General features: G+C 55.7%; 107 protein-coding genes (2 of these 107 cut by a window edge). 70 read left to right on the top strand and 37 right to left on the bottom strand.

Annotated features, from left to right (window positions below; translation table 11 throughout):
* The 12 genes from DFR30_RS08495 to tilS form a co-directional block, all read left to right on the top strand.
* Positions 1 to 450 carry the 3' portion of an OmpH/Skp family outer membrane protein gene (locus DFR30_RS08495; RefSeq protein WP_132972278.1) on the top strand. 75 nt of this gene lie to the left of the window's left edge, so the window shows 450 of its 525 coding nt (coding positions 76-525); its start codon lies off the left edge, out of view; the stop codon is at positions 448 to 450.
* Positions 451 to 469: 19 nt separating this feature from the next.
* Positions 470 to 1,486, top strand: coding sequence for a UDP-3-O-(3-hydroxymyristoyl)glucosamine N-acyltransferase (lpxD, locus tag DFR30_RS08490; protein ID WP_132972276.1), 1,017 nt, complete (start codon positions 470 to 472; stop codon positions 1,484 to 1,486).
* A gap of 45 nt (positions 1,487 to 1,531) precedes the next feature.
* Complete coding sequence (gene fabZ / locus DFR30_RS08485; RefSeq protein WP_132972274.1) at positions 1,532 to 1,972, top strand: 3-hydroxyacyl-ACP dehydratase FabZ; 441 nt, start codon at positions 1,532 to 1,534, stop codon at positions 1,970 to 1,972.
* Between the two features lie 26 nt (positions 1,973 to 1,998).
* Positions 1,999 to 2,793 carry an acyl-ACP--UDP-N-acetylglucosamine O-acyltransferase gene (gene lpxA / locus DFR30_RS08480; RefSeq protein ID WP_243640707.1) on the top strand — a complete coding sequence of 265 codons (795 nt, stop codon included), beginning with the start codon at positions 1,999 to 2,001 and terminating at the stop codon, positions 2,791 to 2,793.
* Positions 2,794 to 2,801: 8 nt separating this feature from the next.
* Positions 2,802 to 3,953 carry a lipid-A-disaccharide synthase gene (gene lpxB / locus DFR30_RS08475; protein ID WP_132972272.1) on the top strand — a complete coding sequence of 384 codons (1,152 nt, stop codon included), beginning with the start codon at positions 2,802 to 2,804 and terminating at the stop codon, positions 3,951 to 3,953.
* Positions 3,946 to 4,554: a ribonuclease HII gene (gene rnhB / locus DFR30_RS08470; protein ID WP_243640706.1), complete on the top strand. Its 609-nt coding sequence runs from the start codon at positions 3,946 to 3,948 to the stop codon at positions 4,552 to 4,554. The genes lpxB and rnhB overlap by 8 nt, the downstream gene beginning before the upstream one ends.
* A gap of 12 nt (positions 4,555 to 4,566) precedes the next feature.
* Positions 4,567 to 5,781: an alpha/beta hydrolase gene (locus tag DFR30_RS08465; protein ID WP_132972270.1), complete on the top strand. Its 1,215-nt coding sequence runs from the start codon at positions 4,567 to 4,569 to the stop codon at positions 5,779 to 5,781.
* On the top strand, positions 5,778 to 8,105 hold the full coding sequence (locus tag DFR30_RS08460; RefSeq protein WP_132972267.1) for a mechanosensitive ion channel family protein: 2,328 nt from the start codon (positions 5,778 to 5,780) through the stop codon (positions 8,103 to 8,105). The genes DFR30_RS08465 and DFR30_RS08460 overlap by 4 nt, the downstream gene beginning before the upstream one ends.
* Before the next feature lie 98 nt (positions 8,106 to 8,203).
* On the top strand, positions 8,204 to 11,713 hold the full coding sequence (gene dnaE, locus DFR30_RS08455; protein ID WP_132974428.1) for a DNA polymerase III subunit alpha: 3,510 nt from the start codon (positions 8,204 to 8,206) through the stop codon (positions 11,711 to 11,713).
* Positions 11,714 to 12,188: 475 nt separating this feature from the next.
* Entirely contained in the window at positions 12,189 to 12,455 is a 267-nt protein-coding gene (locus DFR30_RS14310) for a PilZ domain-containing protein (protein WP_165869148.1), read from the top strand.
* 158 nt (positions 12,456 to 12,613) lie between these two features.
* On the top strand, positions 12,614 to 13,573 hold the full coding sequence (gene accA / locus DFR30_RS08445; RefSeq protein WP_132972263.1) for an acetyl-CoA carboxylase carboxyl transferase subunit alpha: 960 nt from the start codon (positions 12,614 to 12,616) through the stop codon (positions 13,571 to 13,573).
* Entirely contained in the window at positions 13,554 to 14,900 is a 1,347-nt protein-coding gene (gene tilS / locus DFR30_RS08440; RefSeq protein ID WP_132972261.1) for a tRNA lysidine(34) synthetase TilS, read from the top strand. The genes accA and tilS overlap by 20 nt, the downstream gene beginning before the upstream one ends.
* Here the strand turns inward: tilS and DFR30_RS08435 are convergent.
* A complete protein-coding gene (locus DFR30_RS08435; protein ID WP_132972259.1) occupies positions 14,897 to 15,505 on the bottom strand; it encodes a DUF4202 domain-containing protein in 609 nt (202 codons plus the stop codon). The two genes, tilS and DFR30_RS08435, sit on opposite strands and share 4 nt — an antisense overlap.
* Before the next feature lie 206 nt (positions 15,506 to 15,711).
* Here DFR30_RS08435 and DFR30_RS08430 point away from each other — a divergent pair, with 206 nt between their 5' ends.
* The 8 genes from DFR30_RS08430 (at position 15,712) to DFR30_RS08395 (ending at position 22,938) form a co-directional block, all read left to right on the top strand.
* Positions 15,712 to 17,382, top strand: a complete 1,671-nt coding sequence (locus DFR30_RS08430) for a CTP synthase (protein ID WP_132972257.1) — start codon at positions 15,712 to 15,714, stop codon at positions 17,380 to 17,382.
* Between the two features lie 28 nt (positions 17,383 to 17,410).
* Positions 17,411 to 18,247: a 3-deoxy-8-phosphooctulonate synthase gene (kdsA, locus tag DFR30_RS08425; RefSeq protein ID WP_132972256.1), complete on the top strand. Its 837-nt coding sequence runs from the start codon at positions 17,411 to 17,413 to the stop codon at positions 18,245 to 18,247.
* A 153-nt stretch (positions 18,248 to 18,400) separates the two neighbouring features.
* Positions 18,401 to 19,687 (top strand): phosphopyruvate hydratase, encoded by a 1,287-nt coding sequence (eno, locus tag DFR30_RS08420; protein ID WP_132972254.1) that lies wholly within the window; start codon positions 18,401 to 18,403, stop codon positions 19,685 to 19,687.
* Positions 19,688 to 19,708: 21 nt separating this feature from the next.
* Complete coding sequence (gene ftsB, locus DFR30_RS08415) at positions 19,709 to 19,999, top strand: cell division protein FtsB (protein ID WP_132972252.1); 291 nt, start codon at positions 19,709 to 19,711, stop codon at positions 19,997 to 19,999.
* Positions 19,992 to 20,702 (top strand): 2-C-methyl-D-erythritol 4-phosphate cytidylyltransferase, encoded by a 711-nt coding sequence (gene ispD / locus DFR30_RS08410; RefSeq protein WP_132972250.1) that lies wholly within the window; start codon positions 19,992 to 19,994, stop codon positions 20,700 to 20,702. The genes ftsB and ispD overlap by 8 nt, the downstream gene beginning before the upstream one ends.
* Positions 20,699 to 21,169, top strand: coding sequence for a 2-C-methyl-D-erythritol 2,4-cyclodiphosphate synthase (gene ispF / locus DFR30_RS08405; RefSeq protein WP_132972248.1), 471 nt, complete (start codon positions 20,699 to 20,701; stop codon positions 21,167 to 21,169). The genes ispD and ispF overlap by 4 nt, the downstream gene beginning before the upstream one ends.
* The gene (gene truD, locus DFR30_RS08400; protein ID WP_132972247.1) at positions 21,162 to 22,250 is read left to right on the top strand and encodes a tRNA pseudouridine(13) synthase TruD; all 1,089 of its coding nucleotides are present in this window, start codon (positions 21,162 to 21,164) and stop codon (positions 22,248 to 22,250) included. The genes ispF and truD overlap by 8 nt, the downstream gene beginning before the upstream one ends.
* A complete protein-coding gene (locus DFR30_RS08395; protein ID WP_132972245.1) occupies positions 22,237 to 22,938 on the top strand; it encodes a YggS family pyridoxal phosphate-dependent enzyme in 702 nt (233 codons plus the stop codon). The genes truD and DFR30_RS08395 overlap by 14 nt, the downstream gene beginning before the upstream one ends.
* A gap of 12 nt (positions 22,939 to 22,950) precedes the next feature.
* Here DFR30_RS08395 and DFR30_RS08390 read toward each other — a convergent pair whose 3' ends face one another.
* Complete coding sequence (locus DFR30_RS08390) at positions 22,951 to 23,484, bottom strand: Smr/MutS family protein (RefSeq protein WP_132972243.1); 534 nt, start codon at positions 23,482 to 23,484, stop codon at positions 22,951 to 22,953.
* Positions 23,485 to 23,558: 74 nt separating this feature from the next.
* Between DFR30_RS08390 and surE the strand changes: the two genes are divergently transcribed.
* The 5 genes from surE to rpoS all read left to right on the top strand — a co-directional run bounded on the left by surE (position 23,559) and on the right by rpoS (position 27,408).
* A complete protein-coding gene (gene surE / locus DFR30_RS08385; RefSeq protein WP_132972241.1) occupies positions 23,559 to 24,317 on the top strand; it encodes a 5'/3'-nucleotidase SurE in 759 nt (252 codons plus the stop codon).
* Entirely contained in the window at positions 24,314 to 24,970 is a 657-nt protein-coding gene (locus DFR30_RS08380; protein ID WP_207891854.1) for a protein-L-isoaspartate(D-aspartate) O-methyltransferase, read from the top strand. The genes surE and DFR30_RS08380 overlap by 4 nt, the downstream gene beginning before the upstream one ends.
* A complete protein-coding gene (locus DFR30_RS08375; RefSeq protein ID WP_132972239.1) occupies positions 24,970 to 25,554 on the top strand; it encodes a YqaA family protein in 585 nt (194 codons plus the stop codon). Before DFR30_RS08380 ends, DFR30_RS08375 begins: the two co-directional genes overlap by 1 nt.
* On the top strand, positions 25,554 to 26,363 hold the full coding sequence (locus tag DFR30_RS08370) for a peptidoglycan DD-metalloendopeptidase family protein (RefSeq protein ID WP_132972237.1): 810 nt from the start codon (positions 25,554 to 25,556) through the stop codon (positions 26,361 to 26,363). The genes DFR30_RS08375 and DFR30_RS08370 overlap by 1 nt, the downstream gene beginning before the upstream one ends.
* A gap of 73 nt (positions 26,364 to 26,436) precedes the next feature.
* A complete protein-coding gene (gene rpoS / locus DFR30_RS08365; protein WP_132972235.1) occupies positions 26,437 to 27,408 on the top strand; it encodes an RNA polymerase sigma factor RpoS in 972 nt (323 codons plus the stop codon).
* Between the two features lie 7 nt (positions 27,409 to 27,415).
* Here the strand turns inward: rpoS and DFR30_RS08360 are convergent, their stop codons facing one another.
* Complete coding sequence (locus DFR30_RS08360; RefSeq protein ID WP_132972233.1) at positions 27,416 to 29,092, bottom strand: hypothetical protein; 1,677 nt, start codon at positions 29,090 to 29,092, stop codon at positions 27,416 to 27,418.
* Positions 29,093 to 29,141: 49 nt separating this feature from the next.
* Positions 29,142 to 29,789 (bottom strand): hypothetical protein, encoded by a 648-nt coding sequence (locus DFR30_RS08355; RefSeq protein ID WP_132972231.1) that lies wholly within the window; start codon positions 29,787 to 29,789, stop codon positions 29,142 to 29,144.
* A gap of 100 nt (positions 29,790 to 29,889) precedes the next feature.
* On the opposite strand from DFR30_RS08355, the gene DFR30_RS08350 reads away from it, so the two are divergent.
* Entirely contained in the window at positions 29,890 to 31,134 is a 1,245-nt protein-coding gene (locus DFR30_RS08350; RefSeq protein ID WP_132972229.1) for an HDOD domain-containing protein, read from the top strand.
* Position 31,135: 1 nt separating this feature from the next.
* Here DFR30_RS08350 and DFR30_RS08345 read toward each other — a convergent pair whose 3' ends face one another.
* Complete coding sequence (locus DFR30_RS08345; RefSeq protein ID WP_132972227.1) at positions 31,136 to 31,684, bottom strand: hypothetical protein; 549 nt, start codon at positions 31,682 to 31,684, stop codon at positions 31,136 to 31,138.
* 242 nt (positions 31,685 to 31,926) lie between these two features.
* Here DFR30_RS08345 and DFR30_RS08340 point away from each other — a divergent pair, with 242 nt between their 5' ends.
* Entirely contained in the window at positions 31,927 to 32,409 is a 483-nt protein-coding gene (locus DFR30_RS08340; RefSeq protein WP_132972225.1) for a GNAT family N-acetyltransferase, read from the top strand.
* A gap of 257 nt (positions 32,410 to 32,666) precedes the next feature.
* Here the strand turns inward: DFR30_RS08340 and DFR30_RS08335 are convergent, their stop codons facing one another.
* From DFR30_RS08335 to DFR30_RS08325, 3 genes are all read right to left on the bottom strand, one after another.
* Positions 32,667 to 33,032 carry a hypothetical protein gene (locus tag DFR30_RS08335; protein WP_132972223.1) on the bottom strand — a complete coding sequence of 122 codons (366 nt, stop codon included), beginning with the start codon at positions 33,030 to 33,032 and terminating at the stop codon, positions 32,667 to 32,669.
* Positions 33,029 to 37,588: an RHS repeat-associated core domain-containing protein gene (locus tag DFR30_RS08330; RefSeq protein WP_243640704.1), complete on the bottom strand. Its 4,560-nt coding sequence runs from the start codon at positions 37,586 to 37,588 to the stop codon at positions 33,029 to 33,031. Before DFR30_RS08330 ends, DFR30_RS08335 begins: the two co-directional genes overlap by 4 nt.
* A gap of 464 nt (positions 37,589 to 38,052) precedes the next feature.
* Positions 38,053 to 38,460 carry an Mth938-like domain-containing protein gene (locus DFR30_RS08325; protein ID WP_207891853.1) on the bottom strand — a complete coding sequence of 136 codons (408 nt, stop codon included), beginning with the start codon at positions 38,458 to 38,460 and terminating at the stop codon, positions 38,053 to 38,055.
* Between the two features lie 61 nt (positions 38,461 to 38,521).
* Between DFR30_RS08325 and alaC the strand changes: the two genes are divergently transcribed.
* The 8 genes from alaC (at position 38,522) to lysS (ending at position 47,855) form a co-directional block, all read left to right on the top strand.
* Positions 38,522 to 39,736, top strand: coding sequence for an alanine transaminase (gene alaC, locus DFR30_RS08320; protein WP_132974425.1), 1,215 nt, complete (start codon positions 38,522 to 38,524; stop codon positions 39,734 to 39,736).
* Positions 39,733 to 41,049: a homoserine dehydrogenase gene (locus tag DFR30_RS08315; RefSeq protein ID WP_132972219.1), complete on the top strand. Its 1,317-nt coding sequence runs from the start codon at positions 39,733 to 39,735 to the stop codon at positions 41,047 to 41,049. The genes alaC and DFR30_RS08315 overlap by 4 nt, the downstream gene beginning before the upstream one ends.
* Before the next feature lie 41 nt (positions 41,050 to 41,090).
* On the top strand, positions 41,091 to 42,170 hold the full coding sequence (thrC, locus tag DFR30_RS08310) for a threonine synthase (RefSeq protein WP_132972217.1): 1,080 nt from the start codon (positions 41,091 to 41,093) through the stop codon (positions 42,168 to 42,170).
* Between the two features lie 20 nt (positions 42,171 to 42,190).
* Positions 42,191 to 43,183 carry a hypothetical protein gene (locus DFR30_RS08305; protein ID WP_132972215.1) on the top strand — a complete coding sequence of 331 codons (993 nt, stop codon included), beginning with the start codon at positions 42,191 to 42,193 and terminating at the stop codon, positions 43,181 to 43,183.
* Positions 43,176 to 44,909, top strand: coding sequence for a single-stranded-DNA-specific exonuclease RecJ (recJ, locus tag DFR30_RS08300; RefSeq protein ID WP_132972213.1), 1,734 nt, complete (start codon positions 43,176 to 43,178; stop codon positions 44,907 to 44,909). Before DFR30_RS08305 ends, recJ begins: the two co-directional genes overlap by 8 nt.
* Before the next feature lie 60 nt (positions 44,910 to 44,969).
* Positions 44,970 to 45,197 carry a DUF2835 family protein gene (locus DFR30_RS08295; protein WP_132972211.1) on the top strand — a complete coding sequence of 76 codons (228 nt, stop codon included), beginning with the start codon at positions 44,970 to 44,972 and terminating at the stop codon, positions 45,195 to 45,197.
* Positions 45,198 to 45,253: 56 nt separating this feature from the next.
* A protein-coding gene (prfB, locus tag DFR30_RS08290; RefSeq protein WP_132972210.1) for a peptide chain release factor 2 occupies positions 45,254 to 46,349 on the top strand; the annotation gives its coding sequence in 2 pieces (ribosomal slippage) (positions 45,254 to 45,325 and positions 45,327 to 46,349; 1,095 coding nt in all).
* 24 nt (positions 46,350 to 46,373) lie between these two features.
* On the top strand, positions 46,374 to 47,855 hold the full coding sequence (gene lysS, locus DFR30_RS08285) for a lysine--tRNA ligase (protein WP_132972209.1): 1,482 nt from the start codon (positions 46,374 to 46,376) through the stop codon (positions 47,853 to 47,855).
* 9 nt (positions 47,856 to 47,864) lie between these two features.
* On the opposite strand, the gene DFR30_RS08280 is transcribed toward lysS, so the two are convergent.
* The 3 genes from DFR30_RS08280 to ygfZ form a co-directional block, all read right to left on the bottom strand.
* Positions 47,865 to 49,832 (bottom strand): putative bifunctional diguanylate cyclase/phosphodiesterase, encoded by a 1,968-nt coding sequence (locus DFR30_RS08280; RefSeq protein ID WP_132972208.1) that lies wholly within the window; start codon positions 49,830 to 49,832, stop codon positions 47,865 to 47,867.
* 185 nt (positions 49,833 to 50,017) lie between these two features.
* A complete protein-coding gene (locus tag DFR30_RS08275) occupies positions 50,018 to 50,854 on the bottom strand; it encodes an HDOD domain-containing protein (RefSeq protein WP_132972207.1) in 837 nt (278 codons plus the stop codon).
* Positions 50,855 to 50,933: 79 nt separating this feature from the next.
* Entirely contained in the window at positions 50,934 to 52,049 is a 1,116-nt protein-coding gene (gene ygfZ / locus DFR30_RS08270) for a CAF17-like 4Fe-4S cluster assembly/insertion protein YgfZ (protein ID WP_243640702.1), read from the bottom strand.
* A 64-nt stretch (positions 52,050 to 52,113) separates the two neighbouring features.
* Between ygfZ and sdhC the strand changes: the two genes are divergently transcribed.
* The 16 genes from sdhC (at position 52,114) to DFR30_RS08190 (ending at position 64,967) form a co-directional block, all read left to right on the top strand.
* Positions 52,114 to 52,494: a succinate dehydrogenase, cytochrome b556 subunit gene (gene sdhC, locus DFR30_RS08265; protein ID WP_132972206.1), complete on the top strand. Its 381-nt coding sequence runs from the start codon at positions 52,114 to 52,116 to the stop codon at positions 52,492 to 52,494.
* Positions 52,491 to 52,841 (top strand): succinate dehydrogenase, hydrophobic membrane anchor protein, encoded by a 351-nt coding sequence (gene sdhD, locus DFR30_RS08260; protein WP_165869146.1) that lies wholly within the window; start codon positions 52,491 to 52,493, stop codon positions 52,839 to 52,841. The genes sdhC and sdhD overlap by 4 nt, the downstream gene beginning before the upstream one ends.
* A 3-nt stretch (positions 52,842 to 52,844) precedes the next feature.
* Entirely contained in the window at positions 52,845 to 54,611 is a 1,767-nt protein-coding gene (gene sdhA, locus DFR30_RS08255; RefSeq protein WP_132972204.1) for a succinate dehydrogenase flavoprotein subunit, read from the top strand.
* 1 nt (position 54,612) lies between these two features.
* Positions 54,613 to 55,314: a succinate dehydrogenase iron-sulfur subunit gene (locus tag DFR30_RS08250; protein ID WP_132972203.1), complete on the top strand. Its 702-nt coding sequence runs from the start codon at positions 54,613 to 54,615 to the stop codon at positions 55,312 to 55,314.
* Between the two features lie 38 nt (positions 55,315 to 55,352).
* A complete protein-coding gene (locus DFR30_RS08245; RefSeq protein ID WP_424565407.1) occupies positions 55,353 to 55,553 on the top strand; it encodes a succinate dehydrogenase assembly factor 2 in 201 nt (66 codons plus the stop codon).
* Positions 55,519 to 55,989 (top strand): protein YgfX, encoded by a 471-nt coding sequence (locus DFR30_RS08240; protein ID WP_132972201.1) that lies wholly within the window; start codon positions 55,519 to 55,521, stop codon positions 55,987 to 55,989. The genes DFR30_RS08245 and DFR30_RS08240 overlap by 35 nt, the downstream gene beginning before the upstream one ends.
* A complete protein-coding gene (locus tag DFR30_RS08235; protein ID WP_132972200.1) occupies positions 55,949 to 56,416 on the top strand; it encodes a CYTH domain-containing protein in 468 nt (155 codons plus the stop codon). The genes DFR30_RS08240 and DFR30_RS08235 overlap by 41 nt, the downstream gene beginning before the upstream one ends.
* On the top strand, positions 56,410 to 57,888 hold the full coding sequence (locus DFR30_RS08230) for an ABC transporter substrate-binding protein (protein ID WP_132972199.1): 1,479 nt from the start codon (positions 56,410 to 56,412) through the stop codon (positions 57,886 to 57,888). The genes DFR30_RS08235 and DFR30_RS08230 overlap by 7 nt, the downstream gene beginning before the upstream one ends.
* A 64-nt stretch (positions 57,889 to 57,952) precedes the next feature.
* Positions 57,953 to 58,474, top strand: coding sequence for a L,D-transpeptidase (locus DFR30_RS08225; RefSeq protein ID WP_132972198.1), 522 nt, complete (start codon positions 57,953 to 57,955; stop codon positions 58,472 to 58,474).
* An 88-nt stretch (positions 58,475 to 58,562) separates the two neighbouring features.
* Complete coding sequence (locus tag DFR30_RS08220) at positions 58,563 to 59,741, top strand: AAA family ATPase (protein ID WP_132972197.1); 1,179 nt, start codon at positions 58,563 to 58,565, stop codon at positions 59,739 to 59,741.
* Positions 59,742 to 59,753: 12 nt separating this feature from the next.
* Entirely contained in the window at positions 59,754 to 60,683 is a 930-nt protein-coding gene (gene nikB, locus DFR30_RS08215; protein ID WP_132972196.1) for a nickel ABC transporter permease, read from the top strand.
* Positions 60,680 to 61,492: an ABC transporter permease gene (locus DFR30_RS08210; RefSeq protein ID WP_132972195.1), complete on the top strand. Its 813-nt coding sequence runs from the start codon at positions 60,680 to 60,682 to the stop codon at positions 61,490 to 61,492. The genes nikB and DFR30_RS08210 overlap by 4 nt, the downstream gene beginning before the upstream one ends.
* Positions 61,493 to 62,542, top strand: a complete 1,050-nt coding sequence (gene nagZ / locus DFR30_RS08205) for a beta-N-acetylhexosaminidase (RefSeq protein ID WP_132972194.1) — start codon at positions 61,493 to 61,495, stop codon at positions 62,540 to 62,542. It begins immediately after the preceding gene.
* 9 nt (positions 62,543 to 62,551) lie between these two features.
* Positions 62,552 to 63,667, top strand: a complete 1,116-nt coding sequence (locus DFR30_RS08200) for a mechanosensitive ion channel family protein (RefSeq protein WP_132972193.1) — start codon at positions 62,552 to 62,554, stop codon at positions 63,665 to 63,667.
* On the top strand, positions 63,664 to 64,215 hold the full coding sequence (locus DFR30_RS08195; protein WP_132972192.1) for a hypoxanthine-guanine phosphoribosyltransferase: 552 nt from the start codon (positions 63,664 to 63,666) through the stop codon (positions 64,213 to 64,215). Before DFR30_RS08200 ends, DFR30_RS08195 begins: the two co-directional genes overlap by 4 nt.
* A gap of 5 nt (positions 64,216 to 64,220) precedes the next feature.
* A complete protein-coding gene (locus tag DFR30_RS08190) occupies positions 64,221 to 64,967 on the top strand; it encodes an S-methyl-5'-thioinosine phosphorylase (RefSeq protein WP_132972191.1) in 747 nt (248 codons plus the stop codon).
* Between the two features lie 47 nt (positions 64,968 to 65,014).
* Here DFR30_RS08190 and DFR30_RS08185 read toward each other — a convergent pair whose 3' ends face one another.
* The 4 genes from DFR30_RS08185 to DFR30_RS08170 form a co-directional block, all read right to left on the bottom strand.
* Positions 65,015 to 65,716, bottom strand: coding sequence for a CsiV family protein (locus DFR30_RS08185; RefSeq protein ID WP_165869145.1), 702 nt, complete (start codon positions 65,714 to 65,716; stop codon positions 65,015 to 65,017).
* Between the two features lie 15 nt (positions 65,717 to 65,731).
* Complete coding sequence (gene mfd / locus DFR30_RS08180; RefSeq protein WP_132974423.1) at positions 65,732 to 69,262, bottom strand: transcription-repair coupling factor; 3,531 nt, start codon at positions 69,260 to 69,262, stop codon at positions 65,732 to 65,734.
* Between the two features lie 96 nt (positions 69,263 to 69,358).
* Positions 69,359 to 69,856, bottom strand: coding sequence for a sulfur carrier protein DsrE2 (dsrE2, locus tag DFR30_RS08175; RefSeq protein ID WP_165869229.1), 498 nt, complete (start codon positions 69,854 to 69,856; stop codon positions 69,359 to 69,361).
* A gap of 135 nt (positions 69,857 to 69,991) precedes the next feature.
* On the bottom strand, positions 69,992 to 70,444 hold the full coding sequence (locus DFR30_RS08170) for a hypothetical protein (RefSeq protein WP_132972188.1): 453 nt from the start codon (positions 70,442 to 70,444) through the stop codon (positions 69,992 to 69,994).
* Between the two features lie 150 nt (positions 70,445 to 70,594).
* Between DFR30_RS08170 and DFR30_RS08165 the strand changes: the two genes are divergently transcribed.
* The 3 genes from DFR30_RS08165 to DFR30_RS08155 all read left to right on the top strand — a co-directional run bounded on the left by DFR30_RS08165 (position 70,595) and on the right by DFR30_RS08155 (position 74,305).
* Entirely contained in the window at positions 70,595 to 71,221 is a 627-nt protein-coding gene (locus tag DFR30_RS08165) for a TetR/AcrR family transcriptional regulator (protein WP_132972187.1), read from the top strand.
* Between the two features lie 71 nt (positions 71,222 to 71,292).
* Complete coding sequence (locus DFR30_RS08160; RefSeq protein ID WP_207891851.1) at positions 71,293 to 73,572, top strand: efflux RND transporter permease subunit; 2,280 nt, start codon at positions 71,293 to 71,295, stop codon at positions 73,570 to 73,572.
* Positions 73,529 to 74,305, top strand: coding sequence for an outer membrane lipoprotein-sorting protein (locus tag DFR30_RS08155; protein ID WP_132972185.1), 777 nt, complete (start codon positions 73,529 to 73,531; stop codon positions 74,303 to 74,305). The genes DFR30_RS08160 and DFR30_RS08155 overlap by 44 nt, the downstream gene beginning before the upstream one ends.
* Before the next feature lie 13 nt (positions 74,306 to 74,318).
* Here the strand turns inward: DFR30_RS08155 and DFR30_RS08150 are convergent, their stop codons facing one another.
* The 4 genes from DFR30_RS08150 to DFR30_RS08135 are packed head-to-tail and all read right to left on the bottom strand — an operon-like array spanning position 74,319 to position 77,742.
* Positions 74,319 to 75,449, bottom strand: a complete 1,131-nt coding sequence (locus DFR30_RS08150) for a 3-deoxy-7-phosphoheptulonate synthase (RefSeq protein WP_132972184.1) — start codon at positions 75,447 to 75,449, stop codon at positions 74,319 to 74,321.
* A 19-nt stretch (positions 75,450 to 75,468) separates the two neighbouring features.
* Positions 75,469 to 76,359 carry a carbon-nitrogen hydrolase gene (locus DFR30_RS08145; RefSeq protein ID WP_132972183.1) on the bottom strand — a complete coding sequence of 297 codons (891 nt, stop codon included), beginning with the start codon at positions 76,357 to 76,359 and terminating at the stop codon, positions 75,469 to 75,471.
* Between the two features lie 9 nt (positions 76,360 to 76,368).
* Positions 76,369 to 77,430 (bottom strand): agmatine deiminase family protein, encoded by a 1,062-nt coding sequence (locus DFR30_RS08140; protein ID WP_132972182.1) that lies wholly within the window; start codon positions 77,428 to 77,430, stop codon positions 76,369 to 76,371.
* Positions 77,431 to 77,457: 27 nt separating this feature from the next.
* Complete coding sequence (locus DFR30_RS08135) at positions 77,458 to 77,742, bottom strand: hypothetical protein (protein ID WP_132972181.1); 285 nt, start codon at positions 77,740 to 77,742, stop codon at positions 77,458 to 77,460.
* Between the two features lie 78 nt (positions 77,743 to 77,820).
* On the opposite strand from DFR30_RS08135, the gene DFR30_RS08130 reads away from it, so the two are divergent.
* Together DFR30_RS08130 and lolD are read left to right on the top strand one after the other, a co-directional pair.
* Positions 77,821 to 79,068, top strand: coding sequence for a lipoprotein-releasing ABC transporter permease subunit (locus DFR30_RS08130; protein ID WP_132974422.1), 1,248 nt, complete (start codon positions 77,821 to 77,823; stop codon positions 79,066 to 79,068).
* A complete protein-coding gene (gene lolD, locus DFR30_RS08125) occupies positions 79,061 to 79,741 on the top strand; it encodes a lipoprotein-releasing ABC transporter ATP-binding protein LolD (protein WP_132972180.1) in 681 nt (226 codons plus the stop codon). The genes DFR30_RS08130 and lolD overlap by 8 nt, the downstream gene beginning before the upstream one ends.
* Before the next feature lie 12 nt (positions 79,742 to 79,753).
* Here the strand turns inward: lolD and DFR30_RS08120 are convergent, their stop codons facing one another.
* Positions 79,754 to 80,371, bottom strand: a complete 618-nt coding sequence (locus DFR30_RS08120) for a transglycosylase SLT domain-containing protein (RefSeq protein WP_207891850.1) — start codon at positions 80,369 to 80,371, stop codon at positions 79,754 to 79,756.
* An 8-nt stretch (positions 80,372 to 80,379) separates the two neighbouring features.
* Positions 80,380 to 81,135 carry a TIGR04219 family outer membrane beta-barrel protein gene (locus DFR30_RS08115; protein ID WP_165869144.1) on the bottom strand — a complete coding sequence of 252 codons (756 nt, stop codon included), beginning with the start codon at positions 81,133 to 81,135 and terminating at the stop codon, positions 80,380 to 80,382.
* A 164-nt stretch (positions 81,136 to 81,299) separates the two neighbouring features.
* On the opposite strand from DFR30_RS08115, the gene DFR30_RS08110 reads away from it, so the two are divergent.
* The 7 genes from DFR30_RS08110 to kdsB all read left to right on the top strand — a co-directional run bounded on the left by DFR30_RS08110 (position 81,300) and on the right by kdsB (position 88,486).
* Complete coding sequence (locus DFR30_RS08110) at positions 81,300 to 83,597, top strand: DNA internalization-related competence protein ComEC/Rec2 (protein ID WP_165869143.1); 2,298 nt, start codon at positions 81,300 to 81,302, stop codon at positions 83,595 to 83,597.
* 100 nt (positions 83,598 to 83,697) lie between these two features.
* A complete protein-coding gene (locus tag DFR30_RS08105; RefSeq protein ID WP_207891849.1) occupies positions 83,698 to 84,333 on the top strand; it encodes a MotA/TolQ/ExbB proton channel family protein in 636 nt (211 codons plus the stop codon).
* A complete protein-coding gene (locus tag DFR30_RS08100; RefSeq protein WP_132972177.1) occupies positions 84,330 to 84,755 on the top strand; it encodes an ExbD/TolR family protein in 426 nt (141 codons plus the stop codon). The genes DFR30_RS08105 and DFR30_RS08100 overlap by 4 nt, the downstream gene beginning before the upstream one ends.
* A complete protein-coding gene (msbA, locus tag DFR30_RS08095) occupies positions 84,742 to 86,508 on the top strand; it encodes a lipid A export permease/ATP-binding protein MsbA (RefSeq protein WP_132972176.1) in 1,767 nt (588 codons plus the stop codon). Before DFR30_RS08100 ends, msbA begins: the two co-directional genes overlap by 14 nt.
* Complete coding sequence (gene lpxK, locus DFR30_RS08090) at positions 86,505 to 87,509, top strand: tetraacyldisaccharide 4'-kinase (protein ID WP_132972175.1); 1,005 nt, start codon at positions 86,505 to 86,507, stop codon at positions 87,507 to 87,509. Before msbA ends, lpxK begins: the two co-directional genes overlap by 4 nt.
* Positions 87,502 to 87,690 (top strand): Trm112 family protein, encoded by a 189-nt coding sequence (locus DFR30_RS08085; protein ID WP_132972174.1) that lies wholly within the window; start codon positions 87,502 to 87,504, stop codon positions 87,688 to 87,690. Before lpxK ends, DFR30_RS08085 begins: the two co-directional genes overlap by 8 nt.
* Before the next feature lie 16 nt (positions 87,691 to 87,706).
* Complete coding sequence (kdsB, locus tag DFR30_RS08080) at positions 87,707 to 88,486, top strand: 3-deoxy-manno-octulosonate cytidylyltransferase (protein WP_132972173.1); 780 nt, start codon at positions 87,707 to 87,709, stop codon at positions 88,484 to 88,486.
* On the opposite strand, the gene DFR30_RS08075 is transcribed toward kdsB, so the two are convergent.
* Complete coding sequence (locus tag DFR30_RS08075; protein ID WP_132972172.1) at positions 88,471 to 88,743, bottom strand: hypothetical protein; 273 nt, start codon at positions 88,741 to 88,743, stop codon at positions 88,471 to 88,473. The genes kdsB and DFR30_RS08075 overlap by 16 nt on opposite strands.
* Before the next feature lie 80 nt (positions 88,744 to 88,823).
* Here DFR30_RS08075 and DFR30_RS08070 point away from each other — a divergent pair, with 80 nt between their 5' ends.
* A complete protein-coding gene (locus tag DFR30_RS08070) occupies positions 88,824 to 89,309 on the top strand; it encodes a low molecular weight protein-tyrosine-phosphatase (RefSeq protein WP_132972171.1) in 486 nt (161 codons plus the stop codon).
* A gap of 51 nt (positions 89,310 to 89,360) precedes the next feature.
* Here DFR30_RS08070 and rne read toward each other — a convergent pair whose 3' ends face one another.
* Complete coding sequence (gene rne / locus DFR30_RS08065) at positions 89,361 to 91,838, bottom strand: ribonuclease E (protein WP_132972170.1); 2,478 nt, start codon at positions 91,836 to 91,838, stop codon at positions 89,361 to 89,363.
* Positions 91,839 to 92,290: 452 nt separating this feature from the next.
* On the opposite strand from rne, the gene rluC reads away from it, so the two are divergent.
* From rluC to DFR30_RS08050, 3 genes are read left to right on the top strand one after another with little or no spacing between them, the layout of a single operon-like run.
* Positions 92,291 to 93,232 (top strand): 23S rRNA pseudouridine(955/2504/2580) synthase RluC, encoded by a 942-nt coding sequence (rluC, locus tag DFR30_RS08060; protein ID WP_132972169.1) that lies wholly within the window; start codon positions 92,291 to 92,293, stop codon positions 93,230 to 93,232.
* Positions 93,233 to 93,274: 42 nt separating this feature from the next.
* Positions 93,275 to 93,982 carry an HAD-IA family hydrolase gene (locus DFR30_RS08055; RefSeq protein WP_243640701.1) on the top strand — a complete coding sequence of 236 codons (708 nt, stop codon included), beginning with the start codon at positions 93,275 to 93,277 and terminating at the stop codon, positions 93,980 to 93,982.
* 15 nt (positions 93,983 to 93,997) lie between these two features.
* Complete coding sequence (locus DFR30_RS08050) at positions 93,998 to 94,969, top strand: S49 family peptidase (protein WP_132972167.1); 972 nt, start codon at positions 93,998 to 94,000, stop codon at positions 94,967 to 94,969.
* A gap of 35 nt (positions 94,970 to 95,004) precedes the next feature.
* Here DFR30_RS08050 and DFR30_RS08045 read toward each other — a convergent pair whose 3' ends face one another.
* The 8 genes from DFR30_RS08045 to DFR30_RS08010 all read right to left on the bottom strand — a co-directional run bounded on the left by DFR30_RS08045 (position 95,005) and on the right by DFR30_RS08010 (position 103,931).
* Positions 95,005 to 95,592 (bottom strand): Maf family protein, encoded by a 588-nt coding sequence (locus DFR30_RS08045; protein ID WP_132972166.1) that lies wholly within the window; start codon positions 95,590 to 95,592, stop codon positions 95,005 to 95,007.
* A gap of 6 nt (positions 95,593 to 95,598) precedes the next feature.
* A complete protein-coding gene (gene gshA / locus DFR30_RS08040; protein WP_132972165.1) occupies positions 95,599 to 97,173 on the bottom strand; it encodes a glutamate--cysteine ligase in 1,575 nt (524 codons plus the stop codon).
* Between the two features lie 2 nt (positions 97,174 to 97,175).
* Positions 97,176 to 98,579: a dihydrolipoyl dehydrogenase gene (locus tag DFR30_RS08035; protein ID WP_132972164.1), complete on the bottom strand. Its 1,404-nt coding sequence runs from the start codon at positions 98,577 to 98,579 to the stop codon at positions 97,176 to 97,178.
* Between the two features lie 22 nt (positions 98,580 to 98,601).
* Positions 98,602 to 99,693: a GGDEF domain-containing protein gene (locus DFR30_RS08030; protein WP_132972163.1), complete on the bottom strand. Its 1,092-nt coding sequence runs from the start codon at positions 99,691 to 99,693 to the stop codon at positions 98,602 to 98,604.
* Between the two features lie 154 nt (positions 99,694 to 99,847).
* Entirely contained in the window at positions 99,848 to 100,609 is a 762-nt protein-coding gene (locus DFR30_RS08025; RefSeq protein WP_132972162.1) for a ferredoxin--NADP reductase, read from the bottom strand.
* Positions 100,610 to 101,302, bottom strand: a complete 693-nt coding sequence (locus tag DFR30_RS08020; protein ID WP_132972161.1) for a hypothetical protein — start codon at positions 101,300 to 101,302, stop codon at positions 100,610 to 100,612.
* Between the two features lie 81 nt (positions 101,303 to 101,383).
* Complete coding sequence (locus tag DFR30_RS08015) at positions 101,384 to 103,111, bottom strand: acetolactate synthase large subunit (RefSeq protein ID WP_132972160.1); 1,728 nt, start codon at positions 103,109 to 103,111, stop codon at positions 101,384 to 101,386.
* Positions 103,112 to 103,148: 37 nt separating this feature from the next.
* Positions 103,149 to 103,931: a hypothetical protein gene (locus DFR30_RS08010; protein ID WP_132972159.1), complete on the bottom strand. Its 783-nt coding sequence runs from the start codon at positions 103,929 to 103,931 to the stop codon at positions 103,149 to 103,151.
* An 84-nt stretch (positions 103,932 to 104,015) separates the two neighbouring features.
* Here DFR30_RS08010 and DFR30_RS08005 point away from each other — a divergent pair, with 84 nt between their 5' ends.
* On the top strand, positions 104,016 to 104,390 hold the full coding sequence (locus DFR30_RS08005; RefSeq protein ID WP_207891848.1) for a hypothetical protein: 375 nt from the start codon (positions 104,016 to 104,018) through the stop codon (positions 104,388 to 104,390).
* 104 nt (positions 104,391 to 104,494) lie between these two features.
* On the opposite strand, the gene DFR30_RS08000 is transcribed toward DFR30_RS08005, so the two are convergent.
* The 4 genes from DFR30_RS08000 to DFR30_RS07985 all read right to left on the bottom strand — a co-directional run bounded on the left by DFR30_RS08000 (position 104,495) and on the right by DFR30_RS07985 (position 110,233).
* A complete protein-coding gene (locus tag DFR30_RS08000) occupies positions 104,495 to 106,708 on the bottom strand; it encodes a bifunctional metallophosphatase/5'-nucleotidase (RefSeq protein ID WP_132972158.1) in 2,214 nt (737 codons plus the stop codon).
* 290 nt (positions 106,709 to 106,998) lie between these two features.
* A complete protein-coding gene (locus DFR30_RS07995) occupies positions 106,999 to 107,637 on the bottom strand; it encodes a response regulator (RefSeq protein WP_165869142.1) in 639 nt (212 codons plus the stop codon).
* A gap of 2 nt (positions 107,638 to 107,639) precedes the next feature.
* On the bottom strand, positions 107,640 to 109,367 hold the full coding sequence (locus DFR30_RS07990; protein ID WP_132972156.1) for a PAS domain S-box protein: 1,728 nt from the start codon (positions 109,365 to 109,367) through the stop codon (positions 107,640 to 107,642).
* 2 nt (positions 109,368 to 109,369) lie between these two features.
* Positions 109,370 to 110,233 carry a phosphate/phosphite/phosphonate ABC transporter substrate-binding protein gene (locus tag DFR30_RS07985; RefSeq protein ID WP_165869141.1) on the bottom strand — a complete coding sequence of 288 codons (864 nt, stop codon included), beginning with the start codon at positions 110,231 to 110,233 and terminating at the stop codon, positions 109,370 to 109,372.
* 173 nt (positions 110,234 to 110,406) lie between these two features.
* On the opposite strand from DFR30_RS07985, the gene merC reads away from it, so the two are divergent.
* Positions 110,407 to 110,829 carry an organomercurial transporter MerC gene (gene merC, locus DFR30_RS07980; RefSeq protein WP_132972154.1) on the top strand — a complete coding sequence of 141 codons (423 nt, stop codon included), beginning with the start codon at positions 110,407 to 110,409 and terminating at the stop codon, positions 110,827 to 110,829.
* Positions 110,822 to 112,279, top strand: coding sequence for a mercury(II) reductase (merA, locus tag DFR30_RS07975; RefSeq protein WP_132972153.1), 1,458 nt, complete (start codon positions 110,822 to 110,824; stop codon positions 112,277 to 112,279). Before merC ends, merA begins: the two co-directional genes overlap by 8 nt.
* Here the strand turns inward: merA and nhaD are convergent.
* Together nhaD and DFR30_RS07965 are read right to left on the bottom strand one after the other, a co-directional pair.
* Positions 112,276 to 113,715 (bottom strand): sodium:proton antiporter NhaD, encoded by a 1,440-nt coding sequence (gene nhaD, locus DFR30_RS07970; protein WP_132972152.1) that lies wholly within the window; start codon positions 113,713 to 113,715, stop codon positions 112,276 to 112,278. The genes merA and nhaD overlap by 4 nt on opposite strands.
* A gap of 19 nt (positions 113,716 to 113,734) precedes the next feature.
* A protein-coding gene (locus DFR30_RS07965; protein WP_132972151.1) for an SLC13 family permease crosses the window boundary here: on the bottom strand, positions 113,735 to 115,343 show its 3' portion. It continues 350 nt past the right edge of the window; only the last 1,609 of its 1,959 coding nucleotides appear in the window; the start codon falls outside the window, past its right edge; it ends in the stop codon at positions 113,735 to 113,737.

Below are 115,343 nucleotides of genomic sequence, written 5' to 3'. Positions count from 1 at the left end.
ACCGTGGGCGTGGTGAATTTCCTGCGCATGATGGAAGAGGCACCGCAGGCCAAGGCTGCGCAGACCAAGATAGAATCGGAGTTTGCCCCGCGTGAACAGGAGCTTGTCGCTCTGCAGAAAGAAATTCGCAAGCTTGAAGACAAGCTGGCGAAAGATGGAGCAGTGATGAGCGAATCCCAGAGCAATAAACTGGAGCGCCAGATACTGTCGAAAGGGCGCGACCTGAAGCGTTCACGGGAAGAGTTCCGTGATGACCTGAATATACGAAAGAATGAGGTCACTTCACAATTACAGCGTCAGATGCTGGAAGCAACACGCGCACTGGCCAAGGAAAAGGGTTTCGACATCATTCTTGGTCAGGGTGTTGTCTATGCCGACAAGAGTGCTGATATCACCGACATGGTGCTTGAGCGACTCACGAGCAACTTCAAGTCGGGTGGCGGCAAGTAACCGGTAAGCATTCGAATATATGTCGATTACCCTGCTGGAACTGGCAGAGCAGCTTGGTGTGGACTTGCTTGGAGATGGCGACACACTGATCTCTGCGGTATCCACCTTGCAGCATGGATCTGAAGGTGAGCTGGGTTTTCTGGCCAACTCGAGCTACCGGAAATATCTGGCGGAGACGAAGTTATCAGCTGTTATCCTGTCGGAGAACGATGCAGGCGACAGTCCGGTAGCGGTTCTGGTCTCGACGAATCCGTATGCGGACTACGCGCGTGCTGTGCAGTTACTGTATCCACCGAAACCTGTTATTGCGGGTGTACACGAAAGTGCAATCATCCAGGCTGGTGCAGAAGTTGATCCTGGTGCCAGTATTGGACCGAACGTGGTAATTGCGGCAGATGCGCGTATTGGCAAGCGGGTACAGCTTGGCCCGGGTTGCGTGATTGACGAGGGTGTATCGATCGGCGATGACAGCTACCTGGTGGCGAATGTCACTGTGCTGGCGAAAGCCCGTATTGGCTGCCGGGTCACTATTCAGCCCGGCGCAGTGATAGGCAGTGAAGGTTTTGGTATAGCGGCGATTGATAACGGCTGGCTGAAGGTGCCGCAGCTGGGGAGTGTGCAGATTGGCAATGATGTTGATATTGGTGCCAATACTACCATTGATCGTGGTGCGCTCGAGGACACGGTAATCGAGGAAGGCGTGCGCATCGATAATCAGGTGCAAGTGGCGCACAATGTCTTCATTGGTGCGCATACTGCCATTGCCGGTTGTGTCGGTATTTCAGGTAGTGCGCGGATTGGCAGGCATTGCCGTCTTGCAGGTGGTGTAGGCATTGTAGGGCATCTGGAAATTGCCGACCACGTGACGGTTACCGGTATGTCAATGGTGACACGCTCCATAACCCGTGAGGGCACGACCTGGTCGGCGGGTACACCGCTTATGCAAAATGCAGAATGGCGGCGCAATGCAGTGCGAATGAAACAACTGGAAAATTTATCGAAACGCCTTTCTGGTCTTGAAAAAAAGATTAAATAATAAGGCGTTAACGAATTAAACTAGAATCAGGTTTAATAATTGATTATGGATATCAACGAGATTAAAAATACACTTCCGCATCGCTACCCGTTTTTACTGGTAGATCGCGTGCTGGAATTTGAATCGGGCAAGTCTCTGGTTGCGATCAAGAATGTGACGGTTAATGAACCTTTCTTCCAGGGTCATTTCCCCGAGAAGCCGGTCATGCCGGGCGTGCTGATTCTCGAGGCATTGGCGCAGGCAACAGGCTTGCTGGCGTTTCGTACCGAGGGAAGGGATGCTGCGCGAGATTCACTCTATTATTTTGTCGGCATCGACAAGGCGCGCTTCAAACGACCGGTTGAGCCGGGCGACCAACTGCGACTGTCGGTCGAGGTGATCAAGGTCAAGCGGGGTATCTGGGTGTTTAATACTGAAGCGACTGTTGATGGCAAGATTGCCGCAACGGCTGTCATTATGTGTACCGAACGCAAAATCGACGAATAGCCGACACCACTTGAAGACGACTACTCTTGCCGGATAACGATAAAGTCTCACTGGTGCATCCCACTGCGGTTATTGACCCGCAGGCGCGTATAGCATCCGATGTTATTGTTGGCCCATACAGTGTGATCGGTGCCGGCGTGGAAATCGAATCGGGCAACTGGATTGGTCCGCACGTTGTTATCGTCGGCGAAACGCTTGTTGGTCGCAACAATCGTATCTTCTCATTTGCTTCACTCGGTGATATGCCGCAGGACAAGAAGTACGACGGTGAGCGTACCCGCCTGGAAATAGGTGACAGCAATACAATACGCGAATATGTCACTATCAATCGTGGCACTGTGCAGGACAGTGGCGTGACGCAGGTAGGCAATGACAACTGGATCATGGCCTACGTGCACATTGCCCACGATTGTCGCATCGGTGATCATACCGTGCTTGCAAACAACGCAACACTGGCCGGGCACGTGCATGTCGGTGACTATGTGACACTGGGTGGTGCCACACTGGTGCACCAGTATTGCCACATTGGTGAGTATGCGTTTTCAGCCTACGGTGCGCGCATCAACAAGGATGTGCCTCCGTTCATTACAGTGAGTGAAGGCAAGGCAAGGCCACGTGGACTGAATAGCGAGGGGCTAAAGCGAAACGGTTTCGACGAGGCCCGTATACGGACGCTCAAGGAAGCTTACCGTGCGCTATACCGTGAGGATCTGCCGCTGGACCAGGCCATCGAACAACTGGCATCACTCGATGATGCGTACGGCGACGTCGCCCGGCTACGGGTATTTGTGACCGGCCGTCAGCGAAGTATTGTACGTTAGCAGCAGTGATGACGCGGCAACTGCGTATCGGGCTGGTAGCCGGTGAGGTGTCGGGTGATCAGCTCGGCGCATCACTGATACATGCAATTCGCGAACGTTACCCGAAAACTGTTTTCGAAGGTGTAGCAGGTCCAGAAATGCGTGAGGCAGGCTGTACTGCGCTCGCAGATATCGATGCCTTGTCGGTCATGGGGCTTGCTGAAGTCCTGGGCCGTTTACCATCGCTTGTTAGCTTGCGTCGCCGCTTGCGCCGGCATTTTATGGCCAGTCCGCCAGACGTATTTGTCGGTATTGATGCGCCGGATTTTAACCTGGGTCTTGAAGCCGGTCTGAAGCGTGCAGGCATTCCTGTCGTCCACTGGGTCAGCCCTTCAGTCTGGGCCTGGCGGCAATACCGTGTCAGGAAGATCGGGCGTAGTGTTGACCTTATGCTGACGCTGTTCCCGTTTGAAGAACAGTTCTACCGACAGCACGACATTGCATCGTTTTGTACCGGGCATCCGCTGGCTGACGATATACCCGAACGCAGTGACCCGGTGCATGCACAGGCGAAGCTTGGTCTGCAAGGCGGGAAGCGCTACGTTGGACTGCTACCGGGAAGTCGGCGCAGTGAAGTAGCAAGATTGTTGCCCGTATTCCTTGAAGCAGCGCAGCGTTGCCGTCAGTTGGCCGGTGATATTGAGTTCCTGATTCCCGCCGCCAACAAAAATATTTACCGCCAGTGCCAGCAAGTGATGGCCGCCACGGCAGGCTGTGCAGACTTGTCCGTTACGCTGTTTGAGGGTCAGGCGCGTGAGGTCATACAGTCGGCAGATGCCATACTATTGGCATCCGGAACCGCCGCTCTGGAGTGTCTGCTGGTTGGCCGGCCGATGCTGGTGGCGTACCGTTTACATCCATTGAGTGCACCGCTGGCGAAGCGACTGCTGGAAACCCCCTATGTTTCGTTACCGAATCATTTGCTGGGGCGTATGCAGGTACCGGAGTACCTGCAACAGGATGTCACGCCATCACGCCTGGCCGAGGGTCTGCTCGCATTGCTGCAGGATCCTGAGCGTGCAGCGGCCCAGGTTGCACCTTTTTCCGCGGTTCACCGCGATCTGAAACGTGGTGCCGCAGCGCGCGCCGCACAGTATATTGTGGAGATAGCAAGTGGCTGAGCAAACCGAAGTGTATTTCGTGGATCCCGGCATCTGTCATGCCGGTGTGGATGAAGTCGGACGTGGCCCGCTGGCCGGCCCGGTGGTGGCGGCTGCAGTGATTCTTGACCCACAACGCCCCGTGTCGGGCCTGCGGGATTCCAAGAAACTCACCGAGAAGCGGCGTGATGTGCTATTCGATGAAATTTGCGAATGCGCACTGGCCTGGTCACTGGGTCGTGCCGAAGTCGAAGAGATCGATCGTATCAATATTCTGCAGGCCAGCCTGCTGGCCATGCGTCGTGCCGTGGATGGCCTGTCGATCGAACCTGAGCAGGTACTGGTCGACGGCAACCGCTGCCCCGAGTTGCGACACCCTTGTGAAGCTATTGTTAAAGGTGATGACAGGGTGCCGGCGATCAGTGCCGCATCCATTATTGCCAAGGTCAGCCGTGACCGGGAAATGATCGCGCTGGATGCTCAATACCCCGGCTACGGCCTTTCCCGTCACAAGGGTTACCCCAGCAAGGCACACCTTGAGGCACTGCGCACCCTCGGTGTGACGCCCATGCACAGACGTTCCTACGCACCTGTACGGCGTCTACTCGACGGAGAGAGCTGAGAGACGCCTGACGTGACGTATTTACGCAGTATTGCCGGTCTGTTTGGTTCAACATCTGAATTGTCAGAACGCCATCGTGTGAAAACGCCGGGATACGAATGGATGCAGGGTGTCGAAACCCTCGACGACTACTTTCGGATATGCCGAGAGCGTGTCGTTTTTTCTCGCACCGACCTGAAAACGGAACGCCGTGAGCACATCATCGACGGTAACAGTCCATTTCAGTTATCGCCGGCAAACAGTCAGGGGGCAAGTCGTACAATCCTGATGACACACGGCCTTACCGATTCCCCCTTTTTAATGCGTGATATCGGCGCCTGGTTTCAATCACAGGGGTTTCGCGTGTTGTCCATGCAACTGCCCGGTCACGGTACACGGCCCGGAGATCTGCTCGATGTGCGCTGGCAGGACTGGGCCAGGGCGCAGCGCCGGTTAATCGATATGCTTGCGGAAGAAAGTGACGAGCTTTACCTGCTGGGGTTTTCGCTTGGAGCTGTACTAAGCCTCTACCAGGCACTGCATACACCTCGTTTCAGTGCACTTTTTCTGTTTTCACCGGCCATCCGGATAACGTCGCTGGTGCGTGCGGCCTGCCCGCTCGCGGTGGCCGGGCGCTGGTGGCAGCGGGCCGCCTGGTTCGATGTGCAGCCGGATACGGACAGTTTCAAATACGAGTCACTGACAAACCGTGCCATTTGCGAAGTGTATCGGCTGACCGAGGCACAAAGACGTCTGGCCGCAATTACCGGGCTGAAAACTCCCCTGTTTGTTGCTGCAAGTGAAAATGATGCCACCATAGACAGCCCGGCAGTTATCGACTGGTTTGCGCGTCAACAAAGTGCGCACAAGCGTATGCTCTACTACAGTACCGGCCAACCTGGCGTGCCGGATGGCGTGCGGGTCATCAATGCACGGCACCCCGAGCAGCGGATTCGCAGTTATTCACACACGGCGTTGCTCCAGTCGCCGGAAAACCCGCACTACGGGGAGGAGGGTACACTGCGATTCTGTACGCACTACTATCGGCTGGACCCGGAAAAATACCGGCGTTGCAAGGCCGGTGAAGAAGACTGTATCGGTGAAATGTTTGATGAGTCGGAAGACTGCAAGGTGATTCGTCGCCTTACATGGAATCCCGGGTACACTGAGATGCTGGAGGAGATCCGGCAGTTTCTCGATCAACTGAAGCAGGATGATCTGATTTCGCATAACGGACGAAACACATGAATTACCAATCGCAATTTCTGGCTGGCATGTTACGGGTAGTTTCACTGCTGCTGTTATGCGCCGCTTTTTCACCGGCGATTGCACAAGATACTGACCTGGACGCATTCGGGAAGATGCTGAAAACAATTGAGTCGGATCTTGCAAAACCACAGATCAGGCAGGAGACGCTCGAGAAGTGGGCGCGAAAAATTGCTGCAGGTCGACCAATGGCTCTGGACTGTGTAGAAAAGGGTGAAAAGAAACAGCAAAAGCTGGAAGAGGACCTGGTCAGCCTGGGTGAATATGTTAGTGGTGAACCCGCTGATGTCACACGTAAACGCAACCAGGTAAAACGCGAGATAAAGGATATCGAACGCGACCTGGCAGGTTGTCGCCTGCTGGTGCTTCGTAGCGAAGAACTGCAAAAAAGCATCAGCCAGGAAACAAAGGCGTTACTCGCACGTCAACTGTCAGCGAAGGGTACAAACATTGGCGTACTGCTGATGGATAACTGGCAGGAGCCGGCGCTTTGGCTTTCTGCGAGCAAGGATTTTATACGTCGTCATAGTGGTATTTCGCGCCTTGAACCAGAAGACTGGGCGCTGCTGGCGATGCTTGCCGTTATCAGCTTCATTGCCGGTCTGTGGCTGCGCTTGCGGTTGTTGCAACGCGCCAGGTCAGGTGCGTGGGCCGATGACCTGGCCGGACACTTTTCCTGTGCGCTGGTCAGTACCGTGTCACACCATCTGCCCTGGCTGGCAACCAGCAGTGTGCTGGCCATTAGTCTGTACACTATGACAGGGGATGTCTCGCCGGTACCGTTCATTAATATTGCACTGTATACATTACCGTTCTACCTGCTTGCCGTTATGGTCATACAGTTGTTCCTGGCACCGCACCAACCCGGCGTATTGTTTGTTAATGTGCCGCCGTTGCTGGCAAAGCAGCTATCCAGGCGTTTGACAGTACTCGTTTTGCTGGCCTACGTGGGTGTTTTACTGTTTTACACCTTGCTTGCGCAGAGTTTGCCAGAGTCCGCATTCCTGCTGGCACGGGGTGTGTTTGCTGCGATCCTGGCGCTGAACCTGATCTGGGCCTTGTGGTTGATCATGCGGTTGCCGCATTTGTCCGGCGTACGCGCTGTTAACTGGCTGCTGATGCTGGTCCTGCTGGGTGCGCTGGCGGCAGAGTGGGCCGGTTACCGTAACCTGTCCGTCACCCTGTTACGCATACTGCTCGGTACGTCGCTGGTCATAGCCGTAACCGTTTTTCTCAGTCGATTGCTGCGGGAATTCTACGACTCACTGGATGAAGGCACCCGTCGCCAGACGCGCTCGATCCGGAGACTGCTCGGTGTAAGGACGGGTGAACATTTCCCTGGCCTGATATGGATCCGGATTACCACGGCCCTGATGCTCTGGGGTATGGCTGCGCTGGCTGTTTTGCGTGTGTGGGGTGCATCCGACGCTACACTGAAACAGATCAGCGAGTGGTTCATGAGCGGCTTCGAGCTGGGCTCGCTCAAGATCGTGCCGGTACGAATTCTTCTTGCCATTGTCAGTTTTGCAGTACTTGTCGCGTTGGCAGGCTGGGTGCGGGCAAAGCTCGAAAGCAGCTGGTTGAGTCGCGCGCGCATGGAACGAGGCGCCCGTGAAGCGCTGGTCACCATCAGCGGGTACCTGTTGATCATGCTGGCAATCCTGGTCGGGCTGGGTATTTCCGGCGTTGATTTTTCCAACCTTGCCATTATTGCCGGCGCACTTTCTGTTGGTATTGGTTTCGGGCTGCAGAATATCGTCAATAATTTTGTATCAGGCCTGATACTGTTGTTCGAGCGCCCGATCAAGACAGGAGACTGGGTAGTCGTGGGGGGAACGGAAGGTTACGTCAAACGCATCCGAATACGTTCCACGCAGATACAGACCTTCGACCGTGCCGATGTCATTGTGCCCAACTCCGAACTTATTTCGAACCAGGTGACCAACTGGATGCTTTACGACATGCGCGGTCGTGTCCGGGTTCCGGTTGGAGTCGCTTACGGTAGTGATACAGAAAAGGTGAAGGACATCCTGTTGCAGGTTGCTGCGGAAAACCCGAAAGTGATTAACGATGGCACTACGGGTAAGCCGCGTGTGCTGTTCCGGGAATTCGGCGACAGCGCCCTGGCATTCGAGTTGCGCTGTTATATCCACAATATCGACGAGCGGGTGAGGGTGATCAGCGACCTCAACTTTGCGATCGACAAGGCCTTCCGCGAGGCGGGCATCGAGATTCCGTTCCCGCAGCGTGACCTGCACATGCGCAGCTGGGATGCTGATAAAGGGCCTCCGGCTGATGCTGGCTAGGCGTCCTGTACAGCGGGCAGGTCGATGGTTCCGCAGCATTCCGGCGTTGCCGCTTGTCAAGTCTTGAAACCCTGTCCGCAAAGCCCGACACTGCGTCCATGAACCCGGCTTTCGTCCACCTTCATCTGCATACAGAATACTCGCTGGTCGACGGCACGGTGCGCATCAAGCCGTTGGTGGAAGCTGTGGCTGACGCCGGCATGCCGGCCGTGGCGGTGACCGACCAGTGCAACCTGTTTGCCATGGTGAAGTTTTACCGTGCGGCCCTGGCGGCCGGGGTTAAACCCATCATCGGCGTGGATATCCGCGTACGAGACCCGGAGCAGCCCGCGCAACCGTTCCGGCTGGTACTGTTGTGCAAGAACAAGACCGGCTACCGGCACCTGACCGAGCTGGTGTCGCGCAGTTACCTCGAGGGTCAACACCAGTCAGTGCCCATGATCGACAGGGACTGGCTGCCCGGTTCCACCGAAGGCCTGATTGCCCTTTCGGGGGGGCGCGAGGGTGATATCGGCAGTGCCATCCTGGCCGGTAATCCCGGGTTGGCCGAACAGCGCCTGCAACACTGGCTGAAACTGTTTCCCGATCACTTCTACCTCGAACTGCAACGCACCGGTCGTGAGGGTGAGGAGGATTACCTGCACGCCGCCGTGCAACTGGCGGCGCGCCACAATGCACCGGTGGTGGCCACCAACGACGTGCATTTCCTCAAGCCCGACGAGTTCGATGCACATGAAGTGCGCGTGTGCATTAACGACGGCCGCACTCTGGACGACCAGCGCCGTATCAAACGTCATTCCGAGCAGCAATACCTGCGTAGTCCCGAAGAAATGCAGGCGCTGTTTTCAGATATTCCCGAGGCCTTGCAGAATACGGTTGAAATCGCCCGTCGCTGCACCCTGGAGCTGACGCTCGGCAAGAACTACCTGCCAGACTTCCCGGTGCCGGACGGGTTGAGCATGGACGAGTACTTCCGTGCCGAGGCGCGAGCCGGGCTGGAAAAACGCCTGGCATTTTTATTCGACACTGATGCAGAAGATTTCGCAGAAAAGCGCAAGCCCTACGATGAGCGCCTGGAGATCGAGCTGGGCGTTATTATCTCCATGGGCTTTCCCGGCTACTTTCTCATCGTTGCCGATTTTATCCGCTGGGCCAAACAAAACGGTGTGCCGGTAGGGCCGGGGCGTGGTTCCGGCGCGGGTTCACTGGTGGCCTATGCCCTGACCATTACCGACCTCGACCCGCTTAAATATGAATTGCTGTTCGAACGCTTCCTGAACCCGGAACGTGTTTCCATGCCCGACTTCGACGTGGACTTCTGCATGGAAGGTCGCGACCGGGTTATCGATTACGTGGCACAGCACTACGGCCGTGAAAAGGTCTCGCAGATCATCACCTATGGTTCCATGGCCGCCAAGGCCGTGGTGCGTGACGTGGGGCGTGTGCTGGGGCATCCCTACGGGTTTGTTGACCGCATCGCCAAGCTGATTCCATTTGAGATCGGCATAACGCTGGAAAAAGCGCTGCAACAGGAGCAGGCACTGGCAGAGTTGTACAAAGAAGATGAAGAGGTGAGCGACCTGATCGATATGGCGCGCTCGCTGGAAGGACTGAAGCGCAACGCCGGCAAGCATGCCGGGGGGGTGGTCATTTCACCGACCAAGCTCACTGACTTTACGCCGGTCTACTGCGAGCAGGGCGGTATCAATGTCGTCAGCCAGTTCGACAAGGATGATGTCGAGGCTGTCGGGCTGGTGAAGTTCGATTTCCTGGGCTTGCGCACCCTGACCATCATCGACTGGGCGTTGCAGACCGTGAACAAGCAACGCGCCGAACAGGGCGAAGGCCCGCTGGATATCGAGTCTGTCCCGCTCGATGACCAGAAGTCTTTCAGGCTACTCAAGGCCTACCAGACGACCGCCGTGTTCCAGCTCGAATCGCGCGGCATGAAGGACCTCATCAAGCGCCTGCAGCCGGATACGTTTGAAGACATCATTGCCCTGGTGGCACTGTTCCGGCCCGGCCCGTTGCAGTCCGGCATGGTGGATGACTTCATTGCTCGTAAACACGGCGCCAAAATCGAATACCCGCACCCGGACCTCCAGCCGATCCTGGAGCCGACCTACGGCATCATCCTTTACCAGGAACAGGTCATGCAGATTGCCCAGGTACTGGCCGGTTACAGCCTCGGCGCCGCCGACCTGCTGCGTCGTGCCATGGGCAAGAAAAAACCCGAGGAAATGGCCAAACAGCGCGATATCTTCACCAAAGGTGCGCTGGAGCGTGGCGTCGAGGAAAAAACGGCCACCTACATCTTCGACCTGATGGAGAAGTTTGCCGGTTACGGTTTTAACAAATCACACTCCGCCGCCTATGCGCTGGTGTCGTACCAGACCGCGTGGCTCAAGGCGCATTACCCGGCACCGTTCATGGCCGCCGTACTGTCGGCGGATATGGATAATACCGACAAGGTCGTCACACTCATCAACGAGTGTCGGCATATGCAACTTGAAGTGGTAGCACCGGACATCAACCGCTCCGGGTTTGCCTTCACCGTGGAAGCCGCCAGTGATGAGGCGCCGAACGGTACCGTGATTTATGGTCTCGGTGCGATCAAGGGTGTGGGTGAGGGTGCGATTGAAGTCATCGTCAATGAACGAACGGCGAACGGTCCCTATGCCTCGCTGCACGATCTTTGCCGGCGCGTGGACTCACGCAAGGTGACCCGACGTGTCTACGAAGCCCTGATCCGTTGCGGTGCGATGGACAAGCTGGGTGAAAATCGCGCCACGCTGAGTGCCTGCCTGCCGGACGCCATCAAACTTGCCGAACAACATTCGCGTGATTCAGCTGCTGGCCAGACCGATATGTTCGGTAACGTCGTTGCACCCACCGAAGCTCCCCCGGTCAATGTGCCGGTACAGCCGGAGTGGGATGATGAACAACGTCTCGCCGGGGAAAAAGAAACACTGGGTCTTTATCTTACCGGTCATCCCATCGATCGTTACCGTGACGAACTTTACAGCATGGTGACCGGCCCGCTCAGTGATCTGGTTGACGACAGCGCCGAAACCGCCTCGCGTCAACGCAACCGGGACCGCAGTGTGGTGATTGCAGGACTGGTGGTCGAGTTCCGAACCCGTCCCACGCAAAGCGGTGGCCGCATGGCCTTTCTTACTCTTGACGATGGCACCGGTCGCATGGAAATGCGCCTGTTTACCCGTGTATTCGAACAACACCAGGCCATACTTTCCAACGACAAGGTGCTGGTTGTGCAGGGTACGCTGGCCCACGATGACTACACCGACAGCATGCGCCTCAATGCCGAAAAGATTTTTGAAATGGACCAGGCACGTGAAGTCTTTGCGCGTCGACTGGTGCTGGAAGTCGGTGCACGCAAGGCCGGTAACGGTTTTATGAAGTCCCTCGCCGGTGTGTTGTCGCCGTTTCGCGAAGGCAACTGCCCGGTGGGTATTCAGTACCAGGGCGACGGCGCGCAGGCGCACCTGACGCTGGGCGACGACTGGCGTGTGCACCCGACTGATGAGCTGTTGCATCGTCTTCGTGAGCTGGCGGGGGATGAGCGGGTGAGGGTGGTATACAAGTGACACTCAACACTCCCGTCATTCCGGCGCAGGCCGGAATCCATGTTCCAGAGTCTGGGTAGTTTCAATCGTCCCGGGCGGGGTGGTTTTTCGCCGGCAACGGTTTGCCCGCTACGCGGGTCCCCTGCGCTTCTCGACATGTTGCGCGCTCGCGAAACTCACGGTCTGCGCTGACGCGCAAACCGCTCAGACAGTCGCTCGCTTGATCGCAAAATGTCTGCGATGCTCGGCTGCACCGACGCCGGCGAAAAACCACCCCGCCCGGGACTTGTTCTGTGCAAATCTATCAATGACCGGTTTTGTTAAGGGTTGTAAGACGCCTGCCCGACAAGCCAATGCCCTCCACCCGGTTTCCACGCAATCTGATTTTCCCTGCAAACCAGCCATCAAGAATCAAATGAGGGTGATGTATAAAGCAAGCCCCCATTACGTTAAACTGAGCGGCAAAAATTTAATCAGCATAAAGAAGGGGGAAGTTGTGGACAATGACAAGCGCCGCTTCGTACGTACCGAACTTGATTCAGAAGTGAAGTTGATGCATTCCGAAATGGGGTCGATCAGCGTCAGGACACGAGACATATCCGGGGGTGGCGTCTATCTGCTGACGGGTGACAAGGTCAACTACCCGGTGGGTACCGAGTTCACTTTGCAGGCCATGGACATGGCGGGAGAGGCACCCCTGGTCAAGGCTGTAATTGTTCGTCTCGAACCCGATGGGATCGCCCTGCAGTTTTACGAGGACTAGCGTTAACCGGCTCGACGGCTTCCGGTTCTTGCCGGGAACGCACCAATCTGCGCAGGTATACGCAGATTTACGGGTTACCCGGCCGTCATGGATGCACCTTCCGGCTATTTTCAGTAGAATCCGCCCCACTGCCTGCAGATGGATGAAGCGCAACTCCCATGAATATGAATTTCCTTGATTTTGAACAGCCTATCGCCGAACTTGAAGCGAAAATCGAAGAGTTGCGCTATGTCGGCGATGACGCCGAGGTCAATATCAACGAGGAAATCAGCCGCTTGCAGGAAAAGAGCCGCTCGTTGACGGAATCCATTTTCAAGGACCTCAATGCCTGGCAGGTCTCGCAATTGGCGCGTCACCCGCAGCGCCCCTACACGCTGGATTACATTCAGCGCATCTTTACCGATTTCGAAGAGTTGCACGGTGACCGCGCCTATGCCGATGACAAGGTGATTGTCGGTGGCGTGGCACGGCTAAACGGCATGCCAGTGATGGTGATTGGCCACCAGAAGGGCCGTGACACCAACGAGAAGATCCGTCGCAACTTCGGCATGCCACGCCCTGAAGGTTACCGCAAGGCAAAGCGCCTGATGGAAATGGCAGAGCGTTTCAAGATGCCTGTGCTGACGCTTATTGACACGCCCGGTGCCTACCCGGGCATTGGTGCCGAGGAGCGCGGTCAGAGTGAAGCCATTGCACGCAACCTGTATGTAATGGCCGATCTCAAGACGCCGATCATTTGCACGGTTATCGGTGAAGGCGGTTCCGGTGGTGCGCTGGCGATTGGTGTTGGCGACCGCATGCTGATGTTGCAATACAGCATCTATTCAGTCATTTCTCCGGAAGGGTGCGCGTCTATTTTATGGAAGAGCGCTGAAAAGGCTTCCGATGCAGCCGAGGCAATGGGTGTCACATCCGGTCGCCTGAAAGAACTGAATCTCATCGATGAAGTCATTGACGAGCCACTGGGTGGTGCCCACCGTGATCCGGATGCCATGGCGGAAACCATCCGTGCGCGGCTGGCAGAAAATATAGAAGAGCTTCAGCGTTTGCCACCAGATCAACTGGTAGCGGCGCGATACCAGCGCCTGATGTCTTACGGTGAGTACCTCGAAAAATAACGCCTTTGATACGGTTATCCCGGCATTGCCGGATGCAACGAGTTACATCGTGGCATACAGCGGCGGCGTCGATTCCCACGTTTTGTTACACCTGCTGGCCGGTCAACGGGAAAAATTATGCGCGCCGCTTATGGCCGTGCATGTCGATCATGGCATCCAGTCCCAATCAGGTGAATGGCGGGCACATTGCGAGTCTGTCTGCGATCAGCTGAAGATCCCGTTTCACGCCTTGCAAACCGATGGTGTCGCCACACCTGGCGAAAGTCCGGAAGCCGCAGCGCGGCATGCCCGATACCGCGTACTGGCGGACTGGTTGCCTGAAGGTGCGGCGTTGCTGACCGCACAGCATCGCGACGACCAGGCGGAAACCCTGTTGTTGCAACTGTTCCGCGGAGCAGGGCCGCGCGGTTTGTCAGCCATGCCACCCGTTACGTCGCTGGGACAAGGCCTGTTGCTGCGGCCCTTCCTGGATGTGAGCCGCGCTGACGTTCTGGACCTGGCGCAAACCTGTGAACTGGACTGGATCGAAGACCCGTCGAACACCGATACGCGCTACGACCGTAACCTGTTACGCCACGAGGTGTTGCCGCAGTTGCGGCAGCGTTGGCCTGGCTTGCACACTGTGCTGGCGCGGGCCGCAGCGCATCAGTCTGAACAGGCCGGTCTGGCAGATGCGCTGGCCGGTGTGGATTTATCTGCGTCTTGCAGTACTGATGGCGAGCGGCTGTTGCAGTCCGGCGTGAAGGTGCTGGCGCCTGCGCGACAGAGAAATCTGTTGCGTTACTGGATTCACCGGCGCGGCTTCGCCATGCCATCACAAGCCGTGCTGGAACGTATTCGCGAAGAAATGCTGTACAGCCGGGATGACGCGCAGCCAGTGGTGCATTGGGGCCGTGCCGAATTACGTCGCTATCGTGGGGAGCTTTACCTTATGCAAGCCTTGCCGGCACAGGACACGTCGCAGTGCATGCACTGGGATCTGCGTAACAACCCGGAGTTGGGTACGGCCAGCGGCGTGCTGTATGCAAAACCGGTGACGGGAGAGGGCCTGTATCTGCCGGACGAAACTTCAGGCGTTGATGTTCGCTTCCGGCGCGGAGGTGAGTCGCTGCTACTGCCGGGTGCGAGCCACCACCGGACGCTGAAAAACCTGTTACAGGAACATAGTGTGCCGGGCTGGGAGCGTGAGCGCCTGCCGCTGCTGTATTCTGGCGAAACACTGGTTGCAGTACCCGGAATTGCCATTTGTGAGGGCTTTCAGGCGCAGGCCGGTCAGGCCGGTTTTGCACTGGACTGGTCACGGCATCGCAATGACGAAGTGCACTAACGGGAGGACACGGCTTTCTGGATAAGCGGGATCAACGGCTCCGGCAGCCGGATGTTGCCCGATAACGCAAATTCGTTGGCCCGCGGTGACATTTTCTTCCAGGTCTTGCGAATGATATCCAGCCATTTGGCCTCGTCGTAGTCCGGGTGCCGGGCGGCGAAATCTTCCATATAGTGCTCGATGAACACCAGCCCGATAACATCTTCAAGCAGCTGGGTGTCCGGATTGGACTTGAGGCCACGTTTGCTCACGGCCTGCCTGACCCGATCGATCGTTTCTTCACTGCAGCCGGCCTGCGCCAGTAATCCCGCAGCGGTTTCGGCGTGAAATTTATACAGATCCTTGCGCCAGTGCAGGTATCCCTTGCGGCCGGCCGGGTAGGCGTCGCGAGGCGACTTCCAGCGCTCGATGTGCTGGGCGCGGACGGCAAGTTGCATCGCCTCATCGGCATCGGGCGCGTAGCGCTGCAGCATGTCGGACATGCGCTGCGAGTAGAGGAGTTCCTTCGGGCAGGGTTTGCCATCCACCGTTTCCTGGTTGGGATCTTCGCGATTGGCCGCATCGATGAGTGTGGCGGCTTTTTCGAATGCAGTGCTCTGCGGCATACGTCTTCTCCGTGGTCTGAGGCGCCATGGTACAGGTGAATTTGTTAATTTGAACAGTACGCTTAGCAAGGGAGGCGGGATCCCGGGGAATGGCGGCCCTGTCTGCGGGATGGCGTTACCGTTTGTGTGGATTGTTTCGCGCGGCCGATTCTGGTAGTCTGATTTCCCGTCCAGACACTATTTTCTCCAGCATTTTCCGGAGCTTCATGACCCGATTTATATTCATAACTGGCGGTGTGGTTTCCTCATTGGGGAAAGGCATCGCTGCCGCTTCCCTTGGCGCATTGCTCGAAGCCCGGGGCCTCAAAGTCACCATGATGAAGCTGGATCCCTATATCAATGTGGATCCGGGTACCATGAGCCCGTTCCAGCACGGTGAGGTGTTCGTAACCAACGACGGGGCGGAGACTGACCTCGACCTGGGCCACTACGAGCGCTTTATCCGCACCACCATGGGCAAGCGCAATAACTTCACCACCGGCCAGATCTACGAAACGGTTATCCGCAAGGAACGCCGCGGTGAGTATCTTGGCGGTACGGTGCAGGTCATCCCGCACATTACCGACGAGATCAAGCGCTGTATTCGCGCCGGCGCCGATGGTGCTGATATCGCCATGGTGGAAATCGGCGGTACGGTCGGTGATATCGAATCCCTGCCGTTCCTGGAAGCCATTCGCCAGATGGGTGTCGAGCTGGGCCACCAGAAGGCGCTGTTCATGCACCTGACGCTGGTGCCGTATATCGCTGCGTCGGGCGAGATCAAGACCAAGCCGACCCAGCACTCGGTAAAGGAATTACGCTCCATCGGTATCCAGCCGGATATTCTGCTGTGCCGGTCGGATCGTCCGCTACCCGTCGACGAACGCCGCAAGATTGCGCTGTTTACCAATGTGCCGGACCGCGCGGTTATTTCCGCCGTCGATGTGGACAGCATTTACAAAATCCCCTTGTTGCTCAACCAGCAGCACCTCGATGACACCGTGGTCGACCTGATGGGGCTTGATCTGCCGGAAGCCGATCTGACCGACTGGAAGGACGTCGTCGAACGACTGGAGCACCCCGAGCACGAAGTGACGGTTGCGATGGTCGGCAAGTACGTCAACCTGACAGAATCCTACAAATCCCTGTCCGAAGCGCTGATCCACGCCGGTATAAAAACCCGTACCAAGGTAAAGATCCGCTATGTGGATTCCGAGGTGATCGAGCAGAAGGGTCTGGAAGTGCTCAGCAAGGTCGATGCTGTGCTGGTGCCGGGCGGTTTTGGTGAGCGCGGTGTGGAAGGCAAGATTATGGCGGTGCGTTACGCCCGCGAACACGGCATACCTTACCTGGGTATCTGCCTGGGCATGCAGGTGGCAGTAATAGAATTTGCACGTAACGTGGCCGGTCTGGCAGAAGCGCAGAGCACCGAGTTTCGCAAGGATACCAGGCACCCGGTCATCGGCCTGATTACCGAATGGCAGGACGAAGAAGGTAACATCGAGCGCCGTGACGAAGACAGTGATCTTGGCGGCACCATGCGTCTCGGAGGGCAGACCTGCAAGCTGATACCGGGAACCCTGGCACACAAGGTATACGGCAAGGACGAGATAGTAGAACGCCATCGCCACCGTTACGAGTTCAATAATCACTACCGGGAAACACTGGAGAAAGCCGGTCTGACCATTGGCGGGACTTCTGCTGATGGTAGTCTGGTGGAAATGGTCGAAATCGCTGACCATCCCTGGTTCCTGGCCTGCCAGTTTCACCCCGAGTTTACTTCTACACCGCGCGATGGCCACCCGCTGTTCAGCAGCTTCATTGAAGCGGCAAACGCGCATCACAGTAACGTGGCAAAACCCGCTGACCAGCCCGGTCTGGTGCGGGCGGATGCCTGACACTCAACCACGACAAGGTTTCTGATCAATGAATTTATGTGGATTTGAAGTGGGGCTGAACGCCCCCTTTTTTCTTATCGCAGGCCCCTGCGTGATCGAAAGCGAGGAGCTGGCCCTGTCCACTTCCGCCGAGCTGAAGAAGATCACCGCCGAACTGGGCATACCCTTTATTTACAAGTCTTCCTATGACAAGGCCAACCGTTCTTCAGCTGACAGTTTCCGCGGCCCCGGCATCGAGGAAGGGTTGCGTATCCTGCAGAAGGTCAAGGATGAAATCGGCGTGCCGGTGTTGACCGATGTACACGAAGATACGCCGCTGGATGAAGTCGCCAGTGTGGTGGATGTACTGCAGACACCGGCGTTCCTGTGTCGCCAGACCAACTTCATCCAGAATGTGGCGCGCACCGGCAAACCGGTCAATATCAAGAAGGGTCAGTTCCTCGCGCCCTGGGACATGAAAAACGTGGTCGACAAGGCACGCGCCGTCGGCAATGAGCAAATCATGGTGTGTGAGCGTGGCGTGTCCTTTGGATACAACAACCTGGTATCGGATATGCGTTCACTGGCCGTGATGCGCAATACCGGTGCACCGGTAGTGTTCGACGCTACACACTCTGTGCAGTTACCAGGCGGACAGGGCAATGTATCCGGCGGGCAGCGCGAGTTTGTGCCGGTACTGGCGCGTGCCGCCATGGCGGCCGGTGTATCGGGTGTATTCATGGAAACACACCCGGATCCCTCAAAGGCGCTGAGTGACGGACCGAATGCCTGGCCACTGGGGCAAATGAAGGATTTGCTTGAAACATTGAAGATACTCGATGACACGGTAAAATCGCGGCCGTTTGCCGAGACGGAGTTACTGTAGCCCGCCCTGTCATTGCGAGCGCAGCGTGGCAATCTTCTCCAGTCTGGCACCAGGTCGAAGAGATTGCCGCGCTGCGCTCGCAATGACGGGGGGTGACGGCATGTCAGGAAGCGCATTAAATATTTTATATAACCTTTTGTATCTGGAGTAGAAATGGCAAAGATTATCGATGTCCGCGGCAGGGAGATCCTGGACTCGCGCGGCAATCCCACCGTGGAAGCGGATGTGTTGCTGGACGACGGCTCGATGGGGCGTGCGGCAGTGCCGTCAGGCGCATCGACAGGTACGCGCGAAGCCGTTGAGTTGCGCGACGGAGATGCCGCACGTTATTCAGGCAAGGGTGTACTGAAGGCCGTTGCCAATGTGAATGGTGAACTGCGTGATGCTGTCACCGGGATGGATACTGCCGATCAGGCCGCGCTGGATCAGAAAATGATCGAGCTGGATGGCTCAGAAAACAAGGGCCGGCTGGGCGCCAATGCACTGCTGGCGGTGTCGTTGGCGGCGGCACAGGCCGAAGCGCGCGCGAATAACCTGCCGCTGTACCGCCACCTGAACGGTGACGGGCCTTACCAGTTGCCGGTACCGATGATGAATATCATCAATGGTGGTGCGCACGCGGACAACAGCGTGGACTTGCAGGAATTCATGATTCTGCCAGTGGGTGCCGGCAGTATTCGCGAAGCCGTGCGCTACGGGGCCGAGGTGTTTCACGCACTTAAAGCGGTACTCGGTGGTCGTGGCCTGAGTACAACTGTTGGTGACGAGGGTGGCTTTGCACCCAACCTGTCATCCAACGAAGCCGCTATCGAAGTCATTCTCGAGGCTATCGAGAAAGCCGGGTTCAGGGCCGGTGAGGATATTTTCCTGGGTATCGATGCCGCCAGTTCCGAGTTTTATCGTGACGGTCGTTACCAGCTGGACTCGGAAGGCAAATCGTTCGATGCCGAAGGTTTTACCGACTTCCTGGCCAACTGGGTCGACCAGTACCCCATACTGTCTGTTGAGGACGGGATGGACGAGAGTGACTGGGATGGCTGGAAACTGCATACCGAAAAACTCGGCGACAAGGTGCAACTGGTGGGTGACGACTTGTTTGTCACCAATACGGCTATCCTGCAGCGTGGTATAGACGAGCACATCGGAAATTCCATTCTGATCAAGCCCAACCAGATTGGCACACTGACAGAAACCCTTGCAGCCATTGATATGGCCACCAAAGCCGGTTACACCGCTGTGGTTTCACATCGTTCAGGTGAGACCGAGGATGTGGTGATCGCCGACATCGCCGTCGGCAGTAGCGCGACCCAGATCAAGACCGGATCGCTGTCGCGTTCGGATCGCGTTGCAAAGTACAACCGTCTGATGCGTATCGAGGAACAGCTGGGCTCCGACGCCAGTTACGCCGGTCGCGGTGGTTTCCACCCGTTTGACGCCTGATAGCGCCTTGCGCGGCCCGATATGCGTTGGCTGATCTGGCTGCTGGTAATTTTGCTGGTGCTGTTGCAGTACCGCCTTTGGGTGGGGGATGGCAGCCTGGCAGAAGTCTGGGGGCTGTATCAGCAGGTTGAGGCGCAAAAGGCCGAGAACCGCGAGCTGCACGAACGTAACCAGGCACTGGAGGCCGAGGTTCAGGACCTCAAGCAGGGCCTGGACGCTATTGAGGAACGTGCGCGAGAAGAACTGGGCATGACCCGCGACGATGAGACTTTCTACCAGATCATCGAGGAGCCGGAAGTGGGCGATGAATGAATCAGTTGCCTACTGGGCCGTAGTCCCGGCGGCTGGCAGTGGTCGTCGCATGGGCGCCAGAACGCCCAAGCAGTTACTCGGCCTGGGGCCGCAGACGGTACTTGAACACAGCCTTGATGCGCTGTGCGCCATCCCTTCGCTTGCCGGTCTGGTGCTTGTCAGCCAGGATGACCCTGATGTGGATGCCATTGCATTGCGTTACAGCAATCACGGACTGTTGCGTGCAGCCGGCGGTGAGGAGCGCTGCCATTCTGTGCTGAACGGTCTAAAGGCACTGGATGGCAACAAGGCGTCAGGGGATGACTGGGTACTGGTTCACGATGCCGCCCGTCCCTGCGTACGCACATCCGATCTGCACAAGTTGATCGAAACGCTGTCCGGACACCCGGTCGGTGGTCTGCTTGGCGTACCGGTGCAGGATACGATAAAACGCACTGATGCAGATCATGTGATTCAGTCCACTGTGGCCAGGGACAATCTCTGGCATGCGCAAACGCCACAAATGTTCCGCCTTGCGCGTCTTCGGGAGGTACTGGAAGCTGCCTTGCGCGATGGCTTTGAAGTGACTGATGAAGCTTCAGCGATGGAGCACGCCGGTGAACACCCGTTGATGGTGGAAGGGCACGCCGATAATCTTAAAATCACCCGTCCGGAAGATCTGCCCCTGGCGGAAATGTACTTGCGACAACAGGGGCGCTTATGAAAATCGGTCAGGGCATTGATGTCCATGCCTTTGAGGCAGGCGGTCGCCTGGTGCTGGGTGGTGTTGAAATTCCGCACTCACACGGCTTGAAAGCGCACTCGGACGGTGATGTGCTGCTGCATGCGTTGTGTGATGCGTTGCTGGGCGCCGCCGGTCTGGGCGACATCGGTCGTCACTTCCCGGACAGTGATGCAGCATTCCTGGATATCGACAGTCGCGAACTGTTACGTCGTGTTGTCACACAGCTGGATGAGCGTGGCCTGGGTGTCAGCAATGCGGATCTCACGCTGGTTGCGCAGGCACCGAAACTTGCGCCTTATGTCGATACCATGCGTGACAACATCGCCGATGACCTGCATGTTGATGCCACTCGTATCAATGTCAAAGCCACAACCACGGAACACCTTGGCTTTACCGGCCGCAAGGAAGGCATAGCGGTATTCGCCGTGGTTTTGCTGGATGAATGAGTCGATACCGCTGATACTGCCGCGGGCTTGTGGCGGCGCGGTGGGGTCGGGCACCATCCGTACGCTGCCTGAAGATTTCCAGGTGACAGAAATACCACTGGTCACGCCGGATGGCGACGGCGAGCATTGCTGGCTTCGCATTCTCAAACGCAATACCAATACTGCATGGGTGGCCAAACAGCTGGCGGACTTTGCCGGTGTGTCACAAAAAAATGTCAGTTACGCCGGGATGAAAGACCGCTACGCCGTTACCGAGCAATGGTTTTCAGTACAGCTCCCGGGCCGCGCAGACCCGGACTGGCAAGCCATCGACAATGAAGACTTTCAGGTACTGGAGGCCAGGCGTCACAGCCGTAAACTGAAGACCGGTGCGTTGCGTGGCAATCGTTTCCGGATTCGTGTTCGCGATGTCGATGCTGATGCCGGGGCGATCGAAACACGTCTTGCCCAATTGAGGCAGGGAATACCCAACAGTTTTGGCGCGCAACGTTTCGGCCATGAGGGTGACAACCTTGTCCAGGCAGCGCGTTTGCTTGCCAGGCCAAAGGCGCGTGTTTCCCGCAATAAACGCAGCATCTGGTTGTCTTCGGTTCGCTCGGCACTGTTCAACCAGGTACTCGCCGCGCGAATAGAAGCAGGCAACTGGAACCGGCCAATGCAGGGAGATGCGTTTCAGCTGGAAGGGAAGTCCGCCGTGTTCACACCGGATGATACAGATACCGATATCGAAGCACGCTGTTGTGCCGGTGAGATTCATCCTACCGGACCCTTGTGCGGGAGCGGTGATGTGATGGTAAGCGGTGAGGCTGCCATGCTTGAACACAAGGTGCTGTCGCCGTACCGTGACTGGATCGTCGGCCTTGATGCGTTTCGCATGAAACACGCACGCCGCGCACTGCGTGTGATGCCGGGCGAGCTGTCCGGTGTACAGGATGCAGAACAGCAATGGCTATTATCCTTCAGCCTGCCCGCAGGCAGCTATGCCACAAGCCTGCTATACGAAGTCTTCGAGGTGAAGGCGTACAACGCCCGAGAGGGTGCTGTGGGCCACGAGGTAAAGACGGCGGATGAATCTGTGTGACGCGATAGCCGTGGTCAGGCAGCGTATTGCCGAGACCGCAGAGCGGGCAGGCCGCAGCGCCGATGAAGTGCGGCTCATCGCCGTATCAAAACAGCAACCGCCTGAGGCCATTGAAGCACTGATCGCCTGTGGCCAGAAAGACTTCGGCGAAAACCAGGTGCAGGAAGCACTCGCCAAGATCGAGCGGCTCAACAATCCACCGGTCGAATGGCATTTTATCGGGCACCTTCAATCCAACAAAACCCGGCACATCGGTGGCAATTTTAATTGGGTGCATACAATTGACAGTGCAAAGCTCGCACGGCGTATTTCACAGTCCGCCTGTGAGGCCGGACAGTGCGTCAACCTGCTCTTGCAGGTCAATGTCAGCGGTGACCCGGCAAAGCACGGTCTTGCAGAAGACGAACTGGCTCCGTTGATCGAGACTGTGCTTGAAGCGGGGTTGCAGGGAATACGCCTGCGCGGACTGATGACCATCGGTTACCGAGAAATTCCGGAATCCGAAACGCGCCGAAGTTTCGCTCGCCTGCGCGAATTACTTGAATCCTGTCGTATGCTCTACGGTGAAGCATTTTCCGAATTATCCATGGGTATGAGTGGCGACTATCTTCTGGCTATTGAAGAAGGCGCAACCATGGTCAGAGTAGGAAGTGCCCTGTTCGGTGCACGAAACGCCTGGCATACCTGACGTCTCAATCGTCTACTTGCGTTTAAGCAGCACGTAAAGCGCCCCTGTTCCGCCGTCGCAGTGTCGCGCGGAACAGTAGGCCAGTACTTCATCGCGCTGCCGCAGCCAGCCGCCGATCTTGAGCTTCAGCACCGGTGCCCGGTGTCGTGACCCTAGCCCCTTGCCGTGAATAATACGTGCGCACTGGACGTGACGGCGCTGGCACTCACGCAGGAACCCCGCGACTGCACTGCGGGCGACCGGGACCGTCATGCCGTGTAAATCCAGCTCGGCATCGACCGACAACTTGCCGCGGCGCAGTTGGCGGATAGTCCGCTGCTGCAGACCGGGGCGGATATAGAGCAGTTCATCACCGGTTTCCATATCGGCCGGATCGAACAGATCGGACAACATGTCGCGTAAAACCTCGGTCTCATCACGTTCCCGAAACACCGGGCGGGGCGATACCGGGCGACGGTGCGGAACGACCCGGTCGTGGTTGACCGGTTTTACCGCACCGACACTGTCCCGAAACAGTTTGACATCTTCAGAATCCGGCTTATCCATGTGTCCGGATTGTAACCGTTTTTATGGCGTGGGTAATGGGCGTATGCGGCGGACTCGGGTATCATTGGCAACAAATGCGAATTCTGATTTCCAATGATGATGGTTACCGCGCGCCGGGCATCCGTTACCTGGCCGATGCCCTGCAGACAGTGGCCGAAGTGACCGTCGTGGCCCCTGAGCGCGACCGCAGCGGGGCCAGTAACTCTCTGACCCTGGACAGCCCGTTACGCGCCCGGAAGGGTGAGAATGGCTATACCTATGTGGAGGGTACGCCCACGGACTGTGTCCATCTCGCCATTACCGGGTTGCTCGAGCATGAGCCGGATATGGTGGTATCGGGGATCAATGCCGGCGCCAACCTGGGTGATGACGTGATCTATTCGGGTACTGTGGCGGCTGCCATGGAGGGCCGCTTCCTCGGTCTGCCCGCAATTGCCGTGTCCTGTGTCTCCTTCCAGCCGAAGCATTTCGAGACGGCGGCACAGGTGGTACTGGCGTTGCTCAGGCGGCTTGAGTGTGAGCCTGTGCCACCGGAGACCATTCTCAATGTCAATGTCCCGGATATCCCGTTTGACCAGCTCAAGGGCTGGCAGAGCACGCGTCTCGGTAACCGGCATCGCTCCGAACCGGTCATTCGTGAAACAGATCCGCGCGGACGGCCAATCTACTGGGTCGGGCCGCCCGGCAGTGAGCAGGACGCCGGGCCGGGTACAGATTTTCACGCGGTGCGTAATGGCTATGTATCTGTCACGCCAATCCACGTCGACCTGACGCAGCATGCCGTACTCGAACAGGTGGGTCGCTGTCTTGGCGACACACTGGAGCCATCTTGAAAACATCCAGTCAGGGTATCGGCATGACCTCCCAGCGCACCCGCGACCGGCTGGTTGCGCGGTTACGCGAGGAGGGTATACACAACAACCGGGTGCTGGAGACGATGGCCTCGACACCACGCCACCTGTTCCTGGACGAGGCACTGGCAACGCGCGCCTACGAGGACACTTCGCTGCCGATCGGACATGGCCAGACTATCTCCCAGCCTTACATTGTGGCGCGCATGACGGAGTTACTGCTCGAAGTGGAGCCGAAGGTCGTACTGGAAGTCGGTACCGGTTCCGGTTACCAGGCCGCGATTCTGGCGGGCCTGGTCGACAAGGTATACAGTACCGAACGCATCGAACCCCTGGCGACGCAGGCGCGGCAGCGTTTTCGGCAACTGGGTTTGCGAAATATCCGCGTCCAGCACAGTGACGGCAGTTGGGGCTGGCCGCAGTTCGGGCCGTTCGACGCGATTATGGTGACTGCCGGCGCTGCGGATATTCCCGAGGCCTTGCTGGAACAACTCAAGACAGGCGGCCGCCTGGTTATGCCACTGGGTGGACGGGACCAGCAGACACTGATTACAGTGACCCGTACCCCGACGGTTTATGAACGTGAAGACTTTGAACCGGTCGTCTTTGTCCCCCTGCTGGGGGGCGAGGGTTAGTGAAACTGTTTACACGCCTGTACGACATGACACTGGGCTGGTCCCGGCACCCTCGCGCCCCACAGTACCTCGGCGCGCTCAGTTTTGCCGAGTCTTCTTTCTTTCCGGTTCCCCCGGATGTCATGTTGATGCCCATGACACTGGCGAAACCGCAGCGAGCCATGTACTACGCCGCATTGACGACACTGATGTCAGTGATCGGTGGTATGGCAGGTTACGCCATTGGCCATTTTGCACTGGAGTGGGTGCAACCGTTAATCGGCGAAGGCGGGCGTTATGCGCATGCGTATGAAAAGGCCTCAGGCTGGTTTAATGACTGGGGCTTCTGGGCGGTACTGATTGCCGGCTTTTCTCCTATTCCCTACAAGGTGTTCACCATTTCCGCGGGTGCCCTGTCGATGAGTTTCTTCCCGTTTGTGCTTGCCTCGGCCGTCGGTCGTGGCGGACGCTTTTTCCTGGTGGCCGGATTGCTCGCCTGGGGTGGTGAAGCCATGGAAGGGCGTATACGACGTTATGTCGAGTGGATCGGCTGGTCGCTGGTGGTGCTCGCTGTCGTGGCCTGGTGGATGATCAGGAAACAGTGATGCGCTGGCGGGTATGGCTGTTGTTATGTTGCCTGCTTCCGGCCTGCTCGACAGGTCCGGTCAATGCCCCGGTCGGTGACCGCAGCCGCCAGCCGGCGCGCATCCCCTCCACCCACATCGTGGGGCAGGGTGACACGCTGTACTCGGTGGCCTTTCTGTATGGCAAAACGGTCGAGGAACTGGCTGCCTGGAACGGTATACGTCAGCCCTATACCATTTTTCGCGGACAGAAAATCCGCCTGGCACCGCCGAAAACAACTGCTCTCGTGCGGCGTAAAATTTCACCCAGCAAGCCAAAGCCACGTGTGTCCCGGGCTCCAAAGCCGGCCACGACTTCAACCGTGCGTCCGTCTCAACCCAAAGTAACCCGGCCCAGTGCCACAAAGCCGGCAGCCGCAAGGCCGGCGACCAGAACCGGTTTGGTTGCCGGCAAAGGCCCGCCCAGCTGGACCTGGCCGGCCAGCGGCAAGCTTATTCGACGCTTTGACCCGCGCTCGACCGGCAAGAAAGGCATTGATATCGCAGGTAAAGCGGGTAGCCCGGTGCGTGCCGCGGCGGCCGGCAAGGTTGTTTATGCAGGGAGTGGACTTAGTGGTTACGGTAGGCTTATCATCATTAAACATAATAAAGACTTTCTCAGTGCTTACGCGCACAACCGAAAGTTGGTTGCCAAGGAAGGTCAGTGGGTAAAGAAGGGCGAATTGATTGCCCGCATGGGTAGCAGTGCGACCGACCGGACCGAATTGCATTTTGAAATACGCAAAAAAGGTCAGCCTGTCGATCCACTACGCTACTTGCCCAAACGATAGAATAATACTGCCGGGGTTGTGCCATGTCGCATCACCCGGTAACGGATGGGTACAAGAAGCCGCCGAGGTATGAATGGCCACAAATCGCCAGAAACCGATCAGCAACAAGGCATCAACGGGTAACGCGGTAGCCAGCGCGCTGGATTTTGCCGAACCGGTTGCTGAACCTGTAAAACCCCGTCTCAAGGAACCGCCGGAAACCGATGCGCATTTCGACGCTACCCGGATGTACCTCAATGAAATCGGTTTCTCTCCGTTACTGACCGCCGAAGAAGAAGTCTACTATTCGAGGCTGGCGCAAAAAGGCGATGATAGCGGCCGGCGGCGGATGATCGAAAGTAACCTGCGGCTGGTGGTGAAAATTGCCCGCCGCTACATCAACCGCGGGCTGGCCTTCCTGGACCTGATCGAGGAAGGTAATCTCGGCCTGATCCGCGCCGTTGAAAAATTCGACCCGGAACGTGGATTTCGTTTCTCGACCTATGCCACCTGGTGGATACGCCAGACCATCGAACGCGGCATCATGAACCAGACGCGTACCATTCGTCTGCCGATCCACGTGGTCAAGGAACTCAACAGCTACCTGCATGCCGCGCGTCGCCTGGCGCAATCACTGGACCACGAACCCAACGCCGAAGAAATCGCAGAACTGCTCGACAAGCCGATGAAAGACGTCAAGCGGCTGCTCAAGCTCAACGAGCGCGTAACCTCTGTCGATGTGCCTATCAGCAAGGACTCCGACTCGGGCAAGACACTGATTGATTCTATCCCGGATGAAAGCAATACCGATCCTTCCGAGCTGTTGCAGGATGAAGACGTACTCGCCAACCTCGAAACCTGGATTGCACAGTTGTCAGATAAACAGCGTGAGGTGGTGGAACGTCGTTTCGGTCTGCATGGCTACAAAATTTCCACCCTCGAAGAAGTCGGTAACGAAATTGGCGTTACCCGTGAAAGAGTCCGACAGATCCAGATGGACGCCCTGAAACGCTTGCGTGAGATACTGGAGAGCGAAGGCTTTTCGTCAGATGCCCTGTTCGGCTGATGCCGTATTATTGTTCATCGAGGCTGCCGTAAACAAGCTCGCGGTAGTGGCGCTCGTTTTCTGCATCGCCTATCAGAAAATACAGGTCGGACAGTTTGAGATAGACGCTGCCTGAACCGGCCCGGTCGGTGCTGTTCTGTTCCAGCGCCGATTCATAGCGTTGTTCGGCCAGCCCGTAGTCGCCCATCAGAAACGCAGCATTACCCTGGAATTCAAGCCATACACCGGCAGACCGGCCGTGCCCGGCGAGGCCATCAGCCATGCGCTGTGCAAAGTTGAAGGCCTCGGTATAGGCCTCGCGCCATAACAACACGAAAAAGTATTGTTCCGCGACCAGCCGTTGTTTCAGGTAACGCGGCCAGTCGTCAGGGTGCCCGGCCTGCAGTGCCTGAATGAGCTGCGTCGACGGGGCATCACTCCACAGGTCGGCCAGTGATTCACTGTCAAAATTATCGGGAAAGGCCTCGGCAGGTTCGCGCAGCACATTCTCACTGGCCCACAGATCGCCGCGAGCCATGCCAATCATCGCTTCTGCAGCCGCAAAACGTGTGTCGCCGTACCAGAGCCCGTAAACCGAGGCGATCCGGGAATCCACTTCGTCAAAGCGGTTCAATGCGGCGAGTGCCAGCGTCTGTGACAGATTATAGATTTTACCGCCGGGTGTCGCCTGTTCCGCACCACGGAAATACACCAGCGCCTGTTGCGGATCCCGGTTATCCATGGCGCCGCACCCGAGTCGCCACAGCGCCACCGCAACCAGCTCGGGGCTGGCCGATAATGCATCGATACTTTCCGTGGTGATATGACTCAGGGGCGCATGCAAAAGCTGTTGTAACGTCTGTAACTGTCCCTGGGTGCGCAGAACAGACAGGGTATAGTTATCAATTCCGAAATCCGCAAAGGTGGTGTACGGCACACACTGTACCTTGTTGCGGGATGCTTTCTGCAGGTCCTGCCAGTAATCGATAAACAGTTTTCGGCGCCCCGGGGCAATCAGTTCGCTGCGATGGATACCCAGGCTGCTTTCGATATCGATATCATCTACATAGATAACGGCATTGTCCCTGTCGGGCAGATCACCGATAAAGGAAAAGACATACACTTTTGAATCGGCTGTGCCGGCGGCGTTCATCGCGCCGGTGATATCAACCAGCGGCTTGTCGGTGTGTGCTTCGCGTATCTGCAAGTCATAGCGGCCTTCGCTGACGTGGTAACTCAGGTCGACCAGGTACCATTCAAAGGGCGTAATCCGGTTGAGCCGCTTCCAGCTATTGTCTGACATGTGCTGGAAGTACCCGTGCTTGTTGTTCAGCCAGAAGCCGATACCGTCTTTTTTCATACTGAACCATTTCGGGCCTGCCAGTGCGATGTTAAAGGGCTCGTCAGGTTCGGGGGTCATAAAGGCGAAGTGGACATGCAGCGTGCCCGATGCCTGCATCGGAAAAAACCCCTGCAACTCGGGAAAGCCGCCATCGTGGTCGGCGTCACGGATCTCGACCGAGTAATAACCGCTGAACGGGAACCGGGAACTGAGGTTCACTGTGCCCCTGGAATACTCGAAAATACGGAAGGTATCCGGGCCGGTATCGAGCTGATCGTCATCGAAGCTGTAGCGCACCAGTGAGCCGGCGTCAGCGCTCATTTGCAGTAGTAACAGCGAGATAGCCAATAACAGTCGCGGCATGAGGTGTATCCGGTGCGGGTATTGGCGGTTTATCGGCCTATCCCGCGGATCACTTGATCAGGCGTTCAAAATCTCCCGGTGCCACATACTGCAGGACGTCTTTACCCTTGTTGTTGATAATGATTTCCAGTCCCTTGGCGGGGTAGAGCAGGCGTGTAATATGCTCGTCGACATGGACCGTTTTATCGGCAGGCCCGAAGCGTTTGATGGCGGAGGTTTCATCGAGGTTGACGACAGGAATGAAGGCCATGCTGGCGACGGGTGTGCGTAACGCACGGGGCAGGTCATCCGGGCCGAGCGTGAACTTGCGTGCACCACTGTCCATGTAGTCTGACTTGATGGCATGCTCCACCAGTTGTGCCACATCCGCGGGTGCCAGGTCTGCTGCGATGACCAGCTTGCCCGAAAAAACACCGGCCTTGTAATGGCCATAAAACATTTCCAGTCCGCCGGTATCCTTGCCGGGCGCGACCACAATGGCGAGTTCCATGTCATCACCAAGCTGTTTGCGCGCGTCCTCCAGCGTGCTGTGCCCCAGCGTCACGCCGAACACCCTCGACCGGCCATCCGGCAGCGCCTCGATCTGCCAGGGCAGCCCCTCGATGGTTTCAGTGGAATGCTCACTGTCCGGTTTCAGCGAAAACAGTGCGACGAGGATAATCGTCAGGAAAATCAGTATTGAAAATAGTCGTCTCATGCTGACAATATTAAACGTTGGTCAGCTTCTATTCTACATCCGGCGTTGATAGCATGATCTATGGGCAGGATTTCCCTGTGATGTTCAGGTGAGGTAAGGAATGGACGCATCTACAGATGTGATGGATGTATTGCGGTTACTGCTGGATTTGCGTGACCTGGATGAAATGGGAGATGTAGCCCTGCTGGATCTGGCGCGTGACGCGCGCGTTGAGACACTGGGCGGTGGACAATTACTGCACGCTGACGAGCACCTCGATCGGCACGTTTACCTGCTCGAAGGCGAAGTAGATCTGATCGCGGATGGCAAAACCATGCAGACGGTCACGGCAGGGAACGAACGGGCCCTGTTGCCGGTGTTTCGTATCCATACCCGTGGACTTGTTGCCCGCTGCACCCGCCCGGCACGCCTGATGGTGTTGAACCAGGCCACTTTTGATCACTATGCCGCAACCCTGCGACCGGATCGGGGTGCGTGCACCGGCATTACCGTTGAGGAGTACACGTCTTCCGATGCATTGCCCGGTTTGATCGATGAAATCCGGCAGGCCTTCTACCACCAGGAAGTTGACCTGCCCAGCATGCCGGACATGGCCCTGAAAATCAGCCGGGCAGTCCAGAGTCCGGATGCAGACTTCCGGCAGATTGCGACCACCGTGCAGGCTGACCCCGTCATCGCTGCGCGTATCGTTCAGGTTGCCAACAGCGCCATGTACGCCGGCGTGAGCCGGGTCGAATCGGTACAAAACGCCATAACCCGTATTGGTCTTCAGACAACCCGCGTTATCGTCATGACTGTTGTATTGAAAAACCTGTACACGCCGCAGACAAGACTAATTCACGACCGTATGAAGGCCTACTACCTGCACAGTATTCGCATTGGCGCGATTTGCCACGCACTGGCCGCACACCTGCCGGGTTTTGATCCTGAGCAGGCATTCCTTGCCGGACTGATGCACAACATCGGTGTTTTACCTTTGCTCATACAGGCAGACCGTCGATCCGACCTCAATCATGACCCGGACGTGCTTGAGCAGGTGATCCAGGAACTGGCCTGGCCGGTGGGTGCATTACTGCTGGAACAATGGGCGTTTGAACCCCCGTTTATAACAGCCGCCAGAGAAGCTACAAACTGGGACCGCGACGTGGAGGAGGCCGACTACTGCGATATCGTGCAGGTAGCGCAGCTACATGCTGTCCTGGTGGGTGGGAAAAGAGTCGATGCACCGCCGCTTGTTGAATTGCCGGCATTCAACCGGCTGCCCATGGGTGAAGTCGACCCGGTCAAGCTGGTAGAAGCTGCTCGCGAAGAGATCGGGGAGATAACAGGAATGCTGGCAGGTTGAGTCAGATAGACAACCCGCGCTCCAGCAATTCATCGATTAACTCGCGACGTTCCAGACCCGTGCTGTCACCTCCCCGGAAAATCAACGCCCCCGAACTGTAACTTTTCCCGTATGTGATCGTCAGATTAACCGCCTGCCCCAGACCGGAAATAAACTCATGGTCGGTCAGACTCGACAGGGGATGAATAAACGCACTCCAGAGAATCCCCTTGGCAATGGCATAGCGCGCATCCAGCGCCGAATCAAAATTCGATTGCATCAGGCGTACCAGCTCGCCGTCAGCCAGGGATTCAACCCGAACAACAGGCACGATAATCCGCATCCGGTCCGCCTTCTCGTCGGTAATGACAGAGACCTCATGACCTTCGATCCGAAGCTGCCAGAAACCCGGCCTGCCTTCGGCCTTGTCATCCAGTCGCTTGATAATACCGGCCAGCCGTTCATTGTTCATGGAATTGGCCGGTAGCTCCGTTGGTGGATCGTCCTCAGCGGACGCAGTGAACACCGGAAAACTCATCAGCAGGATTAAACACAGGTTGGAAAATTTCATTGCACTCTCTATTCTCTAATGGGGACAGATTTATTTTTCCTAAAAGCATTGTGTGGGGCTGTAAATAGATCTGTCCCCTTATATTCGTTGCCGTTGAACAGCACGCTATGATAAATCGGCCAACGGGTGATGAGCTTGATAGAGGAATGGAAGTTTCTCACCATGTCGGTTTATATTGAAATCCTGCGATATCATGCAGTTAGGCAGGCGAACTGGTACCGAAGCGGCAACAAGGTGGGTAAATGACAATCATCCGGAGTTTCGATAGTAATGAGGCGCGGCTACTGCGTGACCTGGCTGTACAAAACTATGCAGAACAGTACGGGGATGTCGATGCGGCTGACGGAGAGAATCCTGCGCGACAGGCCTACGTGTCACATATCCTGCAGATCCAGGAAAGCGGCAAGGGTGTTGTGCTGGTTGCCGTACAGGACGACAGCCTGATCGGCTTTGTTTGCCTGTTGAAGCCTGAAACCACTGCTGCAGAAAATGGTAGCGAAGACGCATATGCCTATATGTCTGACCTGTATGTCGTTCCTGAACACCGCAAGAAGGGGGCAGGTTCATTGCTGATTCGGGAGGGAGAGGCCAGGGCCAGTGAAATGGGCGCGACCCGTATTGCGCTGCGTGTCACTGCTGATAATGAAGAGGCGCGGCGGTTTTATAGCAAGGCGGAGTATCAGGAGAAGTTTGTGGTGATGTCGAAGGTGGTTGGGGAAGGTTAATTTGGCACGGTCGGTAAATGGGGGCGGAGGGTATGCACGGAACATACATCCGTGCTCGTCTTGGCATAGCAACTCCTTTGCAGTGCCGAAAAATGAAACCAAAGTGTAACGCAGATGATGTTGAAAGGGGGATGGAGAGCTGGAGCTGACTAAAATATATTCCCTCCGTCTCCTTTACTTTTACTGCGTCCATTTTATCTCTTTATCTCCGTTGTAATGCAGCTCCGTTTCCTGATCATAATACTGTCCCGGGAAGCCTATTTTTTACCGAGCGAAAGTTTACTTTTGATAAGGCTCGCTATATAGGAAACCATCACGTAAGGAATGGCCATTATCAACATGAACAATATCTCCAAGGGCGGAGCCTGAACTCCAATCATTAATGAGGTAGATGCGTAGTCGCTAAGCGCTAAAACCAGAGCCCATTTCCAAGGAGAAATTGCGCCAAAAAATGGAATGATAAATGATATGACTATCAGTGTTGGATAACATCCTTTTAACCATATTTCAGCCAAATCCGCCTGACTTACCCCGTACCTTGTATGAAAAACATACTGGATAATTGCAGAACTTGTTCCAGCAACAACACCAATAATGTATAAAGTGACATTAGCCTGTTTCATAACCCGCAAACTCCAGAACCACAGTCCTTCTTATTTCGTGCATTCAAGAAACAATTAATGGCTTCCTTGTTGCACTTTTGGCAAGGTCTATCTGCGCCAAATATGTTTCTACGCCATGATGAGGCATTGCATTCGTAAAGTTCATAGCAACTATCATGTTGTGCGCAACATTCGGTTAAGCACGCGCCGTTGCTACCATTGTCGAATAGCTTCTGGATACGTGCTCCAGCGCCAGTACACACAAAGTCTTGGTCGCCAAAACCAGGACGTACATTACCGTTTTCAGGTAATGGCGCAGGACTTTCTCTGCAATTAGTGCCTCCCCAATACGAACAATCTTTGGCTAATCCATACACATCAAACCAGTTAATGGGCTGATCATCCACATATGCATATGTGTTTAAGCTTGGGCGAACACCTAAAGGATCGCTAGTTAGGTAGCGACCAGTTGTAGGATCGTAATATCGGTTTATGTTGTAATGCAGCCGAGTTTCACTGTCGTAATACTGCCCCGGGAACCGTACATTTAATGTGACGCTATTCCCATCCCCGTCCACATCCTCATCAACCGTCGCCTTCCCAAACGGATCATAACTCGCCGTCCATACCACGGTGCCCGCTGCATCCGTCATCGCCAGCGGCGTGCCGAGCGGATCATTGTGAAGATAGTAGAGTACACCGCTGTTAGCGGGCAAGGCCGCCTGACTGGTAGGAATGAGCCAGGCGAGGATGCTGTTTTCGGTTTGTCCCCAGTCGAACCAGCTCGTCAGCAACAGCTTCTGCAACAACAACACATCCGGCGTATTCAACAGCCCATCCCGGTTCATATCCCCATGACTCAACGCATCCGGCGTGATCGCCCGGGTCCCCAGCACATACTGGTACAACAACACGAGATCCCCCAGGTTCACCTGCCCGTCGTGGTTCAGATCCCCATCGCCGACCACGCTGGCCGGGTTGGTTGGGTCGGTGTGGGATGCGATCTCGACATTGTCATTGATGCCATCCCCGTCACTGTCGACGGTGTTGCTGTCGGTGCCGTAGCTGAACCATTCTTCCAGGTTGGTGAGGGTGTCGCCATCGTCATCGGTGTTGATGGGCAGGGTGCCGGCATCAGCCTCGATGTGGTTGGGGATACCGTCGCTATCATCATCCGGACTGTAACGCGCCAGCGGCTGGCCATTGAGGTAGATCGTTGCCCACAGCAGGTTGCCCTGGTCATCGGTCTCGGCGAGCAGTTCACCGTTTGTGCCATAGAGGAAGTGGCGACTGTTGCCGGCGGTGGTGGCGTTGGTTTTGCGGATGCGCTGGCCGAGGCCGTTGTAGGCGAAGGTGACCTTGAGGGTGGCGGCCTCGCTCGCATCGATCAGGCGGTTGTGGGGGTTGTAGCTGTAGCTCCAGACGCCGTTGCCGGTGGTGTTGCCGTGGGCATCGAGGATGACGTCGGCGGCGCCCAGTGTGTCCAGGCGATTACTGTTGGGCGCGTAGGCGGAGGCGGTGATGACGCTGTCGGCGATCAATTGGGTACGGTTGCCGTTTTTATCGTAGTCATAGTCTCTTGCTCCGAACGGGCCACTGCCGGTGTCGAGGCGGTTGAGCGGGTCGTAGCTGAAGCTGCTCTGGGTGGGCGTGGCGAGGGCATCGGTGTGCCCGGTGCGGTTACCGTTGGCGTCGTACTGGTTGAGGTAGCTGCGTTCCAGCACGCCGGGTATGGTCTGATCGCTGAGCCGGTAGGCGCTGTCGACGCTCTGGATGAGGGTGAGGCCATTGCCGTAGCTGAGGTTGGTCAGCGGCCCGAACGGGGCATAGGCGAGGTTGCTGGCGAGGGTTTCGGTGGCGCCGTTGACGGTGAAATCCAGCTGGCTGACCTGTCCGGCGGCGTCATAGCTGTAGGTGAGGGTGGCGCCACCGGGGTAGGTGAGGGTCTTGAGGCGCCCGGCGGCATCGTAGCTGTAGCCGCTGCCCTGGTGGAAGGTGATGTCACCAAAGGCGTTGTACTGGTAGTGGACGGTGTTGCCGGCCGGGAAGCTGGCGGCGGGGTCGCCATAGGTGACGGCGCACAGGCGGCCACGGCCGTTCAGGCAGGTGTCGTAGGTGTAGGTGATGTCATCCACGGTGCCGGGGGCATCGAGGCGGGTCAGGCGATTGAGGGCGTCGTAGGTGTAGGTGAAGGTGCTTTCGTCCGGCGTGCCGACCGCGGCGGTCTTCTGAATCAGGTTGCCGGCCGGGTCATAGACGAAGGTGGTGGTCCCGGTATCGGGGCTGGTCCGGGTGATGAGGTTGCCGAGGTCATCATAGGCATAGGTGGTGTTGCCGTTGACGGGGTCGGTGACGGTGGTGAGGCGGTCGGCGACGTCGTAGTTGTATTGGGTGGTGGCATTGGCGGTGGTGGGGTCGGTGCCGCCGAAGTCCTGTTGCACCTGCGTGAGGCGTCGCAGGGCGTCGTAGCTGTATTCGGTGAGACGGCCGTTGCCGTCGGTGCTGTTATCCAGCGTGCCGTCGGGGGCGAGGGTCGGGTTGGTGGTCTCGTTGGCCTGGGCGCTGGTGTCCAGGCGATTGTAGATGTCGAAGGTCTGGGTGAGTTGTCTGGTCAATACATCATCGGCCGTGCTGGATGGCGTGCCGTTGGCATCAAAGGTGGTCTCGGCCAGGCGGTTGCCTTCGGTGTCCAGCGTGTAGTCGATGTGGTTGCCGAGACCGTCGGTAATGCGCGTCAGGCGGCGGGCGTCGTCGTAGCCGAAGGTGAGGGTAGTGGCGTCGGGGCTGCCGTCTCCGGTGGTGATGGTCTGGACTTCGCCGGTGGCGAGGTAGGTCCAGCGCGTGGTGCGTGTACTTGTGCCGTCTGACTCGGTGAGGGTCTGAAGGCGATCGTTGCCGGGGTAGTACGTGTAGCTCAATGTCAGGCCGTTGGGGCGTGCCTCGGAAGACACTTTACCGGTGGCGGTGTACTGGATGTTGGAACGGGTCAGTACGCCGTTGGCATCTTCGATCTCGCGCAGGCGCGCGCGGGTGCCGACGGGGATGGTGGTGTCGTTGGGGTAATAGCGGTATTGGGTAATATCCGCTACATCGGTGCGTGGACCGTCGATCTGGCTGACCTGGTTGAGGGGGGCGGTGTAGGCCCAGGTGGTGGCGCTGGTGACCGGCATGCCGGACGGTGTGAAGCCATTGATGGTTTCTGATGTGCGGTTGCCAAAGTTATCATAGGTATACGTTGTAACTTTGCAATCGGTACCGACTGTGCACTGTACTGTCGGGTCGCTGGCGAAGACCGACGGTTCGATGATGGTGGCGATCTTGTTGTAGAACCGTGCGTCGTAAGTGTAGTCGGTGCGGTGTTGCTCGGGTGTGCCCTGGGCTTCGATCTTGTAGCCGTACTGGCCTTTGAGGTTGTAGCTGCCGTAGGCGGTGGTGAGGCCATTTTCAGTCCTGTCCAGTAATTTGTTACTGGCTGGATCATAGCTATAGCTGGTGTTACTACCACCGCAGGTTGAACAACCAGGGCCCAGAACACCAGTGAGCAGAGACACGCCCTGTTGCACTGTAGTTGTGTAAGTGCTGGATTGCCCCAGGCTGTTGGTTACCGTGCGTGTGCCGTCAGTGTTGTATGTGATATCAACACGCTCAGCGTTCCCGGCGTGGGTACCCCTGCTGGCTCTTCCCTGAGCATCATACGTCCAGGTCGCGTAGCGAATACCGCGCTCATCGGTAATGCCGGTCAGGACATTTGGGAAGTTGGCGTCTTCGTAATGGTACTGTTTGGTCGTGCCATCAGCGTTGTCAACGTATTCCAGGTTGTTAGAGGCATCATAGCGATATCCCCATATCCGACCGGTGTGGTCGGTAATGGTCGCAATACGATTCGAGGCATCGTATCCAAATTGAAGATATTCCCCGATATCGGTATCGATGCGATCAAGACGTCCATTGGTATCGTAAGAGAGATATTGGGTGTCGCCGAGAACATCAGTAATGGAAATCAAGATGCCATTTAGATCATAAAGTTCCACAGTGTTATCAAGAGTAGTGTGTTGCCAGCCGGTTGGAACACCATTTTCATCTGTCGTACGATCAAGCTTCGAAAAAACATCTGCATCGGGGACCCACAAATTCCCGGACAAGGTAAAAAATATCGTTTTCCCATCTGATCTTTGTAATGTAGCAGTTGAGATTGATGAGCTTGCATCTAAACGTACACTGGCCATGTAGTTATGCCGCCAACCGTGACCCAGGATCGGCGCTCGGATTACCGTGTCAGGTTGATATTGAAATGAATTGTAGAATCGCGTGAACCCGGGCGAGTGTGATTTGGCCCCATTTATATCCGTCTCCTGTTGAAACTTATTCCCGGTTCCGGAATGAATTGGGTTACTTAAAAAAGGTGAAGGACCGTTACAGCTTCCGAGGTTTTTTTCAGCATCCAATCCATTTCTTTCACACCAGGCAGAATCACCTTCAAAGTAAACCCAGGTTGAAATTGATATGCACTGAGTGGCAGTAGAATTTCTGCGGCTATATCCTAGCGGGCAATGGTAGTCGTTACGAGGCCAACCCATCCTGTCAATAGATCCGGAAGAACGTACATTGATGCAAGCACCTTCAGGTCCGGGGCTATACGCATAGCTTGGGTCGAATATTAAGGGTTGGTACCAATTGATCCAGGCAGTCCTTGCATCGCAGACTTCTTGCCCGGAATTATAATCACCTGGCACATTGCACGTATCAGACCATGTAAGAATTGGCGCCCTTTTTACAGGTTCGGCATGAATGCCATATGAAACCGTAAAAATAAATAAAACAAGATTCGTTTGAAGCATCAGCCAGGCTCGACGCCATAATCTGAAAAGATAACTCCCCGTAATCATTAACTCATCCCTCGACTATTGTTATAGTGGCCTTCCAATTGGCCAATTAAGTCAATCTTACAGTTCTGATATAGCGCTTCTAGATTTTACGAATCTTTCAGCGGAGACTACAAAGCCCGAAGTATCAAGTCAACGCCAGACCTCCATCACCAAACCTACCCCAACAACAATGCCGCAGCCACCGGCCGCCCCTCTGCCAACAAGACATTAAATGTCCTGCACGCCGCCGCCGTGTCCATTACTTCCACCCCGATTCCCGCTTCCAGTAACGGTGCCGTCAGTGCCGGAGAGGGAAAGCTCAGTACCGATCCGGTACCCAGCAGCATAATCTCCACATCCAGCGTTCGAATCAGCTCAAAATCCCCGGCTTCCAGCTCCCCCTTGTTCTGCGGCCGCCAGTCATCGATGATGCGTTGGTGGGTGAGAATAATGCTGCGGTTGTAGCTTTGTCCGCCGACACGAATCTCCCCGTCGTCGTAGCCACGGATCAATAAATCGCTGCTGAAGTCTTCCTGAACAAAATGCATGGTCGCAACGATAGTCTGCGGCTTGTGACATTTCAATAATTTCAGTACCCTACGCGTTTTGTTTTCCGTGAAAATTACGCAACCGACAGAGCAGTCCGTGGACGACTTTCCCAGAATCAAACGTTTGCCGCCGTATGTCTTCAATATTGTCAATGAGTTGAAGGCGGCCGCTCGGGCGCGTGGCGAGGATATCATTGATTTTGGCATGGGTAATCCGGACCGCCCGACACCGCCGCATATTGTCGACAAGTTGTGCGAGGCGGCGCATCGAAACGATACGCACCGCTATTCCATGTCGCGCGGTATCCCGCGGCTGCGCAAGGCGATCTGCGACTGGTACCAGCGTAAATACGCGGTGTCGCTGGACCCTGAAACCGAGGCGATTGTCACGATTGGCTCCAAGGAAGGTCTGGCGCACCTGGCGCTGGCCACGGTCGGGCCGGGTGACGCGGTGCTGGTGCCTAACCCGGCGTACCCGATCCATCCCTATGGCATTGTGATCGCGGGTGCCGATATCCGTCACGTCCCCCTGACCGGTGGCGAACAGACGTTCTTCGAGGAGCTGGAAAAGGCCATCAAGGACAGTTGGCCGAAACCGAAGATGCTGATTCTGAATTTTCCCGGCAACCCGACCACCCAGTGTGTCGAGCTGGATTTCTTCGAGCGCGTGGTGGCCATTGCCCGCGAGCACGAGATCTGGGTGGTGCACGATCTGGCCTATGCCGACCTGGTGTTTGACGGCTACAAGGCGCCGTCCATTTTGCAGGTAGAGGGTGCGAAAGAGATTGCGGTGGAGTTTTATTCCCTGTCCAAGAGTTACAACATGCCGGGCTGGCGTGTCGGGTTTATGTGCGGCAACAAAACACTGGTGGCCGCGCTCACGCGCATCAAGTCGTATCTCGACTATGGAATGTTCACGCCGATCCAGGTGGCGGCGATCGCAGCACTGGAAGGGCCGCAGGATTGTGTGGATGAAATCGTGGCGACCTACAAGAGCCGGCGCGATGTGCTGTGCGATGGCCTGAACAGTATCGGCTGGCAGGTCGAGAAACCGAAAGCGACCATGTTTGTGTGGGCGCCGATTCCCGAGCCCTATCGTGAGATGGGTTCGCTGGAGTTCACCAAGAAATTGCTGGCGGAAGCGAAGGTGGCGGTATCACCCGGTATTGGTTTTGGTGAATACGGCGACAGTTTTGTGCGCTTCGGCCTGATTGAAAACGAGCACCGCACCCGTCAGGCGGTGCGTGGCATACGGGACATGTTCCGTAACGACAACACATTACTCGCAGCAGCGGGCGAGGGGGGTTCTTGAAACCGGTTAAAGTAGGGTTACTGGGTCTGGGTACCGTCGGTGGCGGTACCTTTAATGTACTGCGCCGCAACGCGGAGGAAATCGAACGCCGCGCCGGACGGGGTATTGAAATTACCTACGCGGCGGCGCGCGAGTACGACTCGGACACTGTGCCGGGTATCCAGAACATTCGTGTCAGCGATGATGCCTTCGCGGTGGTGGATGACCCGGATATCGACATTGTCGTGGAACTGATCGGCGGCTATGAGCCGGCACGCGAGCTGGTGCTGAGAGCGATTGCCAACGGCAAGCACGTGGTTACGGCCAACAAGGCGCTGATTGCCACGCACGGCAACGAGATTTTTGCCGCTGCCCAGAAGAAAGGAGTTATGGTGGCGTTCGAGGCGGCCGTCGCCGGTGGCATGCCGATCATCAAGGCCGTGCGTGAAGGGTTGGCGGCCAACCGTATCGACTGGATTGCGGGCATTATCAACGGTACCGGCAATTTCATTCTGACCGAAATGCGTGACAAAGGCCGTGACTTTGCCGATGTGCTGGCCGAGGCGCAGGCGCTGGGTTATGCCGAGGCCGATCCCACCTTCGATGTGGAAGGTATCGATGCCGCGCACAAGCTGTGTATCCTGGGTTCCCTCGCGTTCGGTATCCCGTTGCAGTTCGACAAGGTGTATACCGAAGGCATCAGCAAAATCACGCGCGAAGACGTCACCTTTGCCGAACAACTGGGCTATCGCATCAAGCACCTGGGTGTAACGCGTCGCACGCCGGCCGGTGTCGAGTTGCGTGTGCATCCCACCTTGATTCCCGAGAAACGGTTGATCGCGAACGTTGATGGCGTGATGAATGCTGTGCTGGTTCAGGCCGATGCGGTGGGCCCAACGCTTTATTATGGTGCCGGTGCCGGCGCGGAGCCGACGGCGTCTGCCGTGGTCGCCGACCTGGTGGATGTGACCCGTACACTGACGGCCGACCCGGAAAACCGCGTCCCGCACCTGGCCTTCCAGCCGGATGCCTTGTCCGACCTGCCGATCCTGCCGATGGATGATGTCGAGACGGCCTATTACCTGCGCCTGTGTGCGGCCGACCGCCCCGGGGTAATGGCCGATGTTGCGCGTATTCTCGGCGACGGCGGTATCAGCATTGAAGCCGTGATCCAGAAAGAACCGCCGGAAGGCGAAGAGAAGGTTGCTGTCATCCTGTTGACCCGCCGTGTGCGTGAGAAGCAGATGAACGCCGCCATCAGCCAGATTGAAGCGCTGGATTCCATCGAGGGTGCCGTGACGCGTATTCGTGTCGAGCATCTTGGTAGTGAGTAAAGGCGCCCGGTTTAAATACATTTTCTTAACAGGTAACTGACATGCCATTCCGTCAACGCTATACCGGTCTGATCGACAAGTACCGCGATCGCCTTCCCGTCCATGATGACACCCGTCTTATCAGTCTTGGCGAAGGTAATACGCCACTGATACGCCTCAGCAACATTCCGCGCGAGCTGGGCAAGGATGTGGACATTTATGTTAAATACGAAGGTCTGAACCCGACCGGTTCGTTCAAGGACCGGGGTATGACCATGGCGGTGACCAAGGCGGTGGAAGAGGGTAGCAAGGCAGTGATCTGCGCCTCGACCGGTAACACCTCGGCGTCTGCTGCGGCTTATGCGGCGCGTGCCGGTATTACCGCGTTCGTGTTGATCCCGGAAGGCAAGATCGCGCTGGGTAAACTGGCGCAGGCGATGATTCACGGGGCGGTGGTGCTACAGATCCGTGGCAACTTTGACGAGGGTATGCAGCTGGTCAAGGACGTTGGCGAGAACACGCCGGTCACCATTGTGAACTCGATTAACCCGTTCCGTCTGCAGGGGCAGAAGACTGCCGCCTTTGAGATTGTCGAGGAACTGGAACGTGCGCCGGACTTTCACTGCCTGCCGGTCGGCAATGCCGGCAATATCACCGCGCACTGGATGGGTTACAGCGAATACTTCGAGCACGGTATCGTCAACACCCGGCCGACGATGGTGGGTTACCAGGCATCCGGTGCGGCACCGTTCCTGCGTGGCGAGATGGTCGACAACCCGGACACGGTGGCGACGGCCATCCGTATCGGTCACCCGCAATCCTGGGACAAGGCCTGGAAAGTGCGTGAGGAATCCGACGGCTGGTTCGACGAATGCACGGATGAAGAAATTCTTGCCGCACAGAAACTGCTGACCGAGAAGGAAGGTATTTTCTGCGAGCCCGCCTCGGCGACGTCGCTGGCCGGCGCCATGCGTGATATCAAAAGTGGCAAGATTCCGGAAGGCAGCGTTGTTGTCTGTACCTTGACGGGACACGGTCTCAAGGACCCGGACACCGCCATCAGCCAGTGTACCGAGGGCGTGACTACCATCGATGCCGAACTTGGCCCGGTGCGCGAAGCGATTGTGAGTAATCTCAGCTGATACGATCGGTCAGCCTGCTGGTGCCCGGCCTGACCGCTGACTTCAGCGGTTATGCCGATGACCTGTTTCCTGTTGCACCGGCGTTATCACGCTGGCTGGGACACAGCCAGCGCGTGGCCTTTTCGCATGTCGATGTTGAAACTGCCGCCTGTGCATTGTTTGGCATTGATACAGAACCCGCGCCTGCAGCGGCGCTCGAGTACCTGGCTGACTTTTCGATACCTCCCGAAGGCACATGCCTGCATCTCGACCCGGTTCACCTGCGCGCGGATACCAGTGGTCTGCTATTGTTTACGGCTGCAGCGGCCGCGCTCAATGAAGACGAAGGGCGCGCCCTGTTCGAAGCCGTGAAACCCTGGCTGGAGAATGATGGCTGGAAGGCGCACTACGCCGCGGCAGATCGCTGGTATGTCAGCGTCGGCAAGTCCGCCCCGGTACCCACAACAACGCCCCTGCAGCGGGTCATCGGTCAACCGGTCAGTGGTCACCTGCCGACCGGTAGCGGGGCGGAAGACTGGCTGCGGTGCATCAACGAAATGCAGATGCTGCTGCATGGGCACGAAGTCAATCAGGAACGCGCCACGCATGGCCGGCCGCTGGTGAACGGTTTATGGTTGTGGGGAGGTGGGCAGATGCCGGTTGCAGGCGAGGTTGTGTATTCACAGCTCTACACGGGGCGCCGTTTGCTGTCAGGTCTGGCAGACCTGCACGACACACCCCATACAGGGGTGGTGACAGGTGCGGGGCAGTTGCCGGTCGATCAGGGTGATGTGCTGGTTGACCTCAAGGGGTGCGAAGCCGCGGCAGCTGACGGGGATGTCCAGCGTTGGTGTACTGCGCTGGCACAGTACGAACAGGACTGGTTCAGGCCCCTGTTGTCGCTGCTGCTGCGCGGCAGGATCGGGCGGCTGGAACTGCTGCCACTGGATGGTTTTCGTTATCCCTTGCATCGCCGTGATCTGCTGGCATGGTGGCGGGGCAAGGCAGACTACCGGACATTAATGGATGTCTAAATGTATTCAACTACGCGCCGTGCCGGATGTGTGCCGGTTACCATCGGGCGGGGCCAGGCACCCACTGCTCAGGCGAATTTATGCGGCGCGCCGCGCGACGGATGAGGAGCTGGAGCGTGGCCTTTCCGACCTGCATGCACCGGATTTACTGAAAGGACTCGACAAGGCGGTTGAGCTGCTGACAGACGCGTTGCAGCAACAGCAGCGAATGCTTGTGGTAGGTGATTTCGATGCCGACGGTGCAACCAGCAGCGCATTGGTCGTCGCCGCGCTGCGCGAAATGGGCGCGACACAGATCGACTATCTTGTACCGGACCGGTTCCGGTTCGGCTACGGGCTGACGCCGGAAATCGTTGAAGTTGCGTTACAGCGGAAGCCCGACCTGATCGTTACGGTGGACAACGGCATATCGAGCATCGAGGGCGTCGCACGAGCGCGGGAGGCGGGTGTTCGTGTGCTGGTGACGGATCACCATCTGCCGGGCGAGCAGTTGCCGGCGGCTGATGCGATTGTCAATCCCAACCAGCCCGGAGACAGCTTTCCTTCGAAGTCACTGGCCGGTGTCGGTGTCGCTTTCTACCTGGTCATGGCATTGCGCAGCCGGCTGCGCGTCACGGACTGGTTCGTTCAGCAGGGCATCGTGGAACCCAATCTCGCGTCATATCTTGACCTGGTTGCGCTGGGCACGGTGGCCGATGTGGTGCCGCTCGACCAGAACAACCGGTTGCTGGTCAGGCAGGGGTTACGGCGTATTCGGGCAGGCCACTGTCGTCCCGGTATCCGCGCGTTGCTGGACGTGGCCGGGCGCAATGCGTCGCGTGTTATCGCGGCGGACTTCGGTTTTGCCGTGGGCCCGCGCCTGAATGCAGCCGGGCGTCTGGATGATATGTCGCTGGGTATTGAATGCCTGCTAAGCGCGTCCGGGGAACAGGCGGCAGACCTGGCGCGCAAGCTTGACGCATTGAACCGTGAGCGTCGTGAGATCGAAGCGGATATGAAGGCCGATGCCAATCGCCACCTTGATGCCATGCAGCTCGAAGACAGGGATCTTCCCGCCGGTTTCTGTCTCTACGATGCAGGCTGGCACCAGGGCGTGATCGGTATTCTCGCATCACGTATCAAGGAGCAGTTTCATCGTCCGGTCATCGTGTTCGCCGATGCGGGCGAGGGTGAGTTAAAGGGTTCGGCGCGTTCGATACCGGGGTTGCATATTCGTGATGTACTGGATGCCGTTGCTTCGCATCATCCCGGGTTATTGCTCAAGTTCGGCGGACATGCAATGGCCGCCGGGTTGTCGCTTGAGTCTTCCCGGCTGGAGGATTTTCGGCGGGCGTTTATTACCGAGCTGGAGCAGCAACTGGATGAGACGCAGCTGACCGGTGTACTGGAAACGGATGGCAGTCTGCAGGCCGAAGATTTCAGCCTTGAAGTGTCAGAACTGTTGCGTGACGCAGGTCCCTGGGGTCAGGGATTCCCCGAGCCGCTGTTTGACGGGACATTTTGTGTGGGTGCGGTCAGAGTTGTTGGCGAACGTCATCTCAAGTTGTCACTACGCCCGGTTGACGGTGGACCGGCAGTCGATGCGATCGCGTTTTCGCAGGTCGAGCGTTTTGTGCCGGCTGTGGGAGAAGAGGTGCGCGCTGTGTACCATCTCGACAGTAACGAGTACCGTGGCATGCTGAACCTGCAGCTGGTGATTGAATGGCTGGAGCCTGGAAGGGTTTAAAAAAATATCATTAGTATATACAGTAAGTAACTGAATATAGTTAAACTAGTTTATTGATAAATGTCACGCCATTACACCTACACCGTTATGCTCGACATCAGCCCCGAGGCTTACCAGCGCATGTACCAGGGGGTGGCGCAAAACGTGGTTGCGGTGGACGCGCAGGGTCGCAGGGTGCAGTTTCCGGCCCTGTCGCTTCGCAAGTTCGTGACCTCCGAAGGGGTGCGAGGCACCTTTCTCATTCGCGTGGACGCCAATCATCGTCTTGTTGATATTCAGCGCCGTTAATACCCGGTATGATTCGCGTCTTTGTTTGACAGGCCGTAGCGGCAGCAGGAGTGGTTTTGGAAGTCAATCCCGTCGTTAACCAGATCAAGGACCTTCGCGAGCGTTCGAGGACGCTGAGGGGGTACCTTTGACTACGACAACAAGCGCGAGCAGCTGGTAGAGATCCAGCGCGAACTCGAAGAACCCGACGTATGGAATGACCCGGAGCGTGCACAGCAGCTCGGGCGCGAACGCGCGCGTCTCGAGGAAGTGGTCGATACGCTGAGTTCTCTGGAAAGCAGTTTGCAGGATGCCGAGGATCTTGTCGCCATGGCGGCGGAAGAGCATGACGAGGAAACCTTTGAGTCCGTCGTCAGTGATGTTGCCGAGATGGAATCACGTGTCGCCGCACTGGAGTTTCGGCGCATGTTCTCCGGCGAGATGGACGCCAATAATGCTTTCCTCGATGTCCAGGCGGGTTCCGGCGGCACCGAGGCGCAGGACTGGGCGAATATGCTGCTGCGCATGTATTTGCGCTGGGCTGAACGACATGACTTTACGGCCGAGCTGATCGAAGTCTCCGCCGGTGAAGTCGCCGGTATCAAGAGTGCTACGGTGAAAATCAGTGGTCCTTATGCGTTCGGCTGGCTGCGCACAGAAACCGGTGTGCATCGACTGGTACGCAAGTCACCGTTTGATTCCGGTAATCGCCGGCATACATCGTTTGCCGCGGTCTTCGTATCACCGGAAGTCGATGACGACATCGATATCGACATTAACCCGGCTGACCTGCGTATTGATGTCTACCGTGCCAGTGGTGCTGGCGGTCAGCACGTTAACCGGACTGAGTCGGCTGTGCGTATTACCCACGAACCGACCGCTACTGTGGTGCAGTGCCAGAATGACCGCTCACAGCACAAGAACCGCGCCACGGCCATGAAACAACTCAAGGCCAGGCTGTATGAGCTGGAAATCAAGAAGCGCAATGCCAGCCAGCAGCAGGTCGAGGACAGCAAGTCCGATATTGGCTGGGGCAGCCAGATCCGTTCCTACGTGCTCGACCAGTCGCGTATCAAGGACCTGCGCACCGGCGTCGAAACCGGCAATACCCAGGCCGTGCTGGATGGCGACCTGGATACCTTTATCGAGGCCAGCCTGAAAAGTGGCCTGTAAATTCACTCAGCAAAGTAGATAACCATGACAGACCAGGACGAACACAAGCTCATTGCCCAGCGCCGCCAGAAACTGGACCAGTTGCGTGAGCAGGGTAATGCTTTCCCCAATGATTTCCGGCGCGATTCGCTGGCGGCGGAACTGCACGCACAATACGATGCGACAGACGAGGCTGAGCTGGAGGCCAACCCGGTACGGGTCAAGGTGGCCGGTCGCATGATGGGAAAGCGCGTTATGGGCAAGGCCAGTTTTGCGCATATCCAGGACATGTCCGGTCGTCTGCAGCTGTTTGTACAGCGCGACACGCTGCCGGAAGGGAACTACCAGGATTTCAAGGGCTGGGACATCGGCGATATCATTTCTGCCGAAGGCGTGTTGTTCAAGACACGTACCGGTGAGCTTTCCGTCAGGGTTGATGCGCTGCGTATACTGACCAAGTCCCTGCGTCCGCTGCCGGAGAAATTCCACGGCCTGACCGACCAGGAAATCCGTTACCGTCAGCGTTATCTCGACCTGATTATGAACCAGGAATCACGGGATACCTTTATCGTTCGTTCGCGCATTGTGCAGTTCATTCGCGAGTTCCTGAATACGCGTGGTTTCCTTGAAGTTGAAACGCCCATGATGCAGGTGATTCCGGGTGGTGCAACGGCACGGCCGTTTACGACCCATCACAATGCACTGGATATGCAGTTGTATTTACGCATTGCCCCGGAGCTGTACCTGAAGCGCCTGGTTGTAGGTGGTTTCGAGAAGGTATATGAAATCAATCGCAACTTCCGCAATGAAGGTCTTTCGACCCGGCACAATCCCGAGTTCACCATGCTCGAATTCTACGAGGCCTATGCGGATTACCATGACCTGATGAACATCACCGAGGAAATGCTGCGCAACATGGCGGAGTATGTCCTTGACAGTACCGTGCTGGAATACCAGGGCGAGCACTATGACTTCGGAAAGCCGTTTACACGGATGACCGTCAGGGAATCTATCCTGCATTTCAATCCTGACCTCGATCCGGCCGGGCTTGATGATCTGGAGGCTGCGCGAAAAGTGGCCGAGTCACTGGAAATCCCGATCAGGGACAGTTATGGCCTTGGCAAGGTGCAGATCGAGATTTTTGAGAAAACCGTTGAACACCGCCTGAAGGATCCTACCTTTATTACGGCTTACCCAACGGAGGTTTCACCGCTGGCCCGGCGCAATGATGACGACCCCTTTGTGACTGACCGTTTCGAGTTCTTTGTCGGTGGTCGCGAGATCGCAAACGGCTTTTCGGAGTTAAACGATCCTGAAGACCAGGCTGAACGCTTCCGCAAGCAGGTCGAGGAAAAGGAAGCCGGTGACGATGAGGCCATGCACTACGATGAGGATTATGTCTGTGCGCTGGAGCATGGCATGCCGCCGACTGCAGGCGAAGGTATCGGCATTGACCGGCTGGTAATGTTGTTTACGGATTCCCCGTCGATACGTGATGTGCTGCTGTTCCCGCACATGCGTCCCTGACGAAAGGCGTTAACCGGATTCCGGTTCAGGTCTTTTTGATCGTGCCGCCCATGGGCTGGATGCCAGGAAGCGGAAGAAGTTGTCGGGCGAAAGTGGTCGGCTGATCAGGAAACCCTGTGCCATGTCACAGTTCAGTGCGCGCAGGTGTTCCAGTGTCTGCTCGTCTTCAACGCCTTCTGCGACAGTATCCAGGCCAAGATTATGTGCCAGTTCGATGGTGGACCGGACAATCATGGCGTCATCCTCATCCGTGATTAAATCCTTCACGAAAGAGCGGTCAATTTTCAGCTGGCTGACCGGAAGCCGTTTCAGGTAAGTCAACGATGAGTAACCCGTACCGAAGTCGTCTACGGATAATTTCAAACCCATTTCGTCCAGTTGTCCGAGTATGCCAAGACTGTGTTCCGGGTCATGCATGATAGCGCTTTCTGTGATTTCGAGTACTAACTGCCTGTGGTCAAAATCATAGCGATTAATGATCTCGCTGATTTGTTCGGGAAGCTTGTCATCACGCAGGTTGTGCATGGACAGGTTGACCGCGACACTGAACTCCATGTTTCTCTGACGGCACTGCGCGCAATAATCGACGGCCTTTTCAAGGATCTGCAGGGTAAAGGGTTTGATTAAGCCGGTCTGTTCAAGAATAGGAATAAACTCATAAGGTGGGATATCCCCCCGCTCCGGGTGGTGCCAGCGTGCCAGTGCCTCAACGCCGACAATAATGCCGCTGCGCAAATCAAGTTTTGGCTGGAAGGCGGCTGTAATACTACCTCTCCGTATGGCTTCTCGCAGGTCGCGTAACAAGGAAAGGTGATCCGGGTTGTAGGTGTCGAATTCCGGTTTATATATAGCGAATTCATTACGAGCGCGTTTGGCCACATACATGGCGATATCGGCGCTGCGTAGCAGGCTGGAAGGGTCCGGGCCATGTTCCGGGTAGACCGCAATACCGATGCTGGCGGCAACCGAGAAGCTGTTCTGCTCGATATCGACCGGGCGTCGCAACGCATCCTGCAATTTCTCGGCGACGATGCGCGCATCCTCCTGGCTGGCCTGGGGGAGGACAATGGCAAATTCATCGCCACCCAGCCTTCCCAGCGTATCCGGCTCGCGCAAGCTGCTTTGAAAGCGTTCACCAACACGCGTGAGAAGTTTGTCGCCGACAAGGTGACCCAGTGTATCGTTGACTTCCTTGAAGTGGTCAAGGTCGAGCATCAACAGCGCCATGGGCTCCTGGTTGCGACGTGCGTTAAGGATGGCCTGCTGCATACGGTCAACAACCAGCGACCGGTTAGGGAGTCCGGTTAACGGATCATGCAAAGCCAGGTGTTCCAGTTCTTCATTGGTTCTCAGCAGTTGCCGGTTACTCTGCTCGAGTTGTATACGATAGGTTTCCATGTGTTCAGTGGCAGTCTGTAGCTCTTCGAGGTACATGGCATTCTCGACGGCAAAGCCGACCTGGCGCGAGAACATGGCGAGCAGTCCAAGATCCTGTTCGGTAAAGCTGCTGCCGTCCATCTTGTCGATGGCGGCGATACCTCCAAGGAAACGTCGCTTACCGACCAGGGGCACAAGAATAATATTACCGGCCTGCTTCTCCCAGTAATTACGCTCATTTTCCTCAAGATCGTCCAGTGTTCCCCGCCACCAGGGTTTTTGGTTACGCAGCACCCAGCCACACAAGCCGACTTCGATGGGAAGCTCTGCGCCCGTAAGCTCTTCGGCGTTCTGACCTGCTGCTGCCCGGTAGGTGTAACTGGTCTGGTCAGTCGAGAGCAGGGGAATGGTAACGGTTTTTGCGCCGAGCAACGTGCGTGCACGCTCGGCAATAACAACGAAAGCAGTGTCCCGTCCGTCCTCACTGGCCACGATTTCAGAGATTTCGGTCAGCAACGCAAGCTCGGCCTCCTTCTGATGAAGCAGGTCTTCGAGTTCCCGGATTCTGTTCCGGGTGTTACTGTCCACTTGAGGACGCATAATCCCTCCATACTACGAGGCCGGAATGACCTTGGGATTATGCTGAGGATCGGCCGATCTGGGTGAGGCTTAATAGTTGATTAACAGAAAAAAATTGTATACCGGGTTGTGTCTGGAGCGAATAATTTCAAGTCATGACAATTAGTTTATTAATAACTTTACCTATGCAATATAACCTGTTGATATTAAACAAATAACTCCTGTACTTCATTAATTTCTTCTATACGGTCCGTCAGTTCGATTTCATCCACGTCAATATCCAGCCCCAGCTGGTGGAAAGCTGCGACCTGGGTCCAGTCTGTATTGGCCAGATTGTGCTCTGTGCCCATATGGCTTTGCAGATTGGCAACCTGGACAACATCTACCAGGTCTGCCGGTCCCTCGTGAACGCGTGTGAGGTCTTCGTGTTGTTCGGCGACGGCTACCAGGGCTTCAGGAAATTGCCAGTGCCTGAGTATGGCGCCACCGACCCTGGTGTGAAGTGTAGTGACGAGGTGGTCGAGCAGTCCGGGGTTGTCGAGTAGTTCGCTGCGCTCCTCGGCCCGGTACAGGATAGGCAGAGTGCCGATATCGTGTAGCAGGCCGGCGAGCATGGCCTGGTCAGGGGAGATGCCCGCGCATTGTCCTACCAGTACACGTGAAATGGCGGCCACTTGTACGCTGTGCTCCCACACGGCACGCAGGTGCCGGTCGACGGCATCATGGGTTGCCTGGAACATCTGTTTCATGACCTGGCTGGTAACCAGGTTACGCACCAGTTTGCTACCGAGTCGTGAGACCACCATGTCGAGGCGATCGATTTCGTTGCGTCCGCGGTACAGGGGGGAGTTTGCGACCTGGAGCAGGCGGGCTGACAAGGCCGCATCCTGGGCAATAATCTGTGAAATCTGGTTGGCATTGGCATCTTCATCATCGACAACATCCCGCACCCTGAGGGCGACTTCGGGCAGAGTGGGGAGCTGCAGATGCCCGCTTTCCAGGTCGTCGATCAGTTCTTTGACAAAAACATTTTCCGGTTCCATTAAGGCTCCTTTCCGGTTGCGCGGGTCATCCTTGTGGTTAGCGACCTCAATAGTGTTTTATTGAAGTCCGTATTTTGCGTTATTCGCCGTCCTGGAACGGGTAGGGCAAGTGCTCGAGCTCGAGTGCAGGGCCGTCACTGGTGCCGACGTGCAGTGGATGGCCGGATTCTGCGCTGGCAATTTGCAGAACCGCCAGCAAGGTGTAGCCGCCATCCGGAAAAGGTGCGGCGGAAACCACCGTACCTGCACTCTGGGTGGCATTTTCCGCAGGGAATATTTCATCACCGGGCCGGGGGCGGTTGTCACTGCTGATATGACCCCGGTACATGCGCCGCTTGAGTTTGCCGAGGTACTGCATGCGCGCCACGATTTCCTGTCCGGGATAACAGCCCTTGCGAAAACTCACGCCATCGACCAGCTGCAGATTGACCATTTGCGGGACAAAGGCTTCGCGGGTTTCCGGATAAATCATCGGAATACCGGCCTCGATATCCAGCAACTGCCAGGCATCCGCACCCACAGGTGCGTTGTGGACATTCAGGGCATCCCACAGCGAAGTGGCCAGTTCCACCGTTGTAAAAACTTCGTAACCGGGACGTACGCCGGGTACCCGGATAACCAGCCCGTCATCATTCTGCACAACCTCGTGAATATTTTCCGGGAGTGCACCGAAAGCTTTTTCCAGGTCGGCTGCCGCAGACTCGCCGGATACACCCAAGTGAACAAAGGTATCACTGGCTTCCTCGAGATTTACTTTCGAACGCAGTACGTACAGGCGTAATTTGCTGATCAGCGATTCCACCATTTCGGCCGGCAGGCCAAGGTAGTAACTGTCACCACGGCGGAATATACGGAAGGTGGCCAGCAGGCGGCCTTTAGCGTTGCAGTAGCCGCTGAACTGGCTGTGTGCCTCATCGACATCGCGCAGGTCATTGGTAAACTGACTGAGCAGGAAGTCTGCTGCATCTTCACCGTGCACCGAGATCAGGCCATAGTGTGAGAGGTCGGCAAAGACGTTGCCGGTCAGCGCCACACTCAGCTCGCGGCGCAGGTTTCCATAGTGGGCAACACCGTGTTCGTCAAACTCGGCGCCGGCGTTTTCGAGAAAATTCTTCCAGTCGGTAATCATGGGCTGTGGATATCCATCAGGTAATCCGGGGGAATGGTAGACAATCTTCTCTACAATGTCAGCCACACAAAAGCTGGCGATTCATCCGGGCAGATGGTATAAAACTCCAAAGACAGGGTTAGTCGATTTCATGGCAAAACAAAAAGCAGCGCCCAAGTTCCTCAATCTGCTGGCCATCAGGCTGCCGCCGGGCGGCATCGCCTCCATCGGACATCGGATATCCGGTGTCCTGATGTTTCTTTCCATACCGCTTTTTGCCTGGCTGTTCGGTCTGTCGCTGGAAAATGAACAGGGTTTTGTGCGGGCTGTGGGATATCTCCATTCAACCTTTTTCCGCTTGCTTCTCCTGTTCATGGTGTGGTCGCTGAGTCATCACCTGTTGGCCGGGATCCGCCATTTGTTACTGGATGCCGATATCGGCGTCGATAAACCCACCGCACGATTAACGGCCCGTATCGTAAATTTTGCTGCGTTGCTGGTGGTTGCCGCCTATGTGGTATACCCGCTGTGAGTCGTGCCGCACAGGGCTTGCGCGCCTGGCTTCTGCAACGTTTTACCGCCATCTATCTTGCAATCTATTTTGTCTCGGTGCTGACGGTCTTTTTCACCCGGGACAACTGGGACTATGTTCAATGGCATAGCTGGCTAAGCCAGCCGCTGATGGGCATTTCCACGGTCCTGTTTTTACTGGCCGTGCTGCTCCATGTCTGGGTCGGCGTGCGCGATGTGCTGATTGACTATATCCATGTTGCCTGGCTGAGGTTGATGTTCATGGCCGGAACGGCGCTGATGTTGCTGGTCAGCCTGTTATGGATATTGCGCGCATTGAGCCTTGCAGCACTCTTACCCCCGGGATAAACGATGAGCACCATACCCAAACGCAGTTTTGATACGCTGATCATTGGCGCCGGTGGCGGCGGATTGCGTGCTGCCTTGCAACTTTCCCAGGCCGACGCACGTGTGGCGGTCGTCTCAAAGGTATTTCCCACCCGTTCGCACACCGTGGCGGCACAAGGGGGTGTCAATGCGGCGCTTGCCAACGTGGTGCCGGACAACTGGCACTGGCACATGTTCGATACCGTCAAGGGCAGTGATTACCTGGGTGACCAGGATGCCATCGAGTATATGTGTCGTGCGGCGCCACGGGTGGTGTATGAGCTCGAGCATTTTGGCGTGCCATTCTCCCGACTGGACACCGGTCGCATTTACCAGCGTGCCTTCGGCGGCCAGAGTCGAAATTTCGGGGGTGAGCAGGCAGCGCGCACCTGCGCAGCGGCAGATCGAACAGGTCATGCCATCCTGCATTCGCTCTATCAACAGAATATACGTGCCAAAACGCATTTCTTTGATGAGTATTTTGCTATTGATCTTATCAAGGACCAGGACGGCTATTTTCTGGGCGCACTGGCGATCGAGATTGCCAGTGGCGAACCTATCCTGATAGAAGCCAAGACGACATTGATTGCTACCGGTGGTGCCGGCCAGTTGTTCCGTACCAACACCAACGCCCTGGTCAATACCGGTGACGGCATGGCCATGGCGCTGCGCGCCGGCATGCCGTTGCAGGACATGGAGTTCTTCCAGTTTCATCCGACCGGCATTGCCGGCAAGGGCATGCTGATCACGGAAGGTGTGCGAGGTGAGGGCGGATACCTGCTCAACGCCGATGGTGAGCGTTTCATGGAGCGTTATGCACCGAATGCCAAGGACCTTGCCAGCCGGGATGTGGTCAGTCGCGCCATTGCAACCGAGGTGCGCGAGGGGCGTGGTGTCGGGCCCAACAAGGATCACGTTTTACTCAAGCTGGATCATCTTGGCGCGGATATTGTCAAGAAACGTCTGCCGGGCATACGCGATACGGTCATGACGTTTCTGCACATCGATCCGGCAGAAACGCCGATCCCGGTATTTCCGACGGCCCACTACACCATGGGGGGTATCCCCACCGACCGTTTCGGTCAGGTGGTGATACCGGAACAGCAGGGTGCTGAAGAACCTGTGCCGGGCCTTTACTCGGTCGGCGAATGCGCCTGCGTATCAGTACACGGCGCCAACCGCCTGGGTGGAAACTCCCTGCTCGATATCCTGGTGTTCGGGCGAGCGGCCGCCAACCATATTATCGACCATCTTTCCGAACAGCGTTATCACCGCCCGATACCGGAAGGCGCTACAGATGTTGCCATGCAGCGCCTGACGCGCTGGAACCGCCAGGGCAAGGGTGAGTCAGTGCCGGGCCTGCGACGGGAGTTAGCCAAGGTTATGGAAGACCACTGCAGCGTATTTCGTAACGAGGAAGTGTTGCAGCAGGGCAAGGACAAGATGCTGGAAATTCGTGCACGTATTCGTGATGCCTATATCGACGATCACAGCAAGGTGTTCAATACCGCGCGCATCGAGGCCATGGAACTGGAAAACCTGGTTGAGATCGGTGTGGCCACGGTCACCTCGGCGCTGGCGCGGACCGAAAGTCGTGGTGCGCATTCGCGTATCGACTATCCTGAACGTGATGATGCTAAATGGATGCGCCACAGCCTGTTCTCACTGGACGGTGACAAAATGGACTACAAGCCGGTGCGTATCAAACCGCTAACGGTAGACAGCTTCCCGCCAAAAAAACGGACCTATTGATATGAAGTTCTCCATTTACCGCTACGACCCAGACCAGGATGCCAGGCCGTACATGCAGGACTATGAGTTGGCAGATGAGAAAGTCGAGCAGGGCATGATGCTGCTGGATGCGTTGTTGCTGTTAAAGGAGCAGGACCAGAGTCTCAGTTTCCGTCGCTCATGTCAGGAAGGTGTATGCGGCTCTGACGGTATGAATATCAATGGTCGTAACGGCCTGGCCTGCATCACCATGCTCTCCGAACTGAAACAGCCGGTGGAAATCCGACCCCTGCCGGGTATGCCGGTGGTACGCGACCTGATTGTTGACCTGTCGCAGTTCTATAAACAATACCGGACTGTCAAGCCCTACCTCACCAATGATGATCCCTGTCCCGAAGTAGAACGACTGCAAACACCGGAACAGCGGGAACAGCTGGATGGCTTGTACGAATGTATCTTGTGCGCCTGCTGTTCCACCTCCTGCCCGTCATTCTGGTGGAACCCGGACAAGTTTCTCGGCCCGGCAGCGCTGTTACAGTCCTGGCGCTTTCTTGCCGATTCGCGCGACCAGGCAACCGAGGAGCGCCTGAATGACCTGGAAGGGCCGTTCCGCCTGTTTCGCTGTCACACCATCATGAACTGCGTCGAGGTTTGCCCCAAAGGACTCAACCCGACGAGAGCCATCGGTCATATCAAGGCGCTGATGGTCAAACGCTCGTTGTGACTGAACTCGCACGGCTGCGCTGGAAGTGTCGCCGGGGCATGCTGGAGCTTGATCTTTTGTTGCGGGATTTTCTTGACCATGGCTACGCGCAACTGGATGCCAATGCCACGCAACGTTTCGATACCCTGCTTGATTATCCGGATGCCGTTTTACTGGAATGGCTGATGGGCCGTATACAACCTGCCGACAAGGATGTCGCTCAACTTGTGGAACAGATTCGATCGTCCGCTTCGCCTTGAACTGGGCAATTCGCCGCTGCTGCTGAAAATACTGCTTGCCCTGCATATGGCGGGTATTTCTGCCTGGCTGCTGGTACCGCTGTCCCCGGTTCTTCGCGGGCTGGCTGTTGTGATCCTGTTCGGCCAGTTCTGCCGTTTATACCGCCTGCACGTATCTCCACTCGCACGTTACGCGGTCCAGGCCTTGTATTGGGAGCAGGCTTCAGGCTGGAAAATAAAAATAACTGCTGGCTGGTATCCGGCTACAGTCTGCGTGCCGTTCTATGTGACTTCACAGCTGGTTGCAATACGTTTCCGTACAGGCCGTTTTCGCAAGGTCACTGTCATTGTTGTCGGGGACCGCACTGGAGCGGATGATTTTCGCCGGCTTCGTGTGCGCTTGCTACAATGCGCGCATGGGCGTAGAGATCGAGCGAAAATTCCTGGTCAGGAGTGATAGTTGGCAAGTACACGCCGGTAACGGGTCACGTTACCGACAGGGCTACCTGTCGCATGACCCGCAACGCTGTGTGCGGATTCGTATTTCAGGTGATGATGCCTGGCTGAATATCAAATGCGCCACATCACCGATACGACGCCTCGAGTATGATTATCCTGTGCCCCTTGAAGATGCGCAGGAGATGCTGCAGATGTTGCGTAGCGACGACTGCATCGACAAGGTCCGATACCCTGTCAGGCACGGTAGACATGTATGGGAAGTCGATGTATTTGAAGGCAGTAACGCCGGCCTCATTGTTGCCGAAATTGAACTTGACGATGAAGATGAGACTTTCGAAAAGCCTGACTGGCTTGGTGAGGAAGTTTCCGATGATCCGCGTTACTACAACATGAACCTCGCAAAACAGCCGTACAGCACGTGGTGATACGTGTTCTGGCAGTGTGTCTTGCGTTCTGGCTTTGCGGGTGCGATTCGCCCCCCGACAGCGGGGCGATCCGTTTTGCGCTGGCGACGGTTCCCTCGGGTCTTGATCCGCGATATGCCAGCGATGCCGCATCCGAGCGAATCAATCGACTGCTCTATGCGCGACTGGTCGATTTTGATGAACAGTTCCGGCCAGTGGCGTCATTGGCGCGCTGGGAGCGATTGGCACCCGACCACTACCGCTTTTTTCTGCGCAAACAGGGCAGAATGTTTCACGATGGCACGCGACTCGAGGCCAGGGACGTGGCCGCCACGTACCGCTCCGTACTCGATCCTGCCACGGCTTCGCCACACTATGGTGCGCTTGAACTGATAAAGCGCATTGAGGTAATCGACCCCGACACGCTGGATTTTTATCTTGATCAACCGGCTCCCCTGTTTCCTGCCTGGATGACAGTGGGAATCGTTCCAGCCGCAGCGATAGAGAAAGGTTTGCCACTACATCATCGTCCGCTAGGCAGTGGCCCGTTCCGTTTCGTCAACTGGCCGCAGGCCGGTCGGCTTGAGCTGGCGCGTGTCAGCGATGGTCAAAGACTGGTATTCGAACAAGTGCATGATCCGACCATGCGTGTGTTGAAACTCCTGCGTGGCGAAGTTGACCTGCTGCAAAATGACTTGCCACCTGAATTGATCGACTGGCTTGATGGCCATGACAACATACAGGTGGCCCGGCGCAATGGCAGTAATTTTTCCTACCTCGGGTTTCAGATGCAGGATCCTGCAAGCGGAAAACTGCAGGTGCGCCGTGCTGTAGCACTGGCCATCGACAGGGACGCTATTATTCACTATGTGTTTCGGGGGGCGGCGCGCAAGGCATCGGCACTGTTGCCACCGGAACACTGGGCCGGTGTGTCGCTAGCGGGTATTGAGCGTGATCTGCCACGTGCACGCGCGTTATTGCAGAAAGCCGGTTACAGCCCGAAAAACCCGCTGCGTCTCACCTACAAGACGTCGAGTGACCCGTTCCGCATCCGGCTGGCGACCATCCTGCAGCAACAACTCGCCGAAGCCGGCATTCGTGTAACGGTCAGCAGTTATGACTGGGGCACTTTTTTTGGCGATATCAAGGCGGGGCGTTTCCAGCTCTACAGCCTTGCCTGGGTGGGTATCAAGTCACCGGATATTTTTCGCTACGCCTTTCACAGCATGTCTCTGCCACCAGCCGGTGCAAACCGGGGAAGGTTTAGCGACAGGCAGACGGATGAATTGATCGATGCAGCGATGCAGGAAACAGACTTGCAGCGACAGGCTGAAATATACAGGCGATTGCAACAAAGACTGCTGGAAACCTTGCCATATATTCCTTTGTGGTTCGAGGGTCAGTACTTCGCGGCCCGTGACAATATTGTTGGTTATCACCTCGCAGCGGATGGTAATTTCGATGCGCTGGCGCAGGTTGTTCGACAGCAGTAGCTTGTTATACTCGAATCAGTCTCGATAAACCCGCCACTACGCGCGCAGGAAATTACCGCGGTCTATGCCAGCTAAACATCAATTGCCACCATCCCGTCTGGAGGTCAGCCTGGCAGACCAGCGCCTTGACCTGTTCCGGGGCCATGAATGTGTTCGAAGTTGGCCCGTATCAACAGCGAAGAAAGGGGCGGGCGAGCAGTCTGGCAGTGAGAAAACTCCTCGTGGCTGGCACAGGATACGCGCCATGATCGGTGCGGGCTGCCCGGCCGGGACGGTATTTGTCGGCCGGCGCCCGACCGGTGAAGTCTGGACGCCGGAACTGGGAAAAGAACACCCGCAACGGGACTGGATACTGACCCGTATTCTCTGGCTCAGCGGCAACGAGCCCGGGGTGAACCGGCTCGGTGACGTAGATACCCAGCGTCGATACATTTATATTCACGGGTGTCCGGACAGCGAACCGCTGGGCGAGGCGCTTTCTCACGGCTGTATTCGCATGCACAATCGCGATGTTATAACCCTCTTCGATGCGGTTACCCCCGGCTTCCCGGTACTCATAAAATCACCCGATCAGGAAAGTACATAAAGGCTGATCCCTTTGCTATCGTGTGGTATGATTTCGCCATAAAACTGACGTTTGGGGGAGGGCAGGCCAGAACGCCTGCCGGGGTTACATGACTCGATTTGTTTCCATCACCAGTGGCAAGGGCGGCGTTGGCAAAACCAGCATTGCTGTAAACCTTTCCATGCAACTGGCACAACGTGGCAAACGTGTTTGCCTGATCGATGCAGACTGGGGATTGGCCAACGTCAACGTCATGCTCCGCTTGCGTCCACAGCACACGCTGGAGGATGTGATTGTTTCCGGCTTGTCAGTTGACGCCATTATGCTGCGCAATATTCAGGGTGTGGATATTCTCCCCGGCAGTTCGGGTTCGGAACGTATGGCCCGGTTGTCACCGGAACAGCTAGGACGCCTGGCAAACGCCATGCAGGCGCTGGAGAACTATGATTTTGTCATCATAGATTCATCATCGGGGATTGCGCGCAATGTGCTGGCACTGTCGCTGGCCAGTCCCGAAGTGCTGATGGTTATCACGCCGGAACCAACCTCGATGACTGATGCCTATGCCCTGCTCAAGCTGCTATACGCCGAGTCGTACCAGGGGCGTGTTCAGGTTATTGTAAATCACTCAAGAAATCATTCAGTTGGAAGGCATAGTTACGATAGATTCAGGGAAGTGGTCGAGTTTTACCTGAAACTCAGGCTGCCACTGCTCGGGCTGGTGCAGGAAGATGAACGTATGCAAAAGGCCGTGCTAAAGCAGCAGGCCCTGAGCAGCCACAGCCCGGAGTCGGTAGCGGCCCGTGATATCGGCTCACTGGCGGGACAGTTATTGCTGGAAGACAATAGCATTAAGCGTGTTGATACGACGACTTTCTGGAAGCGTTACCTCGAGACAGCCGGGCACAGCATAACCTCATCCTCATGTGATGAGGTAGCAGCTTCTGAAGATGAGACGCCTGAACGCGCGGAGCTTGAAGACCAGATTGAGTTGCTGAATGCCCAGGTGGATGCATTGATCAGTGAAGTCACCCATCTCAGGCAGGCCAGTGAGAAACCTTCTGACACCTCTGTGGTGCCACTTGACCGGGGACGTCGCAGCTTGCGCTCCTGTTGTCCTGAACGCTGGGTGGCCGAACTGGCCTCTGGTTATGAAATTGCAGGTGAGCCCGATAACAGTTTCCCGGTCTATGAACTTGAACAGCCTGATGGCAAGGTCATTCACTTCGCCTGTCACAGTCTCGATGACGCTTACGAAAATCCTCAACCGCAATCCACTTCTTCCTGAACGGGCGATTTGATGCCGACGTACCTGGCTTCGCGTTTGCTGAACGCACTATGGGTGCTGTTCGGTGTCACTACACTGGTTTTTTTTCTTATCCACTGGGTGCCGGGTGACCCGGTGGCCGTTATGCTCGGCGAATCCGCAACAGCTGCGGATACCGAAGCATTGCGGCATGCGCTGGGGCTGGATCAACCTCTGGCAGATCAGTGGGTGGCCTTCCTGACCGGTGTGTTATCGCTGAACCTTGGCAGTTCTTTGTACTACCACGAACCGGTGTTCAGTCTGTTGCTCGAACGACTGGGGGCGACCCTTGAACTTTCAGCGCTGGCATTCCTTGTGGCGCTTGTTGTTGCCTTGCCGCTTGGCTTGCTGGCAGCCGCACGCAAGGACAGTGTATGGGACAGATCAGCAATGGGGTTTTCACTCGTGGGCGTTTCCATTCCAAATTTCTGGCTTGGGCCGCTGCTGGTGATGGTTTTCTCACTCGGTCTGGGGTGGTTCCCGGTCAGCGGACGGGAAGGGGTGCTGTCTGTTGTGTTACCGGCTGTTACGCTGGGTACCGGTCTTGCCGCCGTGCTGTCACGCATGGTACGCAGCAGCTTGCTGGAAGTGCTTGGTGAAGATTTTATCCGCACGGCACGTGCCAAGGGGCTGGATTCACGAACCGTGCTGGTACGCCATGCGCTGCGAAATGCCTGGCTGCCGGTATTGACCTTGCTGGGCATGCAACTGGGCGCTTTGCTCGGTGGCGCAGTGGTCACGGAAATCGTGTTCAACTGGCCCGGGGTTGGCGCCTTGCTGGTGGAATCCATCCAGCGACGTGATTATCCTGTAGTGCAGGGCTGTGTTTTGCTGATCAGCCTGAGTTACGTGCTGGTTAACCTGGTGACCGACCTGTTGTATGTGAAGGCCGATCCACGTATCAGGCTCGGGCAGTCGCAATGATCCATCGTTTCGCCATGCTGGTATTACTTGCCTGGACACTGGTTGCGTTGGGAGGGCACTGGTTACCCCTGCAGCCGGACCAGGTTGCCTTGCCCGATATTCTTGAAACACCAGATCGTGAACACTGGCTTGGTGCGGATGATCTGGGACGTCCGGTGCTCGACCGCCTGCTGGTCGGGGCGGCAGTATCGTTCCGGGTTTCCATGCTGGTTGTCGGCCTGTCCATGCTGTTTGGTGTGCTGATCGGAAGTGCAGCTGCATGGTATGGTGGTGGTGCTGAAAGAGTACTGGTGATGGTAATGGATGTGTTTATGGCATTCCCGGGCATCCTTCTGGCGATTGCCCTGGCCGGTCTGCTCGGGCCGGGTATCGATAACCTCGTTTTTGCGCTGACACTGGTTGGCTGGGTGGGTTACGCCAGACTGGCGCGTGCCCAGGTCATGTCTGTTAAACAGCGGGAACATGTACAGGCAGCACAGGCACTTGGTACACGATCTCCGCGTATCATACAGCGTCATTTATTGCCGCTGATCAGTGCGCCGCTGGTGGTGGAAGCGACCTTTGGCATTGCAGCCGTAGTAATAGCCGAGTCCGGCCTGTCATTTCTCGGTCTGGGTGTTCAGCCACCTGACGCTTCCTGGGGAAGCATGATTCGTGATGGCGTACGCTATATGCTGGTAGCCCCACACCTGGTCCTGGCGCCGGGTGTGGCGCTGATGCTGGTAGTGCTGAGTGTTAATCTGCTGGGTGATCAATTGCGAGACTGGCTGGATGTGCGTTCTGGTCAGCGTGGACAGGAGAACAGGTAGATGAGTATGGGGCCGGTTATGCTGGACGTTCAGGGACTGGAGTTACAGGCAGAAGAGCGCGAACTCCTGTTGCACCCTGCCGTAGGTGGCGTAATCCTGTTCAGTCGCAATTACGAATCACCGGAGCAGGTAACAAAACTGGCGGCGGATATTCACGCTGTTCGCCAGCCCCCCCTGTTGATCGCGGTGGACCAGGAAGGTGGACGCGTACAGCGTTTTCGTGACGGTTTTTTCAGGTTGCCGCCCGTCGGTGTGTTTTCCGAATTGTACGACGATAACCCGGCTGCGGCACTGGCACTGGTCGAGGATGCAGGCTGGTTAATGGCCAGCGAGGTGTTATCGGTTGGTGTCGATCTGAGTTTTGCCCCGGTACTCGATCTCGATCTCGGGGTTTCCGCAGTCATTGGTGACCGTGCCTTCCATCGCACCCCGGAGGCGGTTACCGAACTGGCAATGGCCTATCAGCGTGGCATGCACCAGGCCGGCATGGCGTCGGTTGGCAAGCATTTCCCCGGTCACGGTGGTGTGGCTATCGATTCACACCACGGCCTGCCGGAAGATGAACGCAGCCTGGCAGATCTGCAGCAACAGGATTTGATACCGTTTGCAAGGCTGGCGCGTAACGGTATGAACAGCGTAATGGTGGCGCATGTTCTGTACTCGCAAGTCGATAGCCAGCCGGCAGGCTTTTCACGCTACTGGTTGACCGGCATACTGCGCGACGCCATGCAGTTTCAGGGCGTTATTTTCAGCGATGACCTGAGTATGGGCGGTGCAGAATGGGCCGGTGACTATCCACAGCGCGCTCAACTGGCGCTGCAGGCAGGTTGTGACATGGTGCTGGTCTGCAACCAGCCTGAACGTGCTGTCGAGGTTGTCGAATCGTTGTCGAATTACACTGATCCGGCAGCACAATTGCGCCTGGCACGGATGCACGGAAGACAGTTTCCGGCCCGAGAAACCCTGCGCCAGGGTCAACGCTGGAAGTCGGTAACCACAAGATTGGCCCGCTGTGAAACAGAGAGCTGGCTGGATATGGACATGGAGTAAAAGGAAGAAATGCAAAATCAGATTATCACAATGTTGTCTGACTGGACCGGCACCAATACCTGGGTGATACAGGTATTTATCGTGGTGTTTGTCACCATGTTGGCAGACCTCGTCAAGCGGCGCCTGTTAAGTCGCCTCCACCAGCGACTCGGCAAGACAAGCAATCCCTGGGACGATGATGTGGTGCAGGCAGCAGCACGGCCACTGACATTACTGATCTGGGTGGTAGGTATTACCTTCGCTGCGGATATTGTTCGCGTCGAATCCGATGCCGTCATTTTCAACGCCGTTGATCCGATTCGCCGTGTCGGCGTAATTGTCGCAGTTGCCTGGTTCCTGGTGCGGTTAACCGCCCGACTACAGGAAACTGTGATCGAGCGCGGCTTGTCCAGCGGCGAACCCTATGACCGTACCACCGCTGATGCCATTGCCAAACTGGTACGACTGTCTATCATCATCACCTCGGCACTGGTTATCCTGCAGTCGCTGGGTTTCAGCGTATCCGGCGTGCTGGCTTTTGGTGGCATTGGGGGTATTGCCATCGGTTTTGCTGCCAAGGATCTGCTGTCCAATTTCTTTGGCGGCTTGATGATTTACCTCGACCGCCCGTTCCTGATCGGCGACTGGATTCGTTCACCTGACCGTGAAATTGAAGGCACTGTGGAGCACATAGGCTGGCGACTGACGACTATCCGCTCATTTTCCAAACGCCCCATCTATGTGCCGAATTCAATGTTTGCCAGTATCGCTGTGGAAAACCCTTCGCGCATGACGCACCGGCGTATCTACGAGACCATCGGTCTGCGCTACGATGATGCTGCAAAGGTTGCAGACATACTTGCAGATATTGAAACCATGCTGCGCCAGCACGCGGAGATCGACGACAGCCAGACCCTGATGGTCAATTTCAACACCTTTGCACCATCGTCACTGGATTTCTTTATTTATACCTTTACACATACGACCAACTGGGTGAAGTTCCACTCCATCAAGCAGGATGTGTTGTTGAAGATCGAGCAGATTATTCGTAATCACGGTGCGGAGATTGCCTTCCCGACCTCAACAGTACATGTGCCGGATGGCCTGAAGCTGGAACCGCCATTGCCGGAAGGTGCTGTTAAATGACCCTGGCCGAAATCGAGGCAGTGCGACGCAGTGCAGACCTCGTCTTTGACCGCCATGCCGTTGACTCAGCCTATGACCGTATGGCGAAGGACATTACACGCGAACTGTGTGATACGAACCCGGTCATACTGTGCGTGATGAGCGGCGGTCTGGTCCCGACCGGCGAATTGTTTACCCGGCTGGATTTCCCGGTGCAACTGGATTACCTGCACGCTACGCGTTACCAGGGGACACAAGGCGGGCTGACCCTGAACTGGTTGGCGCGCCCGCTGCATGACCTGAAGAGGCGTACTGTGCTGGTTGTGGATGACATACTCGATGAAGGCTTGACGCTGTCCGCTATCATGGAGTACTGCCGGGAGCAGGACGTTGAAGCCGTATACAGCGCCGTGCTGGTCGAGAAAAAACACCACCGAAAAGCCCCGGGACTAACGGCTGATTTTGTTGGCCTGGAAGTCGAGGACCGTTATGTATTCGGCTGTGGTATGGATTTTCACGGCTACTGGCGAAATCTGCCGGCGATCTACGCTGTCGCAGGGACAACGTAAAAGGAGTGCAGGTGACTGTAGCAGGCATTATTGGCGGAACCGGTTTGGGCCGGATTGAAGGGCTGGAAATCATCCGTCACGAGGAGCTGGAAACCCCGTATGGCAAACCTTCATCACCGTTAAGCCATGGGCGTATCGATGGTAGTGACGTGGTGTTTCTGGCACGTCACGGAGCAGCACATTCCATCCCGCCTCACCGGGTCAACTACCGGGCCAATATGTTTGCATTACGTGAAGCGGGAGTGGAGCAGGTCGTTGCCGTTGCGGCTGTTGGCGGTATACAGGCAGATATGTTGCCTGGTGTGCTCGCGCTTCCGAACCAGATCATCGATTACACCTGGGGACGTAAACACAGCTTTTTCGATGGCAGCCCCGGCAAGGTTACGCATATCGATTTCACCGAACCCTACTGTGAAACCCTGCGCCACACGTTACTGAATGTCGCACAGTCGAGTGACATCCAGCTGTCTGACGGCGGGGTGTATGGCGCAACCCAGGGTCCAAGGCTTGAAACTGCGGCTGAGATCGATCGCATGCGGCGTGATGGCTGCACACTGGTCGGGATGACGGGCATGCCGGAAGCGGCGCTGGCCCGGGAACTGGGCCTTTGTTACGCCTCTTGCTCGGTGGTTGCCAACCGTGCCGCCGGGTTTGGTGGCAAGGCAATTCACATGGAAGAGATTCAACAAACTCTGAATTCAGCAATGATTAATGTTGAAACTTTGCTAATCAATTGGTTAAAAACAATATAACGGGCATTACATTAATAGATGCATTAACCGGGCTTCGGCCCGGTTTTTTATTGTCCGGGATTTTTTGTGGGTGATTCAGTAGCTGGTGGTTTCGCGGTTTCTGCCTGTGATGGGGCGGGCGTGTAAGGTGTAATCAGCGCAATCACACCGAACTTTGGATGATCGAAATAATGTAATTCCTTGCTACGCATGCGGCGGTGTTCTTTCAGCCTGAACTCCGGCAGTTCGTTGTCACTGAAGTCGGTTTTTATAACCAGCGTTTTGTCGATCAGTTGCAGGTCGAGATAGAGATGCAGGTAGCGTTCGACGGCAACGCGTACAGTGCCTTCCACCGTTGTCGAAAACTGGTTTCCACCCGGTGGTAGTTCGATAGCTTGTGCCCGCTTGCGGTCGAGTACTGTCTGGCGCCAGGCAATATGGCGCAATGGCCGGTAATTGGCAGAGCGTTTAAGCGCCACCTGTTCGGCCGCCAGGTGCAGGTTTTGACGGTCAAGCCAGAACGGATTGTTCAATCTCTTGCCGGTACGGGGCGCACCCCGGGTTCCTTCCCCATTTGATCCCGTTGTGTCTTCGGTAAACCATTCCGAGTAGTCAACAGGCCAGACTTCGCCTCCATCGCTCGCACTGAGATTCTGGAAAATCAGCAATTCGATATCGAACTGACGCGGTGCATCGTCAGCCAGGATCGGGGATATCAGGCTGTTGAACAGGAACAGGGTATAAAAAACGCGCCGGGTAAATTTTATCATGGTAACCATCCTGCCCTAAGCTGAACGGGTGCTCAACCTTTCCAGTAAATTACTGACAGTATGCAGACGTTTTTCAGTGTCATTCATGTCTGCATAGAAACGGATCATATCAGAGCCATCCAGCCGGTAGTGCTGTGGCTCGGTCTGGATAAGCCGGATGATAGTGCCCGGGTCCACGTTCGGTTCCGGCCCGAACAGCAGCCTGCCGCTTTCCTCGCCGGCATCGATTTTGCTGATGCCGAGTGGTGCCGCTTCAAGTTTCAGTCGCGTGACCTCGAACAGTTGTTTGACCGGTTCCGGCAGCAGGCCAAAACGGTCGATCATTTCTACCTGTAACTCACGCAGCTCGTCTTCGTTCGCTGCACTGGCAATGCGTTTGTACAGGATCAGGCGGCCGTGCACATCATGCATGTAATCATCGGGAATCAGCGCCGGCAGGTGCAGGTCGACTTCCGGGCCATGGTTAAGCGGGCGCTCCAGTTCCGGCTGACGGCCGGCTTTCAGGGCAGTGACGGCGCGCTCCAGCAGTTCGGTATACAGGCTGAAACCTATTTCGTGAATCTGGCCGCTCTGGTCGTCACCCAGCAGTTCACCGGCGCCACGGATTTCCAGGTCGTGGGTAGCCAGGGTAAAACCGGAACCCAGGTCTTCCAGCGATTCAATGGCCTCGATGCGTTTAATGGCATCGTCACTCATGGCCTTGCGTGGTGGCACCACCATGTAGGCATAGGCGCGGTGATGAGATCGTCCGACGCGACCGCGTAGCTGGTGTAACTGGGCAAGCCCGAGTTTGTCGGCGCGGTTGATCAGAATGGTGTTGGCACTGGGTACATCGATACCGCTTTCAATGATGGTGGTGCACAGCAGGATATTGAAGCGACGGTGGTAGAAGTCCAGCATTACCTGCTCCAGTTCACGCTCGCGCATCTGGCCATGACCGACTTCCAGGGTGGCTTCCGGCATCAGTTCGCGCAGTTCACGGGCGATGATTTCGATGTTGTCGACTTCGTTGTGCAGGAAGTAAACCTGGCCGCCGCGCTTGATTTCGCGCAGGCAGGCCTCACGGATGGTGGCCTTGTTCCATTCCGTGATAAAGGTCTTGATGGTCAGTCGTTGTGCCGGTGGCGTGGCGATGATGGACAGGTCGCGCAGGCCGGACAGGGACATATTCAGTGTGCGTGGTATCGGTGTGGCGGTTAACGTGAGCAGGTCGACCTCGGTCCGCAGTGCCTTGAGTATTTCCTTCTGGCGCACGCCAAAGCGGTGTTCTTCGTCGATAATGACCAGGCCAAGATTTTTCGGTTTGACGTCACCCTGCAGAATCTTGTGTGTGCCAATCAATATATCCAGTGCGCCGTTTGCATAACGCTGCAGGATGTCGTCCTGCTGTTTTTTACTGCGGAAGCGCGACAGCACATCGACCCGGATAGGCCAGTCGGCAAAGCGGTCGGCAAAGTTCTGGTAGTGCTGCTGGGCGAGCAGGGTGGTCGGCACCAGCACAGCCACCTGGCGTCCGGCCTGTGCAGCGACGAATGCGGCACGCATGGCGACTTCGGTCTTTCCGAACCCGACATCACCACACACCACACGATCCATCGGCTGCGGGCCGGTCATGTCGGCAATAACGGCTTCGATAGCACTGGCCTGGTCGGGCGTTTCCTCGAACGGGAAGGTGCTGGCGAAGGCGCGGTATTCATCGGCATCGAACGGGAAGGTATAACCCTGGCGAGCGGCACGGCGTGCATAGATGTCGAGCAGTTCGGCGGCGACATCACACACTCGCTGAGCAGCACGCTTGCGGGCTTTTTCCCACTGGTCGCTGCCAAGCCGATGCAGTGGTGCGCTTTCCGGGCTGGAACCGGTGTAGCGGCTGATCAGATGCAGTGAGGCAACCGGGACATAGAGTTTATCGTTACCGGCATATTCGAGTGTGAGAAATTCGGACTCGCGGCCACCGACGGTCAGTTTCTGCAGACCGATATAGCGACCGACACCGTGGTCTTCGTGTACCACCGGAGCACCGATATTCAGGTCGGTGAGGTTGCGGACAATGGCTTCGGCATCGCGTTTCGGTTTCCTGCGCTGTTGCTGTTGCAGGGCGCGCTCACCAAACAGGCGGGCCTCGGTAATCAGGACGACCGGATTTTCACCGGCTAACCACGCGCCTTTTTCGAGGGGTGCAACCGTGATACCGAGATCAAGGTCACTTTCAAGAAATGCGTGCCAGCCAGCAACCGTCTGCGCCCGCAGGCCAAATTCACGTAGCTGCCCCTGCAGGGTTTCGCGTCGGCCAGCCGATTCGGCGCAAACCAGTACACGTCCCGGGAAGCCGGCGATGAAATTCTGCAATGCGGCCGCCGGGTGTTCCGTGCGCACCTTGATTTGCAAATCGGGCAGCGCGCGGGTCGCATAATTGAGATGAGTTGTCTGTGCCGATGCGCCCCCCGGGAGTGTTTTGCCGTGCAGGTCCAGTGCTTCCGCACGCTGCAGCTCGATACGCGCGCTGTTATCGAGCGCACGACGCATTTCATCGTCAGACAGGTAGAGACGATCCGGTGGCAGCAGTGGCCGTTCAATATCGTGTCGAAGGGATTCGAAGCGCTCCTCGACTTCCTGCCGGAACTCATCAATCGCCGCATGAGCATCCTCGCTTTCTACCAGGAAACAGTCGCCCGGCAGGTAGTCGAACAGCGTGGCACTTTCCTCGACGAACAGCGGCAGGTAATACTCGATGCCTCCAGGGATAACGTTATTACTGACGTCGCGGTAGATCAGCGCACGTTGCGGGTCGCCTTCAAACAGGTCCCGCCAGTTCTGGCGGAAGCGTCTGATGGCCGCCTCGTCGACCGGGAATTCACGTGCCGGTAACAGGCGTACCTGTTGTACCTTGTCGATGGAGCGTTGTGTTTCCGGGTCAAAGGTACGGATGGACTCGATTTCATTATCGAACAGATCGATGCGGAACGGTGTCGCGCTGCCCATGGGAAACAGGTCCAGCAGGGCGCCGCGCACGGCAAATTCGCCATGCTCCATGACCTGTTCCACGCAACGGTATCCGGCGGTTTCGAGTCGTTTGCGCATGGCGTCGAGGTCAAGTGTATCGCCACGATCGAGTACCAGGCTGTACTGGTCCAGGAAACTTTTCGGTGGCAGCCGCTGCAGCAGTGTGGCCACCGGTACCAGTAGCACGCCACGCTTCAGCTCAGGCAGGCGACACAGGGTTTCGAGCCGTTCGGAGATAATGTCCTGGTGCGGTGAAAACGCATCATAGGGCAAGGTTTCCCAGTCAGGAAAACACAGGATATCCAGCGATGCATCATCACAAAAGAAACGCAGTTGTGACTGTAGCTGTTCTGCACTCTGGCTGTCCGGGGTGATGACCAGTAGCAGTCCTTCGTGTTGCTGTGCGGCACCGGCCAGGATCAGCGGCAGGCTGTCGCCATACATGCGGGACCAGATTACGCGTTGACGCGCCTCCGGCAGACACGGGTGTAAGGGGTCTGCCTGATCGGCATCGGATGTTGTTTGGCTGGCGGCCTGTGACATAACAATCTGGTGTGCGGCAAAGCCGTGTATTCTCGCATAACCGGACAAAAAAAACCGGCGCAGAACGCCGGTCGAAGGAGGGACTATGAAAACGTTTCAAATAAACAGGCAGACATCGGCATCCTTGGCCACCGGAAGGAAGTACGTCGCTCCGACATAGTCGGTCACTTCCGGAATAAACTCGCTCTGGTCAAATCCGAATACGTCCACCGTCATCTGGCAAGCAACCATTTTGACATCAGCTTCAAGACAGAGTTCACGCAACTCTTCCACTGTTGCTACTCCCTTGTTCTTGAATGTTTTCTTCATCAGTCCGGTGGCGACCTTTTCGAACCCGGGGACACCTGCCATGAGCAGGTTGGGCATCGGCCAGTCGAAGTCCTGGAACCACTTGGGACCGAACGGCATTTTCATCGGCATGGCCGGGTTGCCCAGCGGGCTGACCATGGCGTCACTCAGGTCTTTTTTGAGCAGCAGCAGGCCATAGAAGGTGAAGAAAATCGAAGTATCCCAGCCGAGGGCAGAGGAGGTTGACGCCAGGATAAAGGGTGGATAGGCCCAGTCCAGGGTGCCCTTGGTGGCGATCATGGCCATGGAGGGGGTTTTGGTTTCATCGATACTTTTCAGTTTGCCGGGTAGCAGCTCATCCAGTTTCTTGTCGAGCCATTGATCCATCTCGGTATTGCTTACATCGGTGCTCATAGTGAACCTCCCATCAGGGTTAAGGGGTCAAAGATCATTCTTGAATCCATATTCGCCAAGCCAGCGACCGGCGCGAAAATCGAGTTTCAGCCAGTCCGGAACAAACAGATCGGGTTTTTTCACCGGCAGGGTTTCCACTGGCGGTTTACCGTCGGTTTCGTCAATACGGCAATGTGCGGTGGTGACGGTACGGAAACTGGCATACAGACCTTCCATAACGCGTGTGCAGTCACTGTCCCTCCCGGGCTCTTGCTGAAGGGCGGTAAACCGAATCTGTTTACGTACCAGGCAGCTGAAATACAGCTCGAGCTCGACCAGTAGAGGTTCATCGCGGTCAGAAAGTGCCTGGGTGGCACTTTCGCTGATGTCTATGCGAACCCGCTTGCCTTTCAGCTGCAGGGTTCCTGAATAGGCATTGGATGAAAGACGCCGATCCGGTATGGCCTCTCCAATACTGATGCCAAGCGTTGTTGCTGTCATAACCTTCGAGCTCCTGCTGGATTTCGTTGGATTCCGGTATTGTCCCGATATGTATTAGTTGCTAGAATACGTACCGACCAGATGGTTTGTCAATAGCTTTCCATTACAAGTTCCCGAATAATGTCAGTGAGGGCGACAGGAAGGTGAGTCATGCAACAGGCAGATAGCGCGGCCCGGGCGCCCAGAAACCCGGATCAGACACGACAGCGGATACTTGAAGCTGCATTTATGGAAATCTATCGAAATGGTTTCCAGGGTATGCGCCTGGATGAGGTGCTTGCAGCCACGTCATTGACGAAAGGTGCGCTATACCATCATTTCCCTAATAAACAGTCACTTGGCTATGCTGTTGTCGATGAAGTCATCCAGCAGACCATGCAGGCGATGTGGATCCAGCCGTTGCGAGGCGCTGAAGACAGTTTCCAGGCACTGATTGACGTGATTGAGCAATTACCGGATAACAAGCCACCGGAAATGATTCAGTACGGTTGTCCATTGAACAATCTTGCCCAGGAAATGTCTCCACTGGACGAGGGGTTCCGCCTGCGCCTGGATCGGTTGTTCGAGGCGTGGCACGGTGCGACACAGGAGGCGCTGGAAAAGGCGCAGCAACAGGGGGAAATCAGCGCAGACTGTGATTGTGAAGAAATCGCCACCTTTGTGATGGCTGCGCTGGAAGGTTGTATCGGGCTTGCAAAAAGTGCGCAAAGCAAGGATCGTTTGAGAACCTGTAACCGGGGGTTGATACAGTTTCTTCTGTCGCTGAAAACGTGCTGAAACAATAACAAGGAATCCAGATGGTGAGGTTATTCGCGAGCCAATTGGTTCGCTGGCGATGGAGCGCATTTTTGTGTGCAATTGTTTTTGCATTTCTTGCCGCCAGCGGTGCGCGCCATCTCGAGTTTTCCAATGACTACCGGATTTTCTTCAGCAAAGAAAACCCGCAACTGCTGGCATTCGAGCACCTGCAGAATGTCTATACCAAGTCGGATAATGTCCTGTTCGCGATTTCGCCAGCCAATGGCGATGTGTTTACACCCGATACGCTCGAAGCCATTCGCTGGCTGACCGAGGCATCCTGGCAGATTCCCTATTCAATCCGCGTCGATTCGGTGACCAACTTCCAGCACACCTACGCGGAAGCTGATGACCTGGTTGTAGAGGACCTGGTGCCGGATCCGTCCAGCCTTGATGCCGACGAACTGGAAAAGATACGCGGTATTGCAACGACCGAACCTTTGTTGGTGAATCGCCTGATTGCACCGGATTCGCGCACTACGGGAGTCAATGTCACTGTCCAGTTGCCCGGCGTAAACCCTGAAAAGGAAGTGCCGGAGGTTGTCGCTTTCAGCCGCAACCTGGCGACCCGGCTCCTGGAGCAATATCCGGAACTGGAGGTTCACCTGACCGGTGTCGTACTGCTGAATAACGCATTCTCGGAAATGGCACTCAGCGACATGAAGACGCTGGTGCCGATTATGTTCGCCGTCATCGTGCTTGTGCTGTTGCTGTTATTGCGCTCCCTGGCGGCGACATTTGCAACATTGCTTGTGATCATACTGTCGATTATTACCGCCATGGGGCTTGCAGGCTGGCTGGGTATTCATATAACACCGCCTATGGCGAGTGCTCCCACCATGATCATGACACTGGCAGTGGCGAACAGCGTTCATTTTCTTGTGACCTTCCTGCAGAAAGTTCGGGGAGGTGAATCGCAACGTGATGCCATGCTGGAGAGCCTGCGTATAAACTTGCAGCCGATCATGATTACCTCCCTCACGACCGCTATCGGCTTTATGTCGATGAACTTCTCGGATGCACCACCATTTCGTGACCTGGGTAATGTAGTTGCCATCGGTGTGGTGGCATCCTTCCTGTACAGTATGGCCTTGCTTCCTGCATTGATGTTGTTGTTGCCGGTCAGGCATCGAAGCGGGCCCGGACGTTCAGCACCCATTATGGATGCACTGGCGAACCTCGTCGTTGAGCGCCGCAAGTCCGTATTGCTGTTCATGGCTGTGCTGGTAACAGGCCTGATTTCCTTTGTTCCGCGCAATGAGCTTAACGATGAATTCGTCAAGTACTTTGATGAGCGTGTTCCGTTCCGTGTTGATACCGACTACGTAACGGATCACCTGACCGGTCTATACAGTATTTCCTACTCACTGGGTGCGGGTGAGCCGGGAGGAATCAGTGAGCCGGCCTACCTGCGCAAACTGGATGAGTTTGCCAACTGGTACCGTGAGCAGCCGGAAGTCAAACATGTCAGCACGCTATCTGACACCATGAAGCGGCTCAACAAGAACCTGCACGGTGATGATCCTGCCTGGTACCGCCTGCCAGACCAGCGCGAACTGGCCGCGCAGTACCTGTTGCTTTATGAAATGTCATTACCCTACGGGCTGGACCTGAACAACCAGATCAATATCGACAAATCTGCCACCAAGCTGGATGTGTCGCTGGGGAGTCTTTCCAGTAACCAGACGATTGCGCTGGAAGCACGTGCACAGCAATGGCTTGAGGCGAATGCACCGGCGTCGATGCAGGCGCACGGTGCCAGTCCGGCGGTTATGTTTTCACATATCGGCAAGCGCAATATTCACAGTATGCTGGTGGGCACTACAGTAGCCCTGGTGCTTATTTCGTTCGTGCTGATTTTCGCATTGCGCTCGGTGCGTATCGGGTTGATCAGTATCATTCCCAACCTGGTGCCAGCCGGAATGGCATTTGGTCTGTGGGGCCTGCTGGTAGGTCAGGTGGGCCTTGCATTATCTATTGTAACGGGGATGACGTTGGGTATCGTGGTTGACGATACCGTGCATTTCCTCAGTAAATACCTGCGCGCACGCCGTGAGGAAGGACTTTCTTCTCCGGACGCCGTGCGCTACGCCTTCCATACGGTGGGTACGGCTCTATGGACAACCTCTGCGGTTTTGATGGCAGGTTTCCTGGTGTTGGTGTACTCGCCCTTCGAACTGAACTCCGGCATGGGACTGTTGACAGCAATTACCATCGGCTTTGCCTTGCTGGCGGATTTCCTGTTGTTGCCGACTTTGCTGATGGCACTTGATAAAGGTGAGAGTGATGAAAAAACTGTGCATACTGATCCTTCTGGGTCTGTCGTTTAACGCGACGGCACAGACACCCGAAGAGAAAGGCCTGGAGATTGCGAACGAAGCCGATCGCCGCGATACAGGGTTTCACGATTCCACGGCTTCGATGCGTATGCTGCTGCGCAACCGGCAGGGAGAGGAGAGCACCCGGGACATTCGCGTCAGGACACTTGAAGTGGAAAATGACGGCGACAAGAGCCTGACTATTTTCGACAGCCCGGCAGACGTGAAGGGTACGGCCTTTCTCAGCTTTACCCACAAGAGCGGGCCAGATGACCAGTGGCTGTACCTCCCTGCACTGAAGCGCGTCAAGCGTATTTCCTCGCGCAATAAATCCGGGCCTTTCATGGGCAGCGAATTCGCCTACGAAGACCTGTCTTCCCAGGAAGTGGAAAAATATACCTACAAATACCTGCGTGACGAGTCATACGATGGTGCGGACTGCTATGTCATAGAGCGAGATCCGGTAGACAAGTATTCAGGTTATACGCGCCAGGTTGTGTGGGTCGACAAGGCGGAATATCGGCCACTGAAAATTGTCTACTATGACCGCAAGAACAGTTTGCTGAAAACACTCATATTCACCGACTACCGGCAGTTTCTGGATCGTTACTGGCGCTCCCACGACATGTTCATGGAAAATCACCAGACCGGCAAGAGTACGCGACTGACGTGGAGTAACTACATATTCAAAACCGGTCTGACTGAACGTGACTTTGACCGCAACAGCCTGAAACGTGTCAGGTAGACCTGTTCGAGAATTATCCCGGCACTCCGGGGCTGCCGGCTGCTTCTGCGCGTTGCTGACGTTTGAGGTAGGCTTCACGTGCGATTTGCACATCATCCAGGTACCAGGGCAGCTCGTCGAGGGTCAGTGCCTGTGGACCGTCCACCAGCGCACTGGCGGGGTCGGGGTGAAAATCCACCAGTATCATGTTGGCGCCTGCGATAACGCCCTGCGCCGTAACATGCATGACGTCCAGCATGCCGTCAGGCGCCATGTCGCGGGTACCGACGGAGTGTGAGGGATCGATGCACACCGGCATGCGCGTCAGGCGTTTTACCACCGGCACGTGGGCGAAGTCGACGAGGTTGCGGTGCGGATCGCCCATGTTGGTTTTCATGCCACGCAGGGCGAAAACAACATTACGGTTTCCTTCACTGGCCAGGTACTCGGCTGCATTCAATGATTCTTCCAGGGTAATGCCGAAGCCGCGTTTGAGCAGTACAGGGAAGCGTTTCTGGCGCCCGACCGATTTAAGCAGTTCGAAATTTTGTGTGTTGCGGGTGCCGATCTGCAGTATGACGCCAGTAGGATTACCGGTCTGCTCCAGTGCCTCGACAATTTCATCGACATGGTCTTCGTGCGTGATCTCCATGGCGACCACCTTGATACCATATTTGCCAGCCAGCTCAAAAACATAGGGCAGGCAGGCTTTTCCATGGCCCTGGAAAGAGTAGGGGCTGGTGCGTGGCTTGTAGGCGCCCATACGGGTACATACCTGTCCGTGTGACTGCAGTGCCTTCATCATGGCTTCTACGTGTTCACGTGTATTTACGGCGCACAGCCCGGCAAACACGTGCAGCGTATCCTGCCCGAAGCGTACGCCATTGTAGTCGAACCAGGTCGGGCGCCTGTCATCCTTGTGACGACCCAAAACTCTGTATTCTTCTGAAACCCGCACCACGCGCTCGACCCCCGGCAGACTCTGCATGTCTTCTATCGCCAGCGCAGCGGTATCCCCGACCAGATATACCTCGGTGAGTAGTTGCTGTGCCCCGGTCTCCTGGTGTACGCGGTGACGGATATTCGGTAAATTCTCCAGGAAGGTCTCCAGCGAACGGAAGGTTTCGCTGTTGGTATTTATATCGGGTTTCAGGATGAGAATCATGCTGTGGTCCTTGTTGTATTTAGTCCCTGAAGCGGCGCGTCAGGTCATCATAAGCGTCGATGCGGCGATCTCGCAGAAATGGCCAGATACGCCTTACCTGTTCGTTGCGGGCGAGATCGATGTCGGCGATCAGCAGGATATTTTCCTGTGCCGGTGCACGGGCCAGAAGCTCACCTTGTGGGCCGGCAATAAAACTGCTTCCCCAAAAACGGATGCCATTGCTTCCGCCTTCAGGGTCGGCCTCATAGCCACTACGATTACAGGCGATGACCGGTAGCCCATTGCTGACAGCGTGGGCACGTTGCACGGTCATCCAGGCTTCCAGTTGACGTTGCTGTTCAGTTTCGTTGTCTTCGTCGTCCCAGCCAATGGCTGTCGGGTATAATAACAGTTCGGCGCCGGCGAGTGCCATCAGGCGAGCAGCTTCCGGATACCACTGGTCCCAGCAAATCAGTACACCCAGTTTGCCCGCACGTGTGGTGATTGGCAGAAAACCAAGGTCGCCGGGTGTGAAGTAAAACTTTTCGTGGTAACCGGGATCATCCGGGACATGCATCTTTCTGTATTTGCCGGCCAGTGAGCCGTCACTGTCGAGCACCACGGCGGTGTTGTGGTACAGCCCGCTTGCGCGGCGCTCGAACAGCGAGGCGACAATCACAAGTTCATGACGGCGCGCCTGTTCGGAAAGATGTTCTGTGGTCGGGCCGGGGATGGTTTCGGCCAGATCGAAATTCTCCGGGTTTTCTGACTGGCAGAAATACCGGTGATTATGCAGTTCCTGTAACAACACCAGCTGCACACCGGCGCTGGCCGCTTTTTCAAGCTGCTCATCGATATGGCGAAGATTGGTGTCCGGGTCTGCCGAGCAGGCCATTTGCACGGCAGCAACCCTGAGTGTCTGCGGTTTCATTGAATGGCATTATCCGGGGTTTGGGTGCCGGAACTCAACAGCGGATGGAAACTGCAGGGTGACGCAGTGCAGGCTGCCGAATTGCTGGATCAGGGGCAGGCAGGGAAGCTGGATAATGTCCCGGTCAGGAAAGCACGCCTGCAGCTGTGTTGCTGCCACGTCATCCTGGCTGTCCTCGTAGGCAGGCTGCAATAGTGCGCCGTTGATGACCAGGAAATTCGCGTAGCTGGCGGGTAGTCTTTCACCATTGTCCTTGTATTTCGGCGATGGCCAGGGCAGGGCGCTTAGCTGGTAAGGCTTTCCACTTGCGCATCGCAATGCCCGAAGCTCGGCCTCCATGGCTTGCAGGGCTGCATAGCCCGGGTAGTCAGGTTCTGTGCACTGTTGGTAAACAATATGCTCCGGGCTGACAAATCGGGCCAGCATATCGATATGGCCATTGGTGTCATCGCCTTCCAGTTCTCCGTTTTCCAGCCACAGGACACGCTCAATTCCCAGCAGGTCGCGCAGGTGTTTTTCGATGGCTTCGCTATCGAGCCCGGGGTTGCGTTGCGGATCCAGCAGGCAGCGACGGGTTGTCAGCAGGGAGCCAGTACCATCGCTGTCGATACTTCCACCTTCAAGCACCAGGTTAACGGACCTGACCGGAGTGTTACCGAATACACCACAGCGTGCCAGTCGACGTGTTATGGCGTTATCCTGGTCAGCCGGATATTTGTGCCCCCAGCCGTTAAAAACAAAATCCATTAACTCGGGATCCCCCTTGTGCAGCCGTGTCAGCGGGCCATGGTCTCTGGCCCAGCTGTCGTCTGACGGGGCGATAGCGGTTACCAGGTTTTGTTGCGGGACACCCTGTTCACACAGTCGTGTGTGGATACGGTTTGCCATCGGTGCATCGCAGCAATTTACCAGCAGCATTTCCCGACGGGCGATTTCGATGGCAATGCGGAAGAAGCTGGACTCGACAGCGGACAGGCTTTCGTTCCAGTCACTATTGGCATGTGGCCAGGTCAGCATAACCCCGGACTGGGGTTCCCACTCGGCAGGCAACCGGAGATCTGGTGTAGTCATGCCGGCACATTGTACCGGCATCCATATCTATTTTCCGTGCGGTACGACAGAATGCAGGACGTAAGTGCTTTCGAAGTACACCACGAAATCCGGGTACACCCAGTGGCTGATCGGTGGCTCCCCGACGGGGCCAACGCGATGCTGAGGTTCCCCCCAGTTCTGTAGTACCTGGTCCATGGTCATACCGCGCTCGGGACGACTGACGTCCGGGGCGGACTGTACCGATTCGACCAGCAGAGTATCGGCGGTGGCGGATTGTACAAACAGGCCGGAGACGAGCGAGAGCAGAAACAATACACGGATGGAACGCATGATGGTTATCCTTGAAGTTGAATTTATAAAGTACATCAACTGTTTTCGGCAGCTCGCGCTTGTGATTTAATGCCCCGCATGTTTCGACCCCTGGAAATCTGGATTGGCCTGCGCTACACCGGCGCCAAGCGCCGTAACCACTTCATCTCCTTCATCTCCCTGATCTCGATGCTGGGCATCGCCCTGGGTGTTGCTGCGTTGATCACGGTGCTATCAGTCATGAACGGCTTCGAACAGGAGCTTAGGACCCGAATCCTTGGTATGGCATCACACGCCAGTATCAGTGGCTACCGGGAGCCACTTGGCGACTGGGAAAAGGCGGCTGAACTGGCAAAACAGAACCCGCAGGTGGTCGGTGTGGCGCCCTATGTGCAGGGCGAGGTCATGCTGACACAGGGCAAGAAAGTCAGCGGGGCCTTGATTCGGGGCATCTTGCCATCGCGCGAACCGGCCGTTTCGACGGTAGGCGAGCATATGAGCATCGGCAGTATGGATGACCTGCAGGCGGGTGAGTACCGGATTATTCTCGGCAGTGAGCTGGCTTACAGCCTTGATGCGCGCGTCGGAGACAGTATTACCGTGGTCACGCCCCAGGCCAACTTCAGCCCCGCCGGCATCCTTCCGCGATTGAGGCGTTTTCGCGTAGTGGGTATTTTTGAGGTGGGTATGTACGAGTACGACCGTGGCGTGGCACTGGTGCACATGCAGGATGCGGCACGCCTGTTCAGGCTTGGTGACAAGGTTAGTGGTGTTCGGCTGAAGCTGGAAGACCTGTTCCAGGCGCCGCGCGTGGCGCAGCAACTGGCCCGGCAGTTCGGCGGCGATATGAAGGTAGAGGACTGGACGCGCCAGCACGCCAATTTCTTTCGCGCTGTACAGACCGAGAAACGCGTTATGTTCGTCATTCTGACGCTGATTGTCGCTGTGGCGGCCTTCAATATCGTATCCACACTGGTCATGGTTGTGACCGACAAGCGTGCCGATATCGCCATCCTGCGCACACTCGGGGCTACGCCGGGCGTCATTTTGCGCATTTTCATGATTCAGGGTGCACTGATCGGTGTTCTTGGCACTGCGATCGGGCTGGCGGGCGGTATTGCGCTGGCACTCAACATTGAAACCATCGTGCCGGCCATCGAGAAGGCTTTTGGTGTGCAGTTCATGCCGGCTGACGTGTATTACATCAGTGACCTGCCATCGAAGATCAACTGGCCCGATGTATGGCAGGTCGGTCTGGTGGCGTTCCTGCTCAGCTTTATCGCCACACTGTACCCGGCCTGGCGTGCTTCGCGCACGCAGCCGGCCGAGGCATTGCGTTATGAATGACACTGCCATACTCGCATGTCGGGGACTGGGTCGTACCTTTAACGAAGGCGACCTGAATGTGGCCGTTCTGGAACAGGTGGATCTGACTGTTAAAGCCGGTCAGCAGCTGGCAATCGTCGGGAATTCAGGTAGCGGCAAGAGTACCTTGCTGCATTTGCTGGGCGGGTTGGACAAGCCGACCTGTGGCGAAGTGGAGCTGATGGGGCACGCATTCAGCCGCATGAGCGAAGCAGCGCGAAGTCGACTGCGTAACCGGCACCTGGGTTTTGTTTACCAGTTCCACCACCTGCTACCTGAATTTACTGCACTGGAAAACGTCGCCATGCCACTTGTTATCCGTGGTTGCGTGATTTCCGAAGCGCGCAAGAAAGCGGCTGACCTTCTGCAGCGCGTCGGCCTGGAAGCCCGCATCCGGCACAAGCCTTCCGAGTTGTCCGGCGGAGAACGGCAGCGTGCCGCCGTCGCAAGAGCCCTGGTAACACACCCGGACTGTGTGCTTGCAGATGAGCCGACCGGTAACCTGGACCGGCGCAATGCCGAGCATATCTACCAGCTGATGCTTGAACTGAACCAGGATCTCAATACCAGCTTCGTGATAGTTACGCATGATATCCAGCTGGCGGAACGTATGGATTATGTACTGCACCTGGATGACGGCCGTCTTTCCGACTGACCGAAAACGCGTCTAGAAAATCCACCAGCCCCGGTCAAGCTTGCTTTCGCATTGCTTGAGTTGTGTGTGGTAGACGGATGCACGTGAAGCCACCTTTTTAGCCACCTTGATCAGCCAGGGCTTTTTTTTGTAGGTCTTGCGCTTAAAGCCACCATGGCCCTCGTGGTATGCCAGGTACTGGTTGTAGGCATCTGATTTGCTGATGCCGAGCTTGCGGTGCGAAACATCGACGTACCAGCCGATAAAATCTACCACGTCCTCGAAGTCGTCACGATCTGCCCAGCGGTTACCGGTGGATTTGCGGTACCAGTCCCAGGTACCGTCCTTGATTTGCCCGTAGCCATAGGCAGATGACAGCCGTGTCCATGGAATGACCCACAGCAGTTTCTTCCGCGGAGGTTTGGCATCGTGTACGAAACGGGATTCCTGGTAAATGATCGCCAGTTGCACGTGAATCGGAACCCCCCATTTTTTCTGGCTGTCCAGCGCATCGGAATACCAGCCGCCTTTTTCATTGAAGATAGCGCAACTGTCGACGGTATTGCGGGGTGGTGATGTAGCACAGGACATTGCCAGCAAAGCGGCAAGCAGGGCAAGACTGAGGAAAGGGAGGAGACGCCGGCGGCGCATGAAGCAACTCAGAATTCGAGATGTGCGCCGGCGAAGGGCCCGTCAAATTCGATGTCGGCATAGGAGCCGTCAAAATCATCGAGATTCAGACGTACGGCACGATAGCCAACATCGACACCCAGATACCATGGGGTGATGTAGCTGGCTTTCAGCGTGTAATCGTAGAAGGTGCTGTCCTGGTAACCGACAAAACTGCCATCGGCGCTAATGGACAGGCCGGTAAAGGGCAGATCAGCGCCAAACCCGGCATAGAGCATGGGAACCCAGCCGGAAACATCCGCCGTTTCGGTGCCGGATGCAGAGCCGGTGATACGCGAGCGGGAATCAATGTACTTTGCATTCAGGCCGAGATCGACGTTAAGTACCGTGTCAAACAGCTGGTAGTACATGGTGACATCCGTCTGATCCAGCTGGAGTTCACTGTTGACGTCCTCGTTTACCGCAAAGGTGGTGTTGCCATAGTCCACGCTTTTGGAAAGTGTGCCGTTGGCACTTGTGTCGATGTTGGTGAAGCTGACACGGACGTTCGGTAGCGCTGGAACGGGGTGCTCGAAAGACAGGTAATAACTGTTCAGGTCATCGTCGTTATAGCCGAGGTCATCGTTGACATCGATGTCATCAGATGAGCGCTTGCTTTGATAACGTACGGAACCGCCAATGTCGTATGACCAGTATTGAGCGCCGGCCTCGGCCTTCAGGTTGTCAGCCTGGGCAAACGGTGAAACGAAGGTTAGCAGGGCAGCATAGATAGCAAGTTGTCGCACGTTTCCTCCGGCTCGGTAGTGATGCCCGGCCTGTTTAGCCGGGTAAGTCGTGCAAATTCTATCAGATGTCGGCGGACAGACATAGTGAACTACGCCACAACTTGTCGCTTTTCCGAGACAGGTGTACTGTAAGCAACACGGAAAAACGGGATTTCAGGGACGAAATGCTTTACTCCGCACTGGCCATGCTGGCCGGAATCAGTGTATTTCTGACATTTATGCCGGTAGAAGGCTGGTGGTTTGCTGCGCCACTGGCAATGTTTCTGTTTGTCCCTTTGAAGCCTTGTCGGTTGGTCGGTATCGCGATGGCGGGATTCCTGTGGTGCGGCTGGAGTCTGCAACTGTTGCTGGTGCAACAGTTACCGACCGGCCTGGAAAACCGTGACCTGCTGGTCGAAGGCGTGATCAAGGGAATGCCTGAAGCGATGCCGGCCGGGCGTTTACGTTTTCTGTTCGAAATTGACTGTTATCACGATGCAACAGGCTGTCACAGGCTACCCCTGACAGCTCGCCTTAACTGGTACCGCAACACAGCGGAGCTTCACCCGGGTGAACGCTGGCAATTGCGTGTGCGCCTGAAACGCCCGCACGGTTTTGCCAATCCCGGCGGGTTTGATTATGAGCGCTGGTTGCTTTCGGCCGGTGTTCGCGCCACTGGCTATATTCGTAGCAATGCCGGCAACCGCCGAATCGGCAACTCACCAGGGGCTACGGTTCAGCATTTGCGTGAATGGCTTGCAGGAGAACTTTCCACCCGGCTTGCGGGCAACCCCATGACGGCTGTGTTAAGGGCACTTGGTGTTGGCGACCGCAGCCAGATGACTTCCACGCAGTGGGATGTGTTAAGCGCTACGGGAACCGGGCACCTGCTTGCAATATCCGGTCTTCATGTTGGCCTGGTGGCAAGCCTGGTCTTCGGTTTGGTGCGCTACAGCTGGGCCTGGTCTGGCCTGAGTTACTTCTGGCCGGCCCGCCACGCTGCAGCGCTTGCCAGCATACTGGCCGCACTGGGGTATTCGCTGTTATCCGGGTTTCAGGTGCCGGCACAACGCGCACTGATCATGATTACAGTGTTCATGCTGTCAGGATTTGCCTCGCAAAAGCTTGCACCCTGGCACACCTGGTCACTCGCGCTGATACTGGTGATGTTGCTTGAACCGCTTTCTGTCCTGACGCCTGGATTATGGTTGTCGTTCGGGGCCGTTGCCGCAATCCTGTATCTGAGTGTAGGCCACCAGGACAGCCGGTCGAAGTGGCGCGGTATTGGTCGCCTGCAATTTCTCCTTCCGGTTGCTTTGCTGGTGCCAGGCTGGGTCTGGTTCCAGCAGGTCTCGCTTGTTGCTCCACTGGTGAACCTGCTGGCCATACCCTGGACCGGCTTTCTGATTGTGCCACCGTTACTCGCCGGGCTGTCCTGCCTGTCGCTATGGCCTGTGGCTGCAGGCTGGTTTCTTGTGCTGGCAGCCACTTCGGCGGGATTATTGTGGCGTGGGCTGGAGTGGTTTGCCGGTTGGCCGGGAAACCTGCTGTATTTACCTGCGATCACACCCCTGGGCGTAGCTGCCCTGGTGCCTGCTGTGGTGTGCGTGCTTGCACCCGGGACGCTACCGGTTCGACTGGTGGGCCTGCTGTTACTCATGCCTGTCATGTTTTCACCACCACAGCGCCCGGATACCGGAAATGTCTGGTTAACGGTACTGGATGTCGGGCAGGGGTTGTCTGCTGTCATACAAACGCGACAACGTGTGCTGGTATTCGATGCCGGGCCATCTTTTCGCAGCGGATTCGATACGGGTGAAGCGGTTGTTGCACCTTACCTGCGCTGGCAGGGATACAAATTTATTGATCATCTGGTCATCAGCCACTCTGATAATGATCACGCTGGCGGAGCACCGGCAATTCGCGCCATGTTCAACACTGGGCGTATTTACAGCGGTGAAGCAGATGAGCTGGGATTTCGTGACGTACATAATTGCCAGGCCGGCCAGCACTGGAGCTGGGACCAGGTGCAGTTCGAAATGCTGTCTCCGGGAGTGGACCGTGGCAGCGGAAACAACGCTTCCTGCGTTCTGCGTGTGACAGCTCAGGATGGTCGTTCAATCCTGCTGCCGGGTGATATAGAGCGCCGTGTGGAAAATCGCCTGTTGCAGCAGATCCCCGGGAAACTGGCCGCCACTGTCTTGTTGGCGCCGCATCATGGAAGCCTGACATCCTCCAGCTCAGGATTTGTCGCGGCGGTGAAGCCTGAACTGGTTATTTTTTCCAGCGGTTATCTGAACCGTTTCGGTTTCCCCAGGCCTGAAGTGAGTCGCCGTTACAAGAACCAGGGTGCAATGCAGCTTAATACGGCTGAAGAGGGCAGTATCCAGGTTCATATTGATGCGGGTCGTCCTGTTTTTATCAGCCGCTATCGTCGGCATCGACATTTTGGTGCCCTGGTGGGGTCAGCCACCGCGCAATAACAGGGGAGATGTGCAGGGGCATTCGTATTTGCGCCTGATTCAAGTATCATTCGCAGCGATACCGAATTATCGGACAGACCTATGGTAAAGGACGGCAAACGTGTTTGAACTGGTTACCGCTGGCGGCTGGTTGATGGCCCCCATTATTGCCTGCTCGATTATCGCTTTTGCGATTATCGCTGAACGCTTGTGGACGTTGCGCATCCGGCGCGTCATACCGCCTGAACTGGCCTCCCAGGTATGGGAATGGGCCAAGGAGAAGAAGCTCGACATGGAGCGCATGCAGGCCTTGCGTGCCAGTTCTCCGCTGGGGCGCATACTCGCGGCCGGCCTCATTAACCGCAACGCAAGCCGTGAAGTCATGAAGGAGGCGATCGAGGACACCGGTCGCCATGTGGTTCACGAACTGGAGCGATACATCAATACGCTCGGAACCATTGCGGCTATCTCCCCGTTACTCGGGTTGCTGGGTACGGTGATTGGTATGATCAAGGTATTTTCTGCCATTACGACACAGGGCGTGGGTAACCCTGCTGCACTTGCCGGAGGTATTTCCGAGGCACTGATAACGACGGCAGCGGGTATGGCTGTTGCCATTCCCACATTGATGGCCTACCGCTACTTCCGCGGCAAGGTGCAATTGCTGGTCATTCGTATGGAACAACAGGCTCTGCGTATGGTTGAAGTGTTGCACGGACAGCGTTCCCGGGACAGCGTGATGGGGGATATAGCGTGAAGCTGCGCCAGACGCCAACCGATGAACCGGAGGTCAACCTGACACCGCTCATCGATGTCGTCTTTATCCTGCTGATATTTTTTATGGTGTCTACCACCTTTCAGCGCGAATCCGAAATCAAGATCGAACTTCCGGAAGCCAGCGCCGACGTCGCGGAAGAGCGCGATGAGGTGCTGGAAATCCTGATCGATGCCGAAGGGCACTTCTTCATTGGTGGAGAACAGGTGGTCAATAACGAACTGGAAACGCTGAAAGGTGCGATTCGCAAGTTCATGGGTGACAAAAAAGAAATGCCGGTTGTGATTCGTGCTGATCGCACATCACCCTACGAAGCCGTCATCCGCGCCATGGATGCCACCTCGCAGCTGGGACTCGAGCAGATGTCCCTGGCGACCAACCAACCTGAAAATGGCGGAGAGTGAACCGGTTGCTGTTTCGGTAACCGGGCCTTACCGACGACTGCTGACTTACGCCAGACCACACTGGCGCATCTTCGCCGGTGCTGTCGTGGCAATGGTGCTGGTGGCGGCTACCGAGACCGGTTTTGCTGCCCTTATGAAACCCATGCTCGACGGTAATTTTATCGAGCGTGATCCGGCTACTATCCGTCTTGTTCCCATCGCCCTGATCCTGCTGTTTCTGTTTCGGGGGCTGGCGGGCTTTGCATCACGCTACGGTATGGCGCTGATCAGCCGGCGAGTCATCAGTCAACTACGTGAAGAACTGTTCCACAAATTCCTGCGCCTGCCGGCCAGTTACTATGATCGAAACACGGCCGGCCGTTTGTTGTCACGACTGACCTTTGATGTCGAGCAGGTTGCAGAGGCCAGTACCAATGCAGTGACAATCCTGATCCGTGACTCGCTGACACTGTTATTTCTGCTCGGCTATATGTTCTGGATCAGTGGCTGGCTGACGCTGTTGTTTCTGCTGGTCGGACCGGTGCTGGTCCTTCTGATCCGCTATGTCAGCCGTCGTTTCCGGCGTATCAGTAAACGTATCCAGGATTCGATGGGCGAACTGACACAGTTTAGCGACGAAGCCATTCACGGGCACCGCCTGATCAAGACATTTAACGCGGAACGCTGGCAGGAGTCCCGTTTTCGTGGTGTGAATGAACGCAATCGTAAACTGCACCTCAGAATGGCTGCCGTGGCCGGTGCCAGCACACCGGTTATCCAGTTTATAGCGGCCTGCATTCTGGCCCTGGTAGTGTATCTGACCACACTGGAGTCGGTCGCCAGCGAAATCAGTGTCGGCAGCTTTGTCTCCTTCATTGCGGCCATGATGTTATTGATGCAACCCATGAAACGGCTGACCAACATCAACGCGTCCGTGCAGCGGGGTGTGGCGGCGGCGCGCAGTATCTTTGCTGTGCTGGACGAGGAGAACGAAGACCCGGGCGGCAACGCGAGGTTGTCACGGGTACGTGGCGCCATAGAATTCCGTGATGTCTCGTTTGCCTACGATGAACACAAGGGCAATGTTATTGAGCATCTTTCTTTTCTTATCGAACCCGGCCAGCGCGTGGCGCTGGTCGGTCATTCAGGCAGTGGAAAATCCACGCTGGCGCAATTGCTGGTGCGCTTCCATGACCCCGTCAGTGGTAGCGTGTTGCTCGATGGTCGGGACCTGAGAGACTACCGACGCGCCGACCTGCGTAGTCAGATCGGCATGGTGGGGCAGGAGGTGATTCTGTTTAACGATACCATCCGTAACAATATCGCCTTTGGCAGTCTGGCGGACGCCAGCGAGCAGGAAATTATTGCGGCGGCGGAATCTGCGCATGCGATGGATTTTATCAACGAACTGCCACAGGGGCTTGATACACGAATCGGTGATCGTGGTGCATTATTATCAGGTGGACAGCGTCAGCGCCTGGCGATTGCCCGCACCATACTCAAGGATGCGCCGATACTGGTAATGGATGAAGCAACCTCCGCACTCGACAGTGTGTCAGAAAGACTGGTGCACGATGCGCTGGAACAGTTGATGCAGAAACGTACATCGCTGGTCATTGCCCATCGCCTGTCCACGGTAGAACATGCCGATCGCATCCTGGTACTGGAGAAAGGGGCACTGGCAGAAAGTGGAACGCATTCGGAACTGCTGGCAAAACGGGGCGTTTATGCTGATCTGTACCGGTTGCAATTCAGCGATTCACGGCTGACATGATCCGCGATAACCTGGAACACTGGCTCAACCGTATCTGGTATGCGGAGACACCACCACCTGCCTGGTTGATGCCGTTATCCTGTTTATATTGTACGCTGGTGAGGATCAGACGAAAGGCACGCAGGGCAGGATTGTTACCCGCCATACACCCGGGTGTGACGACTGTCGTGGTAGGAAACCTGACGGTGGGTGGCACGGGTAAAACACCGTTTGTTACAGCGTTGGTATGTTTGTTGTCAGAGCAAGGTCTTCATGTCGGTATTATCACGCGGGGTTATGGTGGAAAAGCCGCCAACTGGCCACACCGGGTCACAGCAGACAGCGATCCGTATGCCAGTGGTGATGAAGCTGTATTACTTGCGCAATCCTGTGCTGTGCCTGTCTATGCCGGATCTGACCGGCTGGCGGCGGCACGCGCTTTACTGGCTGAGAACCCTGTGGATGTGTTGGTCAGCGATGATGGTTTGCAACACGAACAGCTGGGCCGTGATATCGAGATAGTCATGATCGACCCGTTGCGTGGTTTTGGTAACAGGCATTGCCTGCCTGCAGGACCTCTCCGGGAACCAGTCTCACGCCTGCAACAGGTGGACACAACTGTTGCGCTGGGTGAGCACCCGGAGGCGGGCTTTCATATTGCCAGCGAACCAGGAGATGCAATCAACCTGCTGGATCCGCACAACAGGCGCCCACTAGGGTCCTTTGCTAACCAGCCCTGCCACGCGGTTGCGGGGATCAGTAATCCTGGGCGATTTTTCGGAATGTTGAATGCACAGGGTTTGCAGCCCGACACACGTCATTTTGGAGATCATCACCCGTTTATTGAAGCGGATATCCGCTTTGATGATGATTTCCCGGTTTTAATGACAGCAAAAGACGCGGTAAAATGTCGTGCATTCGCAGGCAAAAACTGCTGGTATGTGCCACTTGAACTGAATCCCGGGCCGGCATTTACAAAATGGTTGCTTGAAACCCTGAAACGGAAAAAATATTGTGGATAAAAAACTGCTCGATATTCTGGCTTGCCCGGTCTGCAAGGGGCCCCTGGTTTACGACAAGGAAAAACAGGAGCTGATTTGCAAGGTGGATCGACTCGCTTACCCGATACGCGACGATATCCCCGTTATGCTCGAAGAAGAAGCCCGCGAACTTCCGGCGGAAGAAGAAATCCAGGCGTCCTGAATGCCAGGGGGGGACAATGAGTCATTCTTTTAAAGTTGTAATACCGGCGCGTTATGCCTCAACCCGGTTGCCTGGTAAACCATTGCGGGAACTGATCGGCAAACCTATGTTGCAGCATGTCTGGGAAGCGGCAGGGCGGTGTGGTGCAGACCAGATTGTTATTGCCACTGACGACGAGCGCATAGAAAAAGCAGCACGGGAATTCGGCGCCGAAGTGTGCATGACGGCGACTACCCATGCCAGCGGTACCGACAGGCTCGGCGAAGTGGTTACCTCGCTGGGCTGGTCCGCTGACACGATTGTCGTCAATGTGCAGGGTGATGAGCCGTTGATGCCGCCAGGCCTGATCGACCAGGTAGCCAATGATCTTGCCGGCAACAGTGAGGCATCAATAGCCACTGTAGCTACGCCATTGGTGGCTGCTGGTGAGTTCTTTGACCCGAATGTGGTCAAGGTGGTCAGGGACAAGGCAGGCTTTGCGTTGTATTTCAGTCGTGCGCCGATACCCTGGGACCGCGATTTACTGATGGATGATGTCAAGGCATTACCGATCGGTATCATGCCACTGCGCCATATCGGTATTTATGCGTATCGGGTCGGTTATCTGAATCGTTATGTGGAAATGCGGCCTTGTCCACTAGAGCAGGCGGAACAGCTCGAGCAATTAAGGGCGCTCTGGTACGGCGAACGCGTTCACGTGGCGGAAGCCGGACAGCGCCCCGGTCCGGGTGTCGACACCGAGGACGATCTGGTGATTGCAGAAGAACTGCTCAGGGCGCGTCAGAGTGAAGCCTGATTCAGCCAATGATCGATGTCCGGATCCAGCTGGTTTGTTTCATCGTATAGCCTGATGGTGTGGCAGGCCTGTACCCGTCGCGTTGCTTCACCGTACTGGTTGCCCTGAATCACAGCCGATACCGTTTGTGACATGCACTGGACGACCAGTGCCTGCTCGGAATCCAGCACCTCAATAACCCGGCATTGCTGACCACAATATTCCACCTTGTGCCCTACCAGGCTGCGTAACCGGTGCTTGAGTGCTTCTTCAATCATTGCCGCATTGTAACGGACAATCTGATTGCGCGATAATGAATACCAGGTAAGATAAAACACATTAGGAAAGGTTTATAACCATGAGTAAAACAAAGGTATTGTTTGTATGTATGGGCAATATTTGTCGTTCGCCGACCGCCCAGGGTGTGTTTGAGCGCCTGGTAGAAGAGGCGGGCCTCGCTGCACATGTCGATATCGACTCCGCAGGCACTCATGCCTACCACGTCGGTGAACCACCGGATCGCCGTGCTACCCAGGCGGCGGCCGGACGAGGCATTGACCTTACCTCGCAGCGCGCGCGTCGTGTTCGTGAACATGACTTTGAGTCATTCGACTATGTACTGGCTATGGATCATGACAATCTTGATGAACTGCGTGCAATCTGCCCGGCACACTATCAGGAGCGCGTCCGGCTGCTACTGGAGTTTGCCGAAACCAGCCAGCATGGTGATGTGCCAGACCCGTATTATGGCGGTGCTCAAGGATTCGAGCGCGTCCTCGATATGGTCGAGGACGGTGCGCAGGGTTTGCTGGAAGAAATACGTCAACGGATCGAAGTCAGTTAATAAAGCACTGACAAATTCACCGCCGTTATTCAGGTGAGTGTGCGTCTGAAATCACTCGTCACCCATAGTGCCGGGTTTGTCAGCAGCGGCCGCCGCTGGCTTTGGTGCTGACTCTTTTTTATCAGCCACCGTCGCTACGGGTTTTGGCGCACTGACAGCCGGCAGTTTTGGCGCGTCAGTCGGCGTGCCACTTGCAGGTTTCGGAGTACTATCAGGTTTTGCTGTCAGACGGGCGTCAGTCCCGGGAGTCTTTGCCGGTGGTTCTGACTGTGGCTTGCGTCGGGATCGACCGGTCTCTGCCTGGCCGGATTCTGATGTAGAAGCCTTTGCCGTGGCAGTCCGGTTTCCGTCTTCACCGCCTGCAGGGGTGTTGCCTGTAGCAGGCTTACCCTGTTGTTTGGTGACATTGCCTGCTGCATCACCGGAATCTGTATTTTGCGGATTCTGGGTGGTATTACCATCGCGACGCTGACTGGACCGACGGCGTCCGCCACGCCGGCCACGCCGGCTGCGTTGTTGACCCTGTCCCTTGTTCTGTTCTGGCGTGGCCTTCTGTTCAGCTGTGGCTTTCGACGCATCTGTTTTTTCAACCGCGTCCTTCTCTTTGGCGGCTTCTTTGCTGTCTTTCTTTCCGGCATTGTCGTTACGCCGACGGGGTTTTTGTCCCTGTGGCGGGTTGTCGGAGGCTTCACGTTTTTCACCTTCGTTACGACGGGCTCCCTGACTACGCCTGGCATTACCGGATCGGTTGCGCCCGCCGCGGTTACCGCCACGTGAGCGGCTGCGCGGTTGTGGTTCAGGCTTTTTCTCTTCCTCGATTTCGACAGTTTTTCCAAACAGGTTTTTCCACAGTCGCCGTATCAGGCCGGTTGCCGGCGTTGCAGCTGGCTGTGCAACAGGTGCCGGTGCCGGGGCAGGTGCGGCAGGCGCAATGGACTGTACCGCTGCTTTTTCAACTTCCGGTGCCTTGTTTTCGCGTAGCGTGGCCGTGATATCGGTTTCCTGGGTCTCCGGAATCAGTTTGTGGCTGGTAGCACCTTCTTCACCACCCAGTTCATCTGCACGAACACGTTTGATTTCATAGTGTGGTGTTTCCAGGCTGGGGGTGGGAATCAGCGTAACACTCAGCTTGTGTCGCTGTTCCAGGTTGAAAAGGATGTCGCGTTTTTCATTCAGCAGGTAGGTTCCGACATCGACCGGGACATGCGCAATGATGCGCCCGGTTTTATCCTTCATGGCATCTTCTTCAATGATACGAAGAATCGACAGTGCCAGTGACTCAACGCCACGCACGGTACCCTGGCCATTACAACGTGGACAGACAATCTGGCTGGATTCACCCAGTGACGGGCGCAGTCGTTGACGTGACATCTCCAACAGACCGAAACGCGAGATACGACCAACCTGCACGCGCGCACGGTCAATGCGTAAAGCATCACGCAAACGGTTCTCCACTTCGCGCTGGTGCTTGGTTGGCTGCATATCGATGAAGTCGATCACGATCAGGCCGCCCATATCACGCAGGCGTAGCTGGCGAGCAATTTCGTCGGCAGCTTCGAGATTGGTATTGAGTGCCGTTTCCTCGATATCGCTGCCTTTGGTGGCGCGTGCCGAGTTGATGTCGATCGAAATCAGCGCCTCGGTATGATCGATCACAATGGCGCCGCCGGCCGGAAGTGTCACTTCGCGCTGGAAGGCGGACTCGATCTGGCTTTCTATCTGGTAGCGCGAAAACAGCGGAACCGGATCATCGTAAAGCTTCAGCTTGGGCAGATTGTGCGGCATGACCTGGGTCATGAATTCGATGGCGCGCTGGTGCACTTCCTTGTCGTCGATAAGGATTTCACCGATATCGCTGCGAAGGTGATCGCGCAAGGCACGAATAATGACATTGCTTTCCTGGTAAATCAGGAAGGGCGCCGGGCGTTCTTCACTGGCCTTGGCAATGGATTCCCACAGGTGGATCAGGTAATCCAGGTCCCACTGCAGTTCTTCGCTTTGACGACCGACACCGGCAGTGCGCACAATCAGGCCCATGGTGTCCGGGTAGTTCAGTTGCGCCATGGCGTCGCGTACGACGCTACGGTCCTCGCCTTCGATTCGGCGTGATACGCCACCGGCACGGGGATTGTTGGGCATCAGTACCAGGTAGCGACCGGCAAGACTGATGAAAGTGGTCAGGGCGGCGCCTTTGTTACCACGCTCTTCCTTCTCGACCTGGACGATGATCTCCTGGCCTTCGCGCAGGGCGTCCTTGATCGATACACGACCACTGCCTTCAGTGGCGCCTTCGCGGAAGTAGGTGCGGGCAACTTCCTTCATGGGCAGGAAGCCGTGGCGCTCGGCGCCGTAGTCAACAAAGGCTGCTTCGAGGCTGGGCTCGATGCGGGTTATTTTACCTTTGTATACGTTAGACTTTTTCTGGCCGCGGGCGGGTACCTCAATATCGAGATCGAAGAGTTTCTGGCCGTCGACCAGAGCCACGCGCAGCTCTTCGGGTTGCGTGGCATTGATTAGCATACGCTTCATTGGGATTTTCTCTCATGCGCTCTACCATGGCGTAGCGATAGTCGGTGATATGCACCGGCACAAGCTCATAACGGCGCACAATACGAGGTGCGCCGGAGGATCGGATCAACCAGAATGCCGATCCGGCAAGCAGGCCGGAAATCATAACTATCGTTAATGTCACAGGAGCAACCTGTCGTTGTTCGTTGATGAAAAAACAGTAGAAGCCACAAGGCTTCTGCTCGATCCCCGGACATTATGTATTGCAGTTGTCCGAAGGAAACGAATAGGGTTCACGTGTCGGCAGCCGTATACTTACACCTTATTGATGTGCGGCAACGCGAGCGACTCTGACTATAGCAGTCCAACCCCGTGATATCAAACACTTATCATACTTCCAAGTCGTTCAAATATCATGATATTGGTGCAGAATCCCAAGCAGCCCATGGGCGACGCTGGTAGAATGCCCGCGCATGGAAAATGCTGATAAACCGAGCGTGCAGTGGATGGATATCAACGCCGGGCAGGCCGGGCAGCGGATTGACAACTTTCTGTTGCGTGTTCTCAAGGGCGTACCGAAAAGCCGAATTTACCGGTTACTGCGCAAGGGCGAGGTGCGCGTCAATCGTGGGCGTATCCGCGCCGATTACCGCCTGAAAGCGGGTGACCAGGTGCGGATTCCACCCGTCAGGGTGGCTGAGAGGCAGGCGCCGGCCCCGACGGCGGGCGCCGTGGAAGTGCTGGCGAACAGCATTATCTATGAAGACGAGCGGTTGCTGGTACTGGACAAGCCTGCCGGCATGGCTGTGCATGGGGGTAGCGGCCTGAGTTACGGCGTGATCGAGGCCCTGCGCGCGTTACGCCCGGACGCGCCCTACCTGGAACTGGTCCACCGGCTCGATCGCGATACCTCCGGTTGTCTGCTGATCGCCAAACGGCGCAGTGAATTGCGTACATTGCACGAATTATTACGCACCGGCGATGTCGAAAAGCGCTACCTGCTGCTGGCCCGGGGTGACTGGAGCCAGGGACCCTGGAAAATCAATGCGCCGCTACGCAAGAACCAGATGCAGGGTGGCGAACGCATTGTGCGTGTAGACCCGGATGGCAAGGTGGCGCTCACGCATTTCCGTTTTCTGGAAGGTTACGGAAACGCCAGCCTGATGGAGGCTGTACTTAAAACAGGCCGCACACACCAGATACGGGTGCATGCCGCCCACGCAGGACACCCGCTGGCCGGGGACACGAAATACGGGGATGCGGAATTCAACCGAGAACTGCGCAAACTCGGCCTGAAGCGCCTGTTTCTACATGCACATTTTGTCGCATTCAGGGATAAAGAACGGCAGCGTGAAATCGAAGTCAGCGCACCACTGGCGCCTGATTTGAGAAAACTGATTCAACAACTGGAGTAAGGGACCGATACAGAGCCCATAAATATGGAAACGGACAATAAAGTGAAAAACCTGCCATCAGCCGTGCAGCTGATTGTGTTTGACTGGGATGGAACGCTGATGGACTCGGAAACCCAGATCGTGCATGCGCTACAGGCATCAATACAGGATATGGCACTGGAAGAACGCAGTATCGATGAATGCCGGAACATTATCGGTCTCGGCCTGCATGAAGCCATCGAAACATTGTACCCGGGTCGGGAAGAAGACTTTGCAGCCCGTTTCGTTGAACGTTACCGGCATCACTGGTTTTCCGATACACAACACTCTGACCTGTTTCCCGGCAGTCGCGAAACCCTTACTCTGTTAAAAGACGCAGGGTTTATGCTGGGTGTGGCAACGGGAAAGGGGCGTATCGGCCTGGACCGGGTGTTGGCCGATACCGGGCTGGGAAACCTTTTTTCTGTGACTCGTTGTTCCGACGAAACCCGGTCAAAACCCCACCCGCAAATGCTGAATGAAATTTTGCAGGAAACCGGGATCGAAGCACGCCATGCACTGATGGTTGGTGATACGGAATACGATCTGAAGATGGCAAACGAGGCAGGAATAGGCCCTGTCGCGGTTAACTACGGCGTACACGCCCCCGAGCGCCTGCTTCAACATAACCCGCTGGTGTGCCTGGATACGATTACGGAACTGGTCGACTGGCTTGCGGAACAGCAATTACTGGATCCTGGCTGCATCAAACAGGAAATACTGGCTTTATAAATCGAGGTAAATGGCATGACATCGAATCAGAATACCGATCCGACACAGGAACAAACATCTGAATGGCAGCGCGACCTGATCCAGAAACTCGCGACGTCATCACTGGCCGAGCAGCGCCGCGCCCGTCGCTGGGGAATATTTTTCAAGTTTCTGACCTTCGCATACCTGGTTGGCATCGTGTACCTGTACACACCCGATCTCGAAATGGATGCTGCCGAGCATAAACGTCACACTGCGCTGGTTGAGCTAAAAGGTGTGATCGCACCAGACAAGGAGGCCGGCGCGGATAACGTTATTACCGGACTGCGCGATGCTTTCGAGAACGAAAATACAGCAGGCGTCATTCTGCGGATCAACAGTCCCGGTGGTAGTCCGGTACAGGCTGGCTACATTAATGACGAGATCAAACGTTTACGCAGCAAGTATCCAGATATCCCGCTTTATGCCGTGATCTCCGATATCTGTGCCTCGGGTGGCTATTACGTTGCCGCCGCCGCTGACAAGATATACGCGGACAAGGCCAGTATCGTCGGTTCGATCGGGGTGCGTATGGATGGTTTCGGGTTTGTTGGCGCCATGGAAAAACTCGGTGTCGAGCGTCGCCTGATTACAGCAGGTGAGCACAAGGGTTTTCTTGATCCGTTCCAGCCGGCCAAGGCGTCTGATATCGCCCATGTTAAAAATCTGCTGGCGGACATTCACTCGCAATTCATCAATGTGGTGCGTGAAGGTCGGGGTGAACGCTTGAAGGAAACGCCTGACCTGTTCAGCGGTTATGTCTGGACCGGCGAGCAGTCAATTGATCTCGGTCTGGTCGACGAACTGGGCAGCGCGGGTTATGTGGCGCGGGAAGTCATCGGCGCAGAGACAATAGTTGATTACACGCCCCAGGAAGACCTGTTGCAGAAGTTCAGTAAAAAACTGGGTACCGCAATGGGGCGGGGTGTAGGCAAGGTGCTGACGAGCGAAAGCATCTCACTGCAATAAATGAGTGCGGCGGGTAATGTTTCCGGGCGAATCGTTCAGGGTACATTTACGCCGGCTTCATTCAGCCATGTCACCAGCTGTATCAGCGGCAGTCCAATCAGTGCGTTCGGGTCATCACCGTGCATGGCCTCGAACAGACTGATACCCAGTGCTTCGGACTTGAAACTTCCTGCACAGTTGTAAGGCTGTTCGGTGCGCAGGTAACGCTCGATCTGCGTTGCAGAAAGCTCGCGGAAAGTGACCGCGAAAGGAATGATGTTCGTGCGCGCTTTCCCGCTTCCCGAATCAAAAAGGCATATCCCGGTAAGGAACTCGACACGCTGGCCGGATAGCTGTTCAAGCTGCTGACAGGCTTTATCATGGTTTCCAGGTTTTCCCAGTACTTCGTCGCCACACACGGCGACCTGGTCAGAACCAATAATCAATGCATCCGGGTATGTTTGCGCGCCTGCGCGTGCCTTGGCTTCTGACAACCTGACGACCAGCTTTTGCGGGCTCTCACCTTCCTGACGTGTTTCATCGACATCGGGAGACAGCGTTTCAAACGAAACCTGCAGCTTTTCCAGCAAGGCGCGGCGGAACGGTGAAGTGGATGCAAGTACCAGTGTTCTTCCCTGACTCATTCTGGTTCAGACCTGGGAGAAATACTGTTTCAGGTATTCATCGAAATTCAGCACATCGGCAGCTTCACGGGCTTTCTGGTCTTCGATGGATTTTGTAGCAAGTTCACTGTAAAAACGCTGACTGTCTTCTCGCATGGGCAGGTTGGTGAAGAAATGCTGATGGATTTCCGACATGCGCTTGGCAAAATGATAAAACCCTTCACCCCGGTCACGCATTTCCTGAAGCATACGTGCTGATGGTGTCAGTTCAGGGTTATCGACTTTCTTTTGTTGTGCAGCAAGCGCATTGCAATATGGCGAGCCCTCCGTGCTCTTGTCGAGCAGCTCGCATACACCGTGCATTTCAGACAGCAGTTCACCGGCCCATGTGCTGAGCAGAACAGGCGTGTTGTCGCGTGTCAGCTTCAGTTCCGGATCGCGTCCCTGGTGGGCGGTTTTTAATTCATTTTCGTCGATAGCACGGCGTTCGCTGAGGCTGATAGGCGGGCTTTCATGTAGCAGGCAGAATAACAGGAAGCACTCGAGGAAGTACATCTGCCGCTCATTGATGCCAAGCGGATCGAAGGCATTAACGTCGAGCGAGCGTAACTCGACGTAGGCAACGCCGCGTCGGCGTAGTGCCAGTGATGGCATTTCGTTACCGGTGACGATCTGTTTCGGGCGAATAGTACTGTAGTACTCGTTCTCGATCTGCAGGATATTGGCATTTAGCTGTCGCCATTCACCATCAACTTTTATGCCGATTTTTTCAAACTCCGGACAGGGAGTGGTAATGGCACAGATCAGGCTGTCAATGTAGCTTTGCAGGTTGTCATAACTGGCCTTGATGCCGGTTTCGTTTTCACGATTGTTCTGGTAGCCGATATCGCCCATGCGCAAGGATGTCGCCCATGGCTCGTAATAGGTGTTCTCGTTGAAACTCTGCAGCTTGGTATCCTTGCTGCCAATAAACGATTTACATATTGCCGGTGAAGCGCCGAACAGGTAAGGAATCAGCCAGCCAAAACGCTGCAGGTTACGGATCAGACCCATGTATGACTCGGAAATAAAGTCCTGCATGGGCATCCGGTTGCCTTCCAGTTCTGCATAGATGGGCCAGAATTCCGGTGGAAAAGAATAGTTGAAATGGACGCCGGCAATTACCTGCATAGTGCAGCCATGTCGGTAACCCAGACCTTTCCGGTACACGTGCTTCATCATGCCCGAGTTTGATGTGCCGTAATCCGCAATCGGGATACTGGTTTCGCCATCCACAACACAGGGCATGCTGGTCGCCCAGAGGAATTCATCATCGAGGCACTGGTAAACGTATTGTTGTGTATCGCGCAGGAATCCCAGAACATCCTGGACCTGTTGCAGGGGGGGCGTAATAAATTCAGCCAGCGCCTCGGAAAAATCCGTAGTAATACACGGGTGAGTAAGCGCAGAGCCAAGCTTTACCGGGTGCGGGGTCTGGGCGATGCTTCCCCGCGCGTTAACACGAAGGCTTTCCTTTTCCACACCAATTGCGCTATTGCGCATCAGCTGTGTGTGTTGCAGGTCGAGCAAACGCTTCAACCTTTGCTGTGCAGTCCGGTACACGATTACCGGCGTTCCAGGTCTGGTGGCAGGTCATCTTTTACAAAGCCACCATTCACGATCATTTCACGTAACACCGGCTGAATCGCTTCTTCAAGTACCGGGTGATAGAAGGGCATACGCACCATTTGCAGGACAGTCAGTTCCTGTTCGATGCACCAGTTCATCAGGTGGCCAAGGTGCTCCCCATGCGGCGCTATCATTGACGCGCCCAGCAGTTTTCCAGTGGATTTGTCGGCGTAGAGTCGCAACAGCCCCTTGTTGCGTCCCATGATCAGTGCACGTCCCAGCATTCCCAGGGCTACACTGCTTATCAACGTATTTTCATGATCGAGTTGTGACCAGGTTTTCCCGACCAGCACAAGATTGGGATCCGAAAAGGTAATGAACAGCGGCGTTTTTCTTCGGAAAGCCATGGGTGTTTCAGCTACTGCATTAATGCCGGCAATTCGACCCTCGTCTGCAGCCTCGTGAAGAACAGGGCGGTCACCATTAACATCGCCGGCAATGAACAAAGGTTTGTCTTCGATCTGCATGGTGTTCGGGTTGTAGTCCGGTATACCTTTTGCGTTCAGTTTAACGCCGGCGTTTTCAATGCCGATATTTTCCAGGTTAGGGCGTCGGCCTATACAGACCAGTACTTTTTCGACTTCGATTGATTTGTCGCCAGCGCTGACACGCAGTCTGCCGTCTGCCGCCTGTTCAATATCAGCGGCTTGGCCGAGCCACAGGGGCATTTCCTTTCCGAGTATCTGGATCGCTGTTTTGTTGATGTCCGGGTCATCGATATGACCTATGGTTTCCAGCTGGTCAATGCCTGTGACCTTGACACCAAGTCGGTGGAAAGCCTGGCCGAGTTCGAGCCCGATGACGCCGAGTCCGATGACGGCCAGTGATTCGGGCAATTTCTCCAGTTCAAATATTTCATCCGTGGTAAGAATGCTGTCGCCAAATTGTTTCCATGGCGAGGGGATGACAGGTGTCGAACCTGAGGCAATGACTATGCGTTTGGCGCGGATACGGCGTTCACCGACCTGCAAGAGGCCAGGTTCGATAAACTGTGCGTATTCAGGAATGAATTTTTCACCCATGTCATCTGTACTGCTGGATAGTACCTTGTCGACAAAAATGTCGCGCAGGTCCTGTACGTGTTCCAGTACATCGGGACCTTCCACACTCAACGTATCGCCGCCTTCGATACCTTCGCGCGGAAAGATAGTGCGGCGATGGAAGTCTTCGGCAATTTGAATAAGCGCCTTTGAAGGCATGCAACCTACTCGTGCGCAGGTTGTGCCCAGTTCTCCACCATCAATCAGCACATAACGGTCGGTCTTGCGCCTGACTTGCCCCAGTGCATAGAGTCCTGCACTGCCCGCGCCAATGATGGCGACTTCAACTTCTTGTTCCATTAGGTTCTTCTGCTGTATTTAGTCAAATGACTGGCCGTGCGACAGTTATTCCGCCGCCGGTGTGTGTGGATTTCGAATGATATAGCGCCTGGTCAACCTGTTCCAGTAAATGCGAAAAGCTGTTTCCGTGGGTTGGTGCCTCACCGAGGCCGAACGTTACGCTGAAATCGATTTCATTGTCGTCCGACCAACGTGCAACCTGTTGCTGTATGCGCTCAGCAATCAATTGCGCATGGTTCAGGGTGGCATCTTCCAGAATGATGACGAATTCGTCGCCGCCAAAACGGGCCGCCACATCCGGTTCCCGTATGCAGGCGCGCACTATACGTGCAAACTCGCGCAGCACCAGGTCGCCGGCAGCGTGACCCAGTTCATCATTAACGTCCTTGAACTTGTCCAGGTCGGCAAACAGCAACACAAACTTTTTGTGATTGCATTGCAGTTTCTCGAACATGGTGCCGGTTATTTCCTGTAACGCACGCCGGTTCAGCAAGCCGGTCAGTGTGTCGATGTTGCTGTTTGTTTCCAGTTCTTTACGGCTACGTTCGATACGTCCCATCAGGACGTAGGAGTAAACGAGAATGATGCCGCCAAACAGGTTAAGAAACACAAGACCCGGTGAGAACTCCGAGTTTCCCAGCGCATAACGCAGGAAAAGGACGACCATGACGGCACTGAAGCAGCCAATCAGTGATTCGGCAAACAGCCGCATGCCATAGCGCATGCCGTTACCCAGCACGATCATGATGTAGACCAGCAGTGAAGGCGGTATGGGGTAGGGGTCATTCAGCACCGAGATGCTGGCTATTGCGATATCAATCCACATGGCCAGGTGATAACGCGTTGGGCAGATGTTTATTTTTGCGGCATGAATAAACATGCCAGCCTGGAGAATAAAGTATATGGCGTAGGCGCTATTGAGTTGCTCGGTGGACCAGAGCGTCGGCACTATGCCCGTTGTAAAATTGAAAAACCCGACACCAAGTACAAGGAAAATAAAGCGGGTGATAAACTGGATTTTCTGTTCTTGCCAGCCCGGGTAGCGGTAGCGCCCCTCGCTCTGGTCATTGTTTGCACGCCTGTCCGGGTGGTGGCGGCGATCGTCGAGCACCACGCGGTCGGACAGTCTTCGTTGATGTGATTTGTTATTAATCTTCCATAATCCTTTGAATTACTTCCAACTATTACTGATTTAGGGGGTGATTCGGTATCGCCCATCCTCCAACAAACATGCCATTATAAAAAACTTCTGTCCGACCGGATAGTGGCTACCAGTAGTTCTCTACGGTGATATGTCCGGGAGTGCGGCGTCGATTGCGTTCCAGTCCACGGGCTTTGAGCGCGTCGCTTGTATCTTTCACCATCGCCGGGTTACCACAGATCATGACCTGGGACTGCGCAGGTGTGATGTCGATACCGGCACGCGCTTCAAGTGCACCTGAAGCCAACGCCCCCGGAATGCGATCACGAATGGCAAAATCGGTATCTTCGCGACTGACGAACGGAATGTAGCTGAACTGGTCCGGGTGGCTGGTTGCAATTGTCTGAATGGTGTCCTGGAATGAAAGTTCTGCCGTTGTTCGCACGGCATGCACCAGAACAATTCGCTCGAATCGCTTCCAGGGATCCGGTGTTTTCAGAATTGACAGGAATGGCCCGATTGCAGTGCCGGTAGAGAGCATCCACAGGTGTTTTGATTCCGGCACTTCGGCCAGGGTAAGAAATCCGGCTGCCTTGCGCATGACATAAATGGCATCACCGGGTGACAGGGTGACCATCCGCTGTGTCAGCGGGCCTTCCGGTACCGTAATGAAATAAAATTCCAGCGGACGCTCGTCCGGCGCATTGACATAGGAGTAGGGCCGACTGATGAATTCGTCGTCAATCATCAGGCCCAGCTTGGTGAACTGGCCGGCGGTGAAGCGGTCTACCGGCGCATCGATACGGATTGAATAGAGTCTTTCTGTCCAGGGTTTCAACTCCTGGACTGTGCCTTCGCACCAGCGTGCAGGATCGACAGACTTTGCCATTCAGTGGTCCCCGCGTTGCGGTTGATGTGACTGGTGAAAGATTTCTTCCATCAGCTCCAGTCTACGCCATGCCTCATCCAGGGCCCGGTCGGGATCGAGTTGAGACAGAAACGCCCGGGCATCTTCACAGAGTACTTCCATTTGCCCCTTGTCGAAAATCGTCAGGCTGGGTGCAAGCGTTTGTTCAGGCTCGCTGAGTAATGACGGAATGAGCTCGTTTTCCCCAATAGGGGATTCCGGGTGTGTGAGTGCCGAGACCAGCGGGAGTTCCTGAAGGCTGAAGTGCGCGCGGCGTGCAGTTTCCTCGTCTTCCAGTTCCTGCTCTGCCAGCGCATCACTGTCGATACCGTTGCGAATAGCGCGCATAATTGCGTTGACCAGTTGACTGATGGCCTGTTTGACCTGTGTCTGGTCGCCGGGCAGGGCGCAAGCCTGCTGATAGGACTTGTCCAGTGCGGCCTTTATCTCCAGTACGGTTTCACTGGGGGTATTTGGCTTCAGATCGATGGCGCGCTGGACCAGCAACTGGAACTCCTCCATGAAATGATCCAGTTCAAGGCCGTCGTCGAGTCGTGCAGAAGCAAGATCTTCATTTGCCACGTTGCGACGGGTTTCATCAAAAAGCGGATTATTGCGTCGACGCAATGCATGTTGTTCACGGATGCCCGGTTTTTCGCTGCTTTCAGCACGCATGCTGTTCTCCCTGTTCAGGCTGTTACCTTACCTGAACACGGGCCGATAAAAAACGCGGGGTATGCAGGGTCACGTCATCGGTCAGATCGTGCACTCGATTTCGCCAAGCCGTTTGGTCAGCTTGACATTTTCGGCATAGTCGATCGGTACCGCAATCAGTGCCGGGCCTTCCTGGCTGAAAGCTTCTTCCAGTGCGGGCACCAGCTGTTCAGAACGGGTCAGTGTCTTGCCCCACATACCGAACGACCGGGCCAGCTGATCCCATTTCGGGTTCCCGAAGTCCAGCCTGGAATGTTTGCCATCGAACTGGTTCTGTTGCTTCCACTTGATCAGCCCGTATTCGCCATCTTCCCAGACCATGAACACCACGTTCAGCTTAAGACGTACTGCCGTTTCGAGATCCTGTACATTCATCATGAAACCGGCATCGCCACAAATGGCGAGCACTTTGTGTTCTGGCTGGGCGATCTTGGCGCCTATTGCGCCGGGGAGTGCAAAACCCATTGAACAGAAACCATTGGAGATGAGGCAGGTATTGGCTTCCTGGCACTGGTAGTAACGTGAAATCCACATTTTGTGTGCACCGACATCCGATAACAGGTAATCATCCGGGCCGAGAAACTCGCGGACATCCCAGAGAATTTTCTGTGGTTTCATCGGGAAAGATGTATCGTCTTTTTCCATCGCGAAATCAGCTAGTATGGTATTGCGCAGTTTTTGCCAGGAATCGATGTTCTGCAGGGGAAGTTTGCCGGCATATTTACGTTCCAGTTCCATATTGACCTGCCAGAGTGCATCGGCGATATCGCCAACCACGTCTACGCTGACAGTATAGTGGTAGTCGATTTCTGCTGGCAGGAAGTCAATATGAACGACTTTCTTGTCCATGTTTGCATTCCAGAAGCTCGGACTGTATTCCACCAGGTCATAACCGACGGTAATCACCAGGTCTACCTGGTCCATGGCGTGATTGATGTGGTCCTTACCCTGTAAACCCATGGTAAACAGGCAGTGCTTGTTGTCCATGGGCATTGCGCCTTTACCCATAAAGGTGTTGACGACCGGGATACCTGTTTTCTCGGAGAGGCGACGTAATTGTGAAGCTGCACGTTTACGGATAGCACCGTTGCCGGCAAGGATAACGGGGCGTTTGGCAGCCACGATGGCGTCTACGGCCTCACTGACGGCCTTGTGGTCTGCAGCCGGACGACGGGTTTTCAATACCGGCATGGGCTGTGATAACACCGGTTCCTTGGCAACATCTTCCGGCAGTTCGATGACAGTCACACCGGGTTTTTCTGCCTCGGCCAGTTTGAAAGCCTTGCGTAGCACTTCCGGAATGGTTCCGCCGTCCACCACTGAGTGCGCCCATTTGCTGATGGGCCGCATCATAGCGATGGCATCCATATTCTGGTGGCTTTCCTTGTGCAGACGCTTGGTAGAACCCTGGCCAATGATCGCAACTACCGGTGCCCTGTCCATATTGGCATCGGCCAGTCCGGTCACAAGGTTGGTTGCGCCTGGCCCGAGTGTTGCGAGGCACACGCCGGCCTTACCGGTAAGTCGGCCGTACACATCTGCAATAAATGCTGCAGCCTGTTCGTGACGGCACAGAACAAAATCAATGTTGCTGTCGAGCAGCGACATCATCAAGTCCGCATTTTCTTCTCCGGGCACACCGAATATATGAGTCACGCCTTCAGATTCCAGACATTTCACAAAAGTATCGGAGGCTTTACTGGCAACCGGCTTCTTTTTTTTGGTTGTTTTAATCGCGGCGGTTTTCGTCCTTGCCTGTGCTTTGCTCATGTTGATCTCCCTGTCATGGTGGACAAAAGTATAGACATTAATCTGTCCAGTGGATTTCGTTGGCAGTCTTTGGGCCAACCACGCAACTGGATAACGAAGTTGGCATGACAGCATCGTGACTGGCAACCGGAATGCGGCCAGCCATGATTTCGGCATACTTTTGTGGGTAAACCGGGTCCAGGTCCGGTTCTGCGAAACCTTCCGGATAGAGGGGCTGGTTGTTCTGTGGGTCGTACTTGTCGCTGGCGCCTACGGTATGCAGAAATTCATGGGCTATAACGACGTTGTTACGTTTCGACTGCGCAGGGCCGGCAAATGCGTTGACGACGCCGATCAGACCCTTTTGTAATCCCAGAGAGTGCCTCAGCCGCTGGTGTGTTTTCGGGTCGTAGTAGACAACGAACATCTGCACATCGGGTTCGGGGCCATTGAAGGTGTCGTGTGTGGCCGCCCAGTAACGCAGCTTTAGACTCCACAGCATAATAGACAGGGTGCTGGCGTTGGCTGGCGGCAGGGGAGGACGTTCAGTAACCAGCGGGGCAAGTTTGACCGTCACCGGTTCGGTGATCTGCACGTCATAGCGACCTGCTTCACGGGCGAAGAAGCCCTCAACATCACTGAAATCATCGGCACCAAGGCTATTGATGTAGCGCGAGGTTGCGGATCCTCCGTCACCATTAACCGGATAGATCACCACCCATAGTGGTTCATCCCAGTCTGTAGTGCGTAGCTTTGTCAGCCAACTGTTCATGCCGACAAAGAAAAGCACCAGCAAAAGCAGGGTTATTCGAAATTTCCTGAAGAAACCGCCCGACGCCATCAATGGCTCCCGTCCATGAGGTAATTATGTCTTATATAGGGGAATCTGAACGAAAAACTTGAGTTTTCGCTAGAATGCGAGGCTATGTCCAGACCAACATTGTTGAGCGTTATCGAGCTGGGTGGCTACCCTGATTTTCGGCCGTTGTATGAGAAAGCCGGTTACAACGTGTTGACCGAGACGCGAATGCGCAAGGCAATGGCCACGATCAGAAAAAAAACGCCCCGGGTAATCGTGGCAGAGTTTAACTTTCAGTCCGACTTTCGTGATCGCACCAGCTCACTGGAGTCGATGATGTCGGTCGTCGAGCGATTGCCTGATACCAAAGTAGTGGTGTTTTACGAAAAAGAATATGCGCACCAGTTCGAACGCTTGCTCAATGTGTGCAGCTTCCACCGCACATTTACCTTCCCGATACCGGAGGAAGAGCTGTTGGCCTGCGTTCAGGCGTTGCTTTGAACGTCTCATGATATATAGCCACTATTTGTGGTCAGTCCGGATAACAAGAAAAAAGGGCGGCATATAGCCGCCCTGAAAGTTGTTTCTGTTGTTCTATCTGTTTTTTAGTTGTCTTCCCCAATGCGACCGCTAAAGAAAGCCGGACCGGCGCCAAACGGAGGCTGGACATAGGTAGGGTCTGGCGTGTTATCCGGCTGTCCGATCTGCAACTCGGGATCCTGCGGAAGATTTCCGGGGTTCTTTGAGTCAACAGTGACAATACGCCCGCGATTGGCACCAAACTCGGCTTCTGTCACCGTGTTATCCGGCAGAGCGTCGAGATAGCGGCGCAGGGCATGAACAGGGTGCAGGAAGTTATCCGGTGCCACCTGTTGCACGGTTGGTCCCACTATGACCCCGATCTTGTTGACTGGCTCGGCCAGACTGATTGCGCTGGTGTAATCATCAGGATCCGCAAGCTGGAAAAACTTGTGGTTGGCGCCACCACCGGTACGACAAACATCGTCCAGCGGATTACCATGACCGTAGCAGGAGGCGAACACATAACGCTTGCCGAGATCAAGTGGCTGACCACCAATCTTCGTTTCGACAATGCGACCACTCGAGCTGCTGAAGGGGCGGTTCTTGAGATCGATCTTCTGCTCCATATTTGCCAGGCCCAGATACCAGCCACCGCGTTGCAGGAAGGTGTTGCGGTTAAACACAGCGTTCAGGATAACATCGAGACTGTTCTGGATGGACTGACCGGAGAAATCGGCAATGTTTACCGCCGGTGCAATCGGGAACCAGGTATAGAGATCGCGCAGGGTAATCGGCTGACCCGGCAGCACGGCATTACCGAAGCGGAAGCCGTTTGCCATGGAGATATCCACACCGTTCTCCCAGCCCGGCACATTACGCACATCTGCAACACTGTCCGAAACCGCAAGAATTCCGTCTGCGATAAAGTTATTCAGCGTGTCCTCCAGCACATGGTGCCTGAGTAACAGGGTATCGGTATAACCGACAACTGTATCCAGGTCATCGGTCAACTGCAGACCGCGCAGGGAAGGGTTGCCGCCGAAACCACCGGGCATGAAGGTGTGACGTGCAACTTCGCCATCTTCACCGGAGACAAAGTCCTCTTCCATGGCAGCAACCAGTGCGGCCATATCCGGGTCTTCAGGGACGGACTCATCAACCGGGATAGCTTCCCAGTCAAAATCTACAACTTGCCCGGACTCAACTTCCAGATCGAGACGACCAACATACATGTCACGATTTGTCTCTACCACTATCGCGGCGCCCCGTCGCAGCTGCCTGCGTTCTTTTCGGCTCAGTTTTTTTCCAGGCGTAGTGCGCAGTACTTTGTCTTTCCGGGCCAGCAGTGCACCCAGAGTTACTTCATGTGTATGCGCTGAATACATGACGTCAATGTCGCTGAAGCTTTGTGCAATTTTAATATTTTGCGACAAACCAAGTTCTGACTGAACCACGATCAGCTCGGCACCCTGCGCCTTGACTTCATCGATAATGCCCGGAAGCTCTTCAACACCCTGGGTGAATCTCAGTCCAATGTTAAACGTGTCTGCCTGCTGGGGAACGATCGCTGCTGTAAGCCCGATGACCGCAATCTTTACACCGTTGCGATCAAGAATTTTGTAGGCATCCAGCACCCGTTTTCCATGCAGAGGTGTTGGTAGCGGGGCAGCGTTGTACAGGTTGACTGCAACAGCCGGGAAACTGGCACGGATTACACTGTCGCCTTCCGGTGTCGGGAAAGGTGCTGTATTGGCCGTGTTCTCACTGCATACGTAGGTGCCATCGGTGAGCCCCTCGATAACAGGTATGTCATTACAGCCAACATTACGCGCCATAACACGAATATTCCCCGGAATGGTGGGGAAAGGCGGTTTGCTGGCGAAACGATTGCGGAACACGGCTGCACCGTAGCCAAAATCCCAGTTGCCAGGTGTATAGACATCGATACCAAAGGCATTCATGGGGACCATCATCGCGTCACCCACGGTAAACATTGTTTCAGCACTGCCGTGAGTGAGATCGCCGGTAGAAAGAAGGACGGCTTCGGGATTATCGGCACGGATGCTATCGACAACGGTTTTAAGTCTTGCAAGGCCGCCGGAACTGGCAACTTCGCGCTCGCTGCCATCAGGGTTTTTAAGTACTGCGGCGTGCGGAACCAGTGTCCCGTGAAGGTCGCCCATCTCGATGAGCGTAATGGAATCGCCAGCGTGTACTTGTGATGAAAGTGCACCCATTGCAAGGGCCATGGGCAATAATGCCCTGTGCACCGCACGGGGTAGATTAAGTGACTTCATTTTCTCCTCCTCAGGATGATTTCGGTATTGCTGTCTGTTTGCATCAATACCGTTCTTCTGCTTTTTAGCAGTTGGTACCCTAAGTGGGAGGAGGTTTTCAGGTAATAGGGAAAATCCTTAAAAAGCGTACAAGATAACCTGATCCAGGGTAATAGTGTACTTTAAGAACTATCAATACCTATATGATAATTATAGTATTATCGTCATTGCGAGCGCAGCGAAGCAATCTCCAACTACTGGCAGCAGACTGAAAAAGATTGCCGCGCTGCGCTCGCAATGACGGGATGAGGTTATGCGTCGATAACCCCGAGGCGAATGGCCAGCCGTGTCAGTTCGGCCTCGTTGGCAATGCCCAGCTTCTGCTTCACGCTGGTGTTGTGGTGTCCAACGGTCTTGGGGCTGAGGCTGAGCAGATCGGCAATTTCATTCACACTCTTGCCGTCTGCACGCAAACGAAAGATCTCGAATTCGCGTGGCGACAGGCCTGCCATCTGCTGGCTATCCTGCGAGGCCTTGCGCTTGACCAGGAATGGCATCATCTCCTGACCAATAAACAACTCACCGCGCGCGACACAGCGAACTGCCTCTATCATGACCCGTGATGCATTGCGTTTGGAGATATAGCCGAGTACACCCTGGTCCAGTGCCCGGTTCAGGAAGATTTCGTTTTCATGCACGCTGAACACCAGGATACGTGCATTACGGTCACGCGCGAGAATACGGCGGCATGCATCCAGGCCACCGATGCCCGGCATGGTGAGGTCCATGACCACCACACCCGGCTTATACTCCATATATAACTGGTAGGCCTGTTCACCGTCAGTGGCCTCGGCCACGACATCTATGTCCCCGGTGTTTTCGAACAGGCGGCGATAGCCTGCGCGCACAACTTCATGATCGTCCGCCAGCAGTACACTTACTTTGCTCATCGTTATGTAACCGTTTCCGATACGGGAATACTTGCCTCGATGGTCATTCCTTCACCGGGCCCAGAGTGTATAGTAAGGCATCCATCCAGTGCTTCAACACGTTCGCGCATGCCAATCAGCCCCAGACCGCGACCCCGTGTGTCCGGGCCTGTCCCTTTGCCGTTATCGCTTATGGAAAGCAGGAGATGAGGGGGGGCCGTATCCATTACGCAAGTCAAACGTATGACCACCTCACTGGCTTCAGCGTGTCGGGCTACATTGGTAAGACTCTCCTGGACAATGCGGTATACCGTTATGTTAATGGCTTCACCCAGTGAGGAAAGATCACCACTGGTGATAAACCGGCAATTAACGTCAGCATGCCGGTTACGCCAGGCTTCGACTTCTTCCTCCAGTGCAGCAACCAGTCCAAGATCATCCAGTACACTGGGTCGCAAGCGTTGCATCATGGAATGTACGACATCATAGATGCGGGCGGAAACATTCAGGATGGCCGCTGCGCTGGTTTCGATCTTGCTGTCACGCTGCCGGGACAACTCATGAATGATTTCCGCATCGGCCTGTATGGCTGTGGTGCACTGGCCCAGTTCATCGTGAAGTTCACGCGCGAGGTTGCGGCGTTCTTCCTCCTGCACCGCGAGTGATTTATGAATCAGGAAGCGATTTCCCTCCAGCAGGGTCATACATTCCTGTTCTGCCTGTTTACGTTCGGTTATGTCGTGCAGGGTGGCCGCAAAAAGAGGTTCCCCGTTAATATCGACCTTGCCGACATACCACTCAAGCGGAAAACAGCTGCCGTCCTTGCGACGTCCGCCAGCTTCACGACGCGAACCGGTTGCATTCTTCCATTCGGCCTGGTCTGCATGCTCAAGTAACACGGTCGTCAAATGACCAACCAGCGTGGCTTCCGGATACCCGAACAACGTTGTCATCGCCGGGTTGGCGGAAAGAATACAACACTGCGAGTCATAGGTAATCATGCCATCGATGGCGGTTTCCTCGATGACACGTTCACGCGCCAGCGTCTCCTGCAAACGGCGGGTACGACGGGAGATCTCGGTGACCATACGATTGAAGGCCCGCGCGGTCATACCGACTTCATCGGCCTGGCCGGTATCCAGTTTGACACTGTAGTCTCCGGCCCCTACGCGTTGAGCAGCACTGGCCAGCTTGCCGATTCTCCGGGTCAGACGAATACCGAAGAAAACCGTCAGTATGATGGTAAGTGTAATTTCGGTACCGGCAATAATGACACTGCGTATTTTCGCCTGCTCGATGGACTGCTCCATCCGGTCAAGCGAGAACCCCAGCCTGACATGCCCCATGGGTTTTCCACCGATAAAAATATCACCGGCTACGTCAAAGGTGCCATCCTCTACAGCCAGTGGGTCAGTTTCCGTTTTCGGCCATGGTTTATCCGGCAGTGTCCCGAGTGAAACGACGGGGCGTTGGTCCCGGTCAAGTACTGCCAGGTAGGTGAGTTCATCCTGTTTGGCGATATTGTGCAGGTATTCTTCCAGTGCCGCATAATCGACCTCGACAAGATAGCTGCCCGTGGTTGTGGTAATTTGTTCGAGAATACTGTTGGCCGTATCCCGCAGACGGTCGCCGTGAGCCTGTCGAATAACAGCAAGGTTGCTCCACACAAGCAGGGAAAGCATGACAATCTCAATCATGACGACGCCGACAATCAGGCGCACACGCAGCGACCGAAACGGTGATACCAGCATAACTATGGCACCTTCAGTGCACGTACAATCCCTTCAAGAGACGCGTATTCTTCTTCGTTGGCAGTAACGAAGCCAGGCCAGTCAAGGTGGGAGAGCAGGGTGCGGCCATCCGGTGATTCGTTCAGTGAGACCAGCGCACTGGCAATCCTCTCTCCGAGTGCAGGGTCAATCCATGGTGCAACGGCAATCGGCATGTGAGGCACCATACGTGTTGTATCAATAATGCGCATAGACTCGCGCACTTGCGGGTTGGCACGCCGAAATAGCGGTAATATGAGCGCTGCAGCATCGGTGGCTCCCTGGTAGGCCGATAGTAATGAGGCATTGTGGCTGGGAGTGGCGACCAGAGTGAGGTCATTGTCAGGATCAATCCCGTTTGCCTCAAGGTGTTCCCTGACCAGTACGGTCGTCAGTGCAAGCGGGTCGGTTGTAGCCAGTCGCTTGCTGCGCAAGTCCTGTAGTTTATATATCCTGCTTCGATGCGGTGCGACGATGACCGCTTGCATACCTGGACGATCGACCCTTGCAATGACGTGATAACCACGTCTCGCGTGTGCGAGGTAATAAAGGTGAGGTGCGGTGAATAACAGGTCGTAACGTTGCTCATCCTGTGTGCGATGAACAAAGGTCAGGAAATCCGGTGCTGTCACCATGCGTATTTCGATACCGGTTTCACGCGACAGATAATCCACCAATGGTGCGAAGCGTTTTACCAGGCGTTCCGGACTGACAATCGGCAGGAAACCGAAAGTAAGATAGGCTGGTCGTTGTTGTGGTGTGTCGGCTGACGCCTGCGCAGAAACCAACAAAAGTACTGTAATAGCTATAGCGCGTACAAATATCTTTCCGGGGCTGTTGTTTGTCATACCGTTACTGTTATTGACTGTGAACATGCAAAGATCATAACAGGGGGTTTTGTAAAAGCCTCGAAAATACACTATTTAACATAATATACATTATGCGCATATACCGGACTTGACTCTGTACCATGGTACGGACATTAGTATTGGCTCATATCTGTTGATAAGGAGCTCCTGAAATGCGATTAACCAGTTTACTAGATACCAGTGGTGCACTTGGAGCCATCGTTGCAGCAATGGGTTGTGCATCGTGTTTTCCCGCTATTGCCTCACTCGGCGCCTCTCTGGGCCTGGGATTTCTTGGCCAGTACGAGGGCGTCTTTATCAATACCTTGCTACCCGTATTTGCGAGTATCGCGCTTGCGGCGAACATTCTTTCATTTTTCTCTCATCGTATCTGGTATCGCCTGTTGGCCGGTATTACCGGTCCTTCAATGGTGCTGGCAACGCTCTACCTGTTCTGGACGGCTAACTGGAGCACCTACATGTTCTATGCAGGTCTTGCGGTGATGCTCCTTGTTTCTGTATGGGACATTGTTTCGCCCCCGCGCAAGGTTTGCGCAAGTTGCACTATACCTGCAAAGGACGTTCCTCATGACTGAGTCTTTGCAGAAAACCGATTGTGGCTGCGAATCCGAATCTGTTGCGCCAGACGGGACACTGAAGATTGCAATCGTCGGTACCGGCTCGGGGGCATTTGCCGCGGCAATCAAAGCTGTTGATGAAGGTGCACAGGTAACAATTATTGAAGGCGCTGACGTCATTGGTGGCACCTGTGTCAATATCGGCTGCGTGCCATCCAAGATCATGATTCGTGCTGCGCATGTGGCGCACCTGCAGGCACATCATCCTTTTGAAGGTATCTCCGTCAATCAACCCGTGATTGACCGGCCTGCCCTGGTCAGGCAACAGCAAGCGCGTGTTAAAGAACTGCGGCAGGCCAAGTATGAAAGCATTCTCGAGACCAACCCGGGGATCAACCTGCTGCGTGGCTGGGCGCGTTTCAGTGACAGTCATACCCTGCTTGTGGCACAGGCAGACGGGAGTGAAAAAAAGCTGACAGCAGATCGCATTCTGCTGGCAACAGGTGCCCGCCCTGCCATTCCGGATATTCCCGGTCTGAAAGACACACCTTACTGGACGTCCACAGATGCGCTGGTTGCCGAACAGGTCCCGGAACATCTTGTGGTCATCGGCGCTTCTGTAGTCGCGCTGGAACTGGCCCAGGCATTTTTGCGCCTGGGCTCAAAGGTTACCGTCCTGGCGCGCAGTGTATTTCTCTCCAGGGAGGATCCTGCGCTTGGTGAAGGCCTGGTCAGTATATTCGAGGAAGAAGGCGCCACGGTGTTGCTGCATACACTGCCTGAGTCCGTGACACACGACGGTAAGGCCTTTAGCCTGGCAACCCCGGGCGGCGATATCCATTGCGATCAACTACTGGTTGCTACCGGCCGGCAACCGAACAGCGAAAGACTGGATCTTTCCAGGGCGGGCGTCAAAACAGGCGCCAATGGCGCGATTTTGATCGATGAGCACATGCGCACCTCGGTTGACCATATCTATGCCGCCGGTGACTGCACCAATCAGCCACAATATGTCTATGTTGCCGCTGCTGCGGGTACGCGCGCTGCGATCAATATGACTGGCGGAGATGCGATGCTGGATCTGACGGCCATGCCCGCTGTGGTATTTACCGACCCTGCCGTCGCCACTGCGGGCATGACGGAAGCGCAGGCAAATAACAGCGGCATGGTTACTGATTCGCGTACCCTGGCGCTTGAGAACGTGCCGCGCGCACTGGCCAACTTCGACACGCGCGGATTCATCAAACTTGTGACAGAAAGGGATAGTGGTCGATTGGTCGGGGCACAGATCCTGGCCGCAGAGGCCGGGGAAATGATCCAGACAGCCGTACTGGCTATTCGAAACGGGATGACAGTCGAAGACCTTTCCGGGCAGTTATTTCCTTACCTGACCATGGTCGAGGGACTCAAACTCTGTGCGCAGACCTTCAGCAAGGATGTCAAACAGTTGTCTTGCTGTGCAGGCTAAAAGTATGAAGCGTTCACCCACATGTGCACCCAGATACTCGCGGCATAGCCCAACGCGATGACCGGTGTCCATTTCAGGTGTCCGAAGAAGGTGTACTTGCCTCTCGCCTGCCCCATCAATGCCACGCCAGCGGCAGAACCGATCGATAACAATGACCCCCCTACCCCGGCAGTAAGTGTGACCAGCAGCCATTGTCCGGTAGACATGTCGGGGTTCATGGTCAAAACCGCGAACATGACCGGGATGTTGTCGACAATGGCCGACATGATACCGACTGCAATATTGGCATTGGTTGCACCCCACTGGCTGTACATGACTTCTGATGCCATCGCCAGATAGCCGATAAAGCCAAGTCCGCCCACACACAGCACTACACCATAGAAAAACAGCAGGGTGTCCCATTCCGCGCGTGCAACCCGGTTGAATATATCGAAGGGTACGACATCACCTAATTTATCATTGTGGGCATTTTCAATACCGCATGCCTCGACACATTTGTAGTGGGTTTTTTTCAGGTAGAAACCGAACAGCTGCAGGTAGCCCAGTCCGGTCAACATGCCAATGACCGGTGGCAGCCCCAGGAAGTTATGAAAGCTGACAGCCGTAACTATGGTTAACAGGAACAGCGCGATGATGCGTTTTGCCCCACGCCGCATGTTAACCACTTCATCTGAAGCGGCCGGTTGTTCGTCGGGAATAGCGAAATGCATGATCGCCGCCGGTACAAGAAAGTTTACAACCGAAGGAATAAACAATGCGAAGAAGGTCCAGAAGTCGACGGTGCCTTTTTGCCAGACCATCAGCGTTGTAATATCGCCAAACGGGCTGAAGGCTCCGCCGGCGTTTGCAGCAACAACAATATTGATGCACGCCAGCGTAACGAAACGTAAATTGTCGCCACCAACGGACAGCACTACTGCGCACATCAGCAAGGCAGTTGTCAGATTGTCCGCCACAGGTGAAATAAAGAACGCAAGAATACCCGTCATCCAGAACAACTGACGAAAACCGAAACCCTTGCGGACCAGCCAGGCGCGCAGGGCATCGAATACACGGCGTTCTTCCATCGCGTTGATATAAGTCATCGCAACCAGCAGGAACAGCATCAACTCGGCATATTCCAGCAGATTGTGGCGAACAGCCTGTTCCGCCAGTTCGGACATACCATGACTGGCGTACTGCCAGCCGATAATGCCCCAGATCAGGCCCGCGCCAATAATGACGGGCTTGGATTTGCGCAGGTGCAGGAACTCTTCGCCGATCACCAGCGCATAGGCAAACACAAATATGGCCAGCGCGGCGTAGCCGATACCGCTGCTGGTCAGGTCCATGCGGGCAGCTTCACTGCCCTCCCCGCCAGTGGTTGCCAGGGCAAATGCAGGTATAAAACTGAACAGGGTGGCCAGTAAAAACCGGCATACAGTGCGAAAGGTCATACTTCTTCCTTGAAAAACGCTAGAAAACAATATTCATCATGACCATGGAGACAATCAGGAACAAAATTGTCATGACGCCACCCGCACGGATAAAGTCCGGCACCCGGTATCCACCTGGACCCATAATAAGTGCATTCACCTGGTGGGTCGGGATCAGGAAGGAGTTGGATGTGGCAATGGCCACCGTCAGTGCGAACAGCGCCGGGTCGGCCCCAACGCCAATCGCAATGTTAACGGCCAACGGAACCAGCAGTACTGTTGCGCCAACATTCGACATAACCAGCGTAAAGAAGGTCGCCAGTGCTGCAACAGCGGCCTGAATAACCCATATTGGCATGTCACCAACGACAGACAGTGTTTGTTCCGCTATCCACTTTGCGGTACCTGAGGTTTCCACTGCAAGGCCGAGCGGTATCAGGCTCGCCAGCAGGAAGACGGTCTTCCAGGATACCGCCTCGTACGCTTCTTCTATCTTGATCACGCCTGACAAAATCATGCCGATGGCGCCGGTGAGCAACGCCACAGACAGACGAAGGTCAGTGAAAAGCACCATGGTCAGGGCAATTGTGAAGAACAGGCCTGCCCAGGCAACCTTGTGAGGACGTGATTCTTCGTGCGGGTACTCGGTAGTGACCACCACAAAATTGCGGTCCTTCTCAAGTCGTGCCAGTGCATCCCAGGCCGTGTGTACCACCAGCGTGTCACCTGCTTCAAACGGCAGCTCACGAATGTTGTCCCCTTCACGCAAGGTCTTGCCATTACGGTGCAAGGCGATCAGCGCCATACCATAGGTTTTGCGCATCCATACGTCGCGGGCACTCTTGCCGATCAACTGGGAACCGGGTGGAATTACAATTTCCGCAATACCCGCCTTGGCCGATGACAAGGAGTCAGTAAAACTGCGTAACTCGCCACGCAGTCTCAGCCCGTACTTTGAGACAAAATTCTGGATATTCTTTTCGGCAGCTACCACTCCAAGCACCATACCGGCTTCAATCTTGGTGTCACGCGCAAGACCGTTCGGGCCCACCAGGCTTTCCTGGCCGGAACGTTTGCTGGCAATGATACGGATCCGGTAATCCGATTCCACATCATCAAGTTGCTTCCCTACCAGCGGGCTGTCATCGGGCACCACGATTTCAAACAACTCGTAGTTAATGCCATAGACATCCTTGAAATAGTCCATGGTGCTTGCACCGGTGGTGCTGTTTTCACTCTGGCTTGTCGGTAATACGAAGCGCCCTGCAATCACAAAATAGATAATTCCCGTAACGACCAGGGCCAGGCCAACCGGTGTCACTGAAAACAGTGACCAGGTATGCATTTGCTGGTCAGCCGGCAAGGCCTCGTTGGAGGTGAGAATCAGGTCATTCAACAGAATCAGCGGTGACGAACCGACCATGGTAACTGTACCGCCAAGAATGGCGCAGAAACCCATCGGCATCAGCAGGCGCGACAGCGGCAAGCCTGAGCGGGCCGAGATACGACTGACGACCGGGAGAAACAGTGCTGCGGCGCCGACGTTTTGCATAAAGGAAGAGATGATAGCCACAGTGCCGGAGATAATCGGGATAATGCGTGTCTCGGTCGTGCCGCCTACCTTTAATATAAAGGTCGCCACCTTGCTC

The sequence above is a fragment of the Thiogranum longum genome (assembly GCF_004339085.1).
Lineage (GTDB): Bacteria > Pseudomonadota > Gammaproteobacteria > DSM-19610 > DSM-19610 > Thiogranum > Thiogranum longum.
This window is presented reverse-complemented; position numbering and strand designations above follow the sequence as displayed.

Coding starts and splice junctions, on each gene's coding strand:
- lpxD (WP_132972276.1), top strand. CDS start 470: ATGTCGATTACCCTGCTGGAACTGGCAGAGCAGCTTGGTGTGGACTTG.
- fabZ (WP_132972274.1), top strand. CDS start 1,532: ATGGATATCAACGAGATTAAAAATACACTTCCGCATCGCTACCCGTTT.
- lpxB (WP_132972272.1), top strand. CDS start 2,802: ATGACGCGGCAACTGCGTATCGGGCTGGTAGCCGGTGAGGTGTCGGGT.
- DFR30_RS08460 (WP_132972267.1), top strand. CDS start 5,778: ATGAATTACCAATCGCAATTTCTGGCTGGCATGTTACGGGTAGTTTCA.
- dnaE (WP_132974428.1), top strand. CDS start 8,204: ATGAACCCGGCTTTCGTCCACCTTCATCTGCATACAGAATACTCGCTG.
- accA (WP_132972263.1), top strand. CDS start 12,614: ATGAATATGAATTTCCTTGATTTTGAACAGCCTATCGCCGAACTTGAA.
- DFR30_RS08435 (WP_132972259.1), bottom strand. CDS start 15,505: ATGCCGCAGAGCACTGCATTCGAAAAAGCCGCCACACTCATCGATGCG.
- DFR30_RS08430 (WP_132972257.1), top strand. CDS start 15,712: ATGACCCGATTTATATTCATAACTGGCGGTGTGGTTTCCTCATTGGGG.
- kdsA (WP_132972256.1), top strand. CDS start 17,411: ATGAATTTATGTGGATTTGAAGTGGGGCTGAACGCCCCCTTTTTTCTT.
- eno (WP_132972254.1), top strand. CDS start 18,401: ATGGCAAAGATTATCGATGTCCGCGGCAGGGAGATCCTGGACTCGCGC.
- ftsB (WP_132972252.1), top strand. CDS start 19,709: ATGCGTTGGCTGATCTGGCTGCTGGTAATTTTGCTGGTGCTGTTGCAG.
- ispD (WP_132972250.1), top strand. CDS start 19,992: ATGAATGAATCAGTTGCCTACTGGGCCGTAGTCCCGGCGGCTGGCAGT.
- ispF (WP_132972248.1), top strand. CDS start 20,699: ATGAAAATCGGTCAGGGCATTGATGTCCATGCCTTTGAGGCAGGCGGT.
- truD (WP_132972247.1), top strand. CDS start 21,162: ATGAATGAGTCGATACCGCTGATACTGCCGCGGGCTTGTGGCGGCGCG.
- DFR30_RS08395 (WP_132972245.1), top strand. CDS start 22,237: ATGAATCTGTGTGACGCGATAGCCGTGGTCAGGCAGCGTATTGCCGAG.
- DFR30_RS08390 (WP_132972243.1), bottom strand. CDS start 23,484: ATGGATAAGCCGGATTCTGAAGATGTCAAACTGTTTCGGGACAGTGTC.
- surE (WP_132972241.1), top strand. CDS start 23,559: ATGCGAATTCTGATTTCCAATGATGATGGTTACCGCGCGCCGGGCATC.
- DFR30_RS08370 (WP_132972237.1), top strand. CDS start 25,554: ATGCGCTGGCGGGTATGGCTGTTGTTATGTTGCCTGCTTCCGGCCTGC.
- rpoS (WP_132972235.1), top strand. CDS start 26,437: ATGGCCACAAATCGCCAGAAACCGATCAGCAACAAGGCATCAACGGGT.
- DFR30_RS08360 (WP_132972233.1), bottom strand. CDS start 29,092: ATGCCGCGACTGTTATTGGCTATCTCGCTGTTACTACTGCAAATGAGC.
- DFR30_RS08355 (WP_132972231.1), bottom strand. CDS start 29,789: ATGAGACGACTATTTTCAATACTGATTTTCCTGACGATTATCCTCGTC.
- DFR30_RS08350 (WP_132972229.1), top strand. CDS start 29,890: ATGGACGCATCTACAGATGTGATGGATGTATTGCGGTTACTGCTGGAT.
- DFR30_RS08345 (WP_132972227.1), bottom strand. CDS start 31,684: ATGAAATTTTCCAACCTGTGTTTAATCCTGCTGATGAGTTTTCCGGTG.
- DFR30_RS08340 (WP_132972225.1), top strand. CDS start 31,927: ATGACAATCATCCGGAGTTTCGATAGTAATGAGGCGCGGCTACTGCGT.
- DFR30_RS08335 (WP_132972223.1), bottom strand. CDS start 33,032: ATGAAACAGGCTAATGTCACTTTATACATTATTGGTGTTGTTGCTGGA.
- DFR30_RS08330 (WP_243640704.1), bottom strand. CDS start 37,588: ATGGGTTGGCCTCGTAACGACTACCATTGCCCGCTAGGATATAGCCGC.
- thrC (WP_132972217.1), top strand. CDS start 41,091: ATGCCATTCCGTCAACGCTATACCGGTCTGATCGACAAGTACCGCGAT.
- recJ (WP_132972213.1), top strand. CDS start 43,176: ATGTCTAAATGTATTCAACTACGCGCCGTGCCGGATGTGTGCCGGTTA.
- DFR30_RS08295 (WP_132972211.1), top strand. CDS start 44,970: ATGTCACGCCATTACACCTACACCGTTATGCTCGACATCAGCCCCGAG.
- lysS (WP_132972209.1), top strand. CDS start 46,374: ATGACAGACCAGGACGAACACAAGCTCATTGCCCAGCGCCGCCAGAAA.
- DFR30_RS08280 (WP_132972208.1), bottom strand. CDS start 49,832: ATGCGTCCTCAAGTGGACAGTAACACCCGGAACAGAATCCGGGAACTC.
- DFR30_RS08275 (WP_132972207.1), bottom strand. CDS start 50,854: ATGGAACCGGAAAATGTTTTTGTCAAAGAACTGATCGACGACCTGGAA.
- sdhC (WP_132972206.1), top strand. CDS start 52,114: ATGGCAAAACAAAAAGCAGCGCCCAAGTTCCTCAATCTGCTGGCCATC.
- sdhA (WP_132972204.1), top strand. CDS start 52,845: ATGAGCACCATACCCAAACGCAGTTTTGATACGCTGATCATTGGCGCC.
- DFR30_RS08250 (WP_132972203.1), top strand. CDS start 54,613: ATGAAGTTCTCCATTTACCGCTACGACCCAGACCAGGATGCCAGGCCG.
- DFR30_RS08245 (WP_424565407.1), top strand. CDS start 55,353: ATGCTGGAGCTTGATCTTTTGTTGCGGGATTTTCTTGACCATGGCTAC.
- DFR30_RS08235 (WP_132972200.1), top strand. CDS start 55,949: ATGGGCGTAGAGATCGAGCGAAAATTCCTGGTCAGGAGTGATAGTTGG.
- DFR30_RS08225 (WP_132972198.1), top strand. CDS start 57,953: ATGCCAGCTAAACATCAATTGCCACCATCCCGTCTGGAGGTCAGCCTG.
- DFR30_RS08220 (WP_132972197.1), top strand. CDS start 58,563: ATGACTCGATTTGTTTCCATCACCAGTGGCAAGGGCGGCGTTGGCAAA.
- nikB (WP_132972196.1), top strand. CDS start 59,754: ATGCCGACGTACCTGGCTTCGCGTTTGCTGAACGCACTATGGGTGCTG.
- DFR30_RS08210 (WP_132972195.1), top strand. CDS start 60,680: ATGATCCATCGTTTCGCCATGCTGGTATTACTTGCCTGGACACTGGTT.
- nagZ (WP_132972194.1), top strand. CDS start 61,493: ATGAGTATGGGGCCGGTTATGCTGGACGTTCAGGGACTGGAGTTACAG.
- DFR30_RS08200 (WP_132972193.1), top strand. CDS start 62,552: ATGCAAAATCAGATTATCACAATGTTGTCTGACTGGACCGGCACCAAT.
- DFR30_RS08195 (WP_132972192.1), top strand. CDS start 63,664: ATGACCCTGGCCGAAATCGAGGCAGTGCGACGCAGTGCAGACCTCGTC.
- DFR30_RS08185 (WP_165869145.1), bottom strand. CDS start 65,716: ATGATAAAATTTACCCGGCGCGTTTTTTATACCCTGTTCCTGTTCAAC.
- mfd (WP_132974423.1), bottom strand. CDS start 69,262: ATGTCACAGGCCGCCAGCCAAACAACATCCGATGCCGATCAGGCAGAC.
- dsrE2 (WP_165869229.1), bottom strand. CDS start 69,856: ATGGCCATGATCGCCACCAAGGGCACCCTGGACTGGGCCTATCCACCC.
- DFR30_RS08170 (WP_132972188.1), bottom strand. CDS start 70,444: ATGACAGCAACAACGCTTGGCATCAGTATTGGAGAGGCCATACCGGAT.
- DFR30_RS08165 (WP_132972187.1), top strand. CDS start 70,595: ATGCAACAGGCAGATAGCGCGGCCCGGGCGCCCAGAAACCCGGATCAG.
- DFR30_RS08155 (WP_132972185.1), top strand. CDS start 73,529: ATGAAAAAACTGTGCATACTGATCCTTCTGGGTCTGTCGTTTAACGCG.
- DFR30_RS08150 (WP_132972184.1), bottom strand. CDS start 75,449: ATGATTCTCATCCTGAAACCCGATATAAATACCAACAGCGAAACCTTC.
- DFR30_RS08145 (WP_132972183.1), bottom strand. CDS start 76,359: ATGAAACCGCAGACACTCAGGGTTGCTGCCGTGCAAATGGCCTGCTCG.
- DFR30_RS08140 (WP_132972182.1), bottom strand. CDS start 77,430: ATGACTACACCAGATCTCCGGTTGCCTGCCGAGTGGGAACCCCAGTCC.
- DFR30_RS08135 (WP_132972181.1), bottom strand. CDS start 77,742: ATGCGTTCCATCCGTGTATTGTTTCTGCTCTCGCTCGTCTCCGGCCTG.
- DFR30_RS08130 (WP_132974422.1), top strand. CDS start 77,821: ATGTTTCGACCCCTGGAAATCTGGATTGGCCTGCGCTACACCGGCGCC.
- lolD (WP_132972180.1), top strand. CDS start 79,061: ATGAATGACACTGCCATACTCGCATGTCGGGGACTGGGTCGTACCTTT.
- DFR30_RS08120 (WP_207891850.1), bottom strand. CDS start 80,371: ATGCGCCGCCGGCGTCTCCTCCCTTTCCTCAGTCTTGCCCTGCTTGCC.
- DFR30_RS08110 (WP_165869143.1), top strand. CDS start 81,300: ATGCTTTACTCCGCACTGGCCATGCTGGCCGGAATCAGTGTATTTCTG.
- msbA (WP_132972176.1), top strand. CDS start 84,742: ATGGCGGAGAGTGAACCGGTTGCTGTTTCGGTAACCGGGCCTTACCGA.
- lpxK (WP_132972175.1), top strand. CDS start 86,505: ATGATCCGCGATAACCTGGAACACTGGCTCAACCGTATCTGGTATGCG.
- kdsB (WP_132972173.1), top strand. CDS start 87,707: ATGAGTCATTCTTTTAAAGTTGTAATACCGGCGCGTTATGCCTCAACC.
- DFR30_RS08075 (WP_132972172.1), bottom strand. CDS start 88,743: ATGATTGAAGAAGCACTCAAGCACCGGTTACGCAGCCTGGTAGGGCAC.
- DFR30_RS08070 (WP_132972171.1), top strand. CDS start 88,824: ATGAGTAAAACAAAGGTATTGTTTGTATGTATGGGCAATATTTGTCGT.
- rne (WP_132972170.1), bottom strand. CDS start 91,838: ATGAAGCGTATGCTAATCAATGCCACGCAACCCGAAGAGCTGCGCGTG.
- rluC (WP_132972169.1), top strand. CDS start 92,291: ATGGAAAATGCTGATAAACCGAGCGTGCAGTGGATGGATATCAACGCC.
- DFR30_RS08050 (WP_132972167.1), top strand. CDS start 93,998: ATGACATCGAATCAGAATACCGATCCGACACAGGAACAAACATCTGAA.
- DFR30_RS08045 (WP_132972166.1), bottom strand. CDS start 95,592: ATGAGTCAGGGAAGAACACTGGTACTTGCATCCACTTCACCGTTCCGC.
- DFR30_RS08035 (WP_132972164.1), bottom strand. CDS start 98,579: ATGGAACAAGAAGTTGAAGTCGCCATCATTGGCGCGGGCAGTGCAGGA.
- DFR30_RS08025 (WP_132972162.1), bottom strand. CDS start 100,609: ATGGCAAAGTCTGTCGATCCTGCACGCTGGTGCGAAGGCACAGTCCAG.
- DFR30_RS08020 (WP_132972161.1), bottom strand. CDS start 101,302: ATGCGTGCTGAAAGCAGCGAAAAACCGGGCATCCGTGAACAACATGCA.
- DFR30_RS08015 (WP_132972160.1), bottom strand. CDS start 103,111: ATGAGCAAAGCACAGGCAAGGACGAAAACCGCCGCGATTAAAACAACC.
- DFR30_RS08010 (WP_132972159.1), bottom strand. CDS start 103,931: ATGGCGTCGGGCGGTTTCTTCAGGAAATTTCGAATAACCCTGCTTTTG.
- DFR30_RS08005 (WP_207891848.1), top strand. CDS start 104,016: ATGTCCAGACCAACATTGTTGAGCGTTATCGAGCTGGGTGGCTACCCT.
- DFR30_RS08000 (WP_132972158.1), bottom strand. CDS start 106,708: ATGAAGTCACTTAATCTACCCCGTGCGGTGCACAGGGCATTATTGCCC.
- DFR30_RS07995 (WP_165869142.1), bottom strand. CDS start 107,637: ATGAGCAAAGTAAGTGTACTGCTGGCGGACGATCATGAAGTTGTGCGC.
- DFR30_RS07990 (WP_132972156.1), bottom strand. CDS start 109,367: ATGCTGGTATCACCGTTTCGGTCGCTGCGTGTGCGCCTGATTGTCGGC.
- DFR30_RS07985 (WP_165869141.1), bottom strand. CDS start 110,233: ATGACAAACAACAGCCCCGGAAAGATATTTGTACGCGCTATAGCTATT.
- merC (WP_132972154.1), top strand. CDS start 110,407: ATGCGATTAACCAGTTTACTAGATACCAGTGGTGCACTTGGAGCCATC.
- merA (WP_132972153.1), top strand. CDS start 110,822: ATGACTGAGTCTTTGCAGAAAACCGATTGTGGCTGCGAATCCGAATCT.
- nhaD (WP_132972152.1), bottom strand. CDS start 113,715: ATGACCTTTCGCACTGTATGCCGGTTTTTACTGGCCACCCTGTTCAGT.